Source organism: Nonomuraea sp. IBHARD001 (assembly GCF_056106265.1).
Genome location: NZ_JBWBBW010000001.1, coordinates 57,672 through 173,014 on the forward strand (window position 1 = coordinate 57,672; position 115,343 = coordinate 173,014).

Sequence of the window (115,343 nt, forward strand, 5' to 3'; positions counted from 1 at the left end):
ACCCCGCCGGATGCGGGGACGGCGTGTGGTCCGGGAGGTTTCCGATCCGGATGCGGCGACGGGCGGACCTGAGCGTGTGGGAGGGGCTGGGGTGGGTGAGCCGTTGAGCTGGAAGGACGCCTACGCCGAACAGCTACGCGCACTGCACGAGGCTGCCGGTAGTCCCCCAGGGGCGGCGTTGAAGGCCCGGGCTGACCGGCGCGGGCCTACGGTGAGCTTTTCGGTGCAGTCGTGGAGTGAGTGGTGGCGCGGCAAACGGGTTCCCGCCGACGAGGCGAGTGCGCGCTGGCTGGTGGAGGAATGCCTTCGCCCCCTCGCCCGGACGACCACCCCGAACTTTGTGGCGCCGCCGCCGGAGTGGTGGGAGAAGACGTGGCGGATGGCGCGGGCCGAGCGCGACGGCGGCGGCCGCCCCCCGACCGCCCACCCGGCCGCAGGACCGCTGGAGACGCCTGAACCACCCGAGCCGCCCACGCCGCCGACACGCGCCGGCGGGGAACGCTCAGTGATCGTCGACGGCGACCAGCACGGCATCATCATGACCGGCAACATCAGCTTCTCCTTCATGCCGCCTGCGATGCAGGAGGAAAGATCGCAGCCGGGCCGGTCGCTGGCCGAGATCACCGACCCGTTCGCCCTGGAGGTGCACCGCTCCATCGACACGGCGCAGAGCGGGTTGCCGATGCTGCCCGCCTACGTCCCGCGCGCCCATGACCGGCACCTTGCCCAGGTGGTGGAGCGGGCTGCGGCGGGTGAGAGCGGGATCGCGGTTTTGGTGGGCGGGTCGTCGACGGGCAAGACAAGGGCGTGCTGGGAGGCCCTGCACCCCCTGCGGGATCGGGGGTGGCGGTTGTGGCACCCGATCGACCCCACCAGAGCCGACGCCGCCCTTGACGCGCTCGCCCGGGTCGGCCCGTACACGGTGGTGTGGCTGAACGAGGCCCAGTTCTACCTCGACACCACCGGCGGGCTCGGTGAGCGTGTCGCGGCCGGGGTGCGTGAGCTGCTGCGTGATCGGGGGCGGGGGCCGGTGCTGGTTTTGGCGACGTTGTGGCCGCAGCACTGGGACACCCTCACCACCCGCCCCACCGCCGACACCGACGCCGCCGACGCGCACGCCCAGGCGCGGGAGTTGCTGGGCGGGCACGACATCAAGATCGCCGACTCCTTCACCCGGGCCGATCTGAGCGCGCTTGGCGCCGTCGCGGGCGCCGATCCCCGGCTGGCCGAGGCGGCCGAGCGGGCCGGGGACGGGCAGGTCACCCAGTACCTGGCCGGGGTGCCGGTCTTGATGGGCCGCTATGAGCAGGCGCCGCCCGCCACGCGGGCGCTGATCGACGCCGCGATGGACGCCCGCCGCCTCGGCGCAGGACCGCACCTGCCCCTGGCCTGGCTTGCCGCTGCGGCACCCGGCTACCTCACCGACACCCAATGGGCCCAAACCGACCACAGCACCTGGCTGCAACAAGCCCTCGACTACGTCACCACCCCCTGCCAGGGCATCCCCGGCATCCTCACCCCCGTCCACACCGGCACCCCACGCAACCGCCGCCCCCCTGCAACGGCGCAAGCAGGCTCCGAGCCCGCCTACCGGCTGGCCGACTACCTGGACCAGCACGGCCGCGACCACCGCACCGCCATCATCCCGCCCGTCGACTTCTGGACCACAGCCGCCACCTCAGCAGACCGCAGCGACCAAGCCGTGCTCGGGGAGGCCGCCGAGCGGCGGGGCCTGTATCGCGATGCGGCCCGGCTGTTCAAGAACGCCACTACCCACGGCGCCTCCTACACCGCCCGCGCTCTCGTGCTACGCCTGCATACCCTGCATCCTGCGGACCGGCGCCCGGCCGACTGGGCTGTCGCCCACCCCCCCTCGACGACCCAGGCGCCGTCGCCCACCTGATGGTCAGCCTGCGCAAGGCCGGAGCACGCGAGCAGGTCGCCGTGCTCGCCACCCGGGCTGTCGCCCACACCACCCTCAACAACCCGTCCGACGTCGCCGACCTGATGGTCAGCCTGCACGAGGCCGGGGCGGAGGAGCAGGTTGCCGTGCTGCTGGCCCGCGACCCCGCCACCCACACCACCCTCAACAACTTGTCCGACGTCGTCCACCTGCTGAACAGGCTGCGCAAGGCCGGAGCACGCGAGCAGGTCGCCGTGCTCGCCACCCGGGCTGTCGCCCACACCACTCTCAACAACTTGTCCGACGTCGCCGACCTGATGGTCAGCCTGCACGAGGCCGGAGCACGCGAGCAGGTTGCCATGCTCGCCACCCGGGCTGTCACCCACATCCCCCTGGACGACCCGTCCGCCGTCGCTCGCCTCCTGGGCATTCTGCGCTGGGCTGGGGCGGAGGAGCAGGTTGCCGTGCTGCTGGCCCGCGACCCCGCCACCCACACCTCCCTCGACAACCCGTCCGACGTCGCCCGCCTGCTGAACAGACTGCACGAGGCCGGAGCACACGAGCAGGTCATCGCGCTCGCCACCCGGGCCGCCGCCCGCACCCCCCTCGACAACCCAGGCGCCGTCGCCCACCTGCTAGTCAGCCTGCGCCAGGCCGGGGCACACGAGCAGGTTGCCGTGCTGCTGGAGCGCGACCCCGCCGCCCACACCTCCCTCGACGACCCGTCCGCCGTCGCCTACCTGCTGGACAGACTGCGCGCGGCTGGATCACACGAGCAGGTTGCCGTGCTGCTGGCCCGCGACCCCGCCGCCCACACCACTCTCGACAACCCGTCCGACGTCGCCCATCTACGGGACAGACTGCGCGCGGCCGGAGCATACGAGCAGGCCGCCACGCTCGCCACCCGGGCCGCCACCCACACCACTCTCGACAACCCGTCCGCCGTCGCCTACCTGCTGGACAAACTGCGCAAGGCTGGATCACACGAGCAGGTCGCCACGCTGCTAGCCCGCGACCCCGCCACCCACACCAACCTCAACAACCCGTACCACGTCGCCGACCTGCTGGTCAGCCTGCGCGCGGCCGAAGCACACGAGCAGGTCGCTGTGTTGGTGGGAAGGTTTCCCGCCGCCGGGCTGTTCGACCAGTTCGTCGACATCGGTGATCACAAGGACCGGTTCGCGTTCGGGCGAGAACCTGAGGGCGAACCCGCCGCCCCCTGGGGATGGGAGGACCTGCAGTAATCGCTCGCGTGTGCTGCTGCCGGACATCGGCTCCCGGAACCCGGTCTCCAGCCTTCTCTGACCGGGAAGATCGGCCCCGCACAGCAGACGCCTCTCACGCTCTCCTGGTGCCCGGCTCTCGGATCCGGCCGGAGGCGGTCTGGTGTTGAGTGCGGTGAATTCGGCGAGGGCTTGTGCCACAGTTTCGGTCGGCTTCGTCTTGACGTGTCCGGCCAGGGGTTTCGTCCCAAGTACGCGCAAGACGTCGTCGATACCGTTGCTGTCCTTCTGTCCTCGGCTTTCGTCGGCGACAGCGACGGGGTGGGTGACATGTTCCGCGAGGCCACCAGCCAGGCCGTCCCCGAGTGGATGAGGCGACCACCCGCAGGGGGCTGAGGGGAAACCCTTCGCAGAACCGTGCCTCGGTCTGTCCGTTGGTATGCGGCCGGGTGTTCCGCTTCTAAGAAAGTGGAACGACCCGCACCACCACCGAACACGATCTTGGAAATCGGACGACAGCAGACACCCCGCGTTCCGGAAATCGTTCCACTAGAGATGTTCCGTAACTAGGGTACGGAGACGAGTTTCGGTACGATCGTGGGATGACGAACAACGGCGGGCACCCTCAGGCCGGGCTGGAACTCGGCTACGCGCGCGTTTCCACCACAAAACAATCACTGGAGCGGCAACTGGACGCCCTGGCCGCCGCTGGCATCCCAGGCACCCAGATCTATCTCGACAAGAAGACCGGCACCACCGTCGACCGCGACGGCCTCAACCGGCTCCTGGCCTACGCCCGCCCCGGCGACACCATCGTCGTCCACACCCTCGACCGCATCGGCCGCAACCTGCGCGAGGTCCTCAACCTCGTCCACGAACTGTCCGGACGCGGCGTAGGCGTGCGCTCCCTGGCCGACCCGCTGCCCATCAACACCGCCGACGAGGGCATGGCACGCATCGCCTTCCTGCTCCTGGCGTTGTTCGCCGAGATGGAACGCACCTTCACCGCCGAGCGCGCCGCCCACGCCCGCGCCGTCGCCGAAGCAAACAACCGGCACATCGGCCGACCCGTCGCCCACCCCGAGGGCAAAATCGAGTACGCGCGGCTCCTCAAGGGCCAGGGCGACTCCCTCGGCGTCATCGCCGCCAAGACCGGCATCCCCAAGACCTCCCTGCACCGCTATCTGAGCACCGGCTCCACCACGGATCGCGGGTGAACGACCCCCGGCCCCTACCGGCGACGGCTTCATCACCTTCAAGAACGGCACCCTGAAGCCGCTCGCGCGCGCCCGCGCGAGCGGCTCGCAAAAGTTCCCGCCCCGGAAAGGGCTGAAGACCTGGCACCGCCGCACGCCATGGCGAACACCTGCCAGCAGCCCCAGAGCCTCAGCGCTGTCACTCCGCAGCATCTTCTCGGCGCGCTGCCTCCAGGTTCCCGCGCACCACCTCCGTCGCCGGGTGCTGCGGCCCCAGCACCCGCTCACACCCGGCCAGCGCCGCCTCGAACAGGGCTACGGCGCGCCTCAGATCCCCGGCCGCCTGGTAGGCGTAGGCGAGGTTGTTGCGGGAGGTGAGGGTGTCGGGGTGCTCCCCTCCCAGGACACGCTCGCGATCGGCTAGGACGGCCTCGTACAGGGCGACGGCGCGCCCCAGGTCCCCGGCCGCCTGGTAGCCGCTGGCGAGGTTATTGCGGGAGGTGAGGGTGTCGGGGTGCTCCCCTCCCAGAACACGCTCGCGATCGGCTAGGACGGCCTCGTACAGGGCGACGGCGCGCCCCAGGTCCCCGGCCGCCCGGTAGGCGCTGGCGAGGTTATTGCGGGAGGTGAGGGTGTCGGGGTGCTCCCCTCCCAGAACACGCTCAAAGTCGGCCAGCGCCGCCTCGAACAGAGGAATGGCACGTCCCAGATCTCCGGCCGCCTGGTAGCCGCTGGCGAGGTTGTTGCGGGAGGTGAGGGTGTCGGGGTGCTCGCCGCCCAGAACACGCTCAAAGTCGGCCAGCGCCTCCTCGTACAGGGGGATGGCACGTCCCAGATCTCCGGCCGCCTGGTAGCCGCTGGCGAGGTTGTTGCGGGAGGTGAGGGTGTCGGGGTGCTCGCCGCCCAGGACGCGCTCGCGGCTGGCCAGCGCCTCCTCGTACAGGGGGATGGCACGTCCCAGATCCCCGGCCGACTCGTAGGCGTAGGCGAGGTTGTTGCGGGAGGTGAGGGTGTCGGGGTGCTCGCCGCCCAGGACGCGCTCGCGGCTGGCCAGCGCCTCCTCGTACAGGGGGATGGCACGTCCCAGATCCCCGGCCGACTCGTAGGCGTAGGCGAGGTTGTTGCGGGAGTTGAGGGTGTTGGGGTGGTGCGGGCCGTGGAGGCGTTCGCCGGCGGTCAGGGCGCGTTCGTAGTAGCCGATCGCCTGCCCGACGGCGCCTTGGCCTTGGAGGAAGGTGGCGGTGCGATCGAGGAGGAGGCTGGTGTCGGGGGTGTCGGTGCCGGGGTCGGCGTGCTCTGCCAGGGCGGCGATGTGGGGGAGCAGGGTGCGCCAGGCGGGCCAGTCGGCGGGCAGGTTCGTGCCGGCGGGGCGGGCGTGGCCGAGGAGCGTAGTGGCGGTGTACAGGGCGGTGACGATGTCGCCGCCTTGGCGGTGGGGGTCGGCGGGGTCGGGGGTGCGGGCCACCGCCTGCACGAGGCGGTGCACGCTGATCGCGTCCGCGCTCAGTGTGATCATGTTGTGGGCGGCCAGCCGGGCCAGCGCCGCCTGCAACCCGGGCGGCCCCTCTTCCACTTCTTCGCCGAGGGGGGTGAGCAGAGTGCGAGGGATGGCGTCGGCGGCGTACCAGGCCAGGACGCGTAACAGGCTCCCGGCCAGCGGGGCGGTGTCCCCGAGATGGTCGAGGGTGGAGTGCCAGACCCGGGCCACGGTCCGGTCGATCGCCGTCCCGGCCGGGGTGTGGGCGTACATGGAGGCCGGATAGCCCGCCAGCAGGTCCAGGTACTCCCCGGGTGCGAGGCCGGTCTCGGCCAGGTACCCGGCCGCCTGCTGCACCGCCAGCGGCAACCACCCCAGCTCGGCCACCAGCCGGTCGGCGCCCCCCAGATCGTGCCCAGGGCGGGCGGCTGTGACGATCCTGGTGAGAAGTTCGACCGCTTCCTCATGCGACAGGACACCAAGATTCAGCACCCGGTCGGCGAGGTGATGCCAGCCGATCGCGGCGCGGGTGGTGATCAGCACCCGCCCGTTACGCACCCGCCCCGCCAGCTCCTCCACATCGGCGGGGACGACGACGTTGTCCAGGACGAGCAGCCACCCGTCGTTGCCGGTCAGCCAGGCGAGGGCATGTTCGGCCAGCTCCTCCAGCGGCTGCCCGGCCAAGCCGGAGTTGAGGGCGACGGCCAGAGCGGCCAGACCTTCGGTGACGGCCTCGCCGCTATCGGCGGTGATCCACCACGTGGCCGTGTGCTCGCCCAAGTGTTGTTCGGCCCAATGGGCGGCCAGAGTGGACTTGCCGATCCCGCCCAGCCCGTGCACCATCCCAACCCGCTGGCGAACCACCACTGTCGGCCCGCTCCCGGCCTCCCCCTCACCCGCCGCCATCGCCGCATCCAGAGCTGCCAGCTCCTGCCCGCGGCCGACGAACATCCGCCCGGCCAGACGCGGCAGAAACACCGGACAGGCACCACGCCCGGCCGGGGACGCCGGAGCGTGCACGTGCACGTCACCGGTGAAGATCGGCCCATGGTGGTCACCGCCCACAGCCGCCGAGCGCCCGCCCGCAGCGTGCACACCGGGCTCGGGGCGCGAAGGCTGCTGCGGCTGCCCAGGCGGGGAAGAGACCATGCGCCCATGCTCCAGCAGCACTCGACGCCCGCCCACCATGTCGCCCGATCCGTTACCACACCGGGCCGCCCCCACTCTCTTCTCTCGCACCCCGGCCAGCCCCGCCCGCCAACAGCCCGAAGACGAACAACCCGCCGCCCTGCGAGGCAAGACCACCTGGATGCGGCTCTCGCACGCCACGAGACTCGTCTTCGTACCGCAGTCACGGAACAGCGGTAGCAGGACGACTTCCGGAATGGCGAGTGTCCGGTTCCACCCGGTTTCCGGGATCACCAGCTGAGGCTGTGCGAGGTCTTCCGGTTTCTTAGAAGCGGAACACCCCGGCAGCACACCAGCGGACAGGCTGGGGCGCGGGCGGTACGACGCCCCTGTCTGTCATTGGGTGGGGCGTGAGGCGAGGTAGGCGGGCAGGTGTTGCTCGCAGCAGGCCCACAGTGTTCCGGATTTGTCGGCGACGGTGTATTTCACGTCGTGGGTGCACAGGGGTTGGCGCGACTGCCGCCCCAGGTGCAGCGGGTGCGGCTGGCGGCGCCCGGTCTGGCTTACGTCGCGGTTGGGCTTGCAGGGGCCCGGCGGCTTCTGGGCGGACCTGCGCTTTCCCGATGTCCTTCTTGTCGACCTGGGCGGGGGCACGGTGGAGCGGGCGTTTACCGTCTGATCTCTACCTGGTCCGTCACCACCGAGGTGTTCATGAACTGAAACACCAGGTCATCCGTGCAGGGGACTACGGGAATCGACAGACGCCCGCAAGGGAACGATCACTCCTCACCGGCTGCGATGTCACCGTCTCGCCTGACCAGCTCCAGGTTTCCGCGAACTGCTCTTGTTGTGGGGTGGTCTGGGCCGAGGATCCGCTCACAGTCGGCGAGGGTGGCCTCGTACAGGGGGGTGGCGCGGGTGAGGTCGCCCGCCGCCCGGTAGGCGCCGGCGAGGTTGCTGCGGGAGGTCAGGGTGTCGGGGTGGTCGGGGCCCAGCACCCGCTCGCGGTCGGCGAGGGTCGCCTCGAACAAGGGGGCGGCGCGTGCCAGGTCGCCCGCCTCCTGGTAGGCGTAGGCGAGGTTGTTGCGGGAGAGCAGGGTGTGCGGGTGGTCTGCGCCCAGCCCTCGCTCATGATCCGCCAGGATGGCCTCGAACAGAGAGAGGGCGCCTCTCAGATCGCCCGCCTCCCGGTAGACGCTGGCGAGATTGTTGCGGGAAGACAGGGTGTGGGGGTGGTCCGCGCCCAGCACCCGCTCACAGGCAGCGAGGTTGGCCTCAAGCAGAGGGATGGCGCGTCTCAGATCGCCCGCATCCCGGCAGGCACCGGCGAAGTTGTTGCGGCAGGTCAAGGTGTGGGGGTGGTCTGCGCCCAGCACCCGCTCGTGATCGGTAAGAGTGGTCTCGAACAGAGGGACGGCACGCCTGAGGTCGCCCGCCGCCTGGTGGGCGCTGGCGAGGTTGTTGCGGGAAGACAGGGTGTGGGGGTGGTCCGCGCCCAGCACCCGCTCACAGGCAGCGAGGTTGGCCTCAAGCAGAGGGATGGCGCGTCTCAGATCGCCCGTATCCCGGTAGGCGTAGGCGAGGTTGTTACGGGAGGTCAGGGTGTCGGGATGGTCTGTACCATCCCTCTGCTCGCGGTCGGCGAGGTTGGTCTCGAACAGGGGTAGAGCGCGTCCCAGATCGCCCGCATCCTGGTAAGCGCCGGCAAGGTTGTTGCGGAAGGTCAAGGTGTCGGTGTGGTCGTTTCCGTGGAGGCGTTCGGCGGTGGTCAGGGTGCGTTCGAGGTAGGCGATCGCCTGGCCGAGTGTGCCCTGCCCGCGTAGAAAGGCGGCGGCCTGGTCCAGGAGGAGGCTGGTGGCGGGGGTGTCGGTGCCGGGGTCGGAATGGTCGGCCAGGGCGTTGATGTGGGGGAGCAGGGTGCGCCAGGCGGGCCAGTCGGAGGGTAGATCCGCATCGGCGGGGAGGACGTGGTCAAGGAGACGGGTGGCGGTGTGCAGGGCGGTGGTGATGTCGCCGGTTTGGCGGTGGGGGTCGGCGGGGTCGGGGGTGCGGGCGACCGCCTGCACGAGGCGGTGCACGCTGATCGCGTCCGTGGTGAGGGTGATCATGTTGTGGGCGGCCAGCCTGGCCAGCGCGATGTGCAGCCCGGGCGGCCCCTCTTCCACGGCTTGGCCGATGGGGGTGAGGAGGGTGCGGGGGATGGCGTCGGCGGCGTACCAGGCCAGGACCCGCAGCAGGTCCCCGGCCAGGGGTGTGGTGGTGTGGAGGTGGTCGAGGGTGGTGTGCCAGACCCGGGCCACGGTCCGGTCGATCGCCGTCCCCGCGGGGCCGGAGGAGTACAGGGAGGAGGGGTAGTCGGCCAGCAGGTTCAGGTACGCCTGCGGGGTGAGGCCGGTCTCGGCCAGGTAGCCGGCCGCCTGCTGCACCGCCAGCGGCAACCACCCCAGTTCGGTCACCAGCCGGTCGGCGCCGGTCAGGTCGTGGCCGGGGCGGGCTGCTGCGACGATCTTGGTGAGGAGTTCGACCGCTTCCTCGTGCGGCAGTACGCCGAGGTGCAGCACCTGGTCGGTGAGGTGGTGCCACCCAGTGGCGGTGCGGGTGGTGATCAAGACCCGGCCGTTGCGCAACCGGGCAGCCAAATCCTGCACGTCGGCGGGGCTGATGACGTTGTCGAGGATGAGTAGCCAGCCGTCGTTGCCGGTCAGCCAGGTGATGGCGTGCTCGGCCAGTTGCTCCAGAGGTTGCCCGCCCATGGACGGGTTGAGAGCGACGGCCAGGGCGGCGAGGCCTTCGGTGACGGCCTCGGGGCTGTCGGCGGTGATCCACCAGGTGGCGGTGTGCTCGCCGAGGTGTTGTTCGGCCCAGTGGGCGGCCAGGGTGGACTTGCCGATCCCGCCCAGCCCGTGCACCGTCCCGACCCGCTGCCGCACCACCACCGCCCCCCACCCGCGCGCGTGGGTGGTCAGCGCCTCGTCCAGGGCCGCCAGTTCGTCGTGTCGGCCGACGAACATGCGACCGGCCTGGCGCGGCAGGAACACCGGGCGGGCGCTGCGAGTAGCCGGGGCCGGGGGGTGCAGGTGAAGGCCGCCGTGCACGTCGCCGGTGATGATCGGCCCCTGGTGGTCGCCGCCGACGGCCGCCGACCGCTCACCTGCGGAGTGCACGCCGGGTTCGGGTTGTGAGGGCTGCTCGGGAGGGGAGGAGGCCATGTGCTCATGCTCCAGCAGCGGCCGCCGCCCGCCCATGATGTCGCCCGATCCGTTACCACCCGGCGCGTGTACGGCAAACGACCGTCCCCACGTTCCCGGACAGTGGCACTTCCCGACACGTTTCCCGGACACGATCCGGGCGCCGTCACCGCCGTTTCAGAGACCTGTGGATCTTGTCCAGGAGTCGATCGATTCCCAACACCCCGCCGATCAAGACCCTGGCTCTTCCCGCAGAGCGCGGACTTCGGCGAGGTTGTCCCGGACGATGCCCAGGGCGTGGTCGTCGTCGAAGGAGACGAAAATGACCTCCGCCTGCCGGTAGGCGGTGACGGCTTCGTCGAAGCGCCGCACTTCCTGCAGGGCGGTGCCGAGGTTGTTGAGCGCCTGCCCTTCGCTGCGGTGGTCGCCGACCTCGTGGTAGATGTCGGTCGCCTGCTGGTGTGCGGTGATGGCGTCATTGAAGCGCTGCATCTCGTGCAGGGCGGTGCCGAGGTTGTTGAGCGCGATGCCTTCGCCGTGGCGGTCACCGACCTCGCGGCAGATGTCGGCCGCCTGCCGGTGCGTGCTGATGGCCTCATCGAAGCGCTGCATCTCGTGCAGGGCGGTGCCGAGGTTGTTGAGCGCGATGCCTTCGCCGTGGCGGTCACCGACCTCGTGGTAGATGCCGATCGCCTGCTGGTGTGCGGTGATGGCCTCATCGAAGCGCCGCACCTGCCGCAGGGCGGTGCCGAGGTTGTTGAGCGCGATGCCTTCGCCGTGGCGGTCACCGACCTCGTGGTAGATGCCGATCGCCTGCTGGTGTGCGGTGATGGCCTCATCGAAGCGCCGCACCTGCCGCAAGGCGGTGCCGAGGTTGTTGAGCGCGATGCCTTCGCCGTGGCGGTCACCGACCTCGTGGTAGATGTCGGCCGCCTGCTGGTGTGCGGTGATGGCCTCATCGAAGCGCCGCACCTGCCGCAAGGCGAGACCGAGGTTGCCGAGCGCCATGCCTTCGCCGTGGCGGTCACCGACCTCGCGGCAGATGCCGATCGCCTGCTGGTGTGCGGTGATGGCCTCATCGAAGCGCCGCACCTCCTGCAGGGCGAGGCCCAGGTTGTTCAACGTCTGGCCTTCGCTGTGGCGGTCGCCGGCCCCGCTGAAGATGCCGGCCGCCTGCTGGTGTGCGGTGACGGCTTCGTCGAAGCGCCGCACCTCCTGCAGGGCGAGGCCCAGGTTGTTGAGCGTCGCGCCTTCGACTCGGCGGTCGCCGAGCTCGCGGGCGGCGTCGACGGCGGCGGTGCCGACGGTCAGCAGATCGTTCAGATGCCGCCGCCAGTCCAGGTAGATGACGAGGCTGGCGGGCAGGAGCGCGGCCACCCGGTGGCGGCCGGTGCCGGAGGCCCCGGCGACGGCAGCGATGAGATTGGCGCGCTCGGCGTCGAACCACGCCAGCGCCTGCTGCCGCCCTTCGAACAGGACGGGGACGGGTTGGCCGGGCAGGGCGCGCAGGTGGGCGTCGGCGGCTTCGGCGGTGTGCAGGTAGTGCTCCAGCAGCCGGTCCACAGCCTGGGACTGCTCGTCGTCTCCGGCATGCGCGCGGGCGTGCTCGGCGGTGTGCTCGCGGATGAGGTCGTGCATGCCCCACCGGCCCGGCGCCGGGACGGTGATCAGATGGGCCACCGCCAGCTCACGCAGTTCCCGCCGTGTCCGCCCCTTCTGCTGCCCGGCCAGGGCGGCCGCCGCGGGCAGGGCGATGTCCGGGCCGGGGGCCGCGGCCAGCAGCCGCAGCAGTCGGCCCAGGTGCGGCCGGGTGGTGAGCAGGTGGCGGTAGGACAGCTCCAGCACCGCCCGCACCGGCAACGGCCCCCCTCCCCCCGCCCCGCCGTCACCGGCGGCGCCGTCGGGCGGGGACAGCACGTCCAGCCGCTCCCCGGCCGCAGCCAGCTCACCGGCCAGCTCCGCCAGCGGCCTGCCGGGCTCGGCGCCGAGGAGGGCGGCGGCGATCTGCAACGCCAGCGGCAGATCCCCGCACAAGGCGGCCACCCGATCGGCGCCTGACTTCTGCTCGACCGCCCGAAGGTCGGCGGGGTCGCGCAGGGTCAGCGCGGTGTGCAGCAACTCCACCGACTCCGCCCGCTGCAGGACGGCCAGGTCGAGGTGGCGGGCGGGCAGCGAGGCCAGCGTGTGCCGGGATGTCACCAGCAACCGATGACACGCTTGCGGGGGCAACAGCGGATGCACCTGGCCGATGGCGGCGGCGTTGTCGGCCACCACCAGCACCCCCCTACCCTCGCCCGCCAGGCCGGCCAGCGTCGACCGGTACAACCCCAGCACCTGTTCCGGATCCGCAGGCAGGTCTTCGCCGTGCACGCCCATCGCCCGCAGCAACTGCCCGGCCGCGGCTCCCGCGCTCACCTGCCCGCCCGCGTCGGTGCTGTAGCCGCGCAGGTCGACGAAGAACACCCCGCCCGCAAACCACGCCTTCGCCATGGCGTGGTGGGCGGCGACCAGGGCCAGGGCGGTCTTGCCGATCCCGCCCATCCCCGCCACCGCCGACACCACCACCCCCGAACCCACCCCGGCACCACCCAGGTCGCGGGCCGGGTCGAGGAAGGCCACCAGCGTGCCCGCCGCGCCCGCACGGCCGGTGAACCCTGCGGGAGGGGCGGGCAGCCCGGCCAGAGCCCGCGGCGCTGCGGCCCGCATTTGAACGGTCGCGCTGATCACGGTCGCGCCATCACCGATGACGACCGTGCCGCCGACATCCCCTCCCACCGCCACCGACCCCTCACCGGAGGCGTTCACACCCTGCGCGGGCGTGGCGGGGGTGTGCTCGCCGGGAAGCGTCATGCCCCCACTGTGCAACCAGCCCGCCCGCCCATCCCGAGCCGTCGCCGATCTGTTACAGCCTCCGCGAGATCCCGGTGACGGCAGACTCCCGGCGGCGCGGGGGGCGTGCGCCCGCCCGGGCCGGGTTGTCGCGGCCAGCCCGGCGCTCATCCGCTGAGCCAGATGCTCCGGCCCGGCTTCGGCGAGCTCGCCGACCCGGACCCGGCGGCGGCTCCACTTACCCCACCGGTGGCGGACCTCGGCCGGTGGCATGCCGGCCGCCTCTGCCCTTCGTCTCAAGCGCGCGCTCGCCCCTGTGGCGGGCTGCTTGCCTGGTGGCGGCTTGTGGCTTGTGTCCCTGTTTCCAGGACGAGGCGGCCGGCGTTACGGTGCTCATCCGCCAAAACGGGGTGACACACCTTGTCTGATATCACCGTGTGTAATCACATGGTTGCTCTGGGATGGTGGTGTGGTCCCCGGCGACTCGCCCCTGATCAGGAGCCCCCCTTCTCCTGCCCGAGGTCCACGCCCGGGGGCCGGGAGGCCCGCTGTGCGCCGAGCCCCGGCCGCCGCGCTCTGCGCGGCCGCCACCCTGCTGTCGGCCGTCGTGCTCAACATCCCCGCCGCACCGGCCGCGGGCGAGCCGCCCGGCCTGCCCGGCCCGCAGCAGGCCACAGCCCAGCTCGCGGAGCTGAAGGTGGCCGGCGAGACACACGGCGCCACCTACGACCGGGCGTTGTTCGCGCACTGGTCACCGGTACAGGGGGAGTGCAGCTCCCGCGAGCATGTCCTGATCCGCGACGGCGTCGACGTGGTCGCAGGCGCCTCCTGCGCTCCGACCTCCGGGATCTGGCGCAGCCCCTACGACGGCGCGGTGTGGACATCACCGGACCACCTCGACGTCGACCATCTGGTGGCCTTGGCCGAGGCTTGGCGCAGCGGCGCCTGGGCCTGGAGCGCCCAGCGGCGCGAGGCCTTCGCCAACAGCCTCACCGACGGCGAACTGTGGGCGGTGACCGATGAGGTCAACCTGGCCAAAGCCGCCAAGGACCCCTCCGCCTGGCGGCCACCACTGGCCTCATTCACCTGCACCTACGCGCGCGCGTGGGTGGGCGTCAAGCACCGCTGGGAACTGAGCGCCCAACGATCGGAGGTCGATGCCCTGCACACGATGCTGGCCACCTGCTAACCCCCCATCTCCATCCCTGTGTGTGAGGACCCCCTTTCTGTGATCACGAAGCTGCTCCTGCCCGCCGCCCTGACCGGGGCGCTCCTGCTCACCCCCGCCGCCACCCCCTCCGCCTTCGCCGCCACCAACCCTCCCCATCTCCCCGCCACCGCCGTCGCCGTCGACGGCGCGGTCCAGGGCGGCGCCCCGGTCGCCGAGGCGCAGGCGGCCTGCCGCTACCGGCGGGTGGGCAACATCTGGAAATGCGTCACCCCCGGCGCCTACTGCCCGCAGGCGGCGCACCGTAAGTACGGCTACGCCAAGAGCACCGGCAACAGATACCGGTGCACCAAGTACGCAAACGGCCGCTGGAGATGGAAGCGCGCCTGACCACACCGGCGCCAAGCACCCCCTGTGACGTGCGCCGCCCGCCGCCGACCGGGCTGCGAGCCGGGTAGCGCCCCTGGCTGTCCGCGGTGGCCTGCGGCGCGTCACGGCACGCCGGTCAGGCGCGAAGGCGACGAACCCGCCCCCACTACGGCGCCCGCGGGGAGCGGGGGCGTGGTGTGCGGTGCTCGGTGGATACCCAGCGCCTGGTCTGGCCGTGCTGTGGGCGTGGCGGTCACGGGTTTGCCACAAAGGCGCCCGGTGCCGCGCGGGGGTGGGCGGTCGGTCGAAGGTAGCGAGCATCCGGCGATGCTGCTGGGCAGGTGTTCGTACCGCAGCTGGTGCGCGACAACCCGCCGCCTGCAGCCGGGGCATCCTGCGAGCCCTGGACAGAGCCGGGTTGCTCAGCTTGGCGGCAAAGCGCACCAGGGCACCAGGGCACCGAAAGTAACATCGCGACCCCGTACCAGGGCAACAAGTCGCCCTTCCAGAAGCAGCCCAACCGCTCCAACGCCCGCCTATGCGAAACCCGGCGAACGAGCCAATGCCCAGCTCACGACCTGGCGCATCCTCGCAAACCGCGCTGCTGCCCATTAAGCCGAACACCTCCGCAAGGCCACCGCCGTCCTGCGAAATACGAGACCACCTGAGGATGAAAGAGGTTACTGAAGACCGAGGCCACCGCATGATCTTCGACTGTTTTCACAGACTCCGAATGATCACGCGGTGGCCGTTAATGCTCTATCTTGGCAACGAAGATGGCGGCGTATCCCTGGAATACTACGCTCTGATCGTGAGCGAGCGGATGCGGTCATTCATGTAGTCGCCGACATATGCCTTGTCTCCGGTAAACGGCCTCCCGTATTCGCCGAGATTGGTTGACCGGTACAGGTCACCTCGCAGACAGTTGCTCCACACTTTGAAAGAAGAGATGACGTGCCGCCACCAGTACGCAACCGGGAAGTCGGTGATGGATCCGGTGTCGGTGATGGCGTAGCCCTCGCTGTCGCACGGGCCGAACGCGCCTTCCACATAGGTGGAGCGCCCCTGATAGTGGGCGTCTTCGTACCAGGTCATCAACAGGGTGCCGGAGTTGATTCGCAGGCTCTCCTTCTCGCTGGAGCAGGTGTGGGACAGGACGCGGGAGGCCTTCTCTCCCGGCTTTAGCTTGTCGAGGACGATCCGGCAGTACTGTTGCGGGTCCGAGAAGCTTCCCGTCGAGGCCTGCGCGCCAGAAAGACCCTGTGCCGCCATGAGAAAAGCGGTGAATACGATGGCGGTGATAATCTTGCGCACTATTCCTCCTTGGCGATTCGAAATCGCGATATGGCTGGCAATCTTCACGTGCCCGTCTCCTTTCGTCGTCCACTCTCCCATTCAGTCTATGAATCAATCCGAGAGAACCCTAGCTGCTTTCCTGCCGTTATTAATCGATTTCTTGCCGGGCGCTGCTTCCCTTTGGCTGAATCGTGTTCGGTGGCAGGCGCATGGTGCCGACGCCGGATGCGGCACTTCTGCCACGCGTCCGCTCAGGAGCTGCCCCTGTGGTCGACAGGAGGCCCGTGCGGTCGTGAACAGGGGATCGAACAGCTCTCCGGCTGCCAGCTTCTCGGCCAGCTCCGCCAAAGGCCGCCCCGGTCCGGCGGCGCGCAGAGCCGCAGCGATCTGCAATGCCGGGGGCAGATCCCCGCACACGGCGGCCACCCGATCCGCGTCCTGCGGTTGTTCGGCCGCCCGCAGGTTGGCGGGGGCGCGCAGGGGCAGCGCGGTGTGCAACGGATCGATCGACTCCGCGCGTGGCAGGACGGTCAGGTCGAGGTGGCGGGCGGGTAGCGAGGCCAGCGTGTGCCGGGAGGTCGCCGGCAACCGGTGACAGGGGTGCGCGGGCAGCAGGTCCTGCACCTGGGGTGACGGCGGCGGCGTTGTCGGCCACCGCCAAAACCCCTTGCCCTCCTTCGCCGGGTCGGCCAGGACCGACCGGTACAACCCGGGCACCTCCTCCGCCTCCACGGGCAGGTCCTCGCCGTGCACGCCCATCGCCCGCAGCAGCTGCCCGGCCGCCGTCTCCGCGCTCACCTGCCCGTCGGCGTCGGGCGTGTAGTCGCGCAGGTCGACGAAGAACACTCCGCCCCTGAGGCGGTCCTCGCCCATGGCATGGTGGGTGGCGACTAGGCCAGGGCGGCCTGGCCGATCTCGCCCATCCCCGCCACCGCGGACACCACCGCCCCCGCTTGCCCAGCACCGTCCGGGCGGCCGCCGGTCTGGTTAGCCGGATCGAGGAAGACCTCCAGTTCGCGCACCGCCTTCTCCCGGCCGGTTGATCCCGCCGGAGCAGCGGGCAGCCCGGCCAGAGCCTGCGGAGCCGCAGGGCGCACCCGGACGTTCACACTGATCAGAGCCGAGCCGTCGCCGGTGACGACGGGGCGGTGACGTTCCCGTCGATCGCCGTCGACCGCTCACCGCCCGCACCGGGCTCAAGGGGGAACAGGGCCATGCTCGCCGGGACGCCTCATGCCCCCGCTGTGCAACCGGCCTGCCCGCTCGTCATGGGCTGTCGTTGATCGCTACACCCTCGGCTTCAGCCCCCCCGTGAAAGCCGATGACGGTCAGCCCGGGCGAACACGTGCGTGCACCCCGCTGCATCGAGTCCTGCCGACATCTCGCCTGCCAAGGACGGTGTCATGCCCGCACCAGGCATCTACGCTATTCCGTAGCTACGGACTAGCATAGGAGAATGCGATGAGCGAGGACAAACTCGCCGAGTTCGAGCGCCGGATCGCCCACCTGGAAAGTCGAATTGACACCGTAGCCCCACCACACCCGCCGAAGGCGCCGCCCCTCACCACGGCAGCCACCGGCATGCTCCGCCAGGCGAAGCAGGACAACAGTCTCGGCACCGTGAGCTACGCCGGAGCAGCCCGACTGGCCGGCGGCGAGAGCCTCTGAGGCAGGCAGCATGCCCTCGCCGAATTGCTGTCGGCCGATTGGACACCGGTGGCCACCATCCTGGAGACCCTGGGCAGCCGGCCACGCCTGGCGCTGCTCGCAGCACTCGTACAACAAGGCCGACGTACCAGCACCGACCTCCAGGACTCCCTTGCCGGAGACGGCGAGCAGAGCACGAGCGGCCAGCTCTACCACCACCTGCGCGCACTCCAGAGCGCCAGGCTGATCACACAACGCAAGCGCGGCGAGTACGAACTCGCACCTCAGGCCACGCCCCAGGTCCTCACCATCCTCGCCGCCGCGTTCGACCTGGCCAACGACCCCCCACTCGGCCCACCAGCCGACCTCCCCACCCCACAACAACCAAGCGGGCACCACGTTGCACGCGATGTGCGAAGGCCGTCCAGCAGCAGGCCACGCAGGTAAAGCAGGCCCCTGGACCGCTGATCGGAGCGGTAGCAGATACCGGTGCACCAAGGACGCAAGCGGCCGCTGGAGATGGACGCACAGCCACCACCACTCATCGGGCGGGCGTGCTGTACGTCGACCGCGGCGATACGAAAACGAACGTTTTTGCTCAGATGTAGTCGTCCTAGGCCTTCGTCGTTTGATTCACGCGAGGCGGGACTCCCAACAGCGGGAACGAAGGCCGCGGTGATCTGGCTGGTGGCTTGCTTCGGTGCTGATGACCGAGATGCGGATGGCGCAGGAGTTGCCGACGATCACGGGCAACGCCTGCACGCTCACCCCTTCATGAGGGTGAACTCTGCACGGGGTGTGGCGGGCTGGCCGCTGATTTCAGGCCGGGGTGCATGTTGCTTTCAGGTTGACCTTGGCCGGGCAGTGGTGACGACTCAGCCCGGATGATCGCCGGTTGTCGTGGCGAGCTTGGCCTGGATCAGGCTGAGGTGCCCTGGGATGCGGGTGGCATCGGTGAGGTGAAGGCCCGCCTGCGCCAGCAGGTGCTCCCAGTCTGGTCGGGTGCGGGCTGGGCTGCCATGCACGAGGGTGCGCAGGCGGGCGTCGGCGATGAGGGCGAGGTCGGCGTCGCTGTGCGGGGCGCTGGGCAGGAGGGTGTCCACGATCCACAGCCGGGCGTGCTTGTTCATCGCCGCGACCAGGGCCGGTAGCACAAGGGCGGCGTCGATGCCGGTGTGCGAGGCGGGGGTGAGCAGGAACAGGTCGGCGTCGGCCGGGATCTGGTGTGTTGCCGCCACGGCGCTCGCGCGCTCTGCCAGACCGCTGGCGTGCAGATAGCTGTGTGCGGCAGCGGCAAGATGAGGTTCCTCCACCAGCACCCCGCGCAGGTGCGCGTGGCGCCTCAGGATCGCGGCGAGGGTGTGGGCGGTGGTGCCCCCGATGTCGGCCACGGTGGTGACGCCGGTGTAGTCGCCTTCGGCCAGAGCGGCGTCGATCAGGCGTCGCCGCGCGGGGTCCGGTGCCGGTAGGTGGTGGCGCGGCAGAGCCGAGCGCCCGGTGAGGGAGGGAGCGGCGACCTGGGCGTGGAGGGCGGCAGCGCCGGGGTAGCCTGCGGCGATGCTGGGGCCGTGCCGGTGGGAGCGGCAAAACCCGAGCGGGCTGCCTTTCAGATGGAAGGCGATCCAGAATGAGGCGGCCAAGGATGTGACTGGATCCTCGTGGCGGGGCAGGTGGTAGCGGCCCCGGCTGCGGCCGATAATGCCGAAGGCTGCGGCCAGGTGCAGGACCTGCTCGAGCAGTCGGGCGTCCAGGGCGGCTCCGCTCGGGGCGGGCTTGGCGCGTTCGGCCAGTTCGGTGAGGGTGAGCGGGCCCGAGGCCAGGTGCTGCAGCAGTCGCAACTCGATCACGGCCATGCAGGCCCCGAGCAGGGCCGGGATGTCGATGAGCAACTGCACGTGGGCGGCGGCTGACCTCTCCTCAGGCGCGCCAGCGGGGGTGAGTTTGAGCTCCGGCCAGGTGTGCCAGGGGGTTTCGCTCACGCTGGAGGGAACGCTGGCTGGGCGACGGCGTCCGGGGGGTGTTGCGGAGGGGATCATCGCGGCACCGCCTTGCGCTGTCATCAGGGTGAGGCCATGCGGCAGGCGGCCGTGCTGGCCGCTCTGCAGCCCGGCGCTGGGGAGGGTAGGCATCTCAGGGCGTGCTCCAGGAAGGGATGAAGGCAGGAATGAAGAAGAGGGGCGCGCCCCAGCCCTTGCCACCGACAGCCAGGGGCGCGCGAGGCTGGTGGGCGGCCGGCGACCCCTCGCGGCCGCCTCCCAGCGATTCAGCCCGCCGCCGCGCCCCCGAATCGCAGCTGCGTGCTGTGCCGTACGCGAGGCCCGGCTGCCGGTTGAGCCCGCGCCTTCGGCTCCAGCTGTTGCAGCCGGGGGTTCGCCCGCTTCAGTGCTGCTGCTGGGCCGCACCAGGCGGGCGAGGCCGGAGCTGGGGCCTACCTGAGCCGGTAGCCCAGCCAGGCGTGCCCGGCGGCGGCCGCGCGGGTGCGGGCGGCGCGTCCGGCTTCGGGGCCGTGCACGGCCTTGTAGCGGCGGAACATGGTCCACGCCGCGATCAGGGCGTTCACCTGCTCGTGCGGCGCAGACGACCAGGCCGGCAGCGCCAGCAGCAGCTTTTCCACCTGCTCCGGTGTGTGGCCTGCCTCGATCAGTCGGGGGCCGAGCACGGCCGCGTCGACCCACGCGGGACCCACTGAGGCGAACCCCCAATCCAGGACGCGAGCCAGGCCGCCGGACAGCAGAATGTTGCCGGGGTGCAGGTCGTAGTGGAGCAGCGTGCTGCCCGCGATGGACGCAGCGGCGAACCCGTCGATCGCCTCGGCATACAGTGCGCGCTGAGGCAGCACAGCTGTGCTGCTGTCGAGCAGATGCCTGCCTTTGAGGAGAAGGCGCTCGATCTGGTCGGCGACCGGCGGCCCCTCCTCGGCCGGGCAGGGGGTGAGCCTTTCGCCGAGATCGGCGACCAGGTCGAGGACGGCGACCAGGTCCGCGGAGGCCGGGGTGAGGTCGGCCGGGCGCCCATCCATGTGGGTGAACAGCATGAGCAGCCATCCGTCGACCTCGGCGCTCCAGTGCATGACCGGGGTGGGCACCGCCTCGGGCATGATCGTGCCCGCCCAGCGCTCGCGCACATACAGCGGCGCGGCCGGGCTGCTGAGCTCGACGGCCTTGAGGAAGGCCTTGCCGCCGTAGGGCAGGCTGAGATGGAGGGCGGCGCCTGGAATGAGGCCGTCTGCGGCGCTGGCGGCTGACATCACGACGCCGGTGTGCTCCTGCAGGGCGTCGCGGACAGCGGTCGGGAGGTCGTCCCAGTGGAGACGGGTCATGATCAGGCCTCTGTCTGCGGGTCGTCGGCGCATCCTGCATAGCACTGCGAGCACTGGGCCGGTGCCGTCCACACCCGGGGGTCGACGACGATACCGGCCTGGCGCATGGCCTGCACGGTGGCGCCGATCCGCTCGGCCATCGTCGCAGCCTGCTCAGCGTCCTCCTCACCCTCGCCCGGGGGTGCGAGCGGGTCCGGCAGGTGGTGGATGAAGTGTCCGGCGAGCCGCTCGCAGAACACGGCGTAGTCGTGGGTGTGCAGGATGAAGGCATGCCACCCCCAGTCCACCTGCTCCGACGGGGTGTGGCGTCGGCCGGGGTCGCGAGCCGACAGGTCCAGGAATCCCAGCATCTGCTCGATGATGAGTGTCGCTATGTCGGCGCTGACCTCGTGGCCGGATGCGACCTCATAGATGAGCTGGTCGTAGAGCTCGGATGAGATCAGCGATCGTGGGTGTGCGTGGGGTGGTGCCATCAGGCTGTGCTCGACGCTCATGAGTCACCTTTCCTGCGTGCTGGGCGTGATGCTGGTCGTGGTGCGTGCCGCGGCCTGGAGGGGAGTGGCGTCCGGCGTGCTCACCTCTTGCCTGTGCGAGAGATGCTGACGCCCTCCGCCTCCAGGCCGCGGGGTTTTGTGCTGCGGGCGAGACCGGCTGCGGGTGTGGGGGCCGCTCTCGCCCGCAGGCGTGCTCGGCCGTTCCCGACCGGCCGAGCAGCAGGCGCGGGTGCGCGGGCGGCACACGGTGCGTAAGGCGGGGTGTGCCACAGCGCTCACCACACGCGGGGGTGGCGTGGCCTGGAGGCGGGGGCGTCGACCTTCTTGACCACGGGGTTTCGCCATCCGGCGGCCAGGAGCTGTTGGTGCTTGGCGCTCAGCCATGCCTCCAGCGCGCCGGGTGGGTGAGTGTCGAAGGTTGCGGCCAACAGGTTGCGCCCGTCGCGGTGATGGATGGTGACGATGGTCTGGTTCGGCCACCTTCCGAGCTCACAGCTCGACCCGTCCGGATGCCCGTATGTGATGGTGAGCTGCTCTCCGGCGATCAGGGGCTGCAAGGCGTTCCTGGGCAGGGCAAGAGGTGGTGTGCGCGTCCGCTCGGGCGGTGACGGCGGAGGGGCTGCGGCGGGGTCGACTGCTGCGGGGAGCCGCAGCCGGGCGGTCAGCGCCGCCTCCGACAACGGGTTCACGCGGATGTCTCCTGCGGCAGCAGAGTGAGCACGCCGCCCACGAAGTAGGCCGTGGTCTCAAAGAGGGCGATGTCGTCCGGCTCCTTGGGGCGCCAGGCGTGAACCGGGACCAGGCCGGGGCTGTCGCAGGACCAGCGCGGGCCAAACAGCGCACGCACCTGGTCGGGGGTGCGCAGGTGTAGCTGCTCGTTGGCACTGCTGTATTCATGCGCTGCAGCTGTCAGTCGCCGCTTTTGTTTGTGCTCGCCGGTGAGCGCGGCATGACTGATGACGATCTTGCTGCCCGGAGAGAGGACCTCGGTCAAGGTGTTCACGATCGCGGCCGGGCTGCGCTCGGCGGGGCTGTCGGCCACGAAGTGCAGCAACGCCACGACCAGCACCACGACCGGCCGGCCGAAGTCGATCAGCCTTCCGACGTCGCGAGAGTTCAGCAGGCTGGCGATGTCGCGGATGTCGGCGTCCACCATGGTGGTGTTCCGGTCGGCCAGCAGGGCACGCCCGTGTACGCACACGATGGGGTCGTGGTCGACGTAGACCACCCTGGCGTCAGGGGTGATCGCCTGGGCCACCTGGTGCACGTTGTTCATCGTCGGGAGCCCGGATCCGAGGTCGAGGTACTGGTCGAAGCCGTCCTCGGCAAGCGCTGTCACCGCCCGGCCGAGAAACTCGCGGTTGTTTCTCACTGCCCTCGCGATCGACACCTTTCCGGCTGCTGCCTGGATCCGCTCGGCCGCCTTGCGGTCAGATGCGAGGTTGTCCTTGCCGCCGAGAAAGTAGTCGTAGATACGGGCGACGTTCGGGGCGCTGGTGTCCACGGAAGGTGGCAGGTCGCCGGGGGCGGGAGGCGCCGCGGGACTTCCGAAGCCGGAAGAGCTGATGTTCATGGCGGGATGTCCTCCGGAAACGGGCGGCTTGCACGCTGTCGGCGCTGCTGATCTGAGCTTTCCGCCGCAGGCGCTGACGTCTCCATGCCGTGCGTGGGCCGTCTCGGTCGTTTCGGCGCCGTTTCGCGGACATCTGCAGGACATACAGCGCGAATGCCGCACGGGCAGCCCAAAGTGAGGCGTGCCGTCCTACTCTGCTGGAGACGAGTCCGACCGGGAGGGCTGACGATGGCGGAGACGGTCTTACGTCGGGAGGCACGTGCGCGTGAACTGCTCCCGCACTACCGGTTCGTATCAGTGTTCCGTGTGGCTGCCAGGGAAGCGGGCCACCACACGCTGGAGGTCAGCGTCCGCCAATGGTCGCGGTGGTTGTCAGGTGAGCTGAAGGGCTTGCCGCATCCGAAGGCGTGCGAGGTTTTGGCCCGCATCTTCGGCCGACCCGCAGTTGAGCTCTTTCAGCCCGCTCCTGAGGCTGGGACGGATGACGGCGGCGAGGCAATCGACGTTGGTCGTTTCCTGCATGAGGCTTCCGAATCCTCGTCTTCACCGCCGGGCGAGATGACCTTGATCGAGATGATGGTGGCTGCTGCGGACGAGTCCAGGACGACCTCGTCCGACGCCGAGCACCTGGTGGGCCCGGTCACGATGGAACGTCTTGAGGAGGAGGTTGTACGGCTGGCTCGGACCTATCTCGCTTCCCCGCCCATGATCATGTTTCCGCAGATCATGGCGGTGCGAAGCGAGGTCAACGAGTTGCTCGGCCAGACACGCCAGCCTGCCCAGCTCACCACCTTGCGATTCCTGGCCGGGGTTACCTCCATCCTGCTTGCTGAGGCCGCCAACGACCTGGGCCAGGGCAGGCACGCCGTCGAGCACGCGCGGGCCGCGTGGGCCCACGCCGATACCATCGGTCACGTCCCGCTGCAGGTGTGGGCGCGCGGCATGATGGCCATCAGCGCCTATTGGGCCGGTCAGCCGATCGATGCCGTCAACGCCATCCACAAGGCCGAACGGCACAAGGCCCAAGGCATAGCCGCGGCGCGCTTGCACAGCATCGGTGCCCGAGCCAGCTCCTACCTCGGTGACATCCCGCAGACCCTCACCCGGATCAGACTGGCTAAGGAAGCACGCGCCACTCACGTCCACGACGACGACCTGGCCCAGATCGGCGGGGCGTTCGACTGGGACTTGGTGCGCGAAGAGCGTTGTGCGTCATCGGCCTTGGTCCACGTCCTGCACCTGCGCGACCCTGATCTCGATCAGGACACCAAGCGCCGACTGACCGGGCAGGTACTCACTCACACTGAGCAGGCTCTGCGCCTCATGCGGTGCGTCCCCGCACAGGCGCAGTCGCCGATTACCGCCGCCACGATCCACATCGACCGGACCAGCGCACTCATCCTGCTGGGCGACATGGCCGGAGCGCTCACCGCGCTCGAGCCAGCTCTTCTACTGCCGCCAGACATGCGCACCCACCCGGTGCTCTACCGGCTGCACGCGATACATGCTCTGCTCACCCGCACCAGCCAGGTCGGCAGAACCAGTAGGCAGATCACCGAGACGCTGTTGTCTTTCGCGGGATCGTCAACGGTGCGGGCACTGCCGTCTGGTGCCTAGTGCGGGCGCCGGTTCCAGGCGTCCAGCACCGCAGCCTCACGCTCGAGGGAGATACCGAGCTCGGCGGCGCGGTCACTGGCCACCGGAGTGCCGCCCTCCGACAGCCACGCCCACGTGTCCGCCACTGTCTCGCTGAGCGGCCTGCACACCAGCCCTGCGGAACGGGCACGCTCGGACTCGATGTGCCAGGTGCCGCGGTAGGCCCGCCATAGCGGTAGCTCGGTCCACATCGTCACCCCCTGCTGCAGGAGAAAGTCGTCATCCACCCACTCCAAGGTGGCGTCGCTTCCCGTTACACGGACGCATTCGGCCAGGAGGTCGCCGAAGGTGCTATGCCCGATCGGCGCGGTGATGTTGTAGGAGCCGCTCAGCGGTTGCTCGGCTGCCGAGATAGCAAATGAGGCCAGGTCGCGCACGTCCACCGGTTGGATGGGCCAGCTCGGCGAGCCCGGAGCCAGAATGCGCCCTCCGGCGGCGGCACGGCGCAGCCACCAGGGCAGACGGCCGACGTACTCATGTGGGCCAACGATCACGCCGGGGCGCAGCAGTACTCCTCGCTGAGAGAATGCTTTGGTGACGGCCAGCTCGCACCCCACCTTTTCCCTGCCGTAGGCGTCGCTCGGCGTCTCGCCCTTGGGAGCTTGCTCGGTGTAGGAGCGCAGTGGCGATTCGTCGGCCAGTGGGGAGATTGGCCACCCCCGGTAGACGTTGACTGTGCTGACGTACACGTACTGGCCTACGGCGTCGGCGAGTGCCTGCGTGGCCGCCTGGACATGCGCCGATGTCATGCCACTGGTGTCGATCACGGCATCCCACGGGCCTCGTGCAGCAAGAGCCGCCAGGTCGCCAAGGCTGGAGCGGTCGCCCCGCAGCGCCTCGACGCCGGGCACGTCACTGCCGGACAGCCCCCGAGTGAATGTGGAGACATCGAAACCTCGGGCCAAGGCCTGCACGGCAATCTCGCGGCCGAGGAACCAGCCGCCTCCCATGATGAGCAGTCGCATGCTGCTGATCATCGCCCAGGGCACCACGCCGTGCGAGCTTTGACCATCGATTGCCAACTGCGGGCCCTCACCGCTGTGTACTGCCCGGAGCTCACTACGAGCGCAGGTAGAGGACCAGGCCGCAGATCGGCGCGCTTGGAGGTGCGGGACCATGGCGAACGCGGTGTCGCCTAGGTCTCGAAGGTGTGGCGAGTACTGCCCGCACGGGGTCGCTCTTGGCGTGGCTGTTGACAGTCCTTTGTTGGAGGGTGTCTTAAGCCTGAACAGGGTGCCCCTAGTTAGCCCCTCTTGTCGGCATTCGAGTCAACGCGTTCAACCAGGTACAGCCGAACGCGTTCGGGTCCGAAACGACGCTCACTAGTCGACCTCATGCTGGGTTCCCGCGCGCATCGCGGATGCGAGAGCGCCTCCCGGTACTCGGAAGCTTCAGGGCGACCGACCGCGTGTTCTCGAGTCGAATTCATCCTGGGGTATGGCTCCGGCACTCATTCCCAACGTTTGCCTTCACAGGGACCCGTGTTGCCTGGACCTTCCTCGACCAGCCGCCATCCGCCTTATCGGTACTGACTTTTGCAATATGCGGACGAAGAGTCCGGATCTCGCTGCTACGTGGGGTCGGAAAGCCACATCGCACCGACCTGCATCGCATTGATGAGGACTCGCCGAACCAGGGCTAGCTGCCGGCGGAACTGACCACGGTGTTTGACAACTCGAGGTGTCACGCCCCGCAAGGTGGCCTTTCGCATGAGCTTGGTCGAGCTAGCCAGCATCCCTTCACGGCCATGGAGACACGCCCACCTGTCTGGGCTCACTCAATCAGCCGATCCACCAGAGCCCCCTGATGCTCCGGCACCTATATCCCATCCTGCCGCGAATCGAACACTCGGACTCCACCCCGCAGAGAACCCTTGCTCCTGACTTCTCATCAGATTCTCTGAGTCGAACGTTTCGTTGAACTATCCCGCCAGGCTAGCGGGCCATTGTGCCTTGCTACGGAGGCAGCTGGGGAGGGGGCAGGGGAGTGCAGGCCACCCCCGAACCATGAGGGGCAATCCTCGGGTACGTTCGCCGCTGGCGGTTGGCCTTGGAACATGTGTCGCGTACCGTGACGCTTGTCAATCTGCCATTCAGGACGATGCCATGACGCAGCGGAATGCTGAGCTGGATGCCCTGCTTGCCGAGGCTGGTTACTCGCATGCCGCACTCGCCCGCCAAGTCAGGCTGCTTGGCCAACAAGAGCATGGGCTAGATCTGCGCTACGACTACCGCGCGGTTCGCCGTTGGTTGGGTGGGGCCGTTCCTGAAGCTCCTACGCCAGCCCTGATCGCCATCATCCTTGCTCGCGCGCTCGGCCGGTCAATCGGATGCGAGCAGTTGGGGTTCAACTCCGCAGACTCGGTCAGGCGGTCGCTTCTACTGGCAACAACACCGGCCGCTAGCGTTGAGACGGTCGTAAAACTGTGGAGGACTGCCGTCGTGGACCGCCGAAAATTCCTCACCCACGCCGCATTCACAGGTGTGGCTGCTCTAGAAGCTGTGGTCGACTGGCGCTTTTCTCCCTCCGTGCAGGCTGCCGTTCATTCCTCGGGTGCCGTAGCCGTTCATGAGGGCGACGTCGCACGGCTTAGGCAATCGCGTATTGAGTTTTCGCAGCTTGATCACCTTCGCGGTGGTGGCCATGCTCTGGGTTGGCTGCAGCAGTACATGCACCAAGAAGTAGCGCCGCTCTTGCAGGGACGTTACAGCGACAAGCTTGGCCGGGATCTGTTTCTGGAGGCAGCAGCACTGTCCAATGTTGCGGGGTGGATGGCTATGGACGCTGGCCAGCATGGACTCGGTCAGCGTCATTACACCCAGGCCATCGCGCTGGCCAAGCATGTGGGCGCCGACACGTTCGCCGCTTATGCATCAGGCAACTTGGCAACGCAGGCACTCTTCTTGGGGCAAACGCAGACCACCATACGGTTGGCGCGTGCCGCTCTCGACTGCAGACCTCCTCTGCCTGCATCGCTTTTCGCTCAGATCGCTACGACCGAGGCCCGCGCGCATGCCCTGGCTGGTGACGGGCACGAAACGATGCGCTGCCTGCGTGATGCAGATCAGGCGATGGAGCGCGTGAACCCAGATGGTGATTCAGGATGGCTATCCCCCTGGACGTATGCTCACCACGCAGGGGGAGCCATGCATGCCCTGCGCGATCTCGGCCGATTCGCTGAGGCCCGGCAGAGAGCTTCCGACGCATTGGCTGCGCCGACTGTGAACGCGCGCACCCGCGCGTTGCATCAGGTTCTTGTGGCCAGTGTCTTGGCCCACGCACGTGAATTCGATGGTGCATGCGAGGTTGCGACCGAGGTGCGCAAGTCCGCCGCAGGCCTGCGATCCAAACGGCTTAATCTGCGACTGGAGGAGCTAACGGACTTCTTGAAGAATCATCGAAATGTCCGTCCTGTTCAGGACTTTCTGGATGCTGGGCGATAGCAGTAGCAGGCAGCGAAGAGATTGACGTGGTGGATCTGACCATCGGTGGGTGAAGGAGGCGCAAGGCTTGCTGCTTCATGGGCAACGATCGAGCCCGGCACGAGAGCAGACGCTGACGCGTGACGGGAGGGCCCCAAGTCCTGGTCGGCGACCAGGACGTTCTGGCCGTACGTTCCTGGTGCTCTTCAGCTGATCATGGGATCCGCCTCTTAGGCGTGTCCGCATCGCACGCACGGTGTGGTGCGGCACCTCCTGCCTTCAAAGCCGGGCAGGCCGCCTGCCAAGAATTCGACGCGCTGGTGAGGCAGCGGCGATCTCGAGACAGAATGGCTGACCTAGGTTGTGGATTGGCTTTCGCATGCCTCGTTCACTGCGTAGGCCACTGCTTGTTCCAGGCTCATGCTCTGTCCGATGGCGAAGGCGCGGTTGTATCCGTCTTGCCCGATGAGGGCGACAACGGCCACGGCGCAGGCTGCGTGTTCGTCGGCGTAGAAGGGGGATCCCATCATCGGCAGCCCGTACTCCTGCCAGTTGACCTCGGCCGCCCCTTGCAGTTCGGCCGCTTTGGTTGCTGGCCATCCCGCCTCGACGGCGATCTGCGCCAGTTCCTCCAGGCACAGCACGATGCCGAGGACGTCGGAGAACAGGCGTTTGATGCGCAAAGCCGAGCGGATCGCCTCGACGGCCTCCTTGGTTCGGCCGAGGCGGCGAAGGGCCAGCGCCTGCACGTATAGCGCGTAGGAGCGCAACCATTTCTCGCCGCGCAGGCTGCAGATGTCGACGCATTCGGCCAGCAGCGGCAGCGCCCGGTGCGGGTCGCCGCGCATGGCGAACACCAGCGCCAGTTCCACCACGGCGGGCATCAGGCCGGGGACGAGCTGGTCGGGCCTGCCGCTGAGGTATTCGATGGCCTTGCTGAGGTTGAGCTCGGCCAAGGCCATGTCACCGCTGAGGAAGGCGGCGGTGCCGAGCATCTTCGTGGCGATCACCATGGATTCGACGTCGCCGAGGATGGTGGCTTCCTCCAGGCACAGGTTGGCTGCCATTTTCGCGCCTTCCACATCCCCCTGAGCGTTGGCCAGGTAGGCCTCAACCCACCAGCCCTTGCAGCGCGTGGAGGACGGGGCGGGGTTGGCGTGCAGCGCCCGCGCGAGATAGTGGCGGCCTTCGCTGCTGAAGCCGCAGCCCACCCACAAGAACCACAAGGAGGTCACCAGGTCCAGGCCTTGGGCGGCTTCGGCCGGGTCGCTGAGGCTGTAGTCGATGGCGGCGCGGATATGGGATCGCTCCATGCGCATCTTGGTGTACCAGCGCGCTTGACCGTGGCCCGACCAAGCCTGTTCGCCGCGCCGGGCCAGGCGCAGGAAGTGGTCGCGGTGGCGGCGGCGCAGTCGGGCGCTTTGCCCGAGCTGGGCCAGCCACCCGGCCCCGTACTCGCGCAAGGCGTCCAGCAGCCGGTAGCGGGCGATGCCGTCGGCGTGGGTGCAGCTGAGGATCGACTTGCGGACCAGGCCGGCGATGAGGTCGGAGATGTCTTCGGCGGGCAGGTCGTCGCTGGAGCACACCTCGCGGGCGGCGTCGGCGTCGAAGCTGCCGGCGAAGACGGACATGCGCGCCCACAGCAGCCGCTCGGCCGGTTCGCACAGCTCGTGGCTCCAGCCGATCGCCGCGCGCAGGGTGCGATGGCGGGCGGCCGCTGTGGGGTCGCGCCCGCGCAGGACGGTGGTGGTCGCTGATTTGCTCACCAGGTCGAGGATCTGCTCCACCGACAGTCCGCGCAGCCGCACCGCGGCCAGCTCCAGCGCCAGGGGGATGCCGTCCAGGCTGCGGCACAGCGCCTGCACGGCTGAGCGGTTGTGCTCGCCGACGGAGAAGTGCGGGAGCGCGTCGCGGGCGCGGGCGGTGAACAGCTGCATCGACTCGCTCATCTGCCCTTCGGCGCCGCTTTCCAGGCGCATCGGTTCGATGATGCGCACCTGCTCGCCGGGCAGGGACAGTGGGGCGCGGCTGACGGCCAGGACCCGTACCTGCGGGGCCTGCTTCAAGATGGTGGCCACCAGCCATCCGATCTTGTCGATCATGTGTTCGCAGGTGTCCAGAATGAGCAGCAAATGCTTGTCGCGCAGGAACTCGCAGATGATGTCGATGTCGCTGCGTGCCGAAACGTCGGCCAGGTCGAAGCCCGCGCGTACTGCGTGTGCGAGAACTTCAGGGTCTTCCAATGCCGAGAGGTCCATCAGCCAGCTGCCGTCGGCGTAGGCGCTTTCGACCTGGCGCGCCACTTTCAATGCGATGCGGGTTTTCCCGACGCCGCCGCTGCCGGTGAGGGTGAGCAGCCGGGTGTGCGCCAGCTGGGCTTCGACGTCGGCGAGGATGGCGCGGCGGCCGACGAAACTGGTGCTTTCTGCGGGCAGGGCGCTTCCGCGCCGCCAGCGCAGTGAACCCATACCGCCCCCTCCAGGGCAAATAGAGAAAATAAGATCATATACGCGCGAAATGGGCCGGACCAGTTCTTATTGCGCGCCTTGCGTGGGGAGGTGGAAACGGCCGGCGGGGGGCGGTGGGCGTCGCGATGGTTCGACTGGCTGAGGCCGGGCGGGCGAGGTATGTTGCGATGCACTGCAATTCCTGGCAGCCAGCGAAGGACCGCCCGTGGGAGACGAACCTGTCATCGACAAGGAGCCGAACGCCGTCGTGGCGTATAAGCTTCGCGAGCTCATGCGGCAAACGATCGCACCCAACGGCAGGCCGTGGAGTGACCCGCGCAACGGTGTGCGACTGCTGGAAGCAGCGATCAAGGAACACAACAACGGGGCCGGCCCCAGCCGTCAGACGCTGCTGACGCTGCTGAATCCCGCCTGGCTTGGACGCCCGCAGCCGATGACGATGCTTCCCATCGCTCACTTTTTCGGGGTCACGTTGCAGGACTTCGGCATTGAGGCCGACCCGGCCACCGAGTTGCTCAGTTTGGCAGCCCTGGTTGAAGGGCTCAGGGAGACCGCGTTGAATCTGGCCAACCTGCCCGAGAGCGAGCGCCGGATCTGGCAGCAGCGCATTGCCGAGGCGGCTCAGGGCAGGCGGGCCACTGCGCTCGACGAGAGCGCCGACGATCTGACCTAAGGCGCGGTCCGGGCCCGGGCGGATGGCGTCGGGCGCTTCGCCTCACCGTGTCATGGCAGAAGCGACCGCGGAGGCACCACTGGTGGCGGCTTCCAGGCTGAGTTGTGGGGGAGTCGTCTCCGGGACGCCACGACCAAGATCGCCTTCTTGCAGGTCGTTGCCGAGCCGGATACCCGGGAAGCGGCTCTCGTCGCCGCAGCAGCCTTGTCCGGCCTTGCCGCCCCAGCGATCACTGTCCGGCGAAGACGCAAACGGCAGCGGGAGGCGACGCCCTTCGAGGTCAGGCTCGTTGCCCTGGGTCTTGGCGTTGCCGACCGGGGACTGCAGGAGTAGCCCAGGTCGTGCACTCCCTGAAGCTGACGGCGGCTGCACTGTCGGCATACCCAGGCGCCAGCGCCGGTCGGGAGGTGGTGCCGGTGTTGGCCAGACGGGGCGTTCGCATCGCCCAACCGAGGGGCAGGATGCTGCGCGGCAGGCCCGCCAACGCGATCATCGCGCTGACGGGGCCAGACACCCACCCGAGGTTCAGGCCACACCTGCCAGGCACGGCGCTGCCGCAGCCTCGGACAACACCAGGGCGGCGATGCGCTACCACGCCCGGCCCTCCGGCCGCGGCCAGGAGAAGTTCCGCCTCGATGCCCAGTTTGAGCGGACAGGTTGCCGAGCTTGCGCAATCTGGCGGCCATTGTGCTGGTGCAGCCCCGCTCGCCCGCTGTCCTGCGTCAGTGCCTGCTTGACCTCAAGGGTGGGCCCTGAGAAGAGAGGCCGACGCGCCTGCGCGTCTCAGCCACGCCGCTAGCAGCAGGGGTTTCCGCCGGTGGCCTGGACGGCGCCGTTGCCTGCCGCCCACGCGGCAGGACCTGCTGCCGAGGCCAGGGGAAGAGCAACGGCAACCGTCACGACAGCTACCACGAGCTTGCGACGCAGGCTCTCAGGCACAGCAACCTCCAGCGATCTCCGGCTATCGCCTCGCCTCGGCGGCGGGGCTCGCCTGCAGTGTGGCCACCTCTGCCCCCTCTGGCAACCACCTCAGCCCTTCCAGCCGCCCCACAGGCGCCAACATGCGCAAAAGCGAACAAACCATAGGCATCTGACAAGAGCTTGTCTAGGATCATGACGTCATTGTTGATAGGCGTTGTGAACCACACTGGACCCGGCGGGAGCACCCTCATCGTGTCGGATGACACCTTCACAGGTCACATCATCAAAGGACTGAGGCAGCAACGCCGCATCCAGCTCGGAGACCTCGTCAGCCCCCACACCAGCCGACGACACCTCGACCTCCTCGAAGCGGGCGCGCACCTGCCCAGCCCACGCACCCTGCGCGAGCTCGCGCTACGCTTCGGCTGCTCTCCCTTGCTGCTGATGCGAGGGCTGCCCGCCGAAACAAGCCAAGCGATCGTGGCGCAACTCGACACCGCCGCCACCCTGCTCGGCACCGGCCACCTCACCCTCGCCGCCCAGGCCTACACCACTCTTCTCGCCAACCCCGCCCTGGGGGCGCAAGCCCGGTTGTGGCGCCAGGCCGAGCTCGGGCTTGCCCTCAGCCACGAAGCCCTCGGCCGCTACCAGATCGCCATCTTCCGGCTGCAGCACCTGCTGCACTGCCTCAACCCCGCCGACCTGCCACCGAGCACAGACCCCGAAGAGCACGCCAAGATCGTGGATGAACGCACCCACCTCAGCCTCATCCTGTGCCGATGCCACCGCGAGGCAGGCAACCTCGACCAAGCCATCCACGCCGGAGAAGTAGGCCTCATCCGCGAACTGCCCAACGGCTGGAACGACCGCCTGGTCGAGCTCGGCGCCACGTTGCTGGCCGCCTACCTGGAGCGCGGTGAGCAAACCCGATGCCGTCAGCTCGCCGAAGAACTCCTCACCGTCGCCCAGCAACTGGGCACCCCGCGGGCGCTGATCGCAGCCTCCTGGAACGGGGCCATGGTCGCCGCAGCCGACGGCCGCTACAGCCACGCCCGCGCCCTGGGCCTGCGCGCCCTGCTGGCGCAAAGCGGCACCGGCGACGCACGCAACAGCGCCCGCCTTCGCGCCTGCCTTGGCTCCCAGTGGCTCGACTTTCCCGCCCGGCACCACCGCGCGGCCCGCGACCTGCTCACCGCCGCGCGCATCGAGCTGGCCTCCACCTCCGCCAGCGCCGCCGACCGCGCCTTTTGCGACCTGGCTCTGGCGCGGGCCGACCTGCTCGAGGGCCACCCCGCCGAAGCCGTCCACCGAGCGCACAAAGTCATCTGCGAGCTTCCCGAAGCCCGCTCTGCGGCGGCGGAAGCCTTCGCGCTGCTCGCGGGCGCCCACCGGGCCATGGGAGATCTGCACGGCGCCGCACAAGCCCAGGTCCAGGCAGGGACCTGTCTGGAAACCATGCGCGCCCCGGCCCGGGCGGCGGCGGCCTGGGCAACTGGGGCGGGAGATTTTCACGCGGGCGGCGATCCAGCCGCTGGCACCGATGCCTATCAGCGAGCGCTCGCCTGCGAGGGCTTGTAGCTACCTGGGCGGGCATCATGTGCCGCAGCGCCTGCAGCAGGCTTGAGCGCAGGCACTCAACCGCCAGTGTCCGCATACACGGGGCCGACGTGTTCGGGCCCGACCACTCGCGCGACAGGGTGGGAACGTCCCCCGCGTGCGCGGGGTCGACATAGACCTGCACACCATGACCGCCGCCATGGTCGGAACATCCCCGCGTGCGCGGGGCCGACAGCAAGGATGCCACGGGCGGCACCTACAACCGCGGAATATCCCCGCGTGCGCGGGGCCGACGTCCTGGGGCCAGCCCGGTCATCAAGGCCAGGGGAACATCCCCGCGCACGCGGGGCCGCCATCGCGCCGTCCCTGGGCGTGATCGGCCCGGGGGGAACATCCCCGCGTGCGCGGGGCCGACGGCGGATCTTGGCCCGCCACCCCGAACCGGTGCGGAACATCCCCGCGTGCGCGGGGCCGACCTCAACCCCGTTGGTCCGAGGCCGTGGCCGGGGGAAGCATCCCCGCGTGCGCGGGGCCGACGCGGCGAAGAGTTCGCCGACGAAGTTCGGCAGGGGAACATCCCCGCGTGCGCGGGGCCGACCGCAACGGTGCGCCGAGCAGGCCCAGCCACACGGGAACATCCCCGCGTGCGCGGGGCCGACGAGTACGCCCGAGGGGTTCATGCAGCTAACCGAGGAGCATCCCCGCGTGCGCGGGGCCGACGCGTGGACGTGCATGCGCAGGGTGCCGTCCGTTGGAACATCCCCGCGTGCGCGGGGCCGACCCGGTGCTCGCGTACTGGCCGATGGCCCCCAGCGGAACATCCCCGCGTGCGCGGGGCCGACATGGCATGCGCGCGCGCCTGGACGGTGGCGGTCGGAACATCCCCGCGTGCGCGGGGCCGACAGGCCCACGGCGGGGCGTCCCCGTGTCCCAGGGGGAACATCCCCGCGTGCGCGGGGCCGACGACGACGACGCCGTCAGGCCGCACGTAGTGGGAGGAACATCCCCGCGTGCGCGGGGCCGACTCGATGTCAGCCCGAACCCGTACTGGGACGTGGGGAACATCCCCGCGTGCGCGGGGCCGACCAAGAACACGCGGGCCGGGGCTCCCAAAGGAGAGGAACATCCCCGCGTGCGCGGGGCCGACGCCACCAGCGGGAGCGGCGTCCCGGCGCCACGCGGAACATCCCCGCGTGCGCGGGGCCGACCCAGTCGTGTTACCAGTCGTGTTACCACTCCTGGGAACATCCCCGCGTGCGCGGGGCCGACACTTGCTGACCTGGTCCTTCTTCGCAGGGAAAGCGACTTCCCATTCGGTTGGATTTGGGGTGGGCAGAGTCTCGCCTGAGGCTTGTGGGGTGGGTTCCGGTCGCGATGTGTCAATGGTGATTCTAGTGTTGCTTGGCACGAGCGAGGGAGAGCCTGGTGAACGAGCGTGATCTTGGGGCTTCTCGGAGATGAAACCGGTTGGCCACCGGAGCAGATTGCGTGGGTGTGGCCGTTGGTCTCCGGGCATCACGGAGGTTCCCGCCGGTGCGGATGCCGATGAAGCCAGTTTCCGCGCCGGTACACCTGCACGATAGGGAGGCGGCCTGGCGCAGGGCGTAGTCGGCGCCCAACCGAACGTAATCCGCTCCACTATCTGGTAACACTACAGGTCAATAAGAGTCGACCCGCGCGGGGATGCTCCGGACGCCGACGTGCCCTTCCCGGCCTCGCCTCTGGCCGTCGACCCCGCGCGGGGATGCTGCGGACGGCATGAACTCCATGGAGTGGATGGAGTGGTCGACCCCGTGCACACGGGGTGTTTCGAGATGCAGGTTTGCCGGGGCAGGGAGCGTAGGTCGACCCCGGGCCGGTCGGTGTCGCCTGGCAGCAGTCCCGGTGACACTCGTCTGATGCCGAATCACCAGCCAGGCGCACGACTCAGCCGGGTGACCTCCCAACCACGACCACGTTGGCAGTTCGGCGCTGACGGCAGCCAGCCAGTGGCTTCTAACAGTCGCGATAGCTGTGGTTCGGCACAGCGATCAACAAGCTCCGGGACTCCGAATCCGGTGTCGGCTCCGGGGCGAATTAGTTGTGCTCCAGACGTGTCTGTTGGATGGGCTGCCGCCCCGAATGAACCATGCAGGTAGCGCAGGCTGTGGCCCCTCATCCGACAGTCTGCGCCGCCCCAATCCTCAAGAGCGGAGCGCGCTCGGCTGCGGGCATCACGGACCGTCAGGCTCGGGGGGAGAACTTCTTCATCTCGATCAGCAGCGGCCCGGCGACGTGATCACTGCGCGCGGGGCACCCGGCGGCGTCCCGGGGCTTGTGCGGCGGGTTGGGGACGAGTTTGGCGAGGATCCGAGAGTCCCGTGCCTGGCCGTGAGCTGGAAAATAGAAGCGGGCGAGGCTGGTCCTGCCAGGTTCCGTACAGCACACGCCAGCTGTGGTTGTAGGCCTTGGCGTGGCTGTCGGAGCTGTCGAGCAAGGTCTTGCCCCAGGGATGTCCGAGCGCGGCAACAGGCTGTAGCTAGGTCTTGCCGTCGAGATCCCAGCCTTATAGCAGGGCGAGATTGAACGCTGCCTCGGCGTCGTCGTGGACGGCCAGGCGTGCCGGGTGCCCTGCACTGCGGTCGTGATTGTCACGGTACCGATGAAGCGTCTCGGTGAGGCATCGTCGTCGGCCGGGGTCCTCCTCGACTGCCACCGCCATCGGTTCGGGCTCCTCCTTGTAGGAAGGCTCTGGCTCCGCCAAAGGGTTAGGGCTTGCGACTGCGGGGCGGGGCGTAGCCCGCCTGATGCCGGGCGCTGTCGTCGGTGTGCTGTCAGCGTTCGCGCCAGTCGTGCACGTTCACTGAGCACAGATCCAGACAGCGTTGGCGGGCAGCGTGGTGGCAGGCGGAGACATAGGAGATCACTCAGGGCCAGTCGAGAGGGCGCACCCGCCTGCCCCGCAGCATCTCGCGCGTGGTGCTAGGCGCCAGGGGCGCCATTGGGCGCCGTCGGCAGCGGGTCCGACGTCGTGGTTGGAGGCGATGGCTGCCTGGTCATCCCAGCAGACGCGGACTGATCATTGCGCAGGAGAGCTCGGCGTGCGCATCCTGCAGAGACCTAAGGGGGCCGAGGCGGGGTGCCATCCCAAGCAGGCCTCCCACAATGTGGCCGGGTTCAGAAGCATCGAACATCGCGATGGCCGAGTGTGGTTCGGCGTCTCGCGTATCGGCCTGTCAGCGGACGACGGTCTTCCAGTCGCCTCGACCGAGCAGGATGAGTCCATCTGGGCGCACGACGGCCTTGGCCCCGCGCACGGGTAGCTCGCCGTGTTCCAGCCAGTAGCGGCGGATTTCCTCCAGGTGGTCCCACAGTCGTTGCGGGCCGCCCTGGTGGATGGTCGCTCCTCCTGCGGGTGTGGATGTGGCTCGTGTCCAGGAGCCGTCCGGGTGCCACAGGTAGGCCCTGGTGGTGCCGTCGTCGTCCCGGCGGTAGTGGTGGCGGATACCGGGGACGGCCAGGTCCAGCATCGACTGGACATCCCACGCCTCGCTCACCTGGATGATGGGGTACGGGCTGGTGGTGACATCGTCGCCCTCCGCGTCTAGGTCGACGTGCAGCTCTGGTGAGGGCGGGTAGTTCTCGCCGTGGCGGGTGGCCATGAAGCTCGCACGATCCCACTCCACGCGGCCGACCGCACCACCGTGCTCGTCCTTGTCGGCTGTCAAGATGAGAGGTTCCCGCGATGACTGCGACCAGTCGCCCGCCCGGTCGCAGCGCGCGGAGCCAGCTGTCAGGGATGGGGCGTACGGAGACGGTGGCGATGATGCGGTCGTAGGTGCCGGGCAGTTCCCCGGTGGCGTCGGCGGTGGCGACTTGGGGGTGCAACCCGATCCCGGCCAGGCGTTCGGCCGCGGCCTTGGTCAGGTAGGGGTCCACGTCCACCGAGGTGACGTGGGTGTCGCTGAGGCGCCGGGCCAGTAGGGCCAGGCCGTACCCGGCCCCGGTTCCGACGTCCAGGACGTCGTCCGCGTCCTGCAGGTCGGCCAAGCCGTACATCTTCAGCAGCAGGCCGGGCAAGGTGGAGGAAGAAGTGGGCCAGTCGTCGCCCGGTCTTTCGCCTTCGACAGCCAGGTCGGCATGGAGGGGGCCGACCTGGGTGACGAGTGTCTGGTCGCTGTTGGCGGCTTCCAACCAGGCGCGGGGGCGGCCGGCCTGTCATGGCGCTCCCAGTGCCCGTATCGGGCATCGGCCGGGGTGTCCCACCAATGGGGGATCAGCAGGTGCCGGGGCGTGGTGGCCAGCGCCTCGTGCCATGGTGATCGAGGACGCCGTACCAGCTTGTCGGCCAGGGCTGCGGCAGAGGCTTCCCAGGACATTGGCAAGGCCTTTCGGATGGAGGTGGCGGCTACTTCTTGGGAGGCTTGGCAGGGTTGTAGTCCGGCTCACAGTAGGCGGGGTTGCAAACCTCACGTTCGGCGGGCGCGCAGTTGTTGCCGTCTCCTCGGGTGGGGTTGCACGCGTCGTCGTCAGGTTTGCAGGCGAGAACAGGGCGCGGGCGCGGGATGGTGGCCACCAGGTCGCGCCGCGGAGCACGGCCTCGTGGGGAACATCCCCGCGTGCGCGGGGCCGACCACAGCTCGGCCGTCTGCGCCAGCTGCCCAATAGGAACATCCCCGCGTGCGCGGGGCCGACATCGTGCAGGCTCTGACCGGCGTGCTGGCCGAAGGAACATCCCCGCGTGGGCGGGGCCGACACTTTCAACGGCGTCGCTGTGCTGCGCGGCCAGGGAACATCCCCGCGTGCGCCCGGCCGACGGCGTGGGCTTGTCCAGCAGGGCGGAGCCGATCGGAACATCCCCGCGTGCGCGGGGCCGACCTCCCCCACCACCTCCCCCTCCGCCGCCGGGGTGGAACATCCCCTCGTGCGCGGGGCCGACTGCCTGGAGGCCCTCTACGCCAAGGTCGTGGAGGGAACATCCCCGCGTGCGCGGGGCCGACCACGCCATGCCCGTCCCCATGGCCGACGCGAGCGGAACATCCCCGCGTGCGCGGGGCCGACCCGCAGCCAAGGGCTTGTTATATGCGCCATAACGGAACATCCCCGCGTGCGCGGGGCCGACCGCCGTCTGAAGATGCTCGGCCACGGTGATCGGGGAACATCCCCGCGTGCGCGGGGCCGACCTGCTCGTCACCGGGCGTGAGATGTGCGTGAGCGGAACATCCCCGCGTGCGCGGGGCCGACACATCTCAAAGGCGCAACAATCCCGTAGTCGGCGGAACATCCCCGCGTGCGCGGGGCCGACCAGGTCAGGTGTGCCGCGACGGCGCTGGTCAGGGGAACATCCCCGCGTGCGCGGGGCCGACTCCATCTCCGTGCGCGGGGACAGGCAGCAGGAGGGAACATCCCCGCGTGCGCGGGGCCGACTCCCCCACAACGAAACAGGGCAACTCGCATGAAGGAACATCCCCGTGTGCGCGGGGCCGACTTGAGGCCGAACGAGTCGCCCACGGAGGCGAGCGGAACATCCCCGCGTGCGCGGGGCCGACTAGAGGGCGATGGATCGGCCGCGCTCGATGAGGGGAACATCCCCGCGTGCGCGGGGCCGACGCCTTGACGATCTTCTCCATCTCCTTGTCCAGCGGAACATCCCCGCGTGCGCGGGGCCGACTCGAGGTGCAACCAGCAGGTGGTGTCGTCGGCCGGAACATCCCCGCGTGCGCGGGGCCGACAGACCGTGCGAACGTGTCGGGGGCACAGCGGTAGGAACATCCCCGCGTGCGCGGGGCCGACCCTGATCTTGGGCATCAGGCACCCCGCTTACGGGGAACATCCCCGCGTGCGCGGGGCCGACTTAAGAGCGGCGTTCTTCGTCATCGTCGGTCCCGGAACATCCCCGCGTGCGCGGGGCCGACACTTGCTGACCTGGCGCTTCTCTGGCAGGAAAGCGATTTCCCATTCGATTGATATCGGCAGTGTGCTGGCTTGAGATTCGATGGCGGCACAGGTCGTGTCTCGCCAGGAGCGATTCTAGTGTTGCCCGAGAATGCGTCTCTCCCTCTGGCATGGACGTTCAGCACAGAGCGCACATCCGTCGTTCCCTCGCGGATTGCTTCTCGGATATCGGCTCGTGATGGTCCCTGTGATCACCACATGGACAGCCGCATGTACCACTGCGCAGCCCGGAGCGGGATCGTTCAAGTCGCGCCTGCGCTACAGGTGAGAGTCGCCTGCGCAGGGCCTGGGCATGCGTTCAAGCGCTGGGGCCTGCTTCTGCTCAGCCTGCTGCAGCGGTCGTTGCGCACCTTCCTACCGGTTGTGATGGGCGCAGGGAGGAGCGGCTCATGGTGAGCAGGGCGCCTGCTGCTGCGGTGGTGGCGAGCAGGATGCAGGCGGCCAGGACAGTGGCGTAGCCAGCGTGGGGGCCGGGGATGACGGGGCTGGCCATCATGGCTGAGGCGGCGGCGATGCCCAGGGCGCCGCCGCTCATGCGGGCGCTCAAGCAGGAGCCAACCGCTGAGGCGTATTGGTGGGGGCCGACGGTGAGGGTGCCGGTGATGGAGGCGGTGGTGGCCAGAGCACCGAGCCCGGCGCCGAGTTCGATCAGCGCGGCCATGCTCAGGGCCGAAGGGGTGATGTCCCATAGGAGCAGCAGGCACGCCCCGATGATGAGGACGCATCCGGTGTAGGTCAGGGGGGCCGGGCCGTGTCGGCGGGCGAGCCTCCCGGCCAGCGGTGCGCTGATCATGGTCGCTGCCGACAGCGGGAGCAGGAGCAGGCCGGTCTGGACGGCTGAGGTGGTGATGGCCTGGAGGAACACAGGAGCCAGGAACAGCAGGGGAAAGGCGATGAGGCCGTAGATGCCGTTCAGGGCCCACGCCCAGGTGAATCCGGGTCTGCGCCACAGACTGAGGTCGATGGCCGGGGTGGGGTGGCGGCGCGAGCGCAGCCATGCCAGGGTCACGCAGGTGGCAGCGCAGGTGAGGGAGGCGAGCGCCCAGGGTGAGCGCCAGCCCCAGGCGGGGCTGTGGCAGATGGCCGCGATGAGCAGGGTGAGCCCTCCGGTGAGGAGAAACGCTCCGATGATGTCGGGGGTGGGGGCGCGCCGACGGCGTGGCGCGGGCAGCGCGAGGGCGGCGATGGTGAGGATCAGTGCGACGGCGGCGCCGGGCAGGAACAGTGCGCGCCAGCTGTGCAGGTCGATGAGCAGGCCGCCGAAGGCGTGACCGAATAGGCCGCCCAGGCCGGAGGCGCCACTCCACAGGGCGATGGCGCGGCTGCGCCGGGCGGGCGGGACCTCGTGCAGGAGCATGGCCAGGGAGGCGGGGATGAGGGCGGCCACGCCGAGGCCTTGCCCGGCGCGGAAGGCGAGCAGGGCGGGCCAGGATGGCGCCAGGGCTGCGGCCAGGGAGCCGGTGCCGAAGAGGGTGAGGCCGATGATGAGGAGGCGGCGGCGGCCGAAGGTGTCGGCGGCGCGGCCGGTGGTGGCCAGCAGGCCGGCCACGGGGGCGGCGTAGACGGTGCTGAGCCAGGAGGAGTGGGTGAGGCCGATGTCGTGGCCGGCCAGCCGGTCGGTGGTGAGGGCGGGCAGGGCGAGGGTGGCGGCGACGGTGTCGGTCATGATCATCGCCATGGCGCTGACGCACACGATCATGGCGACGGGGTCGCCGGCGCGGCTGCCGTGGCGGCGGTAGGGGCGCAGCACCTGCATCGCTGCGGGGGTGTGCGGCGCAGCGGGTGTGAAGGTGGGGGCGCTCACCATCGGTGGGCGCGCTGGGGTGCGCCTGCGGCCAGGCGCACCTGGTTGAGGCGGGCTGCGCAACTGGCGGCGTCGGCGCCGGTGACCAGTGCATACCCGCATTCTTGTGCTGCCAGGCCGAGGGCGGGGGAAGGGGGTGTGGCGGGGTCGGTGTGCCAGATGAGACGCTGCAGCCACGGCATGACCGTCAGCGAGCGCCGCAGGTGCTGGCGCAGGTCGCCGGTGCCGGGGGCGGCGGGCAGGTCCCCGGGGTGAAACAGGGCGGCTGCGGCGGCTGCGGGCAGGTGTTCGGCCATGTGCGGGGGTCGGCCGGTGGCTGCGCCGACGGCGAGGGCGCCCAGGTCGATGCCGAGGGCCAGGCGGGTCAGCTGGGCCAGCATGTCGTGGCCGCCGGCCGGGGTGATGGACAGGATCTGGGGGCCGGATGGGGGGCGGCGCATGGTGAGGTGGGTCAGGCCGTTGCCGACGCCGAGCGCGCCCAGGGCGAGGCTTGCGGCTTGGGTCAGGGCGCTGTCGCGGCGCAGGGGTTCGCCTGCGTCGATGAGGTAGCTGACGGTGCGGCCTTGGTGTCGGCCGTGGCGGGCCACGGCGAGGGGAAAGCTCACGCCTTGGTCGCTGAGCACGATCAGGGTGAGCAGGGGGCCTGGGGTGTCGGCCTCGATGAACAGGTGCGCCGGTGAGGGCGCCGCCGGTGTGGCTTCGAACAGCTGGCGCAGTTGGCCGGCTGAGCGGATGGGGGTCGGGGGGCGGGGCAGGCCGTGGCGGGGGCGTGCGAGGAGCGGGTAGCCCCAGGCGTCGGCGACGGTGAGGGCTTCGTCGAGGGTGTCGACGTGTTCGGCTTCGGGGGTGTCGAGGCCGACGGCGTGCAGGTAGCGGCGCAGTTGCCGGTGGTCGGACATGACGTGCGCGGCGTGGGCGCCGTAGCTGGGCAAGTGCAGCCGCTCGGCGACCTCGGCCGCGATGGGCGCCAGGTGCGGCTGGTGGGTCAGCACGGCGGCGGGGCGGGGGCCGGGGTGCTGCTGGAGGGCGTTGAGGATGGGGCGCGCGCCCAGGTGGGGGATGACGATCGGGTCGCAGGGCGCGGCGGCGGGCTGCAGTGGGCCGTCATCGGTGTCGACGGTCAGGATGGGGTGGCCTGCGGCCAGCAGGTCCGGGGCGCCGTAGGTGAGGTGGCCGCTGCTGTGGGGGTGCAGCGTCCACCAGGGCGGGGGAGTGGAGCGGCTGCCGAGGATCACGACCGGTCCGGTGTCGTCTTCTGCTCGGGTGCGGCGCGGTGCGCTCGCTGGCTTCTTGCGCTGGGGGACGGAGCGGGCAGGCGAGAGCGGCTGGGCGTGTGACGCCCCTGCGCCCGTTGACGGCTCGGGGGGCGACGCCGGGGCGGCAGGGGACGGCGCGGCGGGAAAGATGGCGGTGAGGTCGGTCACAACGGTCCTTCGCATCAAGCGCGCGCTGGAGGCATGCGGCGCAGACGGGGGTCGGGGGCAGTGCGGAAGGTCAGGGCAGGGCGGCGATGAGTTCGCTCACCGGTTTGCGTACGCCGGTGAAGAACGGGATCTCCTCGCGGGTGTGCCTGCGGGCCTTCGCCGCGCGCAGGGTGCGCATCAGGTCGACGATGCGGTGCAGTTCGTCGGCCTCGAAGGCCAGCATCCACTCGTAGTCGTTGAGGGAGAAGCACGCCACCGTGTTGGCCCGCACGTCCGGGTAGTCGCGTGCCATCTTGCCGTGCTCGGCCAGCATGCGGCGGCGGTCGGCGTCGTCGAGCAGATACCACTCCAGCGACCGCACGAACGGATACACCGACACGTAACCGCGCGGCTCCTCCTCGGCCAGGAACGCCGGGATGTGCGAGGTGTTGAACTCGGCGGGCCGGTGCAGCGCCATCGCCGACCACACCGGCTCGCTGAGGCGGCCGAGCCCGGTGCGCCGGAAACGGGAGTAAACCTCCTGCAGGTCCTCGGCCGTGGGCGCGTGCCACCAGAACATGTAGTCGGCATCAGCCCTGAAGGCGGCCACGTCGTAGAGCCCTCGGGTCACGATGTCCTTGCTCGCCGCCTGCTCCAGCAGCTCGCCGACCTCGTCGGCCATGCCCTCCCTGTTGCCGGGGCACCCTTCGGTGGTCTTGAACACCGACCACATGGTGTAGCGGATCACCTGGTTCAGGTCGCGCGCTGTGAGCCGGGCGCGAACCTCACTGCCGGTCACGGGGCCTCCTTTCTGGCGGCGAGAGTGTCAGGGGTGCAGAAACAGCGGCTGGAGCACGCCGGTGCTGGGCCGGGGTGGGACACCCACCTCGTGCACCAGGTCGACCAGGCGCTTGAGCTGGTCGGGGTCGGTGTTGGGCAGCACGCCGTGGCCGAGGTTGAACACGTGGCCCTCGGCCGCCTCCGCCCTGCGCACGATGTCGCGGGCGCGGCTCTCGACGGCCTCCCACGGGGTCAGCAGGATGGCCGGGTCCAGGTTGCCCTGCAGCGCCTTGCCCGGTCCGACCCTGCGCGCGGCCTCGTCCAGCGGGACGCGCCAGTCGACGCCCACCACGTCGGCGCCGGCCTCGCCCAGCACGCCGAGCAGCTCGCCGGTGCCGACACCGAAGTGGATGCGCGGGGCGCCGAGCCCTTCGAGCCCGGCGAAGATCCGGCTGGTGTAGGGCAGCACGAACTCGCGGTAGTCGTCGGGCGAGATCGCGCCGACCCAGGAGTCGAACAGCTGCACGGCCGAGGCGCCCGCGGCGATCTGCAGGCGCAGGTGCTCAAGGACGATGACCGTGAGCCGCTCCATGAGCGCGTGCCACAGGCGCGGCTCGCCGTACATCATGGCCTTGGTGTGGTCGTGGTTCTTGGAGGGGCCGCCCTCGACGAGGTAGGAGGCGAGGGTGAAGGGTGCTCCGGCGAAGCCGATGAGCGGTGTCGCGCCGAGCTCGGCGACCAGGGCGCCGATGGCCTCGGTGACGTAGGGCACGTCGCCCGGCTCCAGGGGGCGCAGCACGCCGAGCCCGGCCTCGTCGCGGATCGGGTCGGCGATGACGGGGCCGACGCCGGGCTTGATGTCGAGGTCGACGCCGATCGCCCTGAGCGGCACGACGATGTCGCTGAAGAAGATGGCCGCGTCGACGCCGTAGCGGCGGACCGGCTGCAGGGTGATCTCGACGATGAGGTCGGGCCGCTCGCACGCCTGGAGCATGGGCACGCCTTCGCGGATCCTGAGGTATTCGGGCAGCGAACGCCCTGCTTGACGCATGAACCACACGGGGGTGTGGCTCACGCCCTGGCGGCGGCAGGCGCGAAGGAACGCCGAGTGCTGCAGGCGCTCGTCGTTGACCGGTGGCTGCCGGGGTGGTGTGGCGGCCGCGGGCGGGGTGAAGGGGGAGATGAGATAGGCGGGCTTGCTCATCACAGCATGGCTTTCCATTTTCGTGGGGCAAATGGTGTGGGGTGATATCGGTGGGGCCGCCCCTTGGCTGGGGCGGGTGTTGTAAGCGGATGGCTGGCCCGGCTACTGGTCCGGCGACGGCGGCTCATGCGCCGGTGTTGGGGCCCCGGCGCAGGGTTTGCCGCTGCCGGGCGGTGACCTTCGAGCAGTTCACACGCCGTCGACCACCGTCTTCGGTTGCGGGAAGCGTGCGGTGCGAGCAGGGGCGGACCGGTTGTCCGGTGGGCGCCACCGGGGGCGAGGACGCCTGGGCGTCGCGGGTTGAGAACACCGACAAGGCATGACATTCCATCTGACTGGCCTTTCTCAATGAGGTAAGGCTCGCCACAGTATCTGCCCTGACAAGCGTTTGACAGCATCCTTGATAATTTCCTGACAAGGGCCATCTTTGTCCGTAAGGTCGTGCTCGTCGCCCTGACGCGGACGCCGCATTCCCCTCCTTCCGTCCGAAGGCACCCATCCGAGAGAGTGAGGCGCCAGTGAACCTGCTGGCCATCGGCATCAGCCACCACAGCGCCCCCATCAGCCTGCTCGAGCGCGCCCACGCCACCGGGGCGGCCCTGCTCGGCCTGCAAGAACGCATCCGGCGCCACCCCGAGGTGAGCCAAGCGCTCGTGCTGTCCACCTGCAACCGCCTCGAGGTCTACGCCGCCGCCCGCCACCTGCACACCGCCGGCGCCGCCATCACCGGCATGCTCGCCCAGCACGCCGGCCTGCCCCCCGGCCACCTCGCCCCGCACCTGCGCATCCGATGCAACGACGAGGCGGTGCGGCACGTGTTCACCCTCGCCTGCGGCCTGGACTCCATCGTCGTCGGCGAAAGCCAGATCCTCGGCCAGCTGCGCGATGCGCTCACCCGCGCCCAAATCCACGCCAGCATCGGCGCCGAACTCAACCAGCTGATGCAGCAGGCGCTACGCGTCGGCAAACGAGCGCGCACCGAAACCGCCATCGACGCCGAAGGCGCCTCCCTGCTCAGCGCCGGGCTCGCCCTGGCCGGCCCCCTGCACGGCCGGCGCGTGCTGCTGATAGGCGCCGGCGCCCTCAGCGCCCTGGCCGCCGCCACCGTCACCCGGGCCGGAGCCGCCAGCCTCACCATCGCCAACCGCACCCTGGCCCGCGCCCACAAGCTCGCCGCCACCGTCGGCGCACACGCCCTGCCCCTGCACCAGGCAGGCCACCACCTGGCCAAGGCCGACCTGGTCATCACCTGCGTCGGCTCCGGCACACCGCTCATCACCCCGGCCATGATCGGCCCCAGCCCGATCAGCACCCCTATCACCCTGCTCGACCTGGCCATGCCGCACGACATCAGCCCCGCCGTCGGCCGCCGCAGCGGAGTACGCCTGATCAACCTGGCCCAGATCAAAGCCGCCCGCGCCGCCGCAGGAACTCCCAGCAGCGTGGGCGCCGTCCGCGCGATCATCGACGGCGAATGCGCCGCCTACCGCGACTGCGAACGCGCCGCCCGCCTCACCCCAGCCGTCGCCGCACTCCAGCAAGCTGCCGCCGACGTCGTCAACGCCGAACTCGCCCGGCTGCTGGCCCGCCTGCCCGACCTCGATCAGGGCGTGCGCCGCGCCCTGCATCTCAGCCTGCACCGGGTGGCCGCCAAACTCGTGCACACCCCCACCGTCCGCCTCAAACAACTGGCCGAAGCACCTCCCAGCAGCTACCACCAAGCCGTCGTCGACCTGTTCGACCTCCGCACCGCCACCGGCACGCCGAAGCTGCCCGCATGAGCCGCCCCCCGCTGCGCCTGGGCACCCGCCGCAGCCCCCTGGCCATGGCCCAAGCCCGCCTCGTCGCCGACGCCTACACCGCCCTCACCCGCCACCCGGTCGACCTCGTCGGCATCACCACCTGGGGCGACGTCACCACCAGCGCCCTGGCCCGCATCGGCGGCGACGGGTTGTTCGTCGCCGACCTGCGCGAGCAACTCGCCCGCGGCGCCGTCGACGCCGTCGTGCACTCCCTCAAGGACCTGCCCACCCAGCCCGACACCCGCTTCACCCTGGCCGCCGTGCCCGCCCGCGCCGACCCCCGCGACGCCCTCGTCGGCCCGACACCGTTCACCGACCTTGCTCCCGGGGCGAAGGTCGGCACCGGCTCGCCCCGCCGCATCGCCATGCTGCGTGCCCTGCGCCCCGACCTGGACTACGTTGCGGTCCGCGGCAACGCCGGCACCCGCATCGGCAAAGTCACCGCCGGTGAACTGCACGCCGTCGTCCTGGCCGCCGCAGCCTTGGCCCGCCTGCAGCGCACCCCCGAGATCGCCACCTTCTTCGACCTCGACCAGATGCTGCCCGCCCCCGGCCAAGGCGCCCTCGCCGTCGAGTGTCTCAGCACCCGCACCGCCCTCATCGGCGCCCTGTCAGGCCTCGATGACGCCCGCACCCGCGCCGCCGTCGAAGCCGAACGCAAGGTGCTTCGGGTGCTGGAGGCGGGCTGCTCGGCACCCGTCGGCGCCCACGCCGGCGTCGAAGGACTCACCCTGCACCTGAGCGCCATCGCGATCAGCGCCGACGGCGGCGCCTGCATCCGGCGCGCCAACGTCGGCGCCGCCCAGTTCCCCGCCGAACTCGGTTTCGCCGTCGGCCTGCAGATGCTCGCCGAAGGCGCCCGCGACCTCATGACAGCCGGCCCTGCAGCGCTTGCCTCCTCACGCCACCTGCAGCCGCCGGGGGACAGCGGCGGCGGAGAACACCGATGAGCGCCCCTTCCTACCCTGCGGCCAGGCCAAGGCGGCTGCGTCGCGACGGGGCGATGCGGCGCATGGTGGCGGGCACGCGGCTGCATGCCGCCGATCTGATCCTGCCGCTGTTCGTCAAGGAGGGCATCGAGGCGCCGCACCCGATCGGCTCGATGCCGGGCGTGGTGCAGCACACCCGCGACTCGCTGCGCAAGGCCGCGCACGAGGCGGCGCAGGCGGGGGTGGGCGGGCTCATCCTGTTCGGCATCCCGGCGGTGAAGGACGCGCGCGGCTCGGCGGCCGACGACCCCGACGGCATCGTGCAGGTGGCGGTGGCGGACGTGCGGGCCGAGGTCGGCGACGAGCTGGTGGTGATCACCGACACCTGTCTCGACGAGTTCACCGACCACGGCCACTGCGGCCTGCTGACCGCCGACGGCGAGGTGGACAACGACGCCACGTTGGAGCGTTACGCCGCCGCCGCCGTGGCGCAGGCACGGGCGGGCTCGCAGGTCATCGCGCCGAGCGGCATGATGGACGGCCAGGTGGGCGCGATCAGGACGGCGCTCGACGGCGCCGGGTTCGAGCAGCTGCCCATCATGGCGTACTCCGTGAAGTTCGCCTCCGCCTTCTTCGGCCCCTTCCGGGAGGCGGCCGAGTGCGCGCCGCAGTTCGGCGACCGCAGCGCCTACCAGCAGGACCCGGCGGGGCCGATCGGGGAGCCGCTGCGCGAGGTGCGCCTGGACCTGGCCGAGGGCGCCGACATGGTGATGGTCAAGCCGGCCCTGGCCTACCTGGACGTGTTGCGCCAGGTCCGAGACGTGGTCGACGTGCCGGTCGCGGCGTACCAGGTGAGCGGCGAGTACGCGATGGTCGAGGCGGCGGCGGCAGGCGGCTGGATCGACAGGGAGCGAGTGATCATGGAATCGCTCGTCGCGATCCGCCGGGCCGGAGCCGACATGATCCTCACCTATTGGGCCACTGAGACAGCTCGGAGCCTCACCCGTGACAGGTGCCGTGCCAGGCCCGCTCCGTGAAAAGCTCTTTGTCCAGCCGAGCCCCGCGCCACCGTCTCTTGGGCTGGATGCCGTCGCGCTCGGAGCAGGTGAGGTCAGGCTGCTGAAGGAGGCTCTGGCCAGAATGCGGGAGCGGCATCCTGGTGCGCGGGGGGTCGAGGAGGTCGTCGAGGAGACTCGGCTCAGGCGCTGCGGCAGGTGGCGGGGGCGGCAGGCCTGCTCGTGGTCGGCTCGCGCGGGCACGGCGAGGTCGCCGGGATGCTCCTCGGCTCGCTCAGCCAGGCATGCTGCACCATGCCGTGCCCGCCAGCGATGGTGCGCTCACACGACGCGCTTCGATCGCAGTAGTGGCAGATGCGATCGAGGGTCTGGCCGGCGGTCTTGGTCTAGCTGAACGGCTTGGTGTTCTCGTTCCAGATCTTGATCCACTCCTCCAGCGCGCTCTTGAGCGTCCGGGGAGCAGGAGGTGCTGCGCTCCAGGCAGCGGCGCTCCAGCTCGGCGAACCAGCGCTCGATCTGGTTGATCGAGGATGAGGTCGGGGTGACGTTCACGCGAAGCGCGGGTGGGCCAGCAGCCGGGCGTGCACCACCGGCGCCTTGTGGGTGGACAGGTTGTCGCAGATGAGACGAACCGCCAAGCCCGGTTCGACCTGGCGGTCGATCTCCTGCACGAAGTCGCGGAAGCCGACGGCGCGATGCCGCGCCGACAGCTTGCGCCGGTGGCCGTGTTCAAGGCGGCGAGCAGATCGACGGTGCCGTGCCGGACATGGTCGAAGCTGCGCCGCTCAGGCACACCGGGCAGCATCGGCAGGACCGGAGCGCTCCGCTGCAACGCCCGAATCTGAGGTTTCTCATCGACGGCGAACACCGCGGCATGCGCGGACAGGGCCGGACACAGTCCAGCCATCTCCCGGATCTTGTCGATCAGCAACCGATCGGCCGAGATCTTGAAGCCCTCGGTGCGCCAAGGCTGCAGCCCGAACGCCTGCCAGGTGTGCAGCACACTGCTCGCCGCGATGCCCACCCGGCGGGCCGTTTCCCGCTTGGACCAGTGCGCGGACCCGGACGGCACCCCCTCCAACGTGCGCATCACCACCTCCTCCACCTGGGTGTCGGTCATGGTGCGCGGCCCGCCAGGCACGGGCTCATCGCACAGCCCGTCTAGTCGGCGAGCCAGGAACCGGCTGCGCCAGCGGGCCGCCGTCTCGCGATTCAGCCGCAACCGGGCCACCACCGCCACGTTGCGGGGCTTGAGCTGCAACCGCCCGAGAAGTGGCGTTAGTGAGCCGCCGGGGCGCGGCTTAGCGCCACTGGCCGGGGCAATGCAGGTGGACGAGCCACGGGCTACTGCTGGGCGGTGTGGATGCGGGTGGTGTAGACGCGGTGGGCCTTGCGGGCGGCGGTCGTGGCGTCGGTGGCGGCCAGGGCCGTGCTCTGCTGCAGGGCGTTGTGGTGGACGGCGAGCGGCGCGGTGAGGCGGATGCAGTAGCCCTGGCCGCGGCGGATGATCCGCCCCCAGATGAGCGCCTGGCGGATGGTGTCGTCGCCGTCGGCCCGCAGGTGGTCGGCGAGCAGGCCGGGCAGGTCGAGCGTCACCGGCGTGTCGGTGTCCGGAGCGGGCGGGTCGGTGAGGGCGGCGGGTGTGTCGAGGTCGTCGGGGAGCCGGCGGGCTCCTGCGGTGTCCAGACGCGGCGGATGGTCTTGGGGGCGACGTGGTGCTGTCGGGCGAGGGCTTTGACGGCGGCGCCCTGCTGGTAGGCGGTGACGACGTCGGCGGCCGCGCTGTCGTCGAGGCGGGCGGGTCGTCCGAAGGTCTTGCCGGAGGCCCCGGCGGCGGCGACGCCTTGCCGGATGTTCTCGCTGATCATGTCGCGTTGGAATTCCAGGACCGAGGCGAGCATGTTGACCATCATCTTGGTGCCGGGGTCGTCGGCGGCCAGGTCGATCCCGGACAGCAGTCCGGATTCGACGCGCAGGTGCAGGCCGCGGATGAGGACGGGGCGCAGGGCGAGGATGTCGGCGACGGAGCGCAACAGGCGGGCGGCGTCGGCGATGCGGATCGTGCCGCCGACGGCGGCCTCGTGCAGGAGAGCGGTGAACCCGGCGCGGTCGAGGGACAGCTGCCGGGTGGAGGTGGCGGGGTCGTCGTAGACGGGGGCGCCGGAGGCGATCAGCGCGGCCAGGGCGGGCCGCTGGCGGGCGTCGGTCTGCTTGTCGGTGGAGTGCCGCAGGGAGATCCGGTCCATCGTCGGTCCTCCGTCCCGGGCCGCCGAGCGGGTTCGGCGGGTTCGCCGACCCATCTTTGGGGGCGGAATCGGGGGGGGCGTAAGTAGGGATCGGATCTGATTGGATCGGCGCCACCTTCCGGCAGGTCGAGTGCGCGTTCGCGATGGGATCGGCGGCGGGGGCGCAAACGAACGATTCCGCACCCGTGACGGGAACGGTTCTGGGCAATTCATGGGCTCAGGATTGGGTATTTTCTGGGCATCGTGTGGGATGCTGGGGCGTGACCCTTTCCAAGATCTCCGTGCCTCCCGATCGGGAGGAGAGTCCGCTGCTGGAGCTCTACGAGGAAATGCGGGCGGTCGTGCGGTACGGGCTGCCGATCCACCCCGACCGGGCGGGCCCGCATCTGCTGGCACTGCCCGCCGTCCGTGCCCGGGCGCTGGACCCCGGGGACCGCGCCAGCCTGGCCCGCGCGCTGGAGGCGGCTCTGCGCGAGGAAGTCCAGCGGCTGAACCACGAGCTCGCCCCTGCGGCTGCACTGCTGCTGGGCACCGACTCCTCGATGGCGGGCGCGCGGCTGACGGTGCGGCGTGAGGGCGCTGCGAAGGCCAGCGGGTACGAACTGCACCACTTCCGCAAGCGGATCGAGCCGAAGATCTGGAGCCTGTTGGTCGGTCTGCTCGGGCGCGCCGGCGATGCCTCCGCTGTGGTCGCGCCGGTCCTGTATCCCGCTCACCGGCCCCTGGTGCTCCCGGCCGACGTGTTCGCTTGGGAGGCCGTCGAGCACCAGCAGGCCGTGGCCGCCTTGTGGGGCGCGGTGTACCTGCTGCGCGCCGAGCTCCTGCGGACCGCGGCGTTGGTCAGCATGGGTTCGGGAGACGAGCTGGTCGCGGCCGCGGCGTCCGCGTTGTGGCGGCACGCGGCGGTCCTGCACTACTCGGCCCGCTACCGGGCCGCCTACGGGCAGGTCCTCCTGCACAGCAAGGTCGGCGGCGACCTGCGCCCGGAGCAGATCGCCGCGTCGGCCGGCTGGACCCCCGAGCTGACGCCCGCCCAGGAACTCCTGCTGGTCCAGGTCGCCACTCCCGAAACCGGCGCGCTCGACTTCCTGACCGCGCTGGCCTGCGCCACGGGCGGCCCGCTGCTCATCTCGACCTGGCAGCAGGCGCTGACCGGCCGCGCCCCGAGGACCGGCCCCGATCGCGAACGAGAAGAAGGACCGCACGCATGAGCCTCGACCAGCTCCTCAACCCCAACACGCCGCCGCGCCGGTACGTCATCACCGGCGGCCCGTCCTCGGGCAAGGAGGCCGTGTTCGGCCTGCTCCACGAGATGGAGATCCCGTCGACCGAGGGCGAGCCCGCCCGGGAGATCTACCGTAAGCACCGTGACCGGCTCGGCCGACATCTCCAGGTCGGTGATCGGCAGGAGTACTCCCGCGACGTCCTGGCCTCGTTCGTCGCGGAGTTCTGCGACCACAAGGCGGACCTGCGGTTCTACAACCGCGGCATCCCCGATGGGTACGGGTGGGACGCCTTCTTCGGGCTGCGCCCCTACCCCGAGCTGGAGGAGGCGACCCGGATATACCGCTACGACGCGGTGTTCGTGCTGGACGGCCTGGACGACTTCGACTCCGAGGACGACCTGGTGTGGGCCACGGAACGGGAGATCCGCCGCGTCCACGAGCTGATCGTCCAGGGCTACTACGACGCCGGCTACAAGCCGATCTTCGTCCCGGCCGACGAGCCGCGCCGCCGGATCGACTTCATCTGCGCCCAGCTCCCCGTCCCCGCCATCTGAGCAGAAGGGCACGATCCTCGATGAACGGCACCAACGGCTTGGAGATCGTCAGCCCGAACAACGTCCTGGCCAACGCGATCCGCCGCAGCGTCGACATGGTGCGACGCCGCCTGCAGGCCACCAACCCTGACCGGGTCGCGTTCTGCGTCGGCACCCAGATCAACGGCGCTCCCCACCGCGGCACGTCCCTGGTGCAGACGGCGGCGTTCCTGCTGGCCAAGCAGAGCAAGCGGGCCTTCGGCGTCGACACGATCGTCCGGTTCGGCGCGCTCGACAACGCCCCCTACGACGTCCGTCTCGACCCGGAGACACACCACGCCTATCAGACCACCTACTTCCACGGGCTCGGCGCGGACGGGGTGGAGGACCTGCTCGGGAAGTACTACCGGGCGATGTTCGACTCCCTGGCGGATGCGACCGGTGTCGACTACGAGATCGAGACCTACACCAGCCAGCAGGCCGACCCCGCCTTCCGACACGAGTTCCTCGCCACCCTCAGCTGCCTCGACCAGATCCGGTGGCCACTGGAGCCCTCGCACGGCCAGGTCCACATCCGGCTGCCCTGCCCGAGTTGCGGGTGGGCAGAAAGCGGGCCGAGCGCACGCGGCTGTTGCGCACCGGGTCGGGTGGCGCGGACTTCGCCGCGGTCTGCACCGACCACGGCGACTACGAGATCGCGGTCACCGCCGACACCAGCGCCTACCTGGACCTGGCCACCCTGTACCGGAACCTGGTGAAGGAGCGCCTGGCCGTCCGCGACCACGTGACCCTGTCGGTCATGGTGAAGGGCGGCGACTGGGCGTACGGCTGCCAGCTCGTCGACGAGGCGTTCGCGCAGCTGCTCGGGTTGGCCCCGCCCCCGAGGGTGTTCACGCCGATGGTGCTCACCGACACCGGCGCCAAGCTGTCGAAGTCCCTGATCCGGGACGGCAGGGCCACGATCCCGCCCGGCGCCCGGCCCTGGATGCTCGACGTCACCGACTGGGACGGCGACACCGACTCCCTCGTCGACGCCATGGTCTGGCTGGTCGGCAAGATGATCGCCGACCCCAAGCACTTCTACCGCTCCTACACCACCGCCGAACTGGACAGGATCATGACCGCACGCCCCGCCACCACCACGGGCGTACGCGCCCGCGAGATGAACCTCTATCGCCGCTACTTCGACCTCGTCGCGAACGGCACCAAGACGATCGAGGTCCGCGTCCAGTACCCCAACCTGCGCAACCTGTCCGCCAGCGACCACATCCGCTTCGTGTGCGGCCGCGATGAGGCCCTCACCAGGGTCAAGCGCGTCGCCCGGTACGGCTCGTTCGAGGAGATGCTCGACGCCGAAGGTCCCACGCGGGTGAACCCGACCAGCCCCCGCGACCAGCAACTCGCTAACATCCGCCGCATCTACGGCCCGGAGAAGGAGGCCCTGGGCGTGCTGGCCATCGAGATCGAGCTGATCGAGGAGCCGGTGTGACCGCGCGGGAGAAGGACCCGACAACGGTCGATTTGATGATCGACCTGCTGACCGAGCTGGCCGCGTCCCTACCGGACGGACTGGACACGTCGTTCCGGGTCGCGGTCTGCGCCGGAGACTCCGACTCCGAGCCGAGCCTGCTCTTCGTCAGCCGCGCCGAGGTCGAGGAGGCCACCGAGTACGCCGCCGACGGGACCGCCGGCACGCTCGCGCTGCTGCGCGCCCACATCCATCCCGGCGACGACGCGGGCGAGCGGCTGACCGGCCCCGGCACCCTGGTCGACGAGGCGATCGCCGCGATCCTGGACCAGGCGCCCCCTCCGATGCCACCGGCCGGTAGAACGCCTCATTCGATCTTCAGTTTCTAAAACCACACTGAGAACAACGCCACGGCCCCAGGTCAGACAGGGGGTCGTGGCGCTCGTGTCAGATCTCGTCGTCGTCGGAGTCGGCGTCGGGATCGCGCAGGTCGCGGATCGCGCCGGGCGCGAGGTCGGGGAGGGCGAAGGTGCCGTGGACGCCGACGTGGGAGTGCACGAAGGGCGACAGCCGGGCCATTGATGTCGCGCCGGTAGGTCTCGTCGACGTCGATGAACTGCAGGATGTGCAGGGACTTGAAGATCCGGCCGTAGGCGGCGATCGCCTCGCCGAGCGCGGTCGGGTGGCCGTCGCGCTGCAGCATGGTGACGACGTCGTAGGCCCGCACGGTCCCGGTGTACCCTTCGGGGACAAGATCAGCCCTCTGCGGGTGGTGGTCCGCCCACTGCAGGTCGGTGACTTTCACCCCACGCTTGGCAGACCTGCGAGGCCCTGTTCGTGACAACTCACAAGCAACGGCGGCGCGGTTGTTGCACCTGGCGCGCTAGCGACCTTGCCTCGCGCTGTCGCCTCCGAGATGGGCGGCCTTTCATCCCACGGCCGCACTCTTCCCCGCTCCGATAGCTGCCCGGCTGTGTGGCCTGAGGGAGGTGTTTACCTCGTCTCCGCAACGCCTGCCCACGGTGTTCCACGCGGCCTACACCCATGCCGCAGGGACGGAGTTGTCGTTGCGCGAGAGACGTAACAATGCGGCGTCGGGGGAGGAGTGCAAACATCAACCCGTTCGTTGCACGCTCATGCACCCAGATACTTACGACCGGCGCTTAGGTCTCCCCCAGGTATCGGGGTCAGCGTAAGAACCGACGCGGCCTATGTCTTCAGCTAGCTGAGTGCTGGTATCTGGCCAGTTCCACGGCAATCCCTCGCCCTGAATAGCACTCCATTGCTTGTTGAGGTAATTTCGGAAGTATTCCGCACGCGCAACGCGGTCAGTTAGCGCGTGGGCATCCTCCATGAGTCGACGGTAAGCCCCGTCCACAATCGGAGTATCTACAAGGACAGCGTCGACGTAGGCAAAATAGGCCATCAGAATCTTGGTGGTGTAAGCGCCAACCGTGGTGATCCTGAAGTGAAGGTGCCGTCTTTCCGCTGAGTACCTGGGAGCGCCATCCATCAGTCGCTTGGTCTCGGCATACTCGAGCGCCGCGGTGAGCTGGTCAGCGCTGAACCCTAGCCTTTGACCGAACCCGTACACGTCGTCTGCGGACACGTACCCTTCATCGCCCGACTGATCTCCGGCAGCTTGAACGAAGCTTAGGACGAGGGGTAGCAGGAAGTGCTCCCGCCCATCCGGCTGGCTAACACGAAAGAGGTTCGCGATTGGGGAGGATTCCGGATCATAGTACTTATAGTCGCCAAATAGAAGCGCGCGCAGAAACTCGTGGACGGCGATAGAATAGCGGCCGGTCTCGCGATAGCGCTCAAGTATCTTCGCCGTGTCTACATGACCGCTACCGAGAAAGTCTGTGACAAACTTCAGTGCTAGGCGCATATTTCCGCCTGCAATATTGTCGATCAGTGCAAGAAGCTTGTCATTGCTCCGGAAATTCTCGGCAAGCACCTCTAGGAAGTCGATAAGGCTTTCGCTGTCAACCGTTACGCCAACTGGATAAGACCCCAGCCGACCTGCGTCCTGCAAATTCTTCAGCGCAAAGTCAACGCGCCGCTGAAGCATTATGTCCGCACGAGGGGGCGAGATTGTAAAGACGCGTGCATGATAGCCGGACAGCGTACCTGTCCGACTTGAGCGGTAGAAAGTCTCTGGCCGCAAGGTCACGAACACCGTTGCAGGCCAGTTGTGTGCCAGCTCATTGGCAATCAGAAATACTTGCTCTTGGTCTTCGCTGCTGCGCTGATCGATGTTGTCGAGGAATACCACGATCTGCTGGCGTCGACTACTGCGCAGCCTTTTGAGACTTTCCCGAAGGTGATCAGCGCGATCCTCCAGCAAGCGCTGCAGATACGCGATGCGTTCACGCTCGTAGGCGACTGGATCAATCCCGCGCAAGCGACCGATGGGTCGCTTCTCAAATCGCTCCAGGTCCTGACGATAGACGTCCTCGACGAAATCGGATTCTTCGATATCGATGCTATAGCGGACGAGTAGCTGGCGGACTGCCTCTTCCACGACAAACTTGCTCAGCGAGCCCAATGTGGTCGAAGCGCCAAAATCTATGTAGATGCTCAATGCGTCATCAAAGATCTCTTTGGCGTCTATGTTTACTAGCCGCTGAATAAAGGTGGTCTTCCCTGCGCCTACATCACCGAGCAGAACTATCGGCCGCCTGGATGCCGCAGCGGCGAGCATATCTTGCGTAAGGTGAGGGGTCAGGCCTTTCTTTCCTTCTACGGGGGCCGATTCTGGACCTTCTTCTTCTCGCAGAAGGGCGTATCGGGTTTTTAGAATCTTCCTGCTGATCTCAGCATACTGCGAAAGTGCGCCACTGCTTGCATAACAATCCCGAAGGAAATCGACGCGCAGGTCCTCAAGCCGAGTGACGTCTTCGAGAAACAGCTCGCCAAGGATGTCCAGACCTGCCTGCAGATCGTTGCGCCTCTTAAGTCCGGGGTAGTCGACAAGACTTACCGAGAGCGGCTCTGGTGGCGGCGTGAAAGTACCTTTAAGGCTGCGGTAGAGGCTGCGAGCGTCTACGGCTGCGGGAGACGCATTGTCCCATAGCAGCCTGAATGAATCTCGCATGTCAACAAGTGAGGGGAATACCAAGGCGCGCCCTTGCATGGGCGCTACACCATCCGTACGCACGGCGATAAAGAAGACAAGCTGGTGGCCGTTCGAGGCTGCCGCCAAGCCGACGCCATTTGATGCACAATACTGGATGACCTGATTGACGGCATCGCGCAATTCTGCTCCGGCGCTTCCTGCTATCAGACTGCTCAGTGAGTGCGTGCCTGTCGTGGTTCCGGCAGGAAGATGAAAATGAATTCCCTCACGTTTCGCCTCAATGAGCATGCGGGGCGCCGGCTCACCTAGGGCGTAATCAATACGGCCTGTTCCTGCCGGTTCTTCTACGCGTACAGCAGAGCGAGGCCACTGAAGCACATCAAAGACGAGACGGTCGATAAGGTGAAGTCGCGTCGAAGCTTCGTTTCGCGACTTTTCAGGCACGTTATCCTCGCTCCACTGGATTAGTGCGTCCAGTGCAGCTTTGCCCGTGTCGTACTCATTAGGCAAGATGTCACGCCTTGTGTCCGGAGGGGAAGTCCCCTCATAGCATAGTGGCTGTACCAATTGGTGGTGGCGCAGGGCCAGCGTGATGCTCCATCGATAGAGAATCAAGATCCAAGTGGACACAGCCACCCGCACCGGTGGCGCTGGGCTCGACAGGCCCCCGCGACCGCACACCGCGCAGCCGGTCGCACGCGGCTGACTTGACCCGTAGAGAGAAGTTCTCACCAGCCATGATCCGTTGCCGTAGTCAGCCAAGAGGCAGAGACAGATCAGAACAACCCGTGCGGTGGCTGGAGACGATCACCGGGTTGGCGAGCAGGACGGCGTTGCCAGGTGGATGGGCTGATCACCTTCGATTACCCGTCTGGAGGCCCAGTGGCGCAGCCGGTCACGGTCTGCAGGGTCACGGACCAGGAGGGCAAAGCTGCAGCTCATCGTGCACTGCGGCGCGATGAGCTATCAGCGGGATGAGCCTGCCGACTTCAGTCGGCGACAACACTGTCACGGTGACCGCGCGACTGGTGCAGGCGGATGAGGGCACCGTGCACGATGCGATCCATCGCTTCAACACGATCAGGTTGGTCTGCCTGGACCCTCAGCGAGCGGGAAGCCGCCCCTGCCTGCTCACTCTCGGGAAACGAAGGCTTCGTCGTCGGGCAGACGACCGCCCCTCACCCGGCCGTGCTCTCCCCCTTCACCTGCTGGTCCATCCGCAAACTCGTGGACTCCTTGCGGGGAGCTGCCTGGTGGGAGTTTCGTCTTCGGACGGGCGGCGCTACCCCCCTGCCAGTTCGGCGCGCTATCGCCTCCCCATGTGTCAAACCTGGAAGGAGTCCCAGGATGCGGGCCTCGGCGACGAACGAGAGGAGATCGACTATGCCTGGACGCAGCGCTCCAGGCGCCCCCTCGCCTTCGACGGGATCGGCCCCCTCGGCGTCCGGCCCCCCGCAGCGGCACGCTGGGCGCACTGGCCGTCGGCCACCTATCACCGCAGCCACGGCGTGCGCTACTTCCACGGCTGCGACTGCGTCGGCGATGACCTGCTGTGGGGCGTCAATCAGGCCCGCAAGGGCATCGATCACGCCTGGGCCGCACCGCGCTCCCTGCGGGCCGCCCGCCCGGACGGCGCACCGGCAGACGCGCTGGTGGACAATCCGTCGGCGCACAAGAACGGGCGCATCCGCACCTAGGCCAAGAATCGCAACGCCAAACTGCTGTTCACGCCTCCTACGTCTTCTGGACCAACCCGATTGAGGCGTACTTCGGACCGCAAAGCCCGTTCACCCTGACCAGCGTCAATCATCCCGACCGCACCGCCCAGATCCGTTCCCTGCACGCCTGTCAACGCTGGCGCACACCCACGCTCGCCGCTCCGACGTGCTGGCCCGTCGAACGCCATGAAACGCTCCGCATCCGCAGCGAGAAGGCATCCGCTGAGGGGGTGTGCTCCCGTACCTGCAGCGTGAACGCTCATCCACCTCGTGATCGTTTCCCGTCGCAGCACGAGCTGTTAGCGTCGTGCGCAGGGCGGTACGAAGCCCTCAGGGGCGCCTCTTCAAGGGCGACTTCAGCAGGTAAGCGGGGGAGATTCGAACTCCACCCACTCCGGTGCAGACGAGAGCTGGGCCGACGTTGCTGCGGGTGTCTCGACTGCGCTCACCAGCGCCCAGGTGCTAGCGCGTCGGGATGAGGGCGGCATGATGGAGCCGCTCAGAGGCCACGCCGACGTCGGCTCGCCGAAACAGGTGAGCATTGCGCTCGTTCCAGTTGGCGATGCGGTGGGTCACAGTGTCGAGGTCGGTGGTGCCGTCGACGGTTGTGGCCAGATAGTGGACAGTCGCCAAGAGCTCCATCCCTTCGGGATACTCGAACCCGACGATGGCGCGTTCGACGGTGCTCCATGCCTCGTTGAAGGCTGCGTCGTTGGAGGTGTCCCGGCACAGGTGGTGCATGGTGTGAGGGGATATCTCAAGATCAGCGCGAGCTCCACCTGTACCGTCGCCGTACCCCATCAGGTAGCGGCCTTGCAGGCCGGACAGGACGCGATTCAGGTCGGCTGAGAACAGTCCATACCGGTGAGGGACGAAGTGAAGGCTCAAGTTGATCCCACAACATTGGAGCAGGTAGCTCACCGTGTGTGCTTCCACTAGGGACAGCCGTGGTACGTGGGTGACGCCGGCGTCGAGCGCCGCGTTCACATAACGAGCAAGCCCCGCAAGAAGATGACGCAATTGCATCGTCCAGTTGGGTGACAGAGCCTGGGGGATCATGCCCCGTGCGTCCGGGGAACCCGGGCGATACAACCGAATGTCGATGTCTAGTTCCCCGAGCTTCTCTCAGATGAGCGGCCAGACAACCGACTATGGAAGCACACCGCCGCCGCATCCCAGCCAACGCACGGCGAGGCTGGTGATGCATCATCTGACCGGCACATCAGCTAGATGATCGAGGCCGTCCTCAATGTCGTCAAGATGTGAGGGCTGTTGCCAGTGCCGTGGGGTGGGAAAGTTCAGCATCCACCGGCTCTCGTCAGTGAGTTGTCCTGGGAAGATCCCACCAGGCTGAGCCCTCCCCTCGGCGCAGGCTTGCGCATAGACGGCGAGCACGGGCGTTCCACCCGAGGACTGGACACCTGAGACCCTGAACCCTGCTGGTTCGGAGAGACCGGGAGAGTGTCCCGTTGGGGATGAAGAACTATCCGCCGCAGTTCAAGAAGGACGCGGTGGCGCTGTATGAGTCCAGGCCGGGAGCGATGATCGCCGGGATCGCTACCGACTTGGGGATCAGCCCGGAGACGTTGCGGAACTGGATCCGATCCGCGCGTACCGAGCGGGGTGAACCGGGCGGCGGGCCGGGACGCAGGCCGAAGAGCGCCGGCACCGGCGGCGAGGCCTCGCTGGAGACGGTGGAGGCCGAGAACGCCGCGCTGCGCCGACGGGTGCGTGAACTGGAGGAGGAGCGGGACATCCTGCGCAAGGCGGCTCGGTATTTCGCCGGGGAGACGCGCTGGTGAACCGCTTCCAGTTCGTCGCCGACCACGCGAACGCCTTCGGGGTGAAGCGGTTGTGCCGAATCGTCGGGGTGGCCCGCTCGAGCTTCTACCACTGGCTGTCGGCGGCACCGGCACGAGCCGAGCAGCGGCGCAAGGACGAGGATCTCGCCGAGGAGATTCGCGTCATCCATGCCGAGCACGAGGGAACCTACGGATCTCCGCGCATCACCGCCGAGCTGCGTGAGCGTGGCCAGATCGTCAACCGCAAGCGCGTCGAGCGCATCATGCGCACATTCCGGATCGTCGGCTTCCACCTGCGCAGGAAGGTCCGCACCACGGTGCCCGAGGCGTCCGTGGTCAAGGTGCCGGATCTGATCAAGCGTGACTTCACCGCAGCGGCGCCGAATCAGCGCTACGTGGGCGACATCACCTACCTGCCCGTCGCCGACGGCACGCATCTGTATCTGGCGACGGTGATCGATCTGTGCTCGCGCAAACTGGCGGGCTGGTCGATCGCCGACCACATGCGCACGGAGTTGGTGGCTGACGCCCTGCGCGCCGCCGCCCGCGACCGCGGCGGGCTGATCGGAGCGATCTTTCACTCCGATCACGGAGCGCAATACAGCGGCGGACAGTTCGCGGCCCTCTGCATCGAGCTGGGCGTCGTCCAGTCCATGGGCGCGGTCGGCTCCAGCGCCGACAACGCGGCGGCCGAGTCTCTCAATGCCACGTTGAAGCGCGAGACACTCCAAGGCCGAGCGAGCTGGCCGACCGCCCGCCACGCCCGCTTGGAGGTGTTCCGCTGGGTCAGCCGCTACACCCCCCGACGCCGCCACTCCGCGCTCGGGCACCGCACGCCACAGGCCTACGAAGCGGCCCTCCAACCAACATCAACTACGCTGGCGCCAGCCGCATGAGCCGTGTCCAATCCTCAGGTGGAAGCCCCCACCTCGGGAAAGCACGCTTGAACTACAGGGCACCCCCTTCCGTGACGCCCACGGTGTTCACGGTGTTGATAAGAGCCTGAGCCGGATCGCGCAGCAAGTTCCCGCTGCAATCAGTGATCACGTGGCCCCTCTCGTGCTCGGCCTTGTGCGGCTGCAGCACGCATTTCTATAGCCATGCCTGGCAGTACTAATGGTTAAGGGCGGCCACCATCAGTGATGGGCGCGGTCGGGGACAGCCTGTTGATGGTTGGACGGAGTGGGACTTGTGCCGGACCAGCGGGCGTGTGCGACGCTGGCGGCGGTGCGAAGGGTTTCCCTGAGTTGTTCCCGGGTGGTTCCGTGGGTCTTGACGCGGTGGCAGTTGGGGCAGAGTGCGATCATGGAGGAAGGATGGTCGGCACCGCCCGTCGCCAGATCCTCGATGTGATCCACATCGAGAAGTGGTTCACCGCCGTCGGTGAGATCGTCGGTGTAATGGGGGCTCGGACAGGTGGGATTCTCGCAGGCACCCTGACTCCGGTGCAGGACGGCTTGGCGGACGGTAGAGCTTCGGGCTGACCGCTGAACATGCGTGGAGCGTTTCTCGCCGGAATTGTCCGGGGCGAGCCGTGAGGCGATGCGGCGGTAGGCCGTCACGGGCTCGGCCATCTCACGCAACAGATCGAGTGTGCGGCGAGCTTTGGCTGCGGCGGGTGCTGGCGGTTCGGGCAGCAGGAGGCGGCGCCTTGCGCCCTCGTCCCAGGCGCCGGCGTAGGAGCTGTGCCACAACTGGGCGCATGCCCAGCGTGATCGTCCCAGCCATGCGAGCTGCGTGTCATGATCCATCAGCCAGGCACCGGATGGGACGCAGTCGCCTAGCGACGCGTATTCCAAGGCCCCGTACAGGAGGCCATAAGTGCGGGCGCGATCGTAGGCGATGACGCGGCGGCCATCAAGGAGCGCGCCGAGATGATCGCGGATTGCGGCGAATACCGGGGCGGCTGCCAGGTCGGCGCGGGCGAGGCGCGCGGATCGAAGCTGGCCAGGCGAGATCGACGAGGAGTGCCACTCCGGGTCGAGCGCGGTGTTCAGCAAGGTGCTGCCGTCTGAAGCCAGGAGGGCGATTTCGTACGGGGTGGCGCGCAACCGTGGATCATCGCGGTCGTTTGAGGATCCGATGGCGTTGAACGCCAGGATGACGACGTCGTCATCCAACGCCTGGCACGCCCAGTGGGCTGCGGCCTCGCGGTCGATGCGGTGCTCTTCGCGCGTGGGTGGCGCATGCCGTCCTGGCGCGGCGCTTCGGCTGTAGAGCGGCCGGCAAGGGTAGATCACCCAGCCGCCCTGAAGCGTGTTGCGGGAGAAGGTGTCCCACCAAGGCTGGGCGGCGCGGCCGATGCTCGCCCAGTCCACACTGACCACCTTGTCATTCCACTCTGCCGGGCCCACCGGGTTTCCGTGGCGGTCGTGGTCATGCCGCCAAAGGGCGGGGCCGACCTGGTAGGCATCAGGTCGCAGGTCGTTGCGCGGGCGGCAGCCGAGGGTGGCAAGCTCCTCGCGGGTCAGCAGGTCTTCGGGGCGAGGTGGCCATCGCTCGGGGTTGATCCACGGGCGGTGAGGCCAGTGGTCGCTGTGGTGGCTGTAGATGGGGGCGTCCAGACCGGCTGGCAGTCCTAGATCCAGTGGGCGCACCGCCATCGGCTCTGCGGGCCGGTAGCCGACAGGGGCCGGGCCGCCGCCGATGGGGGGTGCCGGGAGGTCGGAGCCAGCACCCGCCGCGGTCATCGTCGTGCCCTCTCTTCCGTGGTCGCGACCGGGAGGGGAGCGATGCAGGGGGAGCTTAGCGGGCGCGATGGTGAGGGGGCGGTCCAGGTCGGGCTACCTCTGCGTGCGCCGAGGGGTGCTGGCGTGAGGTTGTCGCCCACGCGAAGCCGATCTTCGGCTCCAGCGCGTCAGGAGAGGAGGCGCCGCCGGGCGGCCCGAGCGAGGAGGGGGAGGGGCTTTGGGGATGTGCTCGTCGAGCGCCGGGGCACGTGATGGTCGCGGCTCGGACCGACCGCAGGTCGCTGTAGATCGGCTGCGTTGGGTTGCGCCGGGGTGGGGGAGGGGGAACACTCGTTTCGCACGGTTGTGAGGATCGGACTCCTGGGTGGGAGCGAGCGCGATGACCGAGCCCGAGGTGCGCAATGAGATTTCTGGTCAGATTTCCGGGTCGGTGGTTCAGGCGGGCTCGATCGGGACGGTGATCCTTCAAGCGCCGGCGTTTCCGTCCTTGACGGCTGCGCCGCGCCAGTTACCGCCGCTGCCGGTCGGGTTTGTGAATCGGCGTGTGGAACTCTCGCTGCTGAGCGAGTACCTGAGCGAGGCCGAGGCTGCGGATGAGCCGATGACGGTCGTCGTGAGCGGATTGGGCGGGGTGGGCAAGAGCGCGATATGCCATCGCTGGGCTCATGGGGTGGGTGAGCGTTTCGAGGACGGGCATCTCTATGTCGACTTGCGGGCCTTTCGCCATGGCGGCGGGGTCGAGGTCAGTGATGTGCTGGGAGGTTTCCTGCGCTCGCTGGGCATCGCCGAAGAGCTGATTCCGGCGAGCCTCGCCGACAGGATGGCGCTGTATCGCTCGACCACCTTCCGGCGCAAGCTGCTGGTCCTGGTCGACAATGTCCAGCAGACGGCGGAGGTGGCGCCGTTGCGGCCGTCGTCGGGTTTCAGCGCCGTGGTGGTCACCAGCCAGCGCCGGCTCGGCGGGCTGATGGTCGAAGGCGCACGATCGGTTCAGGTCAGGCCACTGACCCCGCAGCAGAGTGTTCACCTGATGGCGCAGGTGGCCGGTGCTGAGAGGACATCGGGCGATCAGGAGTGCGCCGAGACTCTCGCCCGGTTGTGCGGCGGGTTGCCGATCGCGTTGCGTGTGCTGTCGGCCCGGCTGGTGCAGCGGCCGAACCTGACGCTGAGCAGGCTCGTTGACGAGCTCGGGGACGCACGTCGGCGGCTTGACCGCTTTGCGATGGAGGGGGGCAACGCGGTGTTTGAGGTGTTCGAGTCCGCCTATCGGGAGCTGGCACCGCAGGTGGCCCGCCTGTATCAGTTGTTCGGGGTGTTGCCGCTGTCGTCGCTTTCGGCGCAAGCCGTCACCGTCGTTGTCGAAGGTGACGGCGAGCGACTGGTAGAGGCTCTGCTGGAGGCGCACCTTGTCGAAGAGCTTGGCTGCGGTAGCTATGCGATGCATGACCTGGTCCGGGTGCACGCGGCGCATTGCGCCGAGCGGGAACTCGCCCCCGGCGATCACCAGGCCGCCCTGCACGCGGTGAGCACGTGGTATCGCGACGTGGTCTCGGTGGCTGATCGGATCATCATGGGTGATCGGATCCGCTTGGCGCCGCAGTCAGCGGCTGGTGTGCTTACCCCTTTCACTACCGCCGGGCAGGCACTGGACTGGCTGGAGGCTGAGCGCGCGAATGTGCTGGCGCTGCTACGCCAGGCCTCAGACGCGGGGTGGCATGACCTGGTGTGGCAGATGGCGGAGGCTCTGTGGGCTTTGTATGACCAGCGCCGCCACTACGCCGACTGGCTGGAGGTCAGCAGGCTGGGGGCGAAGGCCGCGCGTGCGCTCGGCGATGCCGCCGCCGAGGCGAGGATGCGTAACCAGGTGGCCAGGGCACTGATCGAGCTCGGCGATTTCGGCGCTGCGGCAGGCGAACTGGAGCGGGCCGCTGAGGCGGCCGAGCGGGCTGAGGATCTGCGGCTGGTGGCGATTGTCTTGGAGTCGTTCGGGCAGGCCGAGCTGGCGCAGCAGCGGGGGGAGAGGGCCGCCGAGTGGTTCGGCCGCGCTCTGGCCATTCACCAGGACCTCGGTCGGCCGCGTGGCGTGGGCTTGCAGACCTACCACCTGGGATTGGCGCTGGCGTGCACGGGACGCTTCGGTGAGGCGGTCGACGCTTTCGAGCACGCCTTGTCGATCATGGTGGATCTGGGTGAGGAACTGACCCAAGGGAAGATCGCGGTTGAACTGGGCCAGGCCTACCACAAAGTGGGGCGTCTGGCCGATGCCGCCGACAGCTTGCGTCGGGGCCTGGTGATCGTGCAAGAACATCGAAACGTCGTCAAGCAGGTGCGGGCATTGCGTTTCATGGCGGATCTGGCCGCGCAGGCGGGCGATGTGCGGCAGGAGCGCCGGCTGCTGGAACACGCGCTGCGGCTGTGTGAGGCATCCGGTAACCAGGTGATGGCACGCGAGCTCGGCGAGCGGCTGAGCCAATAGGGCCGCCCGCTTTCGCGCCGGCACTCCCGGCGGAGGGCGGTCCTAAACAAGCGGGGGGGGGGTCACCTTGATGCGAGCCTCCTGTGCGCCCACGACGGCGGTGAACTCGCCAGCCACCACGCAGGCCAGCGGCCGCCCGGCCAGGATCCAGCTGTAGAGGATCGACGGCAGGCATGCCGGATCGATGTGGCCGGTGGCCTCGACCGCGCTGATGAGAAGGTCGTCGTGGTGGCGGCGGAGCCGTACCCACACCTGGGTGGGGGAGGTGATCGACGCCGAGAGTGCGGCTCCGGGAAACTGATCCAGCGCAGTGACCAGCCAGGGCCTCGGGCGGTTGTGCCCGATGATGATGGCCGCGCTTTCCTTGAGGCGCCGATCGAGTTCCTCCTCACTCACCACCAAATGAAGTTCTTCGCTTTCACCGCGGACGTCTGCTCGAGTGACCGGGTACCGGTGCAGCGTGGAGCGTGCGCTGTCATCCGGGTCGGCGCGCGCGAGGAAGGCACAGGGTTCCTCACGCTCCATCAACGGCTCCGGCAGCGGGGGCATGGGGGCGCGGGCAGGCCCGTGGGGGAGATTCATCAGCCGGTAGATGAGCGCGCGCAGGTTGTCTTGGGCCGAGCCGACATGGCGCAGGGTGCGGCTGGTCACCGCCTGGTAGGAGCCGGGCACATGCCCGGCGATGGCGGCGCTGACCTGCTGGTGCAAGCGACGGTGAACGTCGAGTCGCGGTGCGGTCCGGCTCAGCTCCGCCGTGGGTGAGGCCGTATCCAGCTCCTCGCCTTCTGCGCCTGATGAGGCCAGCAGGACAGGGCGATCCAGCGCCGCGCCGTAGAAGGTGACCGAACCATGATCCCCCACGATCGCGTCGGCGGCGATGAGCGCCGCCTGCCATCCCTGTTCCGGAGGGATGATCATGACGCCCGCCGCTCGGGCGTCGGCCAGCCACAGCCGCAACTGCAAACCGCCGTAGCGCTTCCACACATTCGGATGTGCGACCAAGGCGACCCGGAACTCGTCGAGGGGAAGCTCATGCCGAAGCCGCGACGGCAGGGAGATGCTGGTGCCCAGCAGCGAATGTTCCCCCCACGTCGAGCTGATCAGCACCAGCCTCTCACCGGGTGCCACCCCCAGATGTGAGCGGTAACGGTCACGGCGGGGCAGATGCTCGACGATACGGTCGAACACCGGATCGCCGGTCACCACGGCGATGGGCACCGCTTCCGGACAGCAACGGGCCAGACGCTCCAATTGGTCTTCGTGGGACAAGGCGATCGCGGACGGGACGAGCGCCCCGGCACGGACGAGCTGGCTGCGGGCCAGCCCCGACACCTCGCTGCTGTAGCCCGAGGCCGTTCGTAGCAGGCGATTGTGGCCGGCTCCGTGCGGTATGAGCAGGACCGGCGCTTTCAGTTGATCGAGATCACCGTTGGCCGAGGCCGACAACGCAAGATCGAAGTCGGTTCTGATCGCTTCATGCCAAGGAAGGACGTGAGCTTGCGCCTGGGACAGGAACCCGTCGAGTCCGTCATCGAACGCGGATCCGCGGGCGGTGGTGAACACCGTCTGCACGCGTGCGTCGGTGCCGAACAGGGGCACGACATCCAGCAATCGCCCTGCCGACGTCAGGTTGCGGGCCACGGCCAGCACGCGCTTGTGTCCACGGATGGTCGCCCATCGACCGCCCTCGTCCCACCTGCGCAATCCCCGCCGCCCCTCGTGGCTTCCCAAAATCCGGTCGGCATATTCGCAGGCGGAGCCTATCGTCAACGAATGCCGGCCGTACACTTGATCGACTGGCAGGACCCACTCCAAGATCGACTGGTGGGCAATGCTCCGATCGCTGTGAACCGCGAGTGATCATGTGTTCGTGTTGTGTGACGCTATGGCAATGGCGGAAAAGTTCGGGCCGGGCTCGCACTAAGAAAGGGAGAGAGTGGTTTGTTCTAAACTCCTTCGTGTGGGCCATTCTGTGAATGAGTATTCGATTTACTTTTGTTGTTCGGGATGAGATAATCAAATTGCCACGCGACCACGCGACCACGCGACCACGCGACCACGCGACCACGCGACCACGCGACCACGCGACCACGCGACCACGCGACCACGCGACCACGCGACCACGCGACCACGCGACCACGCGACCACGCGACCACGCGACCACGCGACCACGCGATAGGGGTGCCCCTTCGTGGCGAATGAAGCTCTCCCGTCACGAAGGTCTGATCCTGCGTCCGGACGCTGGCAAACCCTGACCTCCACGCGGGTCGTCCTGGCGGTGGCCCGCACCTACACCTCGGCCATCAGGCTGATCGATGCCCTTTCGATCTTTCGGGGTGATGACCGCGTGCAGGTCGTGTTCGCCCTCGACGACTCATCGGCTTTCAGTGACGGCACGCATGAGTTTCTGACGAGGGCGGGCGCCCGCCTGCTGTCGTGGGACACCGCGCAGAACCTCGAATGCGACACGGTCATCACTGCAAGCGAAAATGTCGACGTGAGCCGGATCCAGGCCCCCGTCCTGGTCCTGCCGCACGGCATCGGTTTTCACAAAATGGTCCCCGATTCACACTCGGCCGGTGAACGGGTGTCGGGGGTGGTGCCGGGGCCCTTTCGCGAGGATCGGCGCGTCTGGATGGCGATCTCCCATCCCGAGCAGCAAGCCGCCCTGCGTGAGCTGACCCCTGAAGCAGCTGATCACTGCGTGCTGCTGGGAGACCCCACCTACGATCGGCTGACGGCGAGTGAGGCTCTGCGCGAGCACTACCGTCACCTACTCGGGGTCGAAGGCCGCCAGCAGGTTGTGCTGCTGTCTTCGACCTGGCGGGCCGACTCGCTGATGGGGCGCCGCCCCGACCTGCCGGCGCGCGTGCTGCGGGAGCTGCCGTGGGACGAATGCCGGGTCGTCTTGGTGGCCCATCCCAACATCGTGTCCTGGCACGGGGCCTATCACCTGCAGCAGGTGCTGGCCGACGCCCATGAGATGGGGCTGGTGCGGATTCACCCCGCCCACGGCTGGCAGGCGGCACTGATCGCCGCCGACTACGTCATCGGCGATCATGGATCGGTCACCCTGTACGGCGCAGCCCTCGGCAGGCCCACCCTGCTGTCGGAGCCCAGCGACGAAGTGATCAAGGGCACGCCTCCGGATCGGCTGCGGGCGCTGGCGCCGACCCTCAGAGACGATCGACCGATCCAGCAGCAACTCCGCGACGCGATCGACGCCCACCAGCCGATGCGGTCACGCCAGCTCGCCCACCAGATGTTCGCGCTGCGTGGCAGGGCCGGAAATGAGCTACGCCGCTTCGTCTACGAACTGCTACACCTGCCTGAACCCGGTTTCCCGGCCTCGGCCCGTGCGGTGGAGGAACCCGCAGCCGACAGCGCTCATCCCCGCTCGTTCACCGTCCACTCGACAGGTGGCGCGCAATCGCACGTTCGAGTGTGGCGTTACCCCACCCGAGGCCGCCACGACAACCCGGGCGAAGCAGGGGTGTATCGGCATCTGGCGTGCTACGAGGACGAACCCGACCGCCTCCTGGTGGGCAACGCCTCCGTGATCGTGCGGCACCGTACCACCTCCGCAACCGACGCCCTGGCGTGGACCCGTCAGAGCCTGGAGCACTATCCAGGAGCGTTGATGGCAACAGCCCCGGCTGCTGAAGGAGATGTGGCCAGGCTGCGAGACGGCCGGATCTTTCGCATGTTGCAGACAGACGGACCGGCAGCTGACCCGGTGCTGACGACCTCGGCTCTCTACAGCTGCTGGCGCTCAGGGCTCATCCCCGACGGGGTGGTGAGGCTGCGCACAGGCACCTGCGAACGACTGCTGATCCTGGCTGACATCACGCGTCAGGCGCGCTGAGCCGGGCGGCGACAGCGTCGGCTTGGGGGTGGCCTGCCTGCTGGAAGATGCGCAAAGCGGCACGCAGATGCTCCTGAGCCTTCTCCCGCTCACCCCGCCGCTCAGCGAGGTCGGCCAGGGCGAGGTGGACGTCGGCCTCGTAGTGCAGTCCCTGCAGCTCGTGCGCCGCCTGGTGCAGGATGGCCTCGGCGCCGTTGTCATCGCCCGCTTCGGCGAGGGCGGCACCGAGATCGATGTCCACGCGCGCTTTCATTCGCGTGTCACCCAGCCAGAACAGCAGATCGCGCGCCTGAAGCAGGAGCTGGGCCGCACGCTGCTGCTCACCCAGCCTGCGCGTGGTGCGGCCCATGAAGTAGAGAACCAGGGCGACACCGCGCCACTCGCTGGCCTCGACGTTGAGGTCATGGGCGCGCCGGTAGGCGTCGATCGCCGCCGATGGTTGCTGCCGATCGAGGTAGCGGCCACGAAACTCCCAGGCCGACGCCTGGACAACCGCGTCATCCCCTTGCTGGGTGAGCTCGACCGCTCGCAGCGATTCGGCGTCGGCCTGCTCCCATTCGCCCTGGTCGGCGTAGGCGCGGGAGACCAGCATGCGCAAGCGGGCCTCCGCGCGTTCGTCTCCCGTGCGCTGGGCGGCTTGGATGCCGGTGGTGCTGGTGGCGATCCAGTCGCCCAGGTGGCGGTGGTTGAGGTAGTAGCCGCTGAGCACCTCGGCGAGTTGCCAGGCGATCGTGTCCGCGCCACAGCGCGCGGCCAGCCGTACCACCTCGACCAGATTGGGGCGCTCGGCATCCAGCCAGTTCAGGGCATCCTGCCGTCCGGCGAAGGCTTCTGCGTGCTGAAGAATCGGTGCCATGTCGGTGATCCTGGTCCGCTCACCCATCACCGCAAGATCGGCTTGCGCGGCCCGCCCGAGATAGTGGCTCACGATCTGCTGCACGATCGCCTCGCGCCGCTCGTGCGGGATCTGCAGAGCCTGCTCGGCGGCGTGCAGCCGGATCAGCTCGTGAAACTGGTAGCGGTCGGGGGCGTGCGCGACGATCAAACGGCTGCGAACCAGAACGCCGAGATCCTCACGCGCCTGTGCGCGGGAGATCGACGCCGCCGTCGCGGCCGACTCCGCGCAGATCACCACACCCGGAAACAGGCCCAGCGCACGGTACAGGTGCTGAACGGGCTCGGGCAGGCGGGCGTAGGCCGTGCTGAACGTGGAGGACACGATCGGCTTGCCTCCCAGGGTCAAGGCTGACAGCCGCTGACGTTCATCAGCGAGTTCCGCTTCGAGATCGGTCAGGTTCATACCCGGGTTGCTCGCCACCCGACCGGCCGCCACGCAGATGGCAAGCGGAAGCCCGGCGCACAGCCGCACCAGCGCGTCAGCTGAGGGCGCCAGCACCACGTCCTCGGCGAGTCCGGCGACGGCGGCGAACAGGGCCAGGCTGTTGCTGTCATCCAGCTGGGCCACGTCGAGGAACAGGGCGCCCTCACCCCGCAGTTCCGACAGGTCGTCATGGGTGGTTGCGAGGAGAAGGCTTCCATCGGCGTTCGGCATCAGCGTCCTGATCTGGGCCGCTTCCCTGGCGTTCTCCATCACGATCATGACGGGCTGGCTGGCCGTGCGCGAGCGCAGGCAGTTGGCTCGCGCGGCCAGACCGGCAGGCATGAAGGCCTCGGCGACGCCCAGCGCGCTGAGGCATGCGGCAAGCATGCCTGCGATGTCCACCGGTCCGGAACCGGCGCCGAAGTGCTCACAGTCGACATACAGGTCCCCGCCGGGGAAGCGCTCACGCGCGTGCCGTGCGTAGCGGCGGGCTGCCGCACGCTTACCCACACCGGGCGGACCGGTGAGGACGACCACCCGAGGGGGCAGGGCCGCATCAGCGACCGCAGCCGCCAGCGAGGCGAGAATGTCGTGCCGGTCGACGAAGCCGGGCGTCGGTGGCGGAGTGGTTCGCGGCACTGCAGGATCGCCGCTGTTGGTGAAACGGATATCTCCGAACACATGTCCGGCAACCTGGACGACGTTTCCGGCGTGCGCGTTCCCACCGAGCGTGTTGCCGGGGCGTGCGACCTCTGCGTCGGAGTGTTCCATTGTCCGCACCCCACTCCAGATCATGATCACTCACAGCAAAGGTAGCGCTTTCCGCGTCTCCACGGGGCTGAGGCGGCAGAAATCGGGGCGTGCGGAAAATATCTGATTGCTGCGGTGGGATTTCTTGGCCGCTGCCTCACGGCCTCGAGGTGGGCGAGATTCAGAACTCCTGCATTCGGGAGATGCCATAACACAGGTTTCGGGCTACCTGTGGTGGCCGCGCAGTGACCGGTCTGCGAGAAGGCCTCCTCCATTGCCCCGATGCCGGTAGGCCGGTAGGTGATGAGTGCAGATGTGATGGTGTGCTCAAGGGGCGCAGCATCGGCAGCCATGGTGTCACCCCCTTGCAGGCGTGCTCTCCGGTTGATAAAGCTGGGCTGCGCATCACGTGCGCCCGTGTCACACACTGCAGACCAACGACGGCGGGAGAAGAAGTGGATGCCACCCTGGTCACCGAAGTCCTTGCGGCGCTCTTAGGCGGCGCTGCGGGTGAGGTCGGAAAAAGTGCTTGGGCCTCCCTGGTGGAGAGCGCAAAACGACGTTTTGGCAGCGATGCTTCCGAGATCGCCGTTCTTGAGGCCGCCGATACTGCCACCCTGGAACGCGTGGTCACGGTTTTGCGCGAGCGAGCTGAAGCCGATGCCGAGTTCGAGCAGGAATTGACGTCCTGGGCTCAGCAGACGCAGCAGACATTGCAGCTTGCCAGCACGACCAACACCATCACCGGCTCGGCAACCGTCCACGGCAACGTGGTGCAGGCAGGTCATATCGGGTCTGTCAGCTTCGGCACACGCCCATGACGGCAACGATGGGCGTGTGCCAGCGGCCACTGCGCGATGCTCGATCTGCGTTTGCGCCGCCCAGGCAGCGCTTCTCACCATGGCGGCGCTCATGCGCTGACCCTGCTCCGTCGACCGGAGGGCTCCAGTGAGCCCGACACATGTCTAGGGCCAAGTCACCACTACGATTCCGTGGTGTTTGGCGATGACCCCGCTGGACGGGGCCGGTACGGCAGCCGAGTCGTGGCCGGGCACGGTCGGGGGTGCCGACAGGTAGCGGATGGACGCGGCGCCGCGCCGGTGGTACCTGTCGGCCCACTGGCGCAGCAGCTCCATGAACCGGTCGGCGACCTTCTCGGCCGAGGGGCCGTGTGCGTGCACGCCGCTCTCGTATCCGCTGCTCATCGCCTCGTTCGGGCGGGCGGCGCGGTAGGCGAAGCTGTCGCCGTCGATCAGGACGGGCACGCCCAGGAGCGCCGGGCGGGCCAACAGGCCCGTGTTGACGGCCGCCTGGTCGGCGTACAGCAGCGCCATGCCGGGGTCGTTGGTGAGCAGGTACAGCATCTGCTCGTCGGGCAAATCGAAGAGCGCGCCGGACCAGTACTCGAGGCGCGGCTGGTGCAGCGCGTCGCGTAGCGCTCCGGCATCAAGGTGCGCGGTGTCACCGTCGACGCGCACCACCACGCCGTCCTCGACGGTGAGGGTCGGTTCGGTGTGCGAGCCGGTTCCCTGAAACGGGACGAAGACACACAGCCCGTAGTCGCGGCTCACCAGGGTTCCGGACTCGTCGCGGTCGAACGCGATCCAGCGGGTGGTGCCCTTGAGGCGCAGCGGAACGACGATCCGGCCGTGCGGGGCGAGCTGCTCCAGCCACGGGGGCGGGATGTCCCAGCTTCCGGCGGTGACGATAATCCGGTCGATCCGTTCCTTCTCGGGCGCGCCTCGTTCGGCATCCGCCAGGACCACCTCGACCTGGTGGTATCCGGCCTGGTCGAGAAAGGCGCGGGCGCGCCGGGTGATGTCGGGGTCAATGTCGATGGTGACGACCCGGCCCTCATCACCGACGAGTTCGGCGATGAGGGCCGCGTTGTAACCGCCCGAGCCGACCTCACACACGCTCATCCCGGGCCGGATGTCTGCTGCCTCCAGCATGGTGGCCTGCAGGTGCACGGCAGACACCGAGCTGAGTGTCAGCCCGTCGCTGTCCTTCTTGATGACCGGGGCGTTGTCGGCGGTGTAGGCGGCGGCCAGCGTCAGCCCGGGCAGGAACACGTGCCGCGGAACGGCGGCGACCGCGGCGGCCACCGCCTGCGACTGGATCGCTCCCCGCTCACGAAGCTCGCTCACCAGAGCCTCACGCAGCGTCGCAGCCTCAACGTGCATCTGAGTGGTGGTGCCGGTGCTGGTCACGTTCGTCACGGTGTTCCTTCCTTGCCGAGCGGGTCCTCGTTCACGGTCGTGTCGATCAGCCGCCGGGTGACGGCAGGCTGACGGTCACCGGGCGGAGCTTAGTCATGCGTGCACGCCGCGCCCGGCACATCGCGCAGGGCGGTCGGCACCGACACCGGATTTCCCCACATGAACGCTCTCCCCGAACAGCTGAACCCCTCCATGGCGGCGAAGCGGGCACGTCCGGGCCTGTGAACGGTGACGCTCTCGTGTCGCTGCCGCCCGAGACCTGCGAGGGCTGGGCATCGAGAAGGCTCCTCTCCAGCGCGGGCAGGGGACCTACCGGTGACTGCAGCATGCTCAGAAGACCTCACATGTGTGCGTGAGGCAAGCGTGACAACCCCTCACTCACGCCACCTCGTGCGCTAGTCCTATCGACGCGCGAAGATGAGGGCATGGGTCGCATCCGTGAAGGACAGCCACCGGAGTTCGGGGCCGCGCTCGCCGCCTGACGCGAGCGGCGCAACATGACCAAGAAGGCCCTGGCCGCGGCTATAGGCGTTGACCCGTCCTCCGTCAGCCACGTCGAGGCGGGTCGTCACCAGGCGGGGATCGACTTCGCCCGCCGCGCCGATGCGACGCTTTCGGCCGGTGGCGAGTTGTGGCGAGCCTGGCAGCAGGCGGCCCTGGACCGCAAGACGTCTGCCGCCGACGGGCACGCCGGCGCGGATGGCCTGGTGGTCGAGGACGACCACGCGCTGCTGTCCTACCGTGCGGGCGTCTACACCGCCACGATGCGGCGGTGCCTGTTCAACGCCGGGACCGAGCCGGTTACCCGCTACCTGGTGCGCATCAGTGTGGATCGGTACCCGGGCGAACCCGAGAGGTCCAACGAGCACTACCGGCGCAGCCCGCTCACCTGGCAGGAGCTGGCCCTGACGGCATCCTGCGACGGTGAGCCGATGGGCTGGCAGCCCAAGCACGACCGCGACTCTTTCAAGGAGGCGTGGCTGCGCTTCGACAACGATCGCGGCATGTTCCCGCTCTACCCTGGCCAGCGCGCGACCATCACCTACTCCTACACCGTCGGCGACACCAAATGGGGAAACTGGTTCCAGCGGGCAGTCCGGTTGCCGACTGAGCACCTCAGTGTGACTCTGGAGTTCCCGGCCGGTCTCGAGCCGGTGGTGTGGGGGACCGAGACGTCCACCACCGCCGAGGCCGTTGCCCTCCGGACGCCGATCACCCGCACGCAGGTCGAGCAAACGACGGTCTTCACCTGGGCTACGGCGGAGACGCCACTCGGCGCTCGCTACCGGCTGGAGTGGCGCCTGGCCGACCACGACGACACCGCGAACACTCCGCCGCTCCTGCGCACCAGCAGCGATCGCATGAAAGCCGCAGGTATCGTGCAGTCCGGCGCCCCGATCCTGGCCGCCGTGGCCGCGCCGTTCGACCTACCTGCCGAAGCAGCGGCAGCGGAAATAGTCGTCGACCAGCTTTTCGCCGCGCTCCAGCGGGTTCGCGAACATCACGTGTTCGGCAAGGGGCTGGGCTTGGCGGCACCGCAGATCGGTGTCGGCCGCGCGGCGGCGATCGTCATCCCGCCCGATCCCGACGCTGAACCGATCATCCTGCTCAACCCGAGCGTCATCGCCGAAGCCCCGGAAAGCGACGAGCAATACGAGGGCTGTCTGAGCTTCTTCGACGTGCGGGGCATGGTCGTTCGCACGCTCGGGCTGGAAGTGGAGCACACCAGCTTGGCCGGACAGCGCATGATCACGGCCGTCTCTGACGGCCTGGCCCGGCTTGTCGCTCATGAGGTCGACCACCTGCACGGCCGCCTGTACACCGACCGGATGCGGCCGGATGTTCAGCCGATCCCGGTCGCGGAGTACCGGGGAAGCGGGCACCCGTGGCCGACCGGTGGAGGGCGCAGCCCAGCCTGAGAGCATCGCCCAGCCCCCTTCTCTCCCGCCCGAGCCATGGGGCTGGCCTGAACCGAGGCAGGCACCCCCTCAGGGGTAGAACCTCGTCGCTGGGTTGGTCAGCGCGCGAGCAGAGCGTTCAGAGCAACCTGGTAGGCCGCATGGACAGGCGTGACGGTATCCACGCGTATCCGCTCGTCAGTGGCGTGCAGGCTTGCCCCGTCGACGCCGAAACCGGCTGTCGCGGTGATGCCGAGGCTCGCCAGGTATTTCCCGATGTTCGACGGCTTGGCGTCCTTCGCGGTAGGGGCAAGGCCGACGGCGTGGGCGCCGTCCACGAGGGCGGCCCGCAGAGCGGAGCCGGTAGGGAGGGAGGTCGGCCAGCGGGTTGTGAAAGTGATGCTTGTGGCCGCTGTCGTCGGCCATGCTGCGTCCACCGCGGCTGCTCGGGCACGAAGGACAGCCCGGCATCCTCGGCGGTGAACGACGGGGTGAGCCGGATGCCGACGTTCAGCACGCAGAGATCGGGGATGGTGGAGTACCCCTGACCGCCAGCGATTGCGGTGACGGTGAATTTCCCGCACAGTGGGAAAACGCCTCACTGGCCGTGGCTGAAAGGTCGACGGCCTGCAGCGCCGACACCAGTTGGGGCTTTCGTGATCGCGCTCGGGGAGAGCGAACGGGCACCGGAGTGCGCTGCGACCCCGTGCACGCCGATCCGTGCGCGCAGGACGCCATGCCCACCGGTGACGACATGGTCGATCCCGGGAGATCCGATTATCACGCCGCCGTCACGGGCTAGGGCGTCCGGACCCTCGAGGGTAGGCCTTTGCGCACCGAACCCGCCCGTGTGCTCGTCCACGTCGAACGGCAGCACCGGGCTCCCGCCCCCCGCCCGGCATCGCGTTCGACCAGGTGGCTAAGCGGGCGAAGATCGCCGCGCCGACTTTGGAATCGCTCGTGCCCCGCCCGTGCAGCCACCCGTCCGCCAGGGCGCCGGACATCAGCGGCCGGGACCAGGCGCTCTCGCCGCCGAAGCACGCGGTGTCCGGGCAGGCGTCGAGGACGTAGCGGGGCCCGCCCGGGTCATCCAAGATCTCACTGGTCAGAGCCACATTCGCCCCCGTCGGCGCCGGTCAGCCGCCGAGCGGGTAACCCGAGGTCTCGCAGGTTAGTGGCGGATGCATCACCACCCCCTGCCTGCACTGGCCGATGGGGTCAGATGCCGGGCGCAACGTCGTTCTCGCCTACCTTCACCCAAATAGATGAGCAGGGCTCGCAATTTGTGGTTTCTTGGCCGGAGGAATAGCCGAATGTTCCCAGACAGAAAATATTCTTAACGGATTCGGCTGGGTGATCCGGGAGGGCGCAGTCCCCGACTCCGGGCCCAGATCTCAGGTCGTGCCGGTGACCGCCCGGAAGGAGCGTGACATGAGCGCAGACATGATATTGATCTTCATCATCCAGGCTGCCCTTGCACTCACCGGGCTGCTGGTGATGTGCATGCTGACCCGCAGCCGCACCCCTGCTGCGCTCACCGACGGCGCCAGGCCGCAGGGGCGTGCCGGGAAGGAGCACACTGGGCGCGGGGGTGAAGGTGAGCGCGAGGCCCTGCCTCTGCCCTTCCATGCGAGAGCGGCCTGCGAGCCCCGACCGCTGGCGCCGGAGTGTGGTCCGGCTCGCGCATCCGTTGTGCTCAACGCTCAGGCCCGGTCCGTGAGGTAGCCAGGTGGTTGCTGCCGTCACCGGCCGAGGGCGGTTGCTGAAGCGGCGAGGCTGATGCCCGGGCTTGGCCGGTTTTTAGGGGAATCCCCGCGTGCGCGGGGCCGACACAGCAGCAGCTTCCCGGGCCGACGGCTGAGGAGGAACATCCCCCTGTGACGCGTGCGGGCGGAGTAGCTGACCACCGGATAGGCGGTGCTGTTCTGCGGATGCGCGGGCGCGTGATGGCTGCCTCCGGTTGAAGGGCAGGGCCCCTGCGGTTCGGGTCTCCAGCGGGTCATTGGTCGCCCAGGTCGGGAAAGCGGTGGCTGGGAGTGTTCATGGATGCGTTCACGAGGCGGTGTGTCGCTCGTCTAGCAGGGGCGAGGGAAGGTCTACTGGAGGTGATAGGGCAACGGGGGTACGGCATGGAAGCTGGGGCAGGGGCAGTGTGATCGGGGAGGCTCCGGCGCGCGTGCGCGGCCGCCACCGCCGTGGTCGTGGCGGCGAGTGCACCCGCGCCGACGATCACCGTCACCACGACCGAGACCGAGACCGAGGCGGCGCCGCCCGCGGCGGATACACCACCCCCGCCCCCGCCTGCGCCCGCCGGGAGCGGGCAGGGCGTGCCCGCCACCTTCAGCGGCGGCGTGGACCAGGTCGGGACCGACATTCCAGCTGGCCGCTACAAGACCAGGGGCAACGACGCCGCCAGCGTGAGGAGCTGCTACTGGGCGCGGACCAAGGACGACTCCGGAGACTTCGGCGCTATCATCGCCAACCACCTCGGTGACGGCCCGCAGTCGGTCACCATCAAGGCGGGTGAGTTCGTCACGTTCAACGGCGGATGCGTCTGGGCCAAGGCCGCCTGACCTGCGGCGCACCAGGCCGGTCGCGCGGCGTGGCGTGCCGCACCCCGGCCGCGGCCGCATGGCATCGTCGGGGGATGAGCACGGCGTGGCGTCTGTGGGAGTGCACCCCCGGCGGGCTGACGGCCTTGGACGCCGGGCAGGCGCGGCACCTGCCCGCCGTGATGGAAGGCCTGCCCGAGCACGGTTACCTGTGGGCCGAAGCCGCCGATCCGCACGATGGCGACCTCGACGACCTGGCGGCGGAGCTGGGCCTGGACCGGTCCGCCGTCGAAAGCGCGATGTTCGGGCCGCAGCACGCCCGCGGTGACCGGTTCGGCACCCTGCACCTGCTGGCGATCAAACCGGTGTGGTACGTGGAGGACACCTCCGCCGTCGAGACCGGCGAGCTGCCGATCCTGATTGACACGAAGCTGCTGGTCACCGTCCGCCGGGGGCCGCGCGACCCGGTGGCCGCCCTGCGCACCCGCCTGGGCTCCGACGCCGGCCTGCGCGCCCAGGGCCCGTGGGGAGCGGTCGGCGCGCTGATGGACGAGACGGTCGACGGTTATCTGGGGGCCGCCGCCGAGGTCGCCAAGGATGTCACCGCCCTGGAGCGGCGCCTGTTCAACGGCGGGCGGGTGGACGCGGTGGGCGACATCTACTTCCTGCTGCGCGAGGTGATTGAGTTCCGCGACGCCGTCGGCCCGCTGGAGCCGGTCGCCGACGACCTGCTGTCGGGCCGTTTCCCGCTGCCGCAACTGCAGCATCCGCCCTTTCGCGAGGTCGCCCACCATGTGCGCGCCGCCGCCCGGTCGGTGCGCTCCAGCGAGGAGTTGCTCACTTCCATCCTGGATGCGCATCTGGGGCAGATCAGCATGTGGCAGAACGAGGACATGCGCAAGATCTCCGCCTGGGCGGCGATCATCGCTGCTCCCACCCTGGTCGCCGGGGTGTACGGGATGAACTTCACCCACATGCCGGAGCTGAACTGGTCGTTCGGCTACCCGGCCGCGATGGTGGTGATGGGCGGCGCCTGCTGGTGGCTGCATCATGCCTTCCGCCGCAACGGCTGGCTGTGACCCCAGGCCAGCGCAGGCCGCCGGGCCGCGCTCTGCTGCGCTGCCCGGCCTGGATGTGGCCGCTGGCTACGATGCCGTGCCCGCCGTTCGTCGCGGACGGGCGGCCCCCGGCGGCCCCCGGCGGCCCCCGGCGGCCCCGGCCGGCTGCCTCCGGCCCGAGGGCCTAGGCGGCGCGCCCGCTGCCTAGGCCCAGTCCGCGAGCGAGGGCGGGCCGAGGCCGGGGCGGCTTGGGCCACCTCATGATCGCGGCGCAGCGGCGTATCTGTGGTGACACCGTCAGCAGCCGGACTGAGACAACCTTGCCCACGAGCTGCGCCCGCGATCGCGCCTGCGTGCCGGGAGCAGGAGTTGCCGCCTGCCGGGGTGAGCCGGGAGCGCCGGGCGGCGGTGGCCAGGGCTGGGGAGGCGGACGGGTCCGGGAAGGCGCCCTCGGGCGGGGTTGACGGCCCCGCATCCGGCGGCCGTCTCGGCGCGGCTGCCTGCAGCGGGCGGGGGCCGGTTACCACTCCGGCCGCCCGCCCGGTCGCTGACCCCGTCGTGCTCCGGCGAAGAGGCGCAAAGGGAAACCAGCAAAACCACGCTATCGCATGGCGGGGGAAAGAACAGACACCGTTTGGCAAGAAACGCGCCCCCCGGCGGATCTTCACCCCTGGAAAAGAAGACCACATGACCAGGTTTTCGCGGGGGAGTGCAGGCCGGGGCCCTGTTCCGTGTTGATCATGTCGCGTTTTCGTTTCCTTTGTCAGATGCGGATGAAAACGTCTATGGTCATCCCCGCAGCCCCTTACCACGGCTGCGCACCGCGTGAATTTCTGTGCATCGTCCGGCGAAGAGGCGCATTCCCGCAAGGGGAATCGGAAGAGAAAGGGCTTTGTCATGCCCGGAGCTTTTGTCATCGGCCCACCGGCCGAGCAGGCGGCAGCGATCCCGCAGCAGGCCCAAGGGGCGCTGCCGCCTCCCGGCGGGGGCGGCCCAGCCACCCGGCTCGCCTTCCACCGGCTGTGCGGGCTGTAGAGAGGGCCGGGCCGGTCATGGCGACGACACCCCCCGCACGGCGCCACCTGCGCGCCACCCACCCCACCTTCTGGCAGCTGCTCACCGCCCACGAGCAAGAGCTGCTCCTGCGCCTGGGCACCCAGCGCAACATCTGGAAAGGAGACCTGCTGCTGGCCGGTGACGACCCGGCGCTCACCGTCATCACCTCCGCCTGCTGGGTACGGACGGAAACCCGCCCGGGGCAGGCCGAGCGCACAGTGCTCGACATGGCCGGGTGCGGCGACCTGCTCAGCGCCATGCACGCCATGCGCTCGCACCACCCGCTGTGGCTGAGCGACCCCGGCCCCCTGCAGGCCGTCGCCCTGTCACGCGGCACGGTGCTGGAGGTGCGCGACTACCACGTCGATGAGGTGCTCGGCCTGCTGCACAACCTGCGCCTGCGCGTCATGCAGGCGATGGCGGCGCAGACGCGCATGCTGGCCCACCTGTACACCAGCCGGCGGCTGCCCGCCGAGGTGCGCCTGGCTCAGCTGCTGCTGGCCCTGCGTCACCGCTTCGGCGAGCACCCCAGCTCGCGCACCGGCCGGCTCGACCTGGCGGTGCCGCTCACCCAGCAGGATCTGGCCGCGTGGATCGGCGCCAGCCCCTCCTGCCTGACGCGGCTGCTGACCCGGTGGCGCGCCGAGGGGTGGGTGAGCACCAGCCACTCCCGCCTCAGTGTCACCGACGTGACGGCCCTGCGCCGCTGCTCGGCCTCCTTCACCTGAGAACAGAGCGCGTCCTTCCCCACCCGGAAGGTGGGGGCCGCGAGCAGGCGCGGGGGTCTCGCGATCGCGCGCTGAGGCGGCGAGGCGGGGCCCATGTGATCGCCGGTACCGGCGCGCTGCCGGGAGGGTGTGTCTTGGGCCGGTTTGTCGGCCCAAGGCAACCATCGGGCGCAGAAGTGGGAACCCCAACCCCCTCCCTGACATTCAGTGAATGTTTGATAACTCTACGATGTCGGACGTCCCATGGTGGTGCGGGGCCGTCGCAGGAGGGGTCGCCGGCCCCGCACCACCCCCTGGGGCACGACGACGCCACCTCACCGGCAGGCCCGGCGGCTCCCGGGTGAGGCCCCGCATCACACGACCGGCACCGACGCAGGAGTCGAAGGCTTCGGCAGCGGTGTTGCTCCCGCGCCGAGAGCGTGCACCCCGGGGGCGTGCACGACCTCGGCCGGGGTCGTGATCATTGCAGGTCGGTCCAGCTCCACGGGGCCGCTGGGCGCCCGTCGGGTTCGCGCCCGAACCGGAACCGCTCCCGATGATCACCGATCGTCAGGAACTGCTGGAACTGCCCGCCTGCGGGGAGCTTGCCGGCCAGGGCGCGGATCTGGTCGTCTGCTCCCACTCCTCCCAGCCCGTCCAGGAGCCTCATCACGGCGTAGGGGTTGGTGGGATCGGTGTGGGCGACGGCTCGTTCGGTCAGGTGGAGGACCTGCTTCCGCGTTCCTGTCGTGTGCAGGCTCTCCAGCAGGCTGACGATGTCGTCCGGGTCGCCATGGACGAGGCCGGCGCCGGTGGCGGCTCGCGCGGCCAGCACCCGCAGCTGGTCCTCGGCTCCCACCGTGTGCAGGCTGTCCAGCAGTCTGGACAGGACACGCGGGTGGATGTAGTCGGCGTAGGTGACGACTCGCGTGGCGAGCACGTCGACCTGCTCCTCGGCGCCGACCGCGTGCAGGCTCTCCAGGAGGTCGCCCAGGACGTAGGGGTGGGACAGGTCGGCGTGGGTGGCGGGGTCGCGCTCCAGCAGCACCCGCACCTGATCTTCGGCGCCTGCCGCGCGCAGGCTGTCCAGCAGCCGGGCCACTCCATGCGGGTGGGTAATGCTGATGCGGGCGGCGGCTCGCCCGGCCAGTTCGCGCGCCTGGTCCTCGGCTCCCACCGCGTGCAGGCTGTCCAGCAGCCTGGCCACGGTGAGGGGATGAAGGTCGGGGTCGGCGCAGGCGGCCAGGTCTCGCTCCAGCAGCACTCGCACCTGATCTTCGGCGCCCGCTGCGTGCAGCCCCTCCAGCAGCCGGGCCACGGCGCCCGGATGGGTGAGATCGGTGTGCGCGATGACCCGCCCGGCCAGCACCCGCACCTCCTCCTCGGCGCCCGCCGCACGCAGGCTGCTCAGCAGCCTGTGCACCCCGTCCAGGTTGGTGAACCCGGTGTGGGCGGCGGCGCGCCCCGCCAAGACCCGCACCTGCTCCTCGGCTCCGGCCGCGCGCAAGCTGTCCAGCAACCAGGACACGGCGTAGGGGTGGTCGATGGGGTCGGTGTGGGTGGCGGGGTCGCGGGCCAGCAGCACTCGCAGCTGCTTCTCGGCGCCCGCCGCGCGCAGGCTGTCGAGCAACCTGTACACCACATTCGGGTTAGTCAGGCCGACGTGGGCGGCGGCTCGCCCGGCCAGCACCCGCACCTGCTCCTCGGCTCCCACCTCGCGCAAGCTGTCCAGCAGCCCGATCACGGCGTAGGGGTGGGCGGCGGGGTCGGCGTGGGCGGCGGGGTCGCGCTCCAGCAGCACCTGCACCTGATCTTCGGCGCCCGCCGCGCGCAGGCTGTCCAGCAGCTTTGCGACCGCTGCGGGGTCGGTGAGATCGGCGTGCGTGACGGCCCAATCGCCGGGGCGCTCATCGCCGGGAGCGAAGGGGCGCAGCGGCCCGGCGAGGGCGGCCGCGGCGCGGGCGTCCCCGTGACCGGCGGCGATCTTGTACAGCTGGGCGGCATCGCGCAGCAGGCCCCGCTGATGGGCGGAGTCGGCGAGGGCGGCCAGATCGGCCGGATGAGCGTGGGCGGCGGCGACCCAGAAGTCGATCGGCGGGATCTGGTCGGCGCGGTGGCGGTAGCCGTACTGCTCCAGCACATCGGCCAGCCGATATACCGGCCCCGCCACGGGGCGTGGACGGCGATCGGCAGCAGGGGTGGCGCGCGGGGGGCGGCGGTTGCGCGGCGCCTTGACCTGGACGGCGCTGAGCAGGCCGGGCAGGCCGCCCGCGCCGGTACCCGCATACGCCAGCGCCTGCTGCAGCCAGTCCCCGCCGGCCTGCTCCCACTGCGACGCGCTCAGATACCCGGGGGCGGCACCGGCCAGCAACGCCAGCGGCAGATGCGGGCCGCACCCCAGCCGACGCGCGTCCATCGCCGCGTGGATCAACGCCCTCACCAGGGGCGGGGCCTGGTCGTAGCGCTCCAGCAGCATCGGCGCCCCGGCCAGGTACTGAGTCACCTGGCCGTCGGCGGCGTACCTGGCCGCCTGGGCCAGCCGGGGGTCGAGACCACTGCGAGCGGCCAGCGCCTGCAGATCGGGGCCGGCGAAGGTGTCCGGCACGGCGATGGCGTGCCCGCTCAGCAACTCGCGGGCGTGGGAGTGCGCGTCGTGGCGCTCGCGGTCAGGGCGGGCGGTCAGGGCCTGCCAGTGCAGGGGCCACAAGGTGGCCAGCACCAGGACCGGGCCGCGCCCCGGGTCGCGAAGCAGCTCGCGCAGCCCGGCGGCCACCTGCTCACCCAGCCCCGGGTCGGCCAGGTAGAACTGGGCCTCGTTCAGCCACACCACCGTGCGCGGCCCCACCTGGGGCAGCGAGGCAAGGGCGGCTTCCGGGCGGCCGGGGTCGATGGGGTGCCACAGCCGCCATGGCCTCTCCAGGCCGCGCAGCAGGTGCAAGACCTCCCAGCAGGCGCGGGTCTTGCCGGTGGAGGAGCCTCCCACCACGACCGCGATCGAGCTGCGCCCGCCGGCCGCGCGGGCGGCCACCTCGGCCAGGCGGTGGTCGTGAGCACGGCGGACGTAGACGGGCAGAACCGGCAGCCCGCCCTCGCCCTCGCCCTCGCCGCCGACGATGCCGGCCTGGATCGGGTGGTGCACCTCCAGCGCGAACGGGTCGGTGATCTGATCCAGCGCCCACCCCGCCGATGCCGGCGGCCGGTCTGCGCCGGCCCCCGCCTCGTGCAGGTGGGTGCTGATCTGGGCGACCTGTTCCAGCAGGATCTGGGTGTCATCACCCTGGCGGCGCTGGCGCTCCAGCATCACCTGCATCTGATCGCTCAGCCCCGCCAGCAGGAAGGTGAACTCGCCAAACTGCTGCCCCAGGGCCAGCAGTCCGGCGGCCAGCCGGTCGCCCAGCTCCCGGCTGCCCTCCTGCGCGGCCGCCCGCACCACCGTCTCGCTCACTTCCACCCGGCGCAACAAGTGCGCCAGATCGGCCCGCAGGACATCAGCCCGCTGCCCGTCCTGGCGCAAGACCTGCCCGATCGAATGCTCCAGCTCGCGCTCCAGCCGGTCTTGGACCTGTTCCAAAGACAAGGGCGCGGTGGGGCCCAGCTTGGTCACCGCCGCTTTGACCAGGTCGGTGAGCACATTCCCGCCGACCGCGGTCAGCGCCCCCACCCCGGCGGCGCCCACCGCGACCACACCGCCCTCGGAGATCAGCAACGGCGCGAACGCCCCGGCCGAGACCATGGCCAGCACCGCCGCCGGAGTCCACCGATGAGCCGCCGACGCGCCGGTGCGCAGCCACCGCGCCACCCGGGTGCGCACTCCGGCCCGCATCACCTGCACGCGCTCGCCGTCCGGCTCCGGGCCGGAGGGTGAAGAGGGCAGGTGGGTCACACAGGGAAGATATCGCTCGAAGCGCCCGCATCGAGGGCAGGCCGACAACGCCGCTGTCACGACCACCATCTGGGTGTGTCCTTGCGCCAGACCCGCCAGGGCCGCCTGAACAGCGCCTGGGCAGGCACGTGTGCTCCTGCCACCTGGCGGCAGACCAAGCCCCGGCGGCACGCACCCGCCGGGCCATGGCGCACGGGCTGCACGTGATGCGATCAGGCTCCGATCGGCCCAGATGTGACGCGGCGCCGACGCCTGCCGCAGGTCGCGCGCCGACGCAGAAACGGTCGGCAACCTTTGCGGAAAACCCCCCTGGGGCTACAGGCGTATCCATGGCGAACTGGCCGCACCCGGTATCAGGATCGCCGCCTCCACCGTGTGGGAGATCTTGCAAGAGCACGGTATCGCTCCGTCCCTGCAACGCTCCCACACCGGTTGGGCCGACTTCCTGCGCGACCAAGCCGACGCACTCCTGGCATGTAACTTCGTCGAAGTCCGCACCCTGACCGGGGCGCGACTCTACGTCTTCGCCGTCATCGAGCATGCCACCCGCCGCGTCCGCATCCTTGGCGCCAGCGCCCACCCCACCGGTCAGTGGGTCACGCAACTCGGCCGTAACCTCCTCATGGACCTGAAAGAGGTGGGGCACCTGCGCTAGGTTCCTCATCCGCGACCGCGACGCCAAGTTCACCGCGGCCCTCGATGCCGTGCTGACCGACGCCGCGATACGGGTCGTCACCACAGGCATCCGCATCCCACGCATGAACTCCGTCATGAAGCGCTGGATCCAGACCTGCCGCCGCGAACTGCTGGACCGGACCCTGATTTGGAACCAACCTCATCTACTCCACGCACTGCGAGAGTTCGAAACCTTCTACAACAAACATCGACCACACCGGACCCTCAGACAGGCAGCGCCACTCCGACCCCTGCCCGAGCCGAGCACCATCCCGGTCGAAATCACGAGAGCCTCGATATCCGCCGACATGATCGACTCGGCGGCCTCCTCAAGGAATACGTACACGCAGCTTGACCTGTGCAGATGAATAAGCGGCACCCGCAGGGGCGGCCGCCGCGCCTCGACCCGGCCCACTACCGGTTACGCCACGCTGTGGAATGCGGCATCAACCAGCTCAAGCACAACCGTGGCATGGTCGTCCGCTACGACAGACTCGCCTTCCACTTCGAGGCCACCGTGACGATCGCTTTGATCAACCAATGGCTCCGCGACTTATGAAACGCGGCCAAGACCCCCGCAACATCCGACCGACGATGGCGACCGGGCCCCTGTCGCCATCGTGGTTTGTTGACGGAGGCATGACCAGCGTTCCAACTCGCAAGCGTGAGTATCACCGGATTACAGAGGGTTGTGTGGTTGTCACTCATATCGCTACGCTTGGCCCCGCATGCAGGGGTCACAGGCATGCTTTCCCTGGTAGGGCCAGGGTTGGACCTTCGCAGGCGCGCCCGCTCACCCCGCACGACTCCCCGCCTCAGCGGGGATGCAGGACTTGCTCGCGCTTTGAGCTGCGCACAACTCGCATTAGATGGGTGACCCCCGCGGCAATCGGGGGCCACCCGATGCTCCCTGGCCTTTGATACTGGAGGAAGCAATGCCCAGTCTAAGTAGTGCCCTGAGCTCGGACGACCAGCTGCACACGCGCACGGCCCTCATCCTGGCCTGCGCAGCCGCCATCGCCGTCTCCGCCGCCGTACCCACGTGGTTCGTGCTCGACCACATTCTCGAAGGCGCAGGCGGCCCGCTGGTTCCCCTCTTGGCGGCCGTCGCGACCGGCGGGACCCAGTTCGTGAAGATCGTCAAGCTGCTCCGCCGTACCGACCGGTGACCACGACCGCCGCGACCCTGGCCGCCTGGGCGAAGGCGGCCAGGGGGGGGCACCATCCTTTGATCTGCCACCTGCTCGACACCGCTGCGGTGGCCGAGCGTCTGGTGGAAACCATCGTCGGACCGCACTGCCGTAACGAGTTGAGGGCGGCTTTCGAGCCGCTCGGAGACCCCGACTCCTGGATCGCCGTCCTGTGTGGAATTCATGATCTTGGAAAACACTCTCCCGCCTTCCAGGCGCTCAAGGTCGACCTTGCCTTGGCGCGCTTCGACGAGTCCGTGGCGGCAGACCTGAAAAGGGTCCGGAAGCGGGCCGGGCTGGGTCCGCGCGTCGACACGCCGCACGGTCTCGTGACAGCCATGCACCTGAAGGACCTCCTCGCCCGCTGGGGGACTCCTGCCGACACGGCCGAAACGATCGCGGTCGCCCTCGGAGGGCACCACGGCCTCTTTCCCGATGGTGCCGCCCTGCGACAGGCCCGCCGGGAGATCAACAACCACGGCGGGCAGACCTGGGAGGGATGGCGCGACGCCTTCGTCCGTGAAGTCATCGCGTTGCGTGGCCTGACTGATCCCGAAGAGCTGCCGTGGGAGGACGTCCATCTGAGCATCGCGGCGGCAGCCGGACTTGCCGCGCTGACCGCGGTCAGCGACTGGATCGCCTCCGACGTCCGCGCCTTCCCTTATGCCGACAGCGCCGACCCCGAGGCATACGCCAAGGAAGCGAACCGGCGTGCAACCCTCGCCGTGGACGCCCTCGGCCTGCACCGATGGTCTCCGCCGACGGCGTTCGCGGCACTTTTCCCGCAGGTTGCGCCACGGCCGGTGCAGGCCGTTGTCGAGAGGCTCACCGCCGACCGTCACGAACCCACGCTGGTCCTCGTGGAGGCGCCCACGGGTGAAGGGAAGTCGAAGGCCGCGTTGCAGGCCGCAGCGGCTCTCGTTCGCGGTCAGGATCTGATGGGCGCCTACATCGCGATGCCGACTCGGGCCACGAGCAACCAGATGCTGGAGGAACTGGAAAAGCTACTGGAATCGCTCGGCGACGACCGGACCAACGCCCATCTGATCTACGCCGGGGCGGCTGAACACCAACAAGTGGCCCCGATCGACGTGGGCCGCGACCATCTCGACGACTCCGATGTCCAGGCCCAGGAATGGTTCACCCGCAAGAAGAGCTTGCTGGCCCCGCTGGGTGTCGGCACGCTCGATCAGGCCCTGAAGGCGGCCATACGGTCGGGCCACTTCTTCGTACGGCTGACCGCACTGGCGGGGAAGGTCGTCGTGATTGACGAAGTGCACGCCTATGACACGTACATGTCGACGCTGCTGGATCGGCTGCTCGCTTGGCTCGGCCGGTTAGGAGCATCGGTCGTGATGCTCTCGGCGACCTTGCCCGCGGGCCGGAAGGCGGAGCTAGTGTCGGCCTGGCAGTCCGGCCTGCTGCGCTGCCTGCCCCGGGAGACGCCGCGGATGGAACCATTCTCCGGCTACCCCCGGGTGACGCTGGCGGGGATGGGCAAGCCCGTGGCCGAACCGGTGGGGCTGTCCGACCTGAACGCCGACCGCCACATCGGACTGGCCCGTGTTCGCGACGAGGACGCCGTCGACTGGGCCCTCTCCCAGGTGACTGACGGTGGCTGCGTCGTCGTCATGCACAACCTGGTGGGCAGGGCCGTCGCCACCTACGAGGCGCTCGAAACGCGGATCGCCGCTCTGCCCGCGAAACAGCGGCCGCGCCTGATCGCGATCAACGGCCGGTTGCCCGCCGAGGCACGGCGCTCGGTCGAAGCCGAGCTCAAGGCCGCTTTCGGAAAGGACGGCGCACGGCCGCGAAGAGCGATCGTGGTCAGCACCCAGGTCCTCGAACAGGGGCTTGACCTGGACTTCGATGCCATGTTGACCGACATGGCCCCGGTGGACAGCCTCATCCAGCGGGCAGGGCGGATCCACCGCCACACCAGGACGCTCTCGCGTGGCGAGGCCGTCCTGGCCATCACTGGTGTGGAGGACACCGAGGCGGGTCCACGGTTCCCGCGTCACCTCGACACGGTCTATGCGCCGATCACGCTGCTGCGCACCTGGGCGCTGCTGCGGGAGCGAACCAGCGTGAACATCTCGACCGAGGTCGCTGATCTGGTCGATTCGGTTTACGGGCCCGAGGAGGCCGTCGCCTGCCCTGCCGGATGGCAGGAGGTGTGGAGGGTCGCGGCCGAGAAGTTCGTCGACTATCGGAAGAGGTCCGAGCGCAACGCCCGGCTGATGTACCTGCCGCACCCCACCACAGTCATGAAGCTCGGTGAGCTGACCAGGCACAGCAAGCCGACCAGCCGGACACGGGAGGGGTGACCTAGAGATGGATCTCTCCGTCGATGAGCTCGCCTCCGTTGAGGTCGTTCTCCTGAAGACGGCTGGAGACGGCCGGGTCAGCCCGATCCATGCCGACATCCCGATCGACCTGAGCGACCCCGGCCCACCGGACGGTGAGCGTCTGCGCGCTCTGGACGGGGCCTCCCTTTCCCTGGCCGTCTCGGGGGACATGCCCGCCGAGGTCGTGCGGGCGGTGGTGGCAACGTCCGTGCCCAGGCTCTTCCAGGGCTCACCTTGGCTGCGCGAGCACCGCTCCCTGGTGTTCACCGAAGGCCGGTGCCGGGTCGGCGGGCACGTCCTGCGCTATCGCGAGGGGATCGGGCTGTACGTAGAAGAAGCCATGCCGGAGCCCACGACCGTCGGTCCGGTCTCCTTCGACCTGCTCACCCGGCCTTGGATCCCGGCCATCGGGCTCGACGGCAGTGGGAGCCTCTTCGCGCTCAAAGACGTCTTCGTCAACGCGCACCTGCTCCGGCGGATCGCCGCCGAGGCGCCGACGATGACCGCCGCGCTTCACCGGCTCCTCCTCGCCCTGTTCCACCGCGCGTACGGCCCGCCGAGCGAGGCGGTATGGGCAGATCTGTGGACGCAGGAGGGGCTTCCCGTCGATGTCCTTGAGGCGTACCTGAAGCGGCACCAACACCGCTTCGACCTATTCCACCCGGAACTGCCGTTCATGCAGTGCGCGGAGCTGGCGTCCCTGACTCCGGCCACCGTGGCCAAGCTCGTGCCCTACCGGTCGGTCGGCAACAACGTGACGCTGTTCGACCACACCACGTCCGGCGATCGCATGGTGCTCTCCCCGCAAGAAGCGGCCCGCTGGTTGGTCACCCTGCACGCCTTCGATCCCGGGGGCATGAAGACCCCGTACGAGAAGGACAAGACGTCGGAGCGGGCGCCCTGCAACCATTTCGGGGTCGTGCTCGTGGAGGGCCGTAGCCTTAAGGAAACGCTGCTGCTCAACGCCCTCATTTACCGGCCAGACCACGAGAGACCGCCCATGACCGGGCCCGATGACCGGCCGGTCTGGGAGCACGCGACGGGTCCGTCGCCGAGACCGGGCAAGCGTACGGCACGCGGGTGGACCGACCTGCTGACCTGGCCGTCGAGACGGGTGCTGTTGTCCACCACTGGCCTGGGCGAGGACACCCTCGTGGACGGCGTGGTGATCACCCCCGGGACGCGGCTGGACGCGCATCTTCCCGACGAGGAGATGATGGCGGCCTTCCGGCGTCCCCGAGACGCCAAGGGCCGGTTCAAACGGAAGGAACCCCTGCTCCCGGTCAAGCTTCATCACCTGCGCGGCATCTGGCGGCACAGCGCGGAACTCCTGCTGATCGACCCTTGGGAGGAGGGCAAGAACCGGCAGCGCCCGGCTGCCCTCGACCAGATCGCGGAGCTGGCCGAACGACGACGCATTGCCCTGGACACCGTTTATACGTTGCGCGTCTTCGGGCAACGTCTCGACTCCAAGGCGTCGGTGCTGGAGGCGTGGATGGAAGAGGAGGTCCCGGCACCCGTCCCCCTGCTGCGAGCGCGGGACGAGAGTCTCGGCGCGCTCATCGGCTGCGCGATCACCCTGGCTGACGACGTCGGATCCGCTCTGCGCGCGATGCAGGCCCAGTACCGGTGGGAGTTCCGGGACAACGCGGCGCCCGACCTCGACCACCACTACTGGCCGCAGCTTTCCCGCCCCTTCGGCGCCTTCCTGATCGATCTCGGTACGGCACGCAACGCCGGCAGAACCGAGATGCCGGCCTCGCGAGCATGGGGCAGGCAGGTGACTCGCCTCGCCGGCTCGGCCGCGGACCGCTGGGTCGCCGGATCGCCGGCGGAGGGACGCGCGATGGCCGTGCTAGGGAAGCACTACGGCGCATTCCGCTCCCGAATCGCCGTTTCGGAACGCACGTTCATCGACAAGATCGCCGTCTATGTCACCGGAACGGAGGAAACGGATGACTGATGCACTCCGCGAGCGGCGTCACGCCTACGTGGCCTACCTCTGCGGCCTGGAACGCAGGTTGCGCTCGGAGGAGCGGCGCCAGTCCGCCGACGCGCGCCGGACGCTCGCCTGTCTGCGGCACAGCCTCGTTGAGGGCAAGCAGCACCAGGCGTACGCGGTCGTGTTCCGGCACGACATGCCTCAGGACATCGAGGAAGCGGAGGTCTGGCTGCTGTTGGGCGGTCTGTTCGCCCTGCACCCGCGGAACTGGACGGGCAGCGGCTCTCGCTCATTGGGAGCTTCACTCGGTCGGCTGAGCGCGATGCGGGGCAGCTCAACGGTCGACCGGCGACTGTCCTCTCTCCTCGCCAAGGACAGACATACCCTCCCTCACCACCTGCGCCAAGCGATCACGCTGCTGTCCGCCCATGACGTCCCCGTGCACTACGGCCGGCTCCTCGACGATCTCGTCGTCCTGCTCGGCCAGCATCATCGCGGGGACAGGGCGAGCAGGGTGCGCCTCCGCTGGGCCCAGGAGTACCACATGCCGGTCTCGGCGGTGACGGCCGAAGACCCCGAGGCCCCCGATCTCCCGGAGACAACCGAATGATCATCGAACTGCACCTACTCCAGTCCTTCCCGGTCAGCAATCTCAACCGGGACGATACCGGCCAGCCCAAAACCGCCACTTTCGGTGGACATATACGGGCCCGCATCTCCAGCCAGAGCCTCAAGCGCGCGGCTCGACTGCTGTTCGAGGAGTATGGCCTGAACCGCTCGGAGGTCGGTGTTCGCACCAAACGACTGCTCGACAACGTGGTGGAAGGTCTGGTCGCGGAGCAGGTCGACCCGGACCAGGCGCGCCGGATCGCGATGGCCGCGCTGCAGCAGCTGGGTTTCGGTCTGGACGCGAGAGGGCTCACCCAGTACCTGTTGTTCGTTGGCCGCGAGTCGATCGATCACCTGACGAGGTACTGCCTCAAGGAGCGGGACGCTCTGGAGGAGTTCGCCTCGGCCGGGACGGTCGCGCAGCAGGCGAAGATCAAGCCGAACAAGGCGGCCCTGGCCGAGGTTCGCCGGATTCTCGACGCGGGCAGAGCCGCGGACATCGCCCTGTTCGGACGGATGATCGCCGACAATAAAGATCTCAACGTCAACGCGGCATCCCAGGTCGCCCACGCGATCTCCACGCACGTCGTCGTCACCGAGTTCGACTTCTTCACTGCGGTCGACGATCTGAAGCCCGATGCCGAATCCGGCGCCGACATGCTCGGTACCGTCGACTTCAACACCGCCTGTTACTACCGCTACGCCAACGTCGACCTGGCCCAGCTGACGGAGAACCTGCAGGGCGATGTCGATCTGGCCGAACGCACCACGCGGGCCTGGCTGCTGGCCTTCGTCAATGCCGTACCCGGCGGCAAGCAGAACTCGATGGCGGCACGGACGATGCCCGATACCCTGCTGGCCGTAGTGCGCGACCGGGGAGCATGGAACCTCGCCAACGCCTTTCTCAAACCGGTCACCGACGACGACATCATGGAAGCCTCCACCAGGCGGCTCATCGAGCATTTCGGCAAGTTCTACGGTTTCTACGGCGCAGATCAGATCCGCGCCGTGGTCGCGGCGTCCGTGTCCGGTGCGATTCCCCCTGTCGGGGGCATGCAGACGGTGGCCAGCCTCGACGCTTTCGCCGCCGCCGTCCTCGGCGCTGGGGGGTACGGCTGGTGACGCACGACGGCGTGCTGTCCCTCGCCTTGTGTTTCGACGCGCCGATGCAGTCCTGGGGGATCAGGTCGCGCGGGATCATTCGGGACACGATGGCCGAGCCGACGAAATCGGGAGTCGTGGGTCTGCTGGCCGCCGCGCTGGGCATCAACCGAGACGACGATGCGAGCCTTGCCGACGTCGCTCGGCTCCGCCTTGCCGTACGAGTGGATCGCGAGGGCGTCATGGAGCGGGACTTCCACACCACCCAGAACGTGCCGACCACGCACGGCCGCGGGCACCGCACCGTGGTGAGCGAACGCTACTACCTGGCCGATGCTCTCTTCCTGGTGGTGCTGGAGGGCGACGGTCGGATGCTGGCCAGAGTCGCCGAGGCGGTGGAACGACCACACTGGCGACTTTCCTTCGGCCGCAAGGCCTACGTCCCTGCTCGTCCGTTGCTTCCGCTCGGCGGAGCTCTTGTCGCCAGGCCCGCAGAAGAGGTTCTCGCCGAGCATGGCTGGCTGGAAGCGTCCCGTCAGCAGCGCGCCGAGATGAGGGCCCGCGCGGAGCGCCCGATGCTGCGCACAGTCGTGGAGTGCCCTGCGGGTCTGGCCGGGGCAGAGGTCCGTCACGATCAGCCGCTCAGTTTCGCCGCCGCCAGCAGGCGCTTCGCGCCCCGCACCGTTCGAACGGGTGGCGTCCCGCTGACCGACGACATGATTCTTGTGGGAGAGAAGCTGTGTTTCTGACCAAACTCACCATCAATCCGCATTCTCCGGTGTTTCGGCGCGACGCCGCAGATGTGCACGACATGCATAGAACGGTGATGTCGGCCTACCCCGAGCTGCCGCCCACCGCTACCTTTCGCAGCATCCACGGCGTCCTCTGGCGCATCGACCCACTTCCCGGGGGACAGATCGTTCAGTACGTTCAGAGCCATACCACTCCCGACTGGAACCAGCTTCCGGAAAGGCTGCTGATGAAGCCAGCGGAGGTCCGTTCCCTCCAGCCGGTGCTGGATTCGATCCAGCCGGGCAGGAGATTCGCGTTTCGGCTGATGGCCAATCCGACACGTTGCGTTCGTGCCGACGATGACACGGACCGGCGCAGACGTGTCCCCTTACGTCAGCCCGTCCAGCAACTCGAGTGGCTCATTGGCAAGGGTGAGCAGCACGGATTCGTCATTCCGGCCAGTCGGCAAGGCGCACCCGATGCGGTCTCCACTCCGGGGAGCAGACTGGTGGGCAAGAGACGAGAGGCGCGGCGTATCGCCATCGCGCCTGTTCGCTACGACGGTCACCTCGTGGTGACCGATCCCGTGGCTTTCACCGCTGCGCTGCTCAGCGGGATCGGACGCGCCAAGTCCTACGGCTGCGGTCTGCTCAGCCTGGCTCCCGCACGAACGATCCCTGCCTGTACCGCTTCGTAACTCGTTGCGTGGCGCCTCGATCGGCGGCTTTGACTTCAGAGACTCTACGGGCAAGATCGCGGCCTGTGTTGGTTCGTCTTCTGTATCTGACCTTGATTCGTGTTCGGTTGGCTGGTGTTGCTGGGCCATGGTCAGCGTCCAAAGACGTCGAGATCATGGTGCTCCGCCATGAGGTGGCGGTGTGAAGCGACAGGTCGGCCGACCGAAGCCAGATTGGGCACCGTCCGATCCATCCGCGCTCTGGTGTTGCGGCTTGCACGGGAGAACTCCTCCTGGGGCTACCGGCGTATCCACGGCGAGCTAGCCGCGCTCGGTATCAAGGTCGCCGCCTCCAGCACCATGCGGATCCCTTCGTCCTCGAGCTCCGGTGAGAACTGCCTGCGACGCCTCGTCACGCACTTACCTTCCTTCAGACTTCCGTCAGCTTATGTAGCCGACTGTCGCAATCTGCTGGGCACGTCAGGCCAACCACTTCAGCTGAACGGCGGTCCCGGAAGCCTGCAATGGAGCTCAGCCGTGAGGCTGAGTGCAACGTGCACACGTCGACCTGGTCGTCGTGGGTGCCGTTCGTACCGTCCACCAGTTTCCCTAGCAGAACTAGTCTGACCTGGTCAAACAGGAGACTGATTTCACGCGTGAAAGATGGACCCACTTTCCGAACTGTCCAGGCCCCACTTCGCGATCTTCGAGGATGCCAGTTCGCGCGAGAAGTGGCCCCACTTAGCGATCATGGGTGTCTTGATCACGCGTGAGTTTTGGCCCCATCTGCGGCTGATCACAGCCTGGGAACTGCACCCTCTGTGGGTTCGGGGACTGCGTCCCCGAACCCCTGCATGGCGTGAACACCACCTGCCCAGCGGGCGCGCGGGCTTCGGGCCGAACGAGGCAGGTGATGCTCACGCATCGGGCGACGGTTGATCTCGATCAGCCGTGGGTGGGCTGCTGTGCTGTGGTCTGAGCGAGCCGGTAGGAGCGAGTGCCGGTGTCGATGATGGCGGCGTTGAACGTGAGGCGGTCGACGATCGCGGCGCAGAGGCGTGGTTCGGTGAAGGTCTTGGTCCAGCCGGCGAAGGACTCGTTGGAGGCGATGGCGACGCTGGCGCGTTCTTCTCGTTCGGTGAGGACTTGGAACAGGAGGTTGGCGCCGCGCTCGTCGAGCTTCATGTAGCCGAGTTCGTCCAGGCAGAGCAGGTCGTAGCGGCCGTATCGGGCGATGGTTTTGCCCAGTACGAGATCGTCAGCGGCTTCGACGAGTTCGTTGACCAGGGACGCGGCCAGGACGTATTTGACCCGATAGCCGACCATGGCGGCTTCAGCGCCCAGGGCGATGAGCAGATGGGACTTGCCGGTCCCGGAGTCGCCGATCAGGCAGAGCGGGTTGCCGTCGCGGATCCACTCGCATTTGGCCAGGGTGTGGATCACCGCGGGCTCGACGTTGGAGTTGGCCTCGAAGTTGAAGTCGGTCAGCCACTTCTCGCGGGGGAAACCGGCAGCCTTGATGCGCCGTTCGGCGCGTCGGCGCTGGCGGTCTTCGCATTCGGCCATGAGCAGTTCGGCGAGAAAGCCGCGGTAGGTGAGCTGTTCGTGTTCCGCGGCGTTGGCGATCCCGATGAACTGCTGGCGCAAGGTGGGCAGGCGCAGCATCCGGCAAGCCTGGTCGATGGCGGCCTCCGCGGCAGGCTCGGTCAGTCCGCGCTGGCGGGTGATGCGCGGTTGCTGAGCGCTGGAACTGCTCATGAGGACTCTCCTGTCTGTGATGGGCGAGAGCGGCGTAGCAGCTGGTCGTAGGCGGCAACCGAAGGCAGAGGGCGCGTGTCGGGCGGCAGGCTGGTCAGCTTCTTGTGGGTGAGGGAGACAATGTTGTCGGGCAGTTCGACGGTGCGGCCGGCGGCCTTGCCGGGGGCGTGTTCGGAGGATGGCTGCGGGTCGGTCTCGGCAGCGTTGCGGGCTTCGATCGCGACCACGTCTGCGGACAGGGCGCCGACCTTCAAGGCGGCGGCGATGCCCGCGACGACATGTTCGTGGGCCATGGTCCGGTGCAGGAGCAGGACCTGGATGAGTTCGCGGGTTCCGTCGGCGTCTCCGTGGACTTCGCGTACTCGCGACCACCAGGCGTCGTGGACCGGGGTGAACTTCCCGGCTTGCCGGGCCTGCTCCAGTGCGGTGGAGCCGGGCAGCGCGCCGGGCTTGCGAACCAGCACCTCAAGGTAGTGGTCCAGGTTCAGGCGGCAGGAGTTCTTGGCGATCAGCCGTTCATGCCGGGCGATGAGGTTGCGGTCAGCGAACACCAGCAGTTCGCTCGAGCGCAGGAGCACTTTGACCTGCTGGCCGATAAATGCCACCGGCACGGAGTAGCGATTGGTGCGGACGTTGATCTGCGATCGGCGGTCGACCAGCGGGTAGAACGTCCGGCCGGACTCGAAGTGCTCGGCGGGCAACGGCGCCAGCAGCGGTCGTTCCAGGGCGAAGTACTCGGCAACTGACCGTGCTCTGGCTCCGATCCGGCGGAGATCGTCTTCGGCATCCCAGCGTTCGATGAGCTCGTTGAGTTCGGCGATCGAGTCGACCTGCGGGACGGGGACCAATCGGTTGCGGCGGAACCGGCCGACCTCGCCCTCCACTCCGCCTTTCTCGTGCGCCCCCTCCTTGCCTGGCCGGCAGTAGAACGCCTCCAAGCCGTAGTGCGAGCGAAAGACCGTCCAGCGCTCGTTTTCCACCCGGGCCCGGGAGAATCCCAGGACCTGGGCGACCGCAGCCTTCAAGTTGTCATAGCGGACCTTGCCGGTTGGCACGCCACCGAGCACGCTGAAGGCGTGCACGTGTCCTTCCAGGAAGGCTTCCTGCCCGCACGACAGCGAGACGCGGTGCACCGCCTTGCCCGAATACGACAGGCGGAAGACGAACAGATAGCAGATCGTCGGCTTGCCGGCGAGGTTGACGACGACGTCGCCGAAGTCGACCTCGGCGTCGACGCCGGGCCGGTGTTCCTGGTCGATGGGGACTTCTGGGGGCGATCGGCCCGCCTGGACACGGATCTCAGGGCGTCGCCAGGCCACGTAACCGCAGACGGTGGAGTAGGAGATGCCCTCCATGTCGTGCTCGGTGACCAGCCGGGTGTAGATGCGTCTGCTGGTGTGCTGCTGCTTGCGCGGAGCGTTCAGATCTTCACGCAGCATCTGGTCGATGATCCGTTTGAAGGCATCCAGCCTGGACCGGCGAGGTGGCGGCCTCTTACGAGGCTGCGGCCAGGGGGAGGTCAGCGCCTCGCGAACCGTCCGGCGATGTACTCCGTACTTGCGCGCCAGGGCCCGGACTCCCAGACCTGCCCGAGAGTCTCTGCGGATCGCTGCGTAGATCTCCACTTTGGTCATTCGCGGCATTCGCGCCCCTCCCAGACCTGGAGCGCAAGCAGCGTCTCATCGCAACGCCTGTGGTGGGGCCAAAAGACATCGGAACGTCACCGAGTGGCTACGCCATGCGGCAGAGGTGGGGCCGGGCGCGACGCGTAGGTGGGGCCAACTCACGCTCGCAAAACCAAGGAGACAAAGCCCCAGCTCATGGCCTATGCCGGGAGTCTGGGGCTTTCTGTTGTTCGTCGTTGTTCACGGTCATTCGTCGGTAGTGTGCTGACGTTGTGCTGACTCCCCGATGAGACGTGTCGCACCGGGACCCTTGACGGTCCCGCTACTGGCGTTCAAGCTCCACCTGTGCAAGGTCACACACATTCTCGGAGCAGTGGAGGCCACCATGGCGCTACGGTTCATCGGTGTCGACACCACCAGCGAACACGGCGGTTGCCCCTCAGTCTGGGTCGATGACCGCGACGGCAGCATCGTACTCCAAGCGGTCATAGCCACAGATCCCTCCGAAATCGAGCAGATCACAACCCGAAGCCCACTCGCACCAGGTGAGATGATCGTTAGGTTCCCAGGGCATATGCGAGGCTACCTCTTGGAGGCGTGCAGTGAACCCAACCCCGACCTTGACTGATCTGCTTGGGCGGTGCACAAGCTCAGCGCTACACCTCGAAATGCGCGATGGGTACGGAAATTCAAGCCCTGGATATATCGCCTGGCAGGAGGGAGTCCCCTTTGACCGCACAGAATTCGACGCGCCGTGGGTCAACCTAATCAAGGCGACCATCAAGGGGGGCGTCGTAGTGCGCCGGGCGCGCATCGTTTCAGAGCCAGCGAGTGCATACATCCGCTACGAACACTCCGCAACACCACATGCCAATCTCGCGGGTGGTGAACTGGTTCGATGGCTTCCCCGTCAGAAGGCGTCGGATCTGGCACTGCCCGGCAATGACTTCTGGCTTTTCGATGACCGGTTGGTACGCTTCGGCTTCCACTCGGGTGATGGGGAAGCATCCGGCTATGAAGACTCCCACGAACCAGCCGTGGTGAAGCTGTGCCGTACAGCTTTTGAGGCTGTATGGGAACGTGGCGTCGACCACCAGGAGTACCGGCTCGTCTGATCACTACACGTGCCTACACCACCGTCATCCAGCGCCAACGAAGCCCGCGTTGCACTTGGCAAGCGTCTTCGCGAGATCCTGCGCGACTCCGGCATCAAGGCCAGGGCGCTTGCCAAGGAGGCCGGTTGGGACGAGTCGAAATGCTCTCGGCTCATCAACGGCCGTACCTTGCCATCAGACAACGACATACGTACATGGTGCCGAATCTGCGGGGCTGAGGATGAGATCCCCGATTTGATCGCGGCTAGTCGCGATGCTGACGGCATGTACATGGAGTGGCGGCGTCTACAGCGCAGCGGCATGAAGCGTCTGCAAGAGACGCGCGTATCGCTCTACGAACAAACCAGACTCTTTCGCTTCTACTGCTCACACTTCATGCCATGGCCGCTCCAGACGCCGGGCTACATGCGGGCCGTGCTGTCAGCCTTTGCCGACTTCCACGAAACTCCGCGAGACATCGACGAGGCGATAGCGGTCCGCGCGGCCCGAAGTCGACTCCTCTATGAAGGGGACCATCGCTTCGCGATCGTTCTCGAAGAGTCTGTACTTCATGACCGGATAGCCGATGACGATGTTATGGCCGGGCAACTCGGCCAACTCCTGGAAGGTTTGTCGCTTCCCTCTGTCTCACTCGGGGTCATTCCATCCAATGCACGCCGCAGGCTGTGGACGATGGAGACCTTTTCGATCTACGACGACAAACGGGTGTTCGTGGAACTCCTCTCAGCAGGGGTGACGGTTACCCAGCCTCGGGAGATCGCTCTGTACGTCAAGGGCTTCACTGAATTGGCCGCCCACGCGGTGTACGGCAACAAAGCAAGAGCGCTGATCACGTCGGCGCTGCAAACTCTCGGTTGATGCGCAAGTTCGTACAAGTTCATTGAGCCTTGCTCACAGCCACTCCTACCGTCGAGGCATGCCCCCACGTAAGGCGGCCCCACGCCACCCAAGACGTCGTGCCAAGCCTGAGAAGGCGGTCCTTGTTGGACCGCTTACCGATGCTGAGCTGGATGAGATTGGCTGCGAGTCGAACCCTGTGCCTCCTCCGTCGTGGAGGCGCGAGGAGTACAGGGCGCAGATGTTTCGGCGGGGTGTGAGGGAGAGCGGCGATCCGGGCACGCTGGGGATCGACGGCTATCTGGCCCTCGCCGATCTGAACACGGTGCTGGAGAAGCGGCCGAACACGTTGTGGATCATCGGCGGGGCCGTGCTGCCGTGCCCTGATGGTCCGGTAGCGTCCGGGGCGGTTTTGCGGGCTCGGGAGAGCGTGGCATGAGCGCCTCAGCGGGGCGGCCTGAGCCCACCGCCGACGAGACTCCGACACAACGGCCGGCCGATCATGAGGGGTTGGAGATCGGGGCGTTCGGGGCGATGCTGACGGCTTGGGTGGACCCGGAGTATCGGCGTCGGGGACCGGCGTGAGCACCGTGACCGGCTTCGAGGTCCCCTATGTCATCGGACACCTGGGTGAAGTGGTGTCCCAGCGGCTGCGGATGGCCCGCCACCCTGAGGGCGGCGTCCGGCTCTCGCACCGCGATCCCATCGTCGGAGACTGGCGGCACGGGGTGTTGCGGGCCCGGATGCTCGACAATCGGCAGGGCCGCCCGGATCTGAAGACCGTGAACGTGGTCCGTCAGTGGCGGTGCATGGACGAAACCCTGTGCCAGGCGTGCGCGGGTTCGGCGCGTGATCCGGACAGTGGCCGGGTGTGGTGGTTGCTGTCGCGCGAGGAGACGTGGGAAGACGGCGAGGCCATCACCGGATTCACCAACGCCCCTCCCACCTGCCTGTCATGCATCCCCAGGGCCATCGCCCAGTGCCCGCACCTGCGCCGCTCGGCTGCGGTCTACAGCGTGGGGGGCTACTCCCGGTACGCGGTGATCGCGGATCTGTTCGAGCCGCGCGGGGGGAAGGCGCGCCTGGTGGAGCGCGGTGCCCAGCTGCGGCTGGACTCCTTCCACCTGCGCTACGCGCTGGCCAGTCAACTCCTGGTGCGCCTGGATGATGTCGTCGCGGTGCCGTGGGAGCCGCTGATCCGGCCCCTCCCCGCAGCAGCAGCATCGGCCGCGCGCTGAGGGACTTCAAGAGCCCGTGATCGGCAGGACCATGCCGGGATCCTCCGGCCGGTCGCGCCCGGTTCGGCAACAGCCTGCATGGGGGCTGGGATGCGAGGCCGAGCCGGGACGAGCCCCGGCCGTCGGGGTTGCGGGCTGGGGCTCACAGTCTCTTTCCGCCACCACAGAAGAGGACACATGGGGTACGTGGGGGACGACAGCGTGTATCACTGGCACGCCTACCAGTGGATCGGACAGGGCCGCGAGCGCGAGCAGGAGTCGCTGCGCCGCCCGTCCCGGGACGCGGTTGCCAACGCCGCGTTCCTGGCCTCACTCCTGCCGCCGAAGCGGACCTGCGACTGGCTGCTCAAGAGCCCATCGCAGATCAAGGAGACCTTCGGTGAGCCCGACAAGGCTGTTGCGTGGCTGAGCGATCAATGGGACGCCCATGTTGAACTCATGCCGGTCTACAGCGGGAAACCGGTGGAGGCCGGGTGGCACAAAAAGTTCCGCCTGAAGAACGCCCGGACGGCTCTGCCCGCCATCGTTGACGTCACCTGGGGTGACCGCCTTATCGGCGGCCGGTTCGTCAGCACCGCTGTGATCTGCTGCCCCAACCTCCACGCCGCCTACCCGTGCCCGCTCGGGGCCAGATGAGGCGGCACCATCTCTACTCCGCCGAGCGTAGCGCCCCGCTGATACTGCCGCTTGAGTACTCTCCTGCCCAGCCGCTGGCCTGGATCAGATCGAACACAGCCTGCCAGTCGCCTGAGGCGGCACAGACACGCACATCCGGCAGCAGGGGTGAAGAAGCCTTTGACGTCTTCCCACAGCAGATCTGGCATCCCGCCATGCTGTCATCAGCGCAGGCCCTTGAACTATGGACTGGTACCAGAACGCGGTCATCGACAGGAGCCGGAAGATCCGTCAAATGGCGCCGACACTCGTGCGAACTTGGCGCCTGAAGTCACTCGTCAACCACCGGCATCTCACGTGGCTCGGCGTTCTGCCGCTCCAACTCCCGGAGCCGGGACCGGTTGAGGCATCCTGCTGGCGGCCCTCAACCGAGGCCTGCGAGGACGTGGGAGATGCCCGGTTCCTGGCCGCCGTCGCCGGTTTCGGCCCGTACATCGAGATTCCCGAGTAGGCCCAATGACCAAGACCATCTGCGCCGGACGCAACTGCCCGCCGCCCGGCGACCTCTCATCCGGCTGCGAGTCGGCGGAGTGGGCGCCCGCGACCAGCCGAGACCGGTTCGCCCGAACTCCGCACGTGCTCGACTGGAGTTGCGACTGCCGACCCATCACCTACGAGAAGGTCACGGCCGGGGGCGTCTTCTGGGTGCGCCGGACCATCCGGCCCAACCCGGCAGACCTCTCGGTTTGCGAGATCTCCGAGAGCTCTTCCAGCGGCCTTGAGGAGGTCGACACGCTGTGGGAGCGCCTCATGGCAGGAGCCGCCAGGTGATCGCCGACGCCTTCTACACCTCGCTGCTCGTGGACCTGGCCCCGCGGACGGCGGCGGCGGAGCGGCTCCGCATCGAGCTCGAATCCGAGCACGAACTCATTGCTGAAGTGCACGCCATGAACGACGTCACTATCGTCATGGTCGAGGGAAGATTCCCCGTCTGGGGGTATCGCGCCCAATGGCGATGGTGGACCGGCCAGACCAACGCTCACGGCAAGCTGCTCTACGCCCACGCCTTCACCACCGACGTGCGCGGCGCGGCCGTCTTGATCGCCGCCCGTCACAGCGATGAAGGAGCGCGGCTGCCCGGTTCTGCGCTTCCACCCACCGGTCCGAGTCGTGCCCTCGTCCGGGCGTGCCTCCGGGCAGCCGTCGCTCAGCCCTCGCTCAACTCCCGCAGAAGAGAAGGAGTACGAGATGACCATTTGGCGCACTGACGGGGGCGTCGAGGTCGAGGCGGGCTTTGACCCGTTCGACCTCGACATCAACCTCGTCGAGAACACCCCTGCGGCCAACATGGTGCTGCTGTGCGGCACGGGCGACAACTGCGGTAGCTCCTGCCCAAGCGCCTGCACCACCTCCTAGCCCCAGCTCCCAGCTCAGGCCTCGGCCAGTACGGACGGCTTTCCAGATGAGGAGACGATGATGACGCGGGCGCGGATATCCCGCTACCGGCGCACCGGCACCGGGATGCTGCGCGCTGCGGTGAGCCTGACCGCTCCCGCTCTTCCGGACTGGCCGGGGCCCGACCCGACGATCGACGCGTGGAGGTCGTGGATCGGTTGGGTACGGGCTGATGAGCCCTTCCGGTACGCGGTCTCCAGCGCGAGCCCCGATCTCGCCGACCAGGTGTCGGCTCTCCTGGATGGGCGGGTGGTGAACCCGCGCAAGGCACGGCGTGCCGCCCTCGCGCTGGCCCGCTACGCGCTGCGCGCCGGGCACCGCTCGACCCCTTTCGGCTTGTTTGCCGGCGTCAGCCTGGTCGGCTTCGACAGCGTCACCCTGGTGCGTGTCGGGGATATGCGCGAGGTCGTCGCGGGCCCGGACCCGGCCGCGTTGGACGCGGCGATCAGCGACTATGAGACGGACGCCGCCCGGATGGCGGGCGTCGAGGTGTCCGTCAACAACCTGGCCCGAGTCGTCGATGGCCGTGTCTTCATCCCCGCCGAAGGCGCGGATGAGTCCTCTTTGGCCCTGACCTCCGTCGTGGCACTGGTCCTGGAGGCCGCCAAGACGCCGATCCCGCACGCGGCCCTGCTGTGCAAGCTCGCCGCCGAGTACCCGCAGACGCCCTCATACAGGCGGGAAAGGCTGGTCGCCGAGCTGCTGAAGGTCCGGCTGCTGCGCCCTGCGCTCCGAGCGGCGGCCACTGTCGCCGACCCCGCACAAGCTCTACCAGCTCCCGTCGTCACTTCGGGTGTGCGGGCGGCCGTGACGGTGCGGCTCGACGCCGACGTGCGCCTGCCCAAGACGGTGGCCGTTGAGCTGGAGACCGCCGCGACCGCGCTCGCCCGGCTCGTCCCTCACCCCGCCGGTACCTTGCCGTGGCAGCGGTACATCGAGCAGTTCGCCGACCGGTACGGCAGCGGCGCCCTGTTCCTCGCCTGCGTGACCCACCCGGGCTTCGACGTCGGCCAGGGTGGTTTCGCGAGTGTGAGTTGGCTCTGACCCGAACTATTCAGAGCGGTGACGGAGGGGCATCGTCTCGGCAGTCGGAAACGATCCCGATCCCGCAACGTCGTGCGCATGAGAACGGCTGCCGCGGTCGACGGGATCGGGGCCAGTCAGCTCCCCCCTTTTGACCGCTCGCGGGCCGACCGGTCCGGTTCCCCGCGCGAGCCGAGCTCGTCCAGCATGATCCGCTATAGCTTGGCCCACACGCGGGCGGCGCTCCATCCGGCGAATCGGCAGAGCACCATCTGCCAGGATGCCCTGGACACCGGCGGCAGCCGCCGCCATGTGCAGCCACTGGTCGCCACGAACACGATCGCTGCCAGGACCAGACGGTCATCGACCCGCCGTCGCCCGCCCCCCTGCGGCCGTGACAGCGCGGGCGGCCCCCACCCGCTGGAACAACTCCCACAGTGCATCGGGTACCAGCCGGTCAATGAACGCATCCACGAACAACTCAACGATCGATCACCAAGCAAGACACGGTCTAACTGACCGTTTCAGAATGAGTTCGGCGTTGAGGCTTGGCAGTTGAGGAGTCCGGACGGCAGAGTGCTGGCCGTGTCGGATGACCTTGTACCTGATGACTTGTGGGAGCGTGTGGCGCCGTTGCTGCCGCCTCGTCCACCGCGACGTCACCGCTGTCCCGGTCGGTTGCCGGCCGACGACCGTGCCGCGCTTCGCGGCATCATGTACGTGCTGTGCAAGAGCGTGAGCTGGCGCGATGTGCCCGCGGAACGGACCGGCCGCAGCGGAGTGACGGCCTGGCGGCGGTTGCGGACTGGACCGAGGCTGGTGTGTGGCCTCGTCTGCACGAAGTCCTTCTCGCCGAACTGCGGCGAGCGGGCCTGCTGGAGATGGACGATGCCGCAATCGACGGCTCACACGTCAGGGCCTTGAAAGGGGGGATCACACCGGACCTTCGCCGGTGGACCGGGGCCGGCCGGGTAGCAAGCACCACCTGATCGTCGACCGGCATGGCACCCCGCTCGCCATCACGCTGACCGGCGGCAACCGTCATGACGTCACACAGCTTCTGCCACTTCTGGACGCGATCCCGCCCGTCCGCGGCCTGCGTGGACGGCCCCGCCGACGGCCCCGCAGGCTCTTCGCCGACCGCGGCTACGACTACGACATGTACCGCCGCATCCTCCGCCGCCGCGATATCACCCCGAAGATCGCCCGCCGCGGCATCGCCCACGGATCCGGCCTCGGCAAGACCCGCTGGGTGGTTGAGCGGGCCTTCGCCTGGCTGCATCAGTTCAAGCGCCTTCGCATCCGCTACGAGATACGCGCCGACCTCCATCAAGGCCTGCTCCAACTCGCCTGCAGCATCATTTGCATGCGACGACTCAGAACCTCATTCTGAAACGATCAGTAAGGAGACTGTGCACAAGTTCTACCGGGCCGAACGGGTCGAGGACCTGCTGGCCACCTCACTGGCCGGGCGGCCCAGCAAACTGGATGACTCCAAGCCCCATCTGCATGAGCCCTGGAATGCCGGGTGCACCAACGTGCAGCTGCATCGGGAGATCAGCGCACGGGATACCGCAGTAGCTGCGGCACCATCTGCGTCACCTACTGCCCTTCCGCCAGCTTAAGGCCGCGCCACCAGCCGCCCCCACAACGACCAACGTCCGCCACATCACCCGCTGGATCCGCCGCCGCCCCCACAAGTTCGCCCCCGACGAACAGCAGAAACTCAAGAACGTCCGGGCCACTTGCCGAAGTTAGACACCCTCGCCACCCACGTCGAGGCCTTCGCCGAGATGATGACCGCCGACACGGCGAACGCCTCGATACCTGTATCGCCGCTACCCGCGCCGACGACCTCCCCCATCTGCACACCCTCGCCAACGGTCTCGAACGCGACCACAAGGCCGTCCTAGCCGAGCCGGGCCCAGTCGAAGCGACGTCACACGAATCAAGGCGCTGAAGCGGCAGATGTATGGCCGGGCCAACTGCGACCTTCCCTGAATCCGGATTCTCAACCCGGTCGAATCACCTTCCGTCACCGCTCTACACAGTTCGGGTCAGAGCCATACTTACGTGCGAAATCATTCCAGACAAGATCAGATCAGAGACCGAACGGGCAGAGTTCAACTGTCCACCGTCTGGGACTCAGTGATGGAGCCGATGTGAGTTTCGAGCTGCGGGTCCGCAGAAGGGATCGACTTGGCGGAGTTCTCTGTCGCGCGAACTGTATGGATTTAGTTTCGGCAGGCGTAGATTCAGCAAGGCTTTGATCTGCTAGGTCCGTTCACGCTATGGCTGGTAGTTGGAGCTGTTACGGCAAGACGCAGGATCGCCTCGTCTCTGGTCACGTCTCATGGAACCAAGAGATTGATCGCGGCGCCGATAGGGATAGAGACGATGACTCCAAGGGCGAAGAACAGCCACTGCCGCCGCCGCTCGACTCGAACGGAGGCTTTGGTCTCGCCGACCAAGATGGCGCGGATGCCTTCGGCCTGCTCTTGGTTCACGCTCAGGAGCGTTTTCTGCTGGTCGGCCTGTGTCGCGAGCGCTTCACGGGCGGCCTGTTGCAAGGCGAGGTCGCGCTGAAGCTCGCTCATGAGGGAGGCCGCCTCGGTGAAGGCGGCGTTCACGGCGTCGATGCGGCGACTGATCAGCGTGGCTGGATCTTCTGCGCCCTGCAGGAGCCGAACGCGGAGCCTGCGTGCCTCATGCGCGACAAAGAGACCACCGCCACTCGCAGCGCTCAAAGCGACCAGGAAGAGTCTTTCAGACACGGACCAAGTCACTGGTAGCAGCAGCGTGCAGGCCCCGAAGACAGCAACCCCTGTGACTAGAAGTGAAATAGCTGCCCGTCCGAGGTAGATCGGATCTGCTGTCGGCTTAGGTAAGGTCACGTATCCATTGGACCGTAGCTGGGGTGACGGAAGCAGGACTTGTCCGAACCTGATGGGGATAGAGGTTCGATCCAGCGGTCGTCGCCGACAGCGTCTGGGCAGCGGCAACGCCTGCGTCAGCAACAAGCAGCTGATCCATCTTTCGAAGGGCTACGCGCACACGCGGGGATGTTCCGACCGTGGCGGCGGTCATGGTGTGCAGGTCTATGTCAGCCCCGCGCACGCGGGGGACGTTCCCATCGTGGCGCGCGAGTGTTCGGGCCCGAACACGTCGGCCATGGGACGGGACGACGGTGCCCGCTCAGGCCACCGGTCGTGACGCCATCCACATGAGGATTCGCGGCGGCGGTCAAGCCGTGTACGAGCCCGAGCCGGACGGGCAAGTCAACCAGTGGCGTTTCCAAGGTGTCATCCCCAACTCGGCCCCCTCCGATGAAGAACTGGACGAGCTGGCCGAACTGATCGCGCTGTTGGCGCTCATGGAGTCGCCGGGGGCTCGCCGCGGTACCGCGCGGCTCCATGCCCCCGATCAGATCTCCGACGATGCCGCACGGGAGTAGCGCTGCGGCCGCTGATCGGCCGCGCGGTTCGCGAAGCCCCGGCCAGCTCACAGCGCCGGAGCCTCGCTGCTACCACAAGAAGAAGCGAGGCCCGTCATCAACGTGCAGGATCAGGCGTCCCCGGGGGCGGGGTGTGCACGTGGTGCGGGGACGCCCGGGAGCACCTGTTGTCAGGTGAGTTCGTATTGGTCGGCGACCCATTCGCCGAACTTCATCCCGCCTCCCACTCCGGCCATGAAGCCGTGCCACTGGAGAATGAACGGCCCTGTCCCACCGGTCTCCGGAATGGTGAGCACACCGACGGCCGATCCGCCGACCCAGCCGAAGACGCCGCCCACGACGCCCCAGTTCCTGATGCACTTCTCCCTGGGGGTGAGTTCACGCCAGGTGTCGGTCGCACGGTCGTAGGCGTGGTCGGCGGCGTAGGAGAAGTACTCCATGAGCTCCCATCTGCTCATGGTGACCTGGCCGGTGAGGGAATCGCGATGGGTGAACCTGGTCGGGACCGGCACGCCGCCCTCGGGCGCCTTGGCGACGGCGTCGGCGGCGAGCGGGACCTTGCCGAGGCGTCGCGCGCCGGAGTTCGCGATGCCCTGGGACACGCCTAGGCAGAACGCGAGATGGTGCAGGTGGATCGCCGCGACGAGCGAGGCGGGGTCGGCCTGGGCGGGCACCGACTTGGTGGGCACGGACTGGGTGGTCGCGGCGGGGGCCAGGGCTTCGAGCGCCTGGCGTAGCATCTCGTCCTGCCAGACCAGGCGGCGTACCAGCATGGCGGCGGCCTGCTGCGCCCCGCTGTCGCGCGAGGACAGCCGGACGATCGCGGCGACCTCCTCCACCCTGCGGACCAGGGGCGCGGTGTCGGCCGAGCGCGGCGGCACCGGCACGGCAGGGGAAGCGGTCCGCAGCGTGTGCAGGAGCTGCTGGTGGACGACCTGGGGCGGGACCACGGTGGCGCTGCGGCCGAGCGACTCCTGGACCTGGGCGATGTGCTCGTTGATCGCGTCGATGACGACCTCGACGTCGCCGTCCTCCGGCAGGGGCAGGGTGTGCGCCTCGACGTCGAACTCCTCCGCCGCGCGCGCGGAGGCCCGCAGGTGGACGACGAGCCGGGCGTCGCCGATCGGCTCGGCCTCGGCCAGCAGGTCGGCGCGCAGGGCGGCGATGCCCGTACGCAGGAACTCGGCATGGTCCGGGTCGTCCTCGGCGACCCTGGCCACGATCGCCAGGTCCGGGTCCGACAGCAGCGGGAGGACCGGCGTCGAGGACAGGACGACCGCCACGGCCTCCTCGATGGTGATGCCGTCATCGGATCCGAATGCGGTCGTGAGAGGCGAGACCGCGAGGCGCGCACGGGCGGCCACCTCGAACAGAAGCTCGGCCGGGGGAGGGGGAGCGCCTTTTCCGATGAAACCTTTCGATCCCGCCACAACACCACCGGACTTGGATGTCACTATTGATTCCTCTCGCAGAAAGGGAGACGTCCGACTTTAACCGGACTGCCCTCATCGTTAAAGGGGGCGATAACCGCAACATTCGGCATCTCATCACCGCAGCCCCGCGCCCCCATTTACGGCCGATCAATACCGGCCCACACAAGGACCGATATTGCGGTCACGTGGAATACTGTCGCCCAAGGCGCGGAAACAATGGCCTCGCGGTTGAGTCTTTCGCCAACGGGGAAAGCTCTCCAGCATCTGCGGCGGCGCCGAATACCTCGCGCTCGCCCGTGTGGGATCCCGCGACTCGTGCAGATAGTCCGCCGGGCGTCAGCGTCATGGCGGCCGTGGTGAGCGTCCGTGTGATGTCGCGGCGCTGCAGTTTTGCCGTGCTCGGCGTCAAGCGGCTCGTGGAAGGCGGGCAGCGCTCGCCATCCACGCCGGTAGACGTTCAGCACAGGCTCGCACTCGCTGACATTCGGTCGGGGGAACGGATGAGTGCTATCGCGGCTGGGCGTGCGTCCTGCCGCGAGGGCGGCATCAACGACGAGTTCCCCTTCCTGCTCAGGCACGAGGCCGCGGGTGTGGTCGAGGCCGTCGCAGACGGCGTCACCGAGGTGGCGCCGGGCGACTGCGTCATCCTCAAGTGGCGTGCGGTGTGCGGCGGGTGCCGTTCCTGCCGCCGCGGCCGTCCCCAGTACTGTTTCGAGACCCGCAACGCCGCTCGGAAGATGACGCTCGCTGACGGCACCGTGCTGAGCCCGGCCCTGGGCATCGGCGCGTTCGCCGAGAAGACGCTGGTCGCCGCAGGGCAGTGCACCAAGGTGGGCCAGGCCGCGGCTCCCGCCGTCGCCGGGCTGCTCGGCTGCGGCGTGATGGCCGGCCTGGGCGCCGCGCTCAACACCGGCAACGTCTCGCGCGGCGACACGGTCGCGGTCATCGGCTGCGGCGGCGTCGGCGACGCGGCCATCCTCGGCGCCTCGCTCGCGGGCGCCTCGCGGATCATCGCGGTCGACGTCGACGACCGCAAGCTGCAGTGGGCCCGCGACTTCGGCGCCACGCACACGGTGAACTCCAAGGTCAGCGACGCGGTCGAGTCGATCCGCGAGCTGACGGGCGGCTTCGGCGCCGACGTGGTGATCGAGGCGGTCGGCCGTCCCGAGACCTACAAGCAGGCCTTCTACGCCCGCGACCTGGCCGGGACCGTCGTCCTGGTCGGCGTCCCCACGCCCGACATGACGCTGGAGCTCCCCCTGCTCGACGTCTTCGGCCGAGGCGACTCGCTGAAGTCCTCCTGGTACGGCGACTGCCTGCCCTCGCGCGACTTCCCGATGCTGATCGACCTCTACCTGCAGGGGCGGCAGCCGCTGGACAGGTTCGTCTCCGAGAGCATCGCACTGGAGCAGGTCGAGGAGGCGTTCGCCAAGATGCACCGCGGCGAGGTGCTGCGCTCGGTGGTGCTCCTGTGATCGACAAGGTCGTGACCTCGGGCACGTTCTCCCTCGACGGCGGAACGTGGGAGGCCGACAACAACGTGTGGATCGTCGGCGACGACAGCGAGGTGATCGTCATCGAGCCGGCGCACGAGGCCGCCGCCGTCTCGGCCGCCGTGGCCGGCCGCCGGATCAGCGCAATCGTCTGCACCCACGCCCACAACGACCACATCAACGCCGCCGCCGCGCTCGCCGCCTCCAGCGGTGCCCCGATCTGGCTGCACCCCGGCGACGACGTGCTGTGGAGACAGCACTACGGTGACGCCGTGCCCTACCTGCCGTTGCGCGACGGGCAGACGATCACAGCTGGCGGGACCGAACTGCGGGTGCTGCACACACCCGGGCACTCGCCGGGCTCGGTGTGCCTGTTCTCGGCCGCTGAGGCGACGCTCTTCACCGGCGACACCCTGTTCCACGGCGGGCCGGGAGCCACGGGGCGCTCGTTCTCCTGCCAGGAGACGATCCTCGCCTCGATCACGAACCGGCTGCTGACCTTGGCGCCGCAGACGGTGGTACGCACCGGCCACGGGGAGACGACCACCATCGGAGCCGAGGCCTCGAACCTGGCCGGCCAGCCGGAACGCCCCCACTGACCAGATGCCGGGCCCGGCCGGCTCCAGCCACACCATGATCACCTGGGAGGCAGCGGGTGTCGCCGAAGCCGCTCACGCACTCCAGCGACGCCAGGACGCCGGCCCGGGGGCGGCTGCGGCCGGGCCCACTGCGCTGCTCTGCCGGTCCGGGGGCGGCGATCGGGCCTTGGCGGATGTCGGCGCGCAACCGGCGGAGATCGCATGGAGCCTTCAGGTCGCAGGGGGCACGAGCGCGAGGTGACGGCCGCACGCGACGCGTTCGCAGCGGATCGGCACCGGATGGCTCAGGAGGGTGGCCGGGGATGAACTATTTCCGCTCCGGGTGACTCCAAGGGCATGATGAAGATCTTGACGTCCGCGAGGCTCGCGCTCACCCTGGCTCTCGGCGCCGCCCCCGCAGTCCAGGCGTCCGCGCCCAAAGCGCACAATCTCAAGGGTGACTCCCGCAGTGCGCAAGGCGCTCGGCGATGCCTACGGGAAGCACCACACGCAGTACAGGCGCAACCGCGCCGACGGGCCCACGCAGGTCTACTACGGCGAACTGAACCAGACGTACTGGGCCCCTCGCCGACCCGGTGGCGGGCAGGTGCCGCCGCACTGCGTGTCAAGCACCCCGCTGCCGCAGACCGCCTCGATCAGGCGTGGACCAGCGCTTGGCGCTGCCCGGTTTCCTCCGCAAGACGTGCGAGAAGATCTGGTCCAGCACGCCACGGGAACAGCCGGACAGGAAGATCGGCCGCCGCGCCGGTGCGGTGGTCCTCTTCTCGGCCCGCCCCGCCGCCCATCGGAGCGTTCAGGGTCGGCAAGACAGGCCGGCCAGGGGCCGGGTCCCGCCGATGCGCATGCCGGTGCCGCGAAAGTACGCCCAGTCCGATCAGCAGTGACCGCTCACCCGCCGCCGCGGCCCGACATCGCGGCCGCCTGATCCGCAGAAACGGGGACGCGAAGGGTTGAGTTCAACACCCATCCGTCGACATGGCCGTGCAGCATGCTCGCACTGGCGCGATCACCCGCTCTCGGTGCGTCGAGTTGCGGTATCACTCTTTCGGCAATTTCGACTGCCCCAAAAGGACAGCACATCTCGCCCATCACTCTCTGTTATTTCTCGACTACAAAATGGATGGTGGGGGAGAGCCTCTGAGGCTCCGGACAGTGCGCAGCCGAGAGCGCGCCTATCTGTCCATCGACCCCCTGGAGTGATGCCGATGATGCCGGTGATCAAGCACATCAACGCCCGCAAACGCGAACTGGCCAAGCACCCCTTCCTGCAGGCGCTGACCGACGAGAGCCGCGATCCGGTGGCCCGCATGGCGTTCGCACCCCACCTGGCGCCGTTCGTCATGGGATTCGCCGACGTCAACGCCCTCGGGCTGCGCGACGAGTCAGATCCCGACCCGCTGCAGCGGCTGGTCGACGAGCACTCCCGCGAGGACGACCACCACTGGCGGATGTACCTCGACGACCTGCGCACCCTCGGCCACGACGAGCCCACCGACCTGCCCGGCACGCTCGGCACGCTGTGGGGACCCGAGCACGACCACACCCGGCTGCTCACCTACGGGCTCATGACCATGGCGGCGCAGGCGGCCCCCGTCATCCGGATCGCGCTCATCGAGGCCATCGAGGCGACCGGCTTCGTCGCCTGGCGGGCGTTCCTGCCCGCAGCCACCGCCTACACCGAGGCCACCGGCCGCACCCTGCGCTACTTCGGCGCCGAACACGCCGCCCTGGAGACCGGCCACGCCATGGGCGCGGACGACATCGACCGGCAGCTGCGCGCCATCACCCTCACCCCGGATCAGCGCGGCACTGCCATCGCGCTGGTCGACCAGATATTCGCACTGTTCGGCCGCATGTTCGACGAACAGCACGCCCATCTGCTGGCGGCCTGCTCCATGGTCAGAAGCCAGCGCCCTTCAACCTGGATCGCCTAGGTGTTCTGACCACAGAGGTTGAGTACAGGGGCTGATCGTTTTGGCATGAGGAAGGGCTTCCGGGTTCGGTGTGGATTGCGACATCTACACCCGTGAACCAGAAAGCCCTTCATGCCCCACCGTAACGCCCCGCTGACCGAGACCGGACGCCTGCGCCTGGCCCGCTGCATCGTCGAGGACGGCCGGCCCCTTCGCCGCGCCGCCGAACGATTCCAGGTCGCCGTCACCACCGCTCGACGCTGGGCCAGCCGCTACCGAGCCCACGGAGCACACGGCATGGCCGACCGCTCCAGCCGACCACACCACAACCCCCGCCGCACCCCCACCCGCACCGAACGACGCATCATCAAAATCCGGATCACGCGCCGATGGGGACCGGCCCGCATCGGCTACCTGCTCGGCCTGCACCCCTCCACCGTGCACCGCGTCCTGTCCCGCTATCGCCTGGCCCGCCTGCGCCACCTAGACCGCGCCACCGCCCAGCCAATCCGCCGCTACGAACACAACCAACCAGGCGATCTGATCCACGTCGACATCAAGAAGCTCGGCAACATCCCCGACGGCGGCGGCCACAAGGCCCACGGCCGAGCCGCGGGCGGCCGCAACAGCTCCGCCCACCGCGACCCCGGCCGCCCCCGCACCCGCCACGGCCGGCCCAACCTCGGCTACGGCTACCTGCACAACGCCGCCGGCGACCACTCCCGCCTGGCCTGCACCGAAATCCTGCCCGGCGAAACCCGCGAAAGCGCCGCCGCCTTCTGGCAGCGCGCCCACGCCTACTTCGCCGCCGCCGGGATCACCGTGCGCCGGGTCCTGACCGACAACGGCTCCTGCTACCGCTCCCACCTATGGCGCGACACGCTGCACACCGCCGGCATCACCCACAAACGCACCCGCCCCTACCGGCCCCAGACCAACGGCAAAGTCGAACGCTACAACCGCACCCTGCTGGAAGAATGGGCCTACGCCCGCCCATACCGGACAGAGACCGAACGCCGTCAGGCACTCGGCCCCTGGCTCCACACCTACAGTCACCACCGCGGACACACCGCACTCGGTGGCCACCCACCAGCCAACCGCGTGCCTAACCTCTCAGGTCAGAACACCTCGGGGAGGCCCAGCCGAGTGTGGTGCCTGTGCGGCGGGGGCAACCCCTCTGGTCGCCCGGACCGGTCCGCCCCGAGAGCCTGTCTTCGATCCCTTGAGGTCCGTGGATGGCCAGGGCCGTGCTCAGGTGCGCCATCGTCGGCTCACGAGGAGGGAGCGGGTTGTGAGAGGAGGGTCGCCAGGGCGCGGGCGGTGTCGGCGAAGTAGTCCTCGTCGGTGTCGTGGGTGAGGCCGAGAACGACGCCCTGACTGAGGCCGACGAACAGGGCTCTGAGGGCGAGGGCCAGGCGTTGTGCCTGGTGCGGTGTTACGACGCCGCCAGGGTGTGAGCGTCCGGTGAACAGCGCGGTCAGGTGGCTTTCCTGCGTTCGGACGGATGCGCCGAGTTGGGCCGCCAGCTCGGCGTCGTGTAGGGCCATGTCCAGCAGAGTGATCTGCAGGGACAGGCCAGAGCGCGCGTCGGGGGCCGTGCTGGTGTGCCAGTAGTGCCGGGCGAAGGCTTCGGCGGCTTCGAGCAGGTTCAGCTCGGGGGCAATCGCCTTCTCGATCTCTTCGTAGTGGTCGCGCTGGTAGTCGGCTACCAGCGCGACCACCAGGCCGTTCTTGCTGCCGAACAACGAGTAGATGGCGCCGGTGGTCAGCTCGGCCCGCTCGGCGATCTCCTCGAGCTTCGCGCGGTACCCGTCTTTGGATACGACCTGGAACGCGGCGTCCAGCAGGGCGCGGCGGTTACGTTCCTTGGTCTCGGCTCTCGTCATTCTCATAATCATATTATGGTAGTAATGAAATTATGAAACAAGGATCTCGGGCAGGTCAGGGGATGGTGGCGGGGATCATCGCCGACGGCATCTTCAAGATGCTGCTCGGTGCTGCCTTCTTCGGCGGCACTGCCCTGCTGGGTCAGATGCTCGGCGTGCCCTCATGGCTGATGATGGCCTCTGGCGTGGCCCTGCTGATCGGTGGTGGGATCGAGGTGAGGTACGTGCGCCGTCGTACGATGCGGGCCTATATGTGGCTCATGGTCACCTATGACGCCGGTTGGGGGCTGGCCGGGCTGGCCGGGCTGCTGGTGGCGTGGATGGGCGGCAGCGGCGGGGGCGAGGTGTGGGTGGCATACCAGACGCTCGCGCCCATCGCGTTCGCCGCATGGCTGGTCGCCGCCGCGCCGCGCCAGGCTTCAGAGCCCGTTTCCTGATCTCCAAGATCAGGTAGGGGTGTCTGGCCAGGATGCTTCTTGTGCAGGCTGTCGGGGTGGGTGACGGTGACAGGGTGGTCTCGAAGCTCCGTCGTTGCCGGTGTTGCGATCGCGTCTCGGGTGGCGAAGCTCCGTCGTCATGCGGGGGTGTGCGGGGATGCGTGCAGGGCGCGGCATCGGCGATGGGGTGCTGGGGGCGCGGTCCGGGTGAGCGCGATGCGTGCCGGGTCGGCGCGAGAAGCCGAAGGCGGCGCCGACGT

At 68.5% G+C, this 115,343-nt stretch carries 90 protein-coding genes, 7 pseudogenes and 2 CRISPR repeat arrays; of the genes and pseudogenes, 57 read left to right on the forward strand and 40 right to left on the reverse strand.

What is annotated here, in order from left to right; translation table 11 throughout:
- The first annotated feature begins 223 nt into the window (after positions 1–223).
- The 3 genes from ACTWNK_RS00195 to ACTWNK_RS00205 all read left to right on the forward strand — a co-directional run bounded on the left by ACTWNK_RS00195 (position 224) and on the right by ACTWNK_RS00205 (position 4,343).
- Positions 224–1,903, forward strand: a complete 1,680-nt coding sequence (locus ACTWNK_RS00195) for an ATP-binding protein (protein ID WP_474301425.1) — start codon at positions 224–226, stop codon at positions 1,901–1,903.
- Positions 1,903–3,147, forward strand: coding sequence for a hypothetical protein (locus ACTWNK_RS00200; RefSeq protein ID WP_474301426.1), 1,245 nt, complete (start codon positions 1,903–1,905; stop codon positions 3,145–3,147). Before ACTWNK_RS00195 ends, ACTWNK_RS00200 begins: the two co-directional genes overlap by 1 nt.
- A gap of 581 nt (positions 3,148–3,728) precedes the next feature.
- Positions 3,729–4,343: a recombinase family protein gene (locus tag ACTWNK_RS00205; protein WP_474301427.1), complete on the forward strand. Its 615-nt coding sequence runs from the start codon at positions 3,729–3,731 to the stop codon at positions 4,341–4,343.
- A gap of 178 nt (positions 4,344–4,521) precedes the next feature.
- On the opposite strand, the gene fxsT is transcribed toward ACTWNK_RS00205, so the two are convergent.
- From fxsT to ACTWNK_RS00220, 3 genes are all read right to left on the reverse strand, one after another.
- Complete coding sequence (gene fxsT, locus ACTWNK_RS00210; RefSeq protein WP_474301428.1) at positions 4,522–6,948, reverse strand: FxSxx-COOH system tetratricopeptide repeat protein; 2,427 nt, start codon at positions 6,946–6,948, stop codon at positions 4,522–4,524.
- A 758-nt stretch (positions 6,949–7,706) separates the two neighbouring features.
- Positions 7,707–10,136 carry a tetratricopeptide repeat protein gene (locus tag ACTWNK_RS00215; RefSeq protein WP_474301429.1) on the reverse strand — a complete coding sequence of 810 codons (2,430 nt, stop codon included), beginning with the start codon at positions 10,134–10,136 and terminating at the stop codon, positions 7,707–7,709.
- Positions 10,137–10,346: 210 nt separating this feature from the next.
- The gene (locus ACTWNK_RS00220; RefSeq protein WP_474301430.1) at positions 10,347–12,965 is read right to left on the reverse strand and encodes a tetratricopeptide repeat protein; all 2,619 of its coding nucleotides are present in this window, start codon (positions 12,963–12,965) and stop codon (positions 10,347–10,349) included.
- A gap of 529 nt (positions 12,966–13,494) precedes the next feature.
- Here ACTWNK_RS00220 and ACTWNK_RS00225 point away from each other — a divergent pair.
- Together ACTWNK_RS00225 and ACTWNK_RS00230 are read left to right on the forward strand one after the other, a co-directional pair.
- Complete coding sequence (locus tag ACTWNK_RS00225) at positions 13,495–14,133, forward strand: HNH endonuclease family protein (protein ID WP_474301431.1); 639 nt, start codon at positions 13,495–13,497, stop codon at positions 14,131–14,133.
- Between the two features lie 39 nt (positions 14,134–14,172).
- The gene (locus tag ACTWNK_RS00230) at positions 14,173–14,502 is read left to right on the forward strand and encodes a hypothetical protein (protein WP_474301432.1); all 330 of its coding nucleotides are present in this window, start codon (positions 14,173–14,175) and stop codon (positions 14,500–14,502) included.
- Between the two features lie 777 nt (positions 14,503–15,279).
- Here ACTWNK_RS00230 and ACTWNK_RS00235 read toward each other — a convergent pair.
- Genes ACTWNK_RS00235 through ACTWNK_RS00245 form a run of 3 tightly spaced genes read right to left on the reverse strand, consistent with a single transcriptional unit; the run spans position 15,280 to position 16,886 of the window.
- Entirely contained in the window at positions 15,280–15,843 is a 564-nt protein-coding gene (locus ACTWNK_RS00235) for a hypothetical protein (RefSeq protein WP_474301433.1), read from the reverse strand.
- Between the two features lie 45 nt (positions 15,844–15,888).
- Positions 15,889–16,650, reverse strand: a complete 762-nt coding sequence (locus tag ACTWNK_RS00240; RefSeq protein ID WP_474301434.1) for a hypothetical protein — start codon at positions 16,648–16,650, stop codon at positions 15,889–15,891.
- A 17-nt stretch (positions 16,651–16,667) separates the two neighbouring features.
- Positions 16,668–16,886, reverse strand: coding sequence for a hypothetical protein (locus ACTWNK_RS00245; RefSeq protein WP_474301435.1), 219 nt, complete (start codon positions 16,884–16,886; stop codon positions 16,668–16,670).
- Between the two features lie 352 nt (positions 16,887–17,238).
- Between ACTWNK_RS00245 and ACTWNK_RS00250 the strand changes: the two genes are divergently transcribed.
- A complete protein-coding gene (locus ACTWNK_RS00250; RefSeq protein ID WP_474301436.1) occupies positions 17,239–17,445 on the forward strand; it encodes a hypothetical protein in 207 nt (68 codons plus the stop codon).
- Between the two features lie 48 nt (positions 17,446–17,493).
- Complete coding sequence (locus tag ACTWNK_RS00255) at positions 17,494–17,871, forward strand: ArsR/SmtB family transcription factor (protein WP_474301437.1); 378 nt, start codon at positions 17,494–17,496, stop codon at positions 17,869–17,871.
- Positions 17,872–18,299: 428 nt separating this feature from the next.
- Here the strand turns inward: ACTWNK_RS00255 and ACTWNK_RS00260 are convergent, their stop codons facing one another.
- The 5 genes from ACTWNK_RS00260 to ACTWNK_RS00280 form a co-directional block, all read right to left on the reverse strand.
- Positions 18,300–19,403, reverse strand: coding sequence for a methyltransferase (locus tag ACTWNK_RS00260; protein WP_474301438.1), 1,104 nt, complete (start codon positions 19,401–19,403; stop codon positions 18,300–18,302).
- A 449-nt stretch (positions 19,404–19,852) separates the two neighbouring features.
- Positions 19,853–20,743 (reverse strand): phosphotransferase family protein, encoded by an 891-nt coding sequence (locus tag ACTWNK_RS00265; RefSeq protein WP_474301439.1) that lies wholly within the window; start codon positions 20,741–20,743, stop codon positions 19,853–19,855.
- Positions 20,744–20,745: 2 nt separating this feature from the next.
- Positions 20,746–21,237, reverse strand: coding sequence for a glycine-rich domain-containing protein (locus tag ACTWNK_RS00270; RefSeq protein ID WP_474301440.1), 492 nt, complete (start codon positions 21,235–21,237; stop codon positions 20,746–20,748).
- Positions 21,238–21,512: 275 nt separating this feature from the next.
- Positions 21,513–21,926 carry a hypothetical protein gene (locus tag ACTWNK_RS00275; protein WP_474301441.1) on the reverse strand — a complete coding sequence of 138 codons (414 nt, stop codon included), beginning with the start codon at positions 21,924–21,926 and terminating at the stop codon, positions 21,513–21,515.
- On the reverse strand, positions 21,923–22,810 hold the full coding sequence (locus ACTWNK_RS00280) for an SAM-dependent methyltransferase (protein WP_474301442.1): 888 nt from the start codon (positions 22,808–22,810) through the stop codon (positions 21,923–21,925). The genes ACTWNK_RS00275 and ACTWNK_RS00280 overlap by 4 nt, the downstream gene beginning before the upstream one ends.
- Positions 22,811–23,038: 228 nt before the next feature.
- Between ACTWNK_RS00280 and ACTWNK_RS00285 the strand changes: the two genes are divergently transcribed.
- The gene (locus ACTWNK_RS00285; protein ID WP_474301443.1) at positions 23,039–24,427 is read left to right on the forward strand and encodes a hypothetical protein; all 1,389 of its coding nucleotides are present in this window, start codon (positions 23,039–23,041) and stop codon (positions 24,425–24,427) included.
- Here ACTWNK_RS00285 and ACTWNK_RS00290 read toward each other — a convergent pair.
- Positions 24,424–25,431 carry an NAD-dependent epimerase/dehydratase family protein gene (locus ACTWNK_RS00290; protein ID WP_474301444.1) on the reverse strand — a complete coding sequence of 336 codons (1,008 nt, stop codon included), beginning with the start codon at positions 25,429–25,431 and terminating at the stop codon, positions 24,424–24,426. The two genes, ACTWNK_RS00285 and ACTWNK_RS00290, sit on opposite strands and share 4 nt — an antisense overlap.
- Positions 25,432–26,571: 1,140 nt before the next feature.
- On the opposite strand from ACTWNK_RS00290, the gene ACTWNK_RS00295 reads away from it, so the two are divergent.
- Positions 26,572–27,909: a hypothetical protein gene (locus ACTWNK_RS00295; RefSeq protein WP_474301445.1), complete on the forward strand. Its 1,338-nt coding sequence runs from the start codon at positions 26,572–26,574 to the stop codon at positions 27,907–27,909.
- A gap of 335 nt (positions 27,910–28,244) precedes the next feature.
- On the opposite strand, the gene ACTWNK_RS00300 is transcribed toward ACTWNK_RS00295, so the two are convergent.
- A complete protein-coding gene (locus ACTWNK_RS00300) occupies positions 28,245–30,356 on the reverse strand; it encodes an ATP-binding protein (protein WP_474301446.1) in 2,112 nt (703 codons plus the stop codon).
- A 205-nt stretch (positions 30,357–30,561) separates the two neighbouring features.
- Between ACTWNK_RS00300 and ACTWNK_RS00305 the strand changes: the two genes are divergently transcribed.
- Both ACTWNK_RS00305 and ACTWNK_RS00310 read left to right on the forward strand, forming a co-directional pair.
- Positions 30,562–31,029 carry a hypothetical protein gene (locus tag ACTWNK_RS00305; protein WP_474301447.1) on the forward strand — a complete coding sequence of 156 codons (468 nt, stop codon included), beginning with the start codon at positions 30,562–30,564 and terminating at the stop codon, positions 31,027–31,029.
- Positions 31,030–32,202: 1,173 nt separating this feature from the next.
- Positions 32,203–33,528: a helix-turn-helix domain-containing protein gene (locus ACTWNK_RS00310; RefSeq protein WP_474301448.1), complete on the forward strand. Its 1,326-nt coding sequence runs from the start codon at positions 32,203–32,205 to the stop codon at positions 33,526–33,528.
- 184 nt (positions 33,529–33,712) lie between these two features.
- Positions 33,713–34,776: direct repeats of the CRISPR family, unit length 28 nt; unit sequence GGAACATCCCCGCGTGCGCGGGGCCGAC.
- Between the two features lie 1,946 nt (positions 34,777–36,722).
- Here ACTWNK_RS00310 and ACTWNK_RS00315 read toward each other — a convergent pair.
- From ACTWNK_RS00315 to hemE, 6 genes and pseudogenes are all read right to left on the reverse strand, one after another.
- A complete protein-coding gene (locus ACTWNK_RS00315; RefSeq protein ID WP_474301765.1) occupies positions 36,723–37,214 on the reverse strand; it encodes a hypothetical protein in 492 nt (163 codons plus the stop codon).
- 73 nt (positions 37,215–37,287) lie between these two features.
- Positions 37,288–37,545: pseudogene (locus ACTWNK_RS00320) on the reverse strand (methyltransferase domain-containing protein); the annotation flags it as partial.
- 547 nt (positions 37,546–38,092) lie between these two features.
- Positions 38,093–39,401: a CRISPR direct-repeat array (repeat unit 28 nt; unit sequence GGAACATCCCCGCGTGCGCGGGGCCGAC).
- Positions 39,402–39,763: 362 nt separating this feature from the next.
- A complete protein-coding gene (locus ACTWNK_RS00325) occupies positions 39,764–41,197 on the reverse strand; it encodes an MFS transporter (RefSeq protein ID WP_474301449.1) in 1,434 nt (477 codons plus the stop codon).
- A 44-nt stretch (positions 41,198–41,241) separates the two neighbouring features.
- Positions 41,242–42,480: an ATP-grasp domain-containing protein gene (locus tag ACTWNK_RS00330; RefSeq protein ID WP_474301450.1), complete on the reverse strand. Its 1,239-nt coding sequence runs from the start codon at positions 42,478–42,480 to the stop codon at positions 41,242–41,244.
- 259 nt (positions 42,481–42,739) lie between these two features.
- On the reverse strand, positions 42,740–43,447 hold the full coding sequence (gene hemQ, locus ACTWNK_RS00335; RefSeq protein ID WP_474301451.1) for a hydrogen peroxide-dependent heme synthase: 708 nt from the start codon (positions 43,445–43,447) through the stop codon (positions 42,740–42,742).
- A gap of 27 nt (positions 43,448–43,474) precedes the next feature.
- Positions 43,475–44,632, reverse strand: coding sequence for a uroporphyrinogen decarboxylase (gene hemE, locus ACTWNK_RS00340; RefSeq protein ID WP_474301452.1), 1,158 nt, complete (start codon positions 44,630–44,632; stop codon positions 43,475–43,477).
- A gap of 518 nt (positions 44,633–45,150) precedes the next feature.
- Between hemE and hemA the strand changes: the two genes are divergently transcribed.
- The 4 genes and pseudogenes from hemA to ACTWNK_RS00360 all read left to right on the forward strand — a co-directional run.
- On the forward strand, positions 45,151–46,413 hold the full coding sequence (gene hemA, locus ACTWNK_RS00345) for a glutamyl-tRNA reductase (protein ID WP_474301453.1): 1,263 nt from the start codon (positions 45,151–45,153) through the stop codon (positions 46,411–46,413).
- Positions 46,410–47,384 (forward strand): hydroxymethylbilane synthase, encoded by a 975-nt coding sequence (hemC, locus tag ACTWNK_RS00350; protein WP_474301454.1) that lies wholly within the window; start codon positions 46,410–46,412, stop codon positions 47,382–47,384. The genes hemA and hemC overlap by 4 nt, the downstream gene beginning before the upstream one ends.
- On the forward strand, positions 47,381–48,400 hold the full coding sequence (hemB, locus tag ACTWNK_RS00355) for a porphobilinogen synthase (protein WP_474301455.1): 1,020 nt from the start codon (positions 47,381–47,383) through the stop codon (positions 48,398–48,400). Before hemC ends, hemB begins: the two co-directional genes overlap by 4 nt.
- Before the next feature lie 159 nt (positions 48,401–48,559).
- Positions 48,560–48,727 (forward strand): annotated as a pseudogene (locus ACTWNK_RS00360) (universal stress protein); the annotation flags it as partial.
- 200 nt (positions 48,728–48,927) lie between these two features.
- On the opposite strand, the gene ACTWNK_RS00365 reads toward ACTWNK_RS00360, so the two are convergent.
- From ACTWNK_RS00365 to ACTWNK_RS00380, 4 genes and pseudogenes are all read right to left on the reverse strand, one after another.
- The gene (locus ACTWNK_RS00365) at positions 48,928–49,050 is read right to left on the reverse strand and encodes a hypothetical protein (protein WP_474301766.1); all 123 of its coding nucleotides are present in this window, start codon (positions 49,048–49,050) and stop codon (positions 48,928–48,930) included.
- A gap of 359 nt (positions 49,051–49,409) precedes the next feature.
- A pseudogene (locus ACTWNK_RS00370) lies at positions 49,410–49,619 on the reverse strand (helix-turn-helix domain-containing protein); the annotation flags it as partial.
- A gap of 104 nt (positions 49,620–49,723) precedes the next feature.
- Positions 49,724–49,975: a hypothetical protein gene (locus ACTWNK_RS00375; protein WP_474301456.1), complete on the reverse strand. Its 252-nt coding sequence runs from the start codon at positions 49,973–49,975 to the stop codon at positions 49,724–49,726.
- Positions 49,972–50,625 carry a recombinase family protein gene (locus ACTWNK_RS00380; RefSeq protein WP_474301457.1) on the reverse strand — a complete coding sequence of 218 codons (654 nt, stop codon included), beginning with the start codon at positions 50,623–50,625 and terminating at the stop codon, positions 49,972–49,974. The genes ACTWNK_RS00375 and ACTWNK_RS00380 overlap by 4 nt, the downstream gene beginning before the upstream one ends.
- 260 nt (positions 50,626–50,885) lie before the next feature.
- Between ACTWNK_RS00380 and ACTWNK_RS00385 the strand changes: the two genes are divergently transcribed.
- The 5 genes from ACTWNK_RS00385 (at position 50,886) to ACTWNK_RS00405 (ending at position 54,241) form a co-directional block, all read left to right on the forward strand.
- Positions 50,886–51,836, forward strand: a complete 951-nt coding sequence (locus tag ACTWNK_RS00385; RefSeq protein WP_474301458.1) for a hypothetical protein — start codon at positions 50,886–50,888, stop codon at positions 51,834–51,836.
- On the forward strand, positions 51,833–52,405 hold the full coding sequence (locus ACTWNK_RS00390) for an AAA family ATPase (RefSeq protein ID WP_474301459.1): 573 nt from the start codon (positions 51,833–51,835) through the stop codon (positions 52,403–52,405). Before ACTWNK_RS00385 ends, ACTWNK_RS00390 begins: the two co-directional genes overlap by 4 nt.
- Before the next feature lie 20 nt (positions 52,406–52,425).
- Positions 52,426–53,142 carry a hypothetical protein gene (locus ACTWNK_RS00395; RefSeq protein ID WP_474301460.1) on the forward strand — a complete coding sequence of 239 codons (717 nt, stop codon included), beginning with the start codon at positions 52,426–52,428 and terminating at the stop codon, positions 53,140–53,142.
- 404 nt (positions 53,143–53,546) lie between these two features.
- Positions 53,547–53,873 carry an ASCH domain-containing protein gene (locus ACTWNK_RS00400; RefSeq protein WP_474301750.1) on the forward strand — a complete coding sequence of 109 codons (327 nt, stop codon included), beginning with the start codon at positions 53,547–53,549 and terminating at the stop codon, positions 53,871–53,873.
- Positions 53,870–54,241 (forward strand): hypothetical protein, encoded by a 372-nt coding sequence (locus tag ACTWNK_RS00405; RefSeq protein WP_474301461.1) that lies wholly within the window; start codon positions 53,870–53,872, stop codon positions 54,239–54,241. The genes ACTWNK_RS00400 and ACTWNK_RS00405 overlap by 4 nt, the downstream gene beginning before the upstream one ends.
- A gap of 58 nt (positions 54,242–54,299) precedes the next feature.
- Here the strand turns inward: ACTWNK_RS00405 and ACTWNK_RS00410 are convergent, their stop codons facing one another.
- The 3 genes and pseudogenes from ACTWNK_RS00410 to ACTWNK_RS00420 all read right to left on the reverse strand — a co-directional run bounded on the left by ACTWNK_RS00410 (position 54,300) and on the right by ACTWNK_RS00420 (position 57,549).
- The gene (locus ACTWNK_RS00410) at positions 54,300–54,431 is read right to left on the reverse strand and encodes a hypothetical protein (RefSeq protein WP_474301767.1); all 132 of its coding nucleotides are present in this window, start codon (positions 54,429–54,431) and stop codon (positions 54,300–54,302) included.
- Positions 54,430–54,588, reverse strand: a pseudogene (locus tag ACTWNK_RS00415) (Tn3 family transposase); the annotation flags it as partial. The pseudogene ACTWNK_RS00415 and the gene ACTWNK_RS00410, both read right to left, overlap by 2 nt.
- 414 nt (positions 54,589–55,002) lie before the next feature.
- Positions 55,003–57,549, reverse strand: coding sequence for a hypothetical protein (locus tag ACTWNK_RS00420; RefSeq protein ID WP_474301462.1), 2,547 nt, complete (start codon positions 57,547–57,549; stop codon positions 55,003–55,005).
- Between the two features lie 704 nt (positions 57,550–58,253).
- Here ACTWNK_RS00420 and ACTWNK_RS00425 point away from each other — a divergent pair.
- Positions 58,254–58,631, forward strand: coding sequence for a hypothetical protein (locus tag ACTWNK_RS00425; protein ID WP_474301463.1), 378 nt, complete (start codon positions 58,254–58,256; stop codon positions 58,629–58,631).
- 483 nt (positions 58,632–59,114) lie between these two features.
- On the opposite strand, the gene ACTWNK_RS00430 is transcribed toward ACTWNK_RS00425, so the two are convergent.
- On the reverse strand, positions 59,115–59,711 hold the full coding sequence (locus ACTWNK_RS00430; RefSeq protein ID WP_474301464.1) for a hypothetical protein: 597 nt from the start codon (positions 59,709–59,711) through the stop codon (positions 59,115–59,117).
- Positions 59,712–60,121: 410 nt separating this feature from the next.
- Between ACTWNK_RS00430 and ACTWNK_RS00435 the strand changes: the two genes are divergently transcribed.
- Positions 60,122–61,350 (forward strand): IS3 family transposase gene (locus ACTWNK_RS00435; protein ID WP_474301465.1). Its coding sequence is split into 2 segments (ribosomal slippage): positions 60,122–60,440 and positions 60,440–61,350, totalling 1,230 coding nucleotides; the frame shifts between segments, so codons are not numbered across the junction.
- A 240-nt stretch (positions 61,351–61,590) separates the two neighbouring features.
- On the opposite strand, the gene ACTWNK_RS00440 is transcribed toward ACTWNK_RS00435, so the two are convergent.
- On the reverse strand, positions 61,591–63,144 hold the full coding sequence (locus ACTWNK_RS00440; RefSeq protein WP_474301466.1) for an HNH endonuclease: 1,554 nt from the start codon (positions 63,142–63,144) through the stop codon (positions 61,591–61,593).
- A gap of 379 nt (positions 63,145–63,523) precedes the next feature.
- Between ACTWNK_RS00440 and ACTWNK_RS00445 the strand changes: the two genes are divergently transcribed.
- Positions 63,524–65,620: a hypothetical protein gene (locus ACTWNK_RS00445; protein ID WP_474301467.1), complete on the forward strand. Its 2,097-nt coding sequence runs from the start codon at positions 63,524–63,526 to the stop codon at positions 65,618–65,620.
- A gap of 42 nt (positions 65,621–65,662) precedes the next feature.
- Here the strand turns inward: ACTWNK_RS00445 and ACTWNK_RS00450 are convergent, their stop codons facing one another.
- Complete coding sequence (locus tag ACTWNK_RS00450) at positions 65,663–67,270, reverse strand: CDP-glycerol glycerophosphotransferase family protein (protein WP_474301468.1); 1,608 nt, start codon at positions 67,268–67,270, stop codon at positions 65,663–65,665.
- Positions 67,271–67,898: 628 nt separating this feature from the next.
- On the opposite strand from ACTWNK_RS00450, the gene ACTWNK_RS00455 reads away from it, so the two are divergent.
- Positions 67,899–69,485 carry a hypothetical protein gene (locus ACTWNK_RS00455; protein ID WP_474301469.1) on the forward strand — a complete coding sequence of 529 codons (1,587 nt, stop codon included), beginning with the start codon at positions 67,899–67,901 and terminating at the stop codon, positions 69,483–69,485.
- On the opposite strand, the gene ACTWNK_RS00460 is transcribed toward ACTWNK_RS00455, so the two are convergent.
- Entirely contained in the window at positions 69,466–71,601 is a 2,136-nt protein-coding gene (locus ACTWNK_RS00460) for an AAA family ATPase (protein WP_474301751.1), read from the reverse strand. The genes ACTWNK_RS00455 and ACTWNK_RS00460 overlap by 20 nt on opposite strands.
- Positions 71,602–72,011: 410 nt before the next feature.
- Here ACTWNK_RS00460 and ACTWNK_RS00465 point away from each other — a divergent pair, with 410 nt between their 5' ends.
- A complete protein-coding gene (locus tag ACTWNK_RS00465; RefSeq protein ID WP_474301470.1) occupies positions 72,012–72,377 on the forward strand; it encodes a hypothetical protein in 366 nt (121 codons plus the stop codon).
- Positions 72,378–72,521: 144 nt separating this feature from the next.
- Here ACTWNK_RS00465 and fxlM read toward each other — a convergent pair whose 3' ends face one another.
- On the reverse strand, positions 72,522–73,775 hold the full coding sequence (gene fxlM, locus ACTWNK_RS00470) for a methyltransferase, FxLD system (RefSeq protein ID WP_474301471.1): 1,254 nt from the start codon (positions 73,773–73,775) through the stop codon (positions 72,522–72,524).
- A 494-nt stretch (positions 73,776–74,269) separates the two neighbouring features.
- On the opposite strand from fxlM, the pseudogene ACTWNK_RS00475 reads away from it, so the two are divergent.
- Positions 74,270–74,401: pseudogene (locus ACTWNK_RS00475) on the forward strand (helix-turn-helix domain-containing protein); the annotation flags it as partial.
- Between the two features lie 306 nt (positions 74,402–74,707).
- On the forward strand, positions 74,708–75,694 hold the full coding sequence (locus ACTWNK_RS00480) for a peptide deformylase (protein ID WP_474301752.1): 987 nt from the start codon (positions 74,708–74,710) through the stop codon (positions 75,692–75,694).
- Between the two features lie 98 nt (positions 75,695–75,792).
- Here the strand turns inward: ACTWNK_RS00480 and ACTWNK_RS00485 are convergent, their stop codons facing one another.
- Entirely contained in the window at positions 75,793–76,011 is a 219-nt protein-coding gene (locus ACTWNK_RS00485) for a hypothetical protein (RefSeq protein WP_474301472.1), read from the reverse strand.
- Positions 76,012–77,874: 1,863 nt separating this feature from the next.
- Here ACTWNK_RS00485 and ACTWNK_RS00490 point away from each other — a divergent pair.
- The 4 genes from ACTWNK_RS00490 (at position 77,875) to ACTWNK_RS00505 (ending at position 81,067) form a co-directional block, all read left to right on the forward strand.
- The gene (locus tag ACTWNK_RS00490) at positions 77,875–78,246 is read left to right on the forward strand and encodes a hypothetical protein (protein WP_474301473.1); all 372 of its coding nucleotides are present in this window, start codon (positions 77,875–77,877) and stop codon (positions 78,244–78,246) included.
- A 74-nt stretch (positions 78,247–78,320) separates the two neighbouring features.
- Positions 78,321–79,304 (forward strand): magnesium and cobalt transport protein CorA, encoded by a 984-nt coding sequence (locus ACTWNK_RS00495; protein ID WP_474301474.1) that lies wholly within the window; start codon positions 78,321–78,323, stop codon positions 79,302–79,304.
- An 876-nt stretch (positions 79,305–80,180) separates the two neighbouring features.
- Positions 80,181–80,318 (forward strand): hypothetical protein, encoded by a 138-nt coding sequence (locus tag ACTWNK_RS00500; RefSeq protein WP_474301475.1) that lies wholly within the window; start codon positions 80,181–80,183, stop codon positions 80,316–80,318.
- A 17-nt stretch (positions 80,319–80,335) separates the two neighbouring features.
- Positions 80,336–81,067 carry a Crp/Fnr family transcriptional regulator gene (locus ACTWNK_RS00505; protein WP_474301476.1) on the forward strand — a complete coding sequence of 244 codons (732 nt, stop codon included), beginning with the start codon at positions 80,336–80,338 and terminating at the stop codon, positions 81,065–81,067.
- 460 nt (positions 81,068–81,527) lie between these two features.
- Here the strand turns inward: ACTWNK_RS00505 and ACTWNK_RS00510 are convergent, their stop codons facing one another.
- The gene (locus ACTWNK_RS00510; protein WP_474301477.1) at positions 81,528–84,929 is read right to left on the reverse strand and encodes a hypothetical protein; all 3,402 of its coding nucleotides are present in this window, start codon (positions 84,927–84,929) and stop codon (positions 81,528–81,530) included.
- A gap of 373 nt (positions 84,930–85,302) precedes the next feature.
- Between ACTWNK_RS00510 and ACTWNK_RS00515 the strand changes: the two genes are divergently transcribed.
- The 10 genes from ACTWNK_RS00515 to cas6e all read left to right on the forward strand — a co-directional run bounded on the left by ACTWNK_RS00515 (position 85,303) and on the right by cas6e (position 94,223).
- Complete coding sequence (locus ACTWNK_RS00515; protein ID WP_474301478.1) at positions 85,303–85,584, forward strand: hypothetical protein; 282 nt, start codon at positions 85,303–85,305, stop codon at positions 85,582–85,584.
- Between the two features lie 49 nt (positions 85,585–85,633).
- Positions 85,634–85,972: an integrase core domain-containing protein gene (locus ACTWNK_RS00520; protein WP_474301479.1), complete on the forward strand. Its 339-nt coding sequence runs from the start codon at positions 85,634–85,636 to the stop codon at positions 85,970–85,972.
- A complete protein-coding gene (locus ACTWNK_RS00525) occupies positions 85,969–86,163 on the forward strand; it encodes a hypothetical protein (RefSeq protein WP_474301480.1) in 195 nt (64 codons plus the stop codon). Before ACTWNK_RS00520 ends, ACTWNK_RS00525 begins: the two co-directional genes overlap by 4 nt.
- Before the next feature lie 376 nt (positions 86,164–86,539).
- Entirely contained in the window at positions 86,540–86,773 is a 234-nt protein-coding gene (locus ACTWNK_RS00530) for a hypothetical protein (RefSeq protein WP_474301481.1), read from the forward strand.
- Positions 86,770–89,121, forward strand: a complete 2,352-nt coding sequence (gene cas3, locus ACTWNK_RS00535; RefSeq protein WP_474301482.1) for a CRISPR-associated helicase Cas3' — start codon at positions 86,770–86,772, stop codon at positions 89,119–89,121. The genes ACTWNK_RS00530 and cas3 overlap by 4 nt, the downstream gene beginning before the upstream one ends.
- A 7-nt stretch (positions 89,122–89,128) precedes the next feature.
- Entirely contained in the window at positions 89,129–91,105 is a 1,977-nt protein-coding gene (casA, locus tag ACTWNK_RS00540; protein ID WP_474301483.1) for a type I-E CRISPR-associated protein Cse1/CasA, read from the forward strand.
- Positions 91,098–91,694, forward strand: a complete 597-nt coding sequence (casB, locus tag ACTWNK_RS00545; protein WP_474301484.1) for a type I-E CRISPR-associated protein Cse2/CasB — start codon at positions 91,098–91,100, stop codon at positions 91,692–91,694. Before casA ends, casB begins: the two co-directional genes overlap by 8 nt.
- Entirely contained in the window at positions 91,691–92,815 is a 1,125-nt protein-coding gene (gene cas7e / locus ACTWNK_RS00550; protein ID WP_474301485.1) for a type I-E CRISPR-associated protein Cas7/Cse4/CasC, read from the forward strand. The genes casB and cas7e overlap by 4 nt, the downstream gene beginning before the upstream one ends.
- A complete protein-coding gene (cas5e, locus tag ACTWNK_RS00555) occupies positions 92,812–93,543 on the forward strand; it encodes a type I-E CRISPR-associated protein Cas5/CasD (RefSeq protein WP_474301486.1) in 732 nt (243 codons plus the stop codon). The genes cas7e and cas5e overlap by 4 nt, the downstream gene beginning before the upstream one ends.
- Positions 93,534–94,223: a type I-E CRISPR-associated protein Cas6/Cse3/CasE gene (gene cas6e / locus ACTWNK_RS00560; protein ID WP_474301487.1), complete on the forward strand. Its 690-nt coding sequence runs from the start codon at positions 93,534–93,536 to the stop codon at positions 94,221–94,223. The genes cas5e and cas6e overlap by 10 nt, the downstream gene beginning before the upstream one ends.
- A 924-nt stretch (positions 94,224–95,147) precedes the next feature.
- Here cas6e and istB read toward each other — a convergent pair.
- Entirely contained in the window at positions 95,148–95,960 is an 813-nt protein-coding gene (gene istB, locus ACTWNK_RS00565; protein ID WP_474301488.1) for an IS21-like element helper ATPase IstB, read from the reverse strand.
- Positions 95,957–97,603, reverse strand: coding sequence for an IS21 family transposase (gene istA / locus ACTWNK_RS00570; protein ID WP_474301489.1), 1,647 nt, complete (start codon positions 97,601–97,603; stop codon positions 95,957–95,959). Before istA ends, istB begins: the two co-directional genes overlap by 4 nt.
- A gap of 584 nt (positions 97,604–98,187) precedes the next feature.
- Between istA and ACTWNK_RS00575 the strand changes: the two genes are divergently transcribed.
- The 9 genes from ACTWNK_RS00575 (at position 98,188) to ACTWNK_RS00615 (ending at position 103,889) form a co-directional block, all read left to right on the forward strand.
- Positions 98,188–98,700 carry a DUF6879 family protein gene (locus ACTWNK_RS00575; protein ID WP_474301490.1) on the forward strand — a complete coding sequence of 171 codons (513 nt, stop codon included), beginning with the start codon at positions 98,188–98,190 and terminating at the stop codon, positions 98,698–98,700.
- A gap of 9 nt (positions 98,701–98,709) precedes the next feature.
- Positions 98,710–99,558 (forward strand): helix-turn-helix domain-containing protein, encoded by an 849-nt coding sequence (locus ACTWNK_RS00580; RefSeq protein ID WP_474301491.1) that lies wholly within the window; start codon positions 98,710–98,712, stop codon positions 99,556–99,558.
- A 235-nt stretch (positions 99,559–99,793) separates the two neighbouring features.
- The gene (locus ACTWNK_RS00585) at positions 99,794–99,976 is read left to right on the forward strand and encodes a hypothetical protein (RefSeq protein ID WP_474301492.1); all 183 of its coding nucleotides are present in this window, start codon (positions 99,794–99,796) and stop codon (positions 99,974–99,976) included.
- 142 nt (positions 99,977–100,118) lie between these two features.
- Complete coding sequence (locus ACTWNK_RS00590; protein ID WP_474301493.1) at positions 100,119–100,775, forward strand: hypothetical protein; 657 nt, start codon at positions 100,119–100,121, stop codon at positions 100,773–100,775.
- Positions 100,776–100,961: 186 nt separating this feature from the next.
- The gene (locus ACTWNK_RS00595; protein ID WP_474301494.1) at positions 100,962–101,411 is read left to right on the forward strand and encodes a hypothetical protein; all 450 of its coding nucleotides are present in this window, start codon (positions 100,962–100,964) and stop codon (positions 101,409–101,411) included.
- 495 nt (positions 101,412–101,906) lie between these two features.
- A complete protein-coding gene (locus ACTWNK_RS00600) occupies positions 101,907–102,221 on the forward strand; it encodes a hypothetical protein (RefSeq protein WP_474301495.1) in 315 nt (104 codons plus the stop codon).
- A complete protein-coding gene (locus ACTWNK_RS00605; RefSeq protein ID WP_474301496.1) occupies positions 102,218–102,658 on the forward strand; it encodes a hypothetical protein in 441 nt (146 codons plus the stop codon). The genes ACTWNK_RS00600 and ACTWNK_RS00605 overlap by 4 nt, the downstream gene beginning before the upstream one ends.
- The gene (locus ACTWNK_RS00610; RefSeq protein WP_474301497.1) at positions 102,639–102,806 is read left to right on the forward strand and encodes an FxLD family lanthipeptide; all 168 of its coding nucleotides are present in this window, start codon (positions 102,639–102,641) and stop codon (positions 102,804–102,806) included. The genes ACTWNK_RS00605 and ACTWNK_RS00610 overlap by 20 nt, the downstream gene beginning before the upstream one ends.
- Positions 102,807–102,863: 57 nt before the next feature.
- Entirely contained in the window at positions 102,864–103,889 is a 1,026-nt protein-coding gene (locus ACTWNK_RS00615; RefSeq protein WP_474301498.1) for a lantibiotic dehydratase, read from the forward strand.
- 194 nt (positions 103,890–104,083) lie between these two features.
- Here the strand turns inward: ACTWNK_RS00615 and ACTWNK_RS00620 are convergent, their stop codons facing one another.
- Positions 104,084–104,338, reverse strand: a complete 255-nt coding sequence (locus tag ACTWNK_RS00620; RefSeq protein ID WP_474301499.1) for a transposase — start codon at positions 104,336–104,338, stop codon at positions 104,084–104,086.
- Positions 104,339–104,453: 115 nt separating this feature from the next.
- Here ACTWNK_RS00620 and ACTWNK_RS00625 point away from each other — a divergent pair.
- A pseudogene (locus ACTWNK_RS00625) lies at positions 104,454–105,261 on the forward strand (IS5 family transposase).
- Between the two features lie 333 nt (positions 105,262–105,594).
- Here the strand turns inward: ACTWNK_RS00625 and ACTWNK_RS00630 are convergent.
- Positions 105,595–105,768 carry a hypothetical protein gene (locus tag ACTWNK_RS00630; protein ID WP_474301500.1) on the reverse strand — a complete coding sequence of 58 codons (174 nt, stop codon included), beginning with the start codon at positions 105,766–105,768 and terminating at the stop codon, positions 105,595–105,597.
- Between the two features lie 451 nt (positions 105,769–106,219).
- Positions 106,220–106,642, reverse strand: a complete 423-nt coding sequence (locus ACTWNK_RS00635) for a hypothetical protein (protein ID WP_474301501.1) — start codon at positions 106,640–106,642, stop codon at positions 106,220–106,222.
- 449 nt (positions 106,643–107,091) lie between these two features.
- Between ACTWNK_RS00635 and ACTWNK_RS00640 the strand changes: the two genes are divergently transcribed.
- Positions 107,092–107,322: a hypothetical protein gene (locus ACTWNK_RS00640; RefSeq protein ID WP_474301502.1), complete on the forward strand. Its 231-nt coding sequence runs from the start codon at positions 107,092–107,094 to the stop codon at positions 107,320–107,322.
- A gap of 170 nt (positions 107,323–107,492) precedes the next feature.
- Here the strand turns inward: ACTWNK_RS00640 and ACTWNK_RS00645 are convergent, their stop codons facing one another.
- Complete coding sequence (locus ACTWNK_RS00645; protein WP_474301503.1) at positions 107,493–108,605, reverse strand: hypothetical protein; 1,113 nt, start codon at positions 108,603–108,605, stop codon at positions 107,493–107,495.
- A 566-nt stretch (positions 108,606–109,171) separates the two neighbouring features.
- Here ACTWNK_RS00645 and ACTWNK_RS00650 point away from each other — a divergent pair.
- The 4 genes and pseudogenes from ACTWNK_RS00650 to ACTWNK_RS00665 all read left to right on the forward strand — a co-directional run.
- Positions 109,172–110,230, forward strand: coding sequence for an S-(hydroxymethyl)mycothiol dehydrogenase (locus tag ACTWNK_RS00650; RefSeq protein WP_474301753.1), 1,059 nt, complete (start codon positions 109,172–109,174; stop codon positions 110,228–110,230).
- Positions 110,227–110,847, forward strand: a complete 621-nt coding sequence (locus ACTWNK_RS00655) for an MBL fold metallo-hydrolase (protein ID WP_474301504.1) — start codon at positions 110,227–110,229, stop codon at positions 110,845–110,847. Before ACTWNK_RS00650 ends, ACTWNK_RS00655 begins: the two co-directional genes overlap by 4 nt.
- A gap of 1,205 nt (positions 110,848–112,052) precedes the next feature.
- Positions 112,053–112,781 carry a hypothetical protein gene (locus ACTWNK_RS00660; RefSeq protein WP_474301505.1) on the forward strand — a complete coding sequence of 243 codons (729 nt, stop codon included), beginning with the start codon at positions 112,053–112,055 and terminating at the stop codon, positions 112,779–112,781.
- A gap of 111 nt (positions 112,782–112,892) precedes the next feature.
- Positions 112,893–113,882 (forward strand): annotated as a pseudogene (locus tag ACTWNK_RS00665) (IS481 family transposase); the annotation flags it as partial.
- A gap of 149 nt (positions 113,883–114,031) precedes the next feature.
- On the opposite strand, the gene ACTWNK_RS00670 reads toward ACTWNK_RS00665, so the two are convergent.
- Positions 114,032–114,646 (reverse strand): TetR/AcrR family transcriptional regulator, encoded by a 615-nt coding sequence (locus ACTWNK_RS00670; protein WP_474301506.1) that lies wholly within the window; start codon positions 114,644–114,646, stop codon positions 114,032–114,034.
- A gap of 62 nt (positions 114,647–114,708) precedes the next feature.
- On the opposite strand from ACTWNK_RS00670, the gene ACTWNK_RS00675 reads away from it, so the two are divergent.
- Positions 114,709–115,083, forward strand: coding sequence for a hypothetical protein (locus ACTWNK_RS00675; protein WP_474301507.1), 375 nt, complete (start codon positions 114,709–114,711; stop codon positions 115,081–115,083).
- The last annotated feature ends 260 nt before the right edge of the window (positions 115,084–115,343 follow it).

What these genes read in the sequence shown, in the direction of transcription:
- ACTWNK_RS00200 (WP_474301426.1), top strand. Translation starts at nt 1,903, where the DNA reads ATGGTCAGCCTGCGCAAGGCCGGAGCACGCGAGCAGGTCGCCGTGCTC.
- ACTWNK_RS00205 (WP_474301427.1), top strand. Translation starts at nt 3,729, where the DNA reads ATGACGAACAACGGCGGGCACCCTCAGGCCGGGCTGGAACTCGGCTAC.
- fxsT (WP_474301428.1), bottom strand. Translation starts at nt 6,948, where the DNA reads ATGGTCTCTTCCCCGCCTGGGCAGCCGCAGCAGCCTTCGCGCCCCGAG.
- ACTWNK_RS00215 (WP_474301429.1), bottom strand. Translation starts at nt 10,136, where the DNA reads ATGGCCTCCTCCCCTCCCGAGCAGCCCTCACAACCCGAACCCGGCGTG.
- ACTWNK_RS00220 (WP_474301430.1), bottom strand. Translation starts at nt 12,965, where the DNA reads ATGACGCTTCCCGGCGAGCACACCCCCGCCACGCCCGCGCAGGGTGTG.
- ACTWNK_RS00240 (WP_474301434.1), bottom strand. Translation starts at nt 16,650, where the DNA reads ATGGGCGAGGACCGCCTCAGGGGCGGAGTGTTCTTCGTCGACCTGCGC.
- ACTWNK_RS00250 (WP_474301436.1), top strand. Translation starts at nt 17,239, where the DNA reads ATGAGCGAGGACAAACTCGCCGAGTTCGAGCGCCGGATCGCCCACCTG.
- ACTWNK_RS00265 (WP_474301439.1), bottom strand. Translation starts at nt 20,743, where the DNA reads ATGACCCGTCTCCACTGGGACGACCTCCCGACCGCTGTCCGCGACGCC.
- ACTWNK_RS00270 (WP_474301440.1), bottom strand. Translation starts at nt 21,237, where the DNA reads ATGAGCGTCGAGCACAGCCTGATGGCACCACCCCACGCACACCCACGA.
- ACTWNK_RS00280 (WP_474301442.1), bottom strand. Translation starts at nt 22,810, where the DNA reads ATGAACATCAGCTCTTCCGGCTTCGGAAGTCCCGCGGCGCCTCCCGCC.
- ACTWNK_RS00285 (WP_474301443.1), top strand. Translation starts at nt 23,039, where the DNA reads ATGGCGGAGACGGTCTTACGTCGGGAGGCACGTGCGCGTGAACTGCTC.
- ACTWNK_RS00290 (WP_474301444.1), bottom strand. Translation starts at nt 25,431, where the DNA reads ATGCGACTGCTCATCATGGGAGGCGGCTGGTTCCTCGGCCGCGAGATT.
- ACTWNK_RS00295 (WP_474301445.1), top strand. Translation starts at nt 26,572, where the DNA reads ATGACGCAGCGGAATGCTGAGCTGGATGCCCTGCTTGCCGAGGCTGGT.
- ACTWNK_RS00300 (WP_474301446.1), bottom strand. Translation starts at nt 30,356, where the DNA reads ATGGGTTCACTGCGCTGGCGGCGCGGAAGCGCCCTGCCCGCAGAAAGC.
- ACTWNK_RS00325 (WP_474301449.1), bottom strand. Translation starts at nt 41,197, where the DNA reads ATGCAGGTGCTGCGCCCCTACCGCCGCCACGGCAGCCGCGCCGGCGAC.
- hemE (WP_474301452.1), bottom strand. Translation starts at nt 44,632, where the DNA reads ATGAGCAAGCCCGCCTATCTCATCTCCCCCTTCACCCCGCCCGCGGCC.
- hemC (WP_474301454.1), top strand. Translation starts at nt 46,410, where the DNA reads ATGAGCCGCCCCCCGCTGCGCCTGGGCACCCGCCGCAGCCCCCTGGCC.
- hemB (WP_474301455.1), top strand. Translation starts at nt 47,381, where the DNA reads ATGAGCGCCCCTTCCTACCCTGCGGCCAGGCCAAGGCGGCTGCGTCGC.
- ACTWNK_RS00380 (WP_474301457.1), bottom strand. Translation starts at nt 50,625, where the DNA reads ATGGACCGGATCTCCCTGCGGCACTCCACCGACAAGCAGACCGACGCC.
- ACTWNK_RS00390 (WP_474301459.1), top strand. Translation starts at nt 51,833, where the DNA reads ATGAGCCTCGACCAGCTCCTCAACCCCAACACGCCGCCGCGCCGGTAC.
- ACTWNK_RS00395 (WP_474301460.1), top strand. Translation starts at nt 52,426, where the DNA reads ATGAACGGCACCAACGGCTTGGAGATCGTCAGCCCGAACAACGTCCTG.
- ACTWNK_RS00400 (WP_474301750.1), top strand. Translation starts at nt 53,547, where the DNA reads ATGAACCTCTATCGCCGCTACTTCGACCTCGTCGCGAACGGCACCAAG.
- ACTWNK_RS00410 (WP_474301767.1), bottom strand. Translation starts at nt 54,431, where the DNA reads ATGGCCCGGCTGTCGCCCTTCGTGCACTCCCACGTCGGCGTCCACGGC.
- ACTWNK_RS00425 (WP_474301463.1), top strand. Translation starts at nt 58,254, where the DNA reads ATGTGTCAAACCTGGAAGGAGTCCCAGGATGCGGGCCTCGGCGACGAA.
- ACTWNK_RS00430 (WP_474301464.1), bottom strand. Translation starts at nt 59,711, where the DNA reads ATGATCCCCCAGGCTCTGTCACCCAACTGGACGATGCAATTGCGTCAT.
- ACTWNK_RS00440 (WP_474301466.1), bottom strand. Translation starts at nt 63,144, where the DNA reads ATGACCGCGGCGGGTGCTGGCTCCGACCTCCCGGCACCCCCCATCGGC.
- ACTWNK_RS00445 (WP_474301467.1), top strand. Translation starts at nt 63,524, where the DNA reads ATGACCGAGCCCGAGGTGCGCAATGAGATTTCTGGTCAGATTTCCGGG.
- ACTWNK_RS00460 (WP_474301751.1), bottom strand. Translation starts at nt 71,601, where the DNA reads ATGATCTGGAGTGGGGTGCGGACAATGGAACACTCCGACGCAGAGGTC.
- ACTWNK_RS00480 (WP_474301752.1), top strand. Translation starts at nt 74,708, where the DNA reads ATGGGCTGGCAGCCCAAGCACGACCGCGACTCTTTCAAGGAGGCGTGG.
- ACTWNK_RS00495 (WP_474301474.1), top strand. Translation starts at nt 78,321, where the DNA reads ATGAGCACGGCGTGGCGTCTGTGGGAGTGCACCCCCGGCGGGCTGACG.
- ACTWNK_RS00500 (WP_474301475.1), top strand. Translation starts at nt 80,181, where the DNA reads ATGCCCGGAGCTTTTGTCATCGGCCCACCGGCCGAGCAGGCGGCAGCG.
- ACTWNK_RS00505 (WP_474301476.1), top strand. Translation starts at nt 80,336, where the DNA reads ATGGCGACGACACCCCCCGCACGGCGCCACCTGCGCGCCACCCACCCC.
- ACTWNK_RS00525 (WP_474301480.1), top strand. Translation starts at nt 85,969, where the DNA reads ATGAATAAGCGGCACCCGCAGGGGCGGCCGCCGCGCCTCGACCCGGCC.
- ACTWNK_RS00530 (WP_474301481.1), top strand. Translation starts at nt 86,540, where the DNA reads ATGCCCAGTCTAAGTAGTGCCCTGAGCTCGGACGACCAGCTGCACACG.
- casA (WP_474301483.1), top strand. Translation starts at nt 89,129, where the DNA reads ATGGATCTCTCCGTCGATGAGCTCGCCTCCGTTGAGGTCGTTCTCCTG.
- casB (WP_474301484.1), top strand. Translation starts at nt 91,098, where the DNA reads ATGACTGATGCACTCCGCGAGCGGCGTCACGCCTACGTGGCCTACCTC.
- cas7e (WP_474301485.1), top strand. Translation starts at nt 91,691, where the DNA reads ATGATCATCGAACTGCACCTACTCCAGTCCTTCCCGGTCAGCAATCTC.
- istB (WP_474301488.1), bottom strand. Translation starts at nt 95,960, where the DNA reads ATGAGCAGTTCCAGCGCTCAGCAACCGCGCATCACCCGCCAGCGCGGA.
- istA (WP_474301489.1), bottom strand. Translation starts at nt 97,603, where the DNA reads ATGCCGCGAATGACCAAAGTGGAGATCTACGCAGCGATCCGCAGAGAC.
- ACTWNK_RS00600 (WP_474301495.1), top strand. Translation starts at nt 101,907, where the DNA reads ATGACCAAGACCATCTGCGCCGGACGCAACTGCCCGCCGCCCGGCGAC.
- ACTWNK_RS00610 (WP_474301497.1), top strand. Translation starts at nt 102,639, where the DNA reads ATGACCATTTGGCGCACTGACGGGGGCGTCGAGGTCGAGGCGGGCTTT.
- ACTWNK_RS00615 (WP_474301498.1), top strand. Translation starts at nt 102,864, where the DNA reads ATGATGACGCGGGCGCGGATATCCCGCTACCGGCGCACCGGCACCGGG.
- ACTWNK_RS00620 (WP_474301499.1), bottom strand. Translation starts at nt 104,338, where the DNA reads ATGCGTTCATTGACCGGCTGGTACCCGATGCACTGTGGGAGTTGTTCC.
- ACTWNK_RS00640 (WP_474301502.1), top strand. Translation starts at nt 107,092, where the DNA reads ATGAGGATTCGCGGCGGCGGTCAAGCCGTGTACGAGCCCGAGCCGGAC.
- ACTWNK_RS00660 (WP_474301505.1), top strand. Translation starts at nt 112,053, where the DNA reads ATGATGCCGGTGATCAAGCACATCAACGCCCGCAAACGCGAACTGGCC.
- ACTWNK_RS00670 (WP_474301506.1), bottom strand. Translation starts at nt 114,646, where the DNA reads ATGACGAGAGCCGAGACCAAGGAACGTAACCGCCGCGCCCTGCTGGAC.
- ACTWNK_RS00675 (WP_474301507.1), top strand. Translation starts at nt 114,709, where the DNA reads ATGGTGGCGGGGATCATCGCCGACGGCATCTTCAAGATGCTGCTCGGT.